The following is a 115,343-nucleotide window of genomic DNA, read 5'->3' as shown; positions in this document are numbered from 1 at the left end:
CCCCAGACCCATCCGTTTTTATCCATTGCAAGACTATAAAACACCAGGGGCTGAAGTTGTTCCTGCCCGGAAGGGCGATAGGCTGTGAACTGGTCGGCCTTTGTATTCCAGGTATACAGGCCGGTCGCCGTGGCAACGAGACAGCTGCTGTCCGAAACCTGAAGAATATCATAAACCCGGCCCCATGGCTTCTCCGAAGGCGCGCTTTTTTCATATAGTCTGAATGCCTGCGATCCTTCCTTTAACCGGTAAAGACCTCCCCGCCCCTCCAGCCAGAAACCGCCGTTCCGGTCAACAAGGGCGGTGCCTCCAAAGGTCGTTATCCTGTCTACGGCCTTCCCATCAGCCCGGGCATCGCTCAGCTGTCTGAGTTTCCCGGTAACTGGATCCAGTGTGTAAAGCCCCGTGTTTCCGGAGATCCATATCATACCACTTTTGTCGGCGGTAATACTGCTGATACTTGTTGTACCGTCCTTTGCGCCTGCGGGCAGGGGATAAGAAATGAACTTGTCATGTTGCTCGTCGAAATAGAACAGGCCGGCGCTTCCGCCCATCCATAGCCGGCCGTTCCTGTCCTCCAGGAAGCTGCAGGCGCTGTTGGAACGTGCTTCCGGACCTGGCAGCCGGTATGAGCGGTAGCGCCTGTTCCCGGTATCGAAGCGGTTAAGTATCAGGGGTCCTGAGCGGTAGGAGAGCCAAAGTACCTGTTTCCTGGAAGGTTGCTGGTAGATGACCGGGTTATAAGGCATACCCGACGTATCAGGTGAACCTATCGGGTACTGGAGGAATCTATTTGCCGACCGGTCGTACATATAAAGCCCTGACAAGCCCTGGAACCATAACGCATGCGATGGGTCATAATAGGTATTGATCGGGTAGCCGATACTATTCGTACCGAATGAGAAGTTTCGTATCCGGCCGGAACCGGTGTCGTACAGGCTCATGTATCCGCGTTCACGATCGTGATCATAGGTGTGGATCCACAGCCGCTTTTGACCGGCATCGGTGATATGATGAATGTCGTCCGTCGGCAGTCCGCCTGGTTTGCCCCGACGGCGGGTGACGGCTTGTACGAACTCGTCGCGTTCCGGTACGTACCGGAAAAGACCGTCATGCCAGGTGCCCGCCCAGATCGTTCCGGCATTATCCTCCAGCATGGCGAGCGTCATATCCGAACGAAGCGGCTGGCCGGAAGCGGTTTTAAACAGGTACTTTTTTAGGATGTACCCGTCGTAGCGAGCAACGCCGCCGTCGGTGCAGATCCAGATATAACCGCGTTTGTCCTGGAATGCCCCGGCGATTGCGTCGGTGGGCAAGCCCTGTTCTACCGTAAGAGGTTCAAAGCGCGGTTCCTGCGCATGCACGGTTGCCGCCATGAAGGCCGTTAAAAGGGAGAGGATTACAAACCGCCCGGTATTCATAGATCGATGAGGGGGAGTAAGACGATAAACTATCCATTTCATACAGGTAACGTTAGGGTGAACCCGGTGTAGTTATTTTCCCCGGCAACCACGCTGAACCCGCCGTTATGCCCGTTTACGATGATGTCATAACTAATAGAAAGCCCGGGGCCAGTATCCTGCCCGGTTGGCCTGGTGGTAAAGAACGGCTGAAAGATCTTTCCCAGCAGCTCGGTAGTGCATAAAGGATTCCTGGCCATACATCAGTCGCGAGCGGGGCAGTGGGTTACGAGATTATAGCCTAAAAATAAAATTCGATAGGAGAGATGTTCCCCTGAATTGGCCGATGCCTGCTTTGAGGTTACAGTTGGACGCGGCAAATTGATATCCGGAAATCAGGGAATTATTTTTTTGCCATTTCTCAGCTTCGCGACGGGGATCCGGCTCCATATAAAAGATAAGCGCCTATCCGTTCAGCGGCTTCCCGGGTTGCATCTTTTTTCAAACTTAATTGGCCTTCACGTTGTTATCTCTTCAACATTTACTAAAATTTAAAACATGGCAACAAGAGGAACAAAAGTGGAAAGAAACTCAGTATCTGAACAACCCCACGAGTTAGCATACGAAGCGAAAAAAGAAAGCACGACGCCGGAGAAAGTCCAGGCAGCTAAAAAGGCCGCTGGTTCCGGTAAACGAAGTGCGGTAGAAAAAAAGCTCGAAAATAAAAAATAGCCAAAGCCCCGCAAGGGGCTTCGGTGTATTTGGATCCGGCGATAATTGTTTCACCAACAAGATTTGATCTAGACGGTTTACCAGGTTATTTCTATATACTGGTTTCCGGGCACCGTGAATTCTATTTGCCGGTCCGCGCGGTGAACGCCTGTTACCTCACCCGATGCGCTCCCGCCGGCGTCGACCTTGAAATGCGGCATCTTTTTATCGTCCTGCACCACGATCACCATCCTGCAGGATAAACGCCTGTCGCCGCCCGTAGTGAAGGTTGCCTTACGGCCCTTGCTGCGGAACCCCGAAACCGGGTAATCGCAATAGATGAGCACCTGTTGATCTTTAACCTGGTGGTAATGCCTCGGAACGATACCGAATGCGACGCCGGCGCCATACACCTCCTGGCCGACCTGTCCCGATTTTTCCCATCCATCATAGATGTCTTCCAGCGCGATCCAGAGATTCTTGTCTACTTCTCCCATTTTCACTTCTTCCGAAAGCATTTCGGCCGGCAAGTTCGGCGGGTAATAGAACATAGCCCGCTGCACAAGAAAACGAATGAACTCCGCAAGGAGGAGCTTTACCGATGGCCTGAGGTCCACGGTTTGCGCCTGGATCAAATAATCGTGCAATGCAGCGAAGATTTCCTGTTCTTCATAGGCGGCGGTATAGGGAGCGTCGTTAAGCGGGAAGACGCCGAAGAACGTATTATAATGTTTTGCGTAACCGTAATTGCATTCCCATAGCTGTACGTTCTTCATGATCCCCGCAATGCAGAGATAGCTCAGGTCGAGATATTTCTCGTTCCCGGTTTCCAGGTATAGCTGTAACAAAGCCTTGGCCGAAAAGGCCGTATTATTCCCCTGGTAAAAGAGGTCGAAACCTTTTTCTTCAAGGGTCTTTGCGGCTTTTTCCGCTTCTTTCAGGTATTTCTTTTCTTTAGTAAGCTGCCATGCATGAAGGAGCACCAGCGCATACAATCCTGCCACGTCTTTTTCGCCGCCTTTTTCGGGAGATGTTTCGGCTTTAATCACTTCAAGCGTCTCCATATTGTAGAACACCGGCCACCGGTAATTAAAATGATGAGCGACTTTAATAGTAAATGGCAGCGATTTCAGGAAAAGATCTTTTGCGACGTCATCCCCGTGAAGCGCCATCCGGCATAGGTTTAGCATCGGGTGGTGCAGGTACCAGGCGTCCATTACTTTGGGTTTTAGCTGCTCCTCTTCCTGGCTGAGGTCGCCCTCCATAGATGGCAAGAAACGCGTCACGGTTTTCAGCTTTTGGTCGTAAAAGGTGGGCATACCCTTCCGGATGGTATTAATTACCGGCATATCTTCGCCGGACCACATCTTATAGTCTACCAACGGAAGAAGTACCGCCATTTGCACCATCAGCTCCGGTGGCGTCGAGTAATCACACACGTAAGCGTTCAGGTAGTCCTGTCCTTTACGATGGAGCCAGCACGCCGGACTGTCAAGGTCTTTGAGCCCTTTTTGCAGTATGCCGGGCCAGTCATGCATTTGCGTATCCGGTTTAGGAAGATGTAAATACACTGCCGCCAGCATGTCCAGGAATTGTTTCGCAAGGCCGGCGTTTTTTACAGGGAGTTCCGGGCTGAGGGCCAGGATGGCATCTGACAGGATCAGCTCTTTACCTTTGGGTATCGATTTCTCTATTGAGGACGGCAAAGCAAACCCGATCTCCGGCCATTTACCTCCAACCGTTCCGCCGGCCGAGGTCCCGGTAAGCTGGCAATACTCGTTAAGCGCTGTCAGGTTCTGGAAATAGAGCAGGCTGCCGGAAGCAGGCTCATCTAAACTGAGGTATTGGAGACCCGAGCGCGCGCCGGTTTGTGTGATTTGGATCCGGCCTTTACTGGTGTTCCTGGCGCCCTTATTATCTGTAATCACAAGGTCGCGCGGTGAGAAGGGAATGTAAAGGCCTTCCAATGTTTTCATAGAAGTGGTATACCTAACCATTGGGAACTCCCCACCCGGAAAACTAATTGTGGTTTCGAAAAAGCCCGTCGCAAATTTCAGCCTGACCCGAAACCCTTCGGTCGTTTTCTCCCGCAAAGTGATCTTAAACGATCCGGTAGGCGTATAGGCTGCGCGAACGATAGCAAGCATACCGCCCGGGCATTCAATTCTCAGCCATAGCGTATTGGTAATGCAGTAAACCTTAATTTTATAACTTCCCAATAGGTGAGTATACAGCTCACGAGCAGTATTGGCGTCAAAGATCTCTTCTACAGATGCCGCCCAGGGAGATAAGTCGTTCATAGCAGCGCTTGTTAGCAGATACATAAAACGGCCTTGCCGGCTAAATGTTTAAATCCCGGCCAGGTTAAGTACATACCCCCCGACCAGCCGGATTTATACGTGTCGGGAAAGCGCTACGCTAAAATTGCCCGTGTACCATTAAGAATACAGCCCCGGATAACCGCTTAACTATTCCCGGGCGGAATGTTTAAGAAACAAAGGCTGGCATGTAATTGGTTATACTCAGGTTACCCAAACAAAAACCTATGCAAACCGATAAAACTGTGACAGGGAGAGACGGCGGGAATCTAAGTCCCTGGCAGGATCAACCAAATGTTTCACTACCGGATAATACGCCAACCAACAACCTTGTATACGATTGCCTGATAGTGGGTGGCGGCATAACAGGCCTTACCGCTGCCCTGCTATTGCAAAAAGCCGGGAAGCAGACCGTATTGGCAGATGCCCGGGGCGTAGGTTTTGGCACCACCGGCGGTACCAGCGCGCACATCAACACATTCGCAGATACAACGTTTAACGAAGTTGAAAGTGCATTTGGTAAAGAAGGCGCACAGCTTTTCGCTGATGCTATTGCTGAGGGAATGACAATGATCAAGCGTCATGTGGACGACCTGGAGATCGATTGCGATTATGAAAGCAAGCCTGGCTACGTGTACGCCGAAAGTGACGAGGAAGTAAAACAGCTCGACGATATTTATGAGGGCGCGGGTAAAGTCGGGGTTGCGGTACAATATGCCAGTGAAGTGCCAACCCCCGTGCCCTACAAAAAGGCGTTACTATTCGACGGTCAGGCACAATTTCATCCTTTAAAATACCTCCAGGCGCTGAAGCACGCCTACCTCGATGCGGGCGGGCGGTTATTGGAGAATACCAGGATCGAACAGACCGGATATGAGGACGGGATTCACCTTGCAGGCGGTGTCCGCGCCAAAAATATGATCTATGCCACCCACATGCCTCCCAATATTAATGTTTTTAATTTCGAGTGCGCACCTTACCGGAGTTATGTGCTGGCAGTGAAACTGAAAAGCGGTAAATACCCGGATGCACTGATTTACGATACCCAGGAACCTTATCATTACGTGCGGAGCCACATCGTCAACGGGGAGGAGCTCTTATTGGTGGGCGGTCTCGATCATAAAACTGGTCACGAAGACCCGGAAAAGTCATTTGCCGACCTTGAAAAATATACCCGGAAATATTATAACATATCCTCGGTCAAATACCGCTGGTCCAGCCAGTATTATGTGCCGGTAGACGGATTACCGTACATCGGGCAAATGCCGTTTGCAGAAAAAGGAATTTATTGTGCTACAGGTTATAATGGCAACGGCATGATGCTGGGCAGTGTCGCCGCCGGCATTCTCGCCGACCTGGTATCGGGCAGGGAAAACAAGTATGCCGGTCTTTTTAATGCGTCGCGTATTAAACCTATGGCGGGTTTCACCGAATTCGTGAAAGAAAACGCGGATGTAGTGCGTCGCTTTGTCGCTGATCGTTTCAGTTTCCGGGAAACCGATTCGCTGAAGCGTTTAAAACCAGGCACCGGCAAGTTGGTTGAAGTAGACGGGGAGAAGGTCGCGGCATACCGGGATGAAGACGGCGTAGTTCATGCCCTTAATCCTACCTGCACTCATGCCGGATGTATCGTTAACTGGAACGGCGCAGAAAAAAGCTGGGATTGCCCTTGTCACGGCGCCCGTTATGATATTGATGGCAAGGTGTTAACCGGACCGGCTACCAGGGACCTGGCTGCAATAACACAATCATAAACAGGATCGGTTTTAAAGAGGCTGAAATGAACTATACGGGATATGATCCCGACCAGGTTATATAATCCCTTTCAAAATATGGGCGAACTAACCGGGTTTTAAGCCCAAAATGCGTAACTTTCCCGTTTTACTTTTCCCGCTCTCTTATGAAATACGCATTAACAGCGCTTTTTTGCTGGTTGTTCACTTCCCCGGTCTTCGCGCAAACGGCCGCAGAACCGATCTCTATTATCCCTCAGCCTGTAAAGGTGGTGCAGCTTCCCGGAAGCTTCGTGCTCCAGGAAAATACGGTAATCGTAGCGGGTTCACAACCGGCGGTACTATCCGTTGCGTCATTTTTGCAGCAGCGGTTGGTAAAAGCCACCGGTTACCCGGTTAAAGTAGGTGCTCATGGCCCCGCGTCAGTTATTAACCTGGTATTGAATTCACAGGCTGATGCCCTGATCGGGCCTGAGGGCTATTATCTTTCGGTAACACCAAAGGGGGCGACCATCACCGCCAACGAACCGGCCGGGTTGTTTTATGGAGCGCAAACACTGCTTCAGCTATTTCCCGAAGAGATTGAAAGTGACCTGGTTAAAAGCCATGTGAAATGGCAGGCACCTGCCGTAACCATTACCGACTACCCGCGTTTCCCCTGGCGGGGATTGATGCTCGATGTTGCCCGTCACTTTTTTACCAAAGATGAAGTGAAAGCGTATATCGACCGCATGGCCCGTTATAAATACAATGTATTTCATTGGCACCTTACCGACGATTCCGGCTGGCGCGTAGAAATAAAGAGCTTGCCGAACCTTACCCAAAAGGGCGCGTGGAACGTTCCCAAAGTAGGCAAGTTCGGAACGTTCTCCGCATCTATGCCCGATGAGCCCCGTACACAGGGCGGCTTTTACACGCAGGAAGACATCAAAGAAGTGGTGCGGTACGCCCAAGAGCGGTTTGTAAATGTGCTTCCCGAGATCGATGTCCCCGGCCACAGCATGGCGGCGGTGGCGTCGTATCCCGAGCTCTCCTGTACCGCGGATGCCGTAAATTACCAGGTATATTCTGGTGAAGCAGGTTTTATGAACTGGGTAGGAGGTGGAGTGATCCTCGCCAGTGTGGATAACACGCTTTGCCCGGCCAATGAAAATGTGTATAACTTCCTGGATAAAGTATTTGGTGAGTTATCCACATTATTCCCGTTTGAATATATTCATGTTGGTGGCGACGAATGTGCAAAAAACTTTTGGGCCAAGAGTGACAGCATAAAAGCCTTGATGCAGCGCGAGAACCTGAAAACCATGCAGGAAGTACAAAGCTACTTCGAAAAGCGGGTGGTGAAGATCGTGGAATCCAAGGGAAAGAAAGTGATCGGCTGGGACGAGATCCTCGAAGGAGGCCTGGCTCCCGGTGCGGCGGTAATGGCCTGGCGCGGGGATAAAGCAGCCATAGAAGCTACCAAAATGCAGCATGATGTGGTGATGAGCCCCACGGCCTATTCTTACCTCGATTATATGCAGGGGGACGCCATCGTTGAGCCGGTGATCTACGCCTCCCTTCGGCTCAACAAGGCTTACCAGTTTGACCCGGTACCCGCAGGCGCCGACGAAAAGTATATTAAAGGTGGGCAGGCAAACCTATGGACCGAGCAGGTATATAACTTCCGGCAGGTGCAATACATGATTTGGCCACGGGCTTTGGCCATCGCCGAATCCGTTTGGTCGCCAAAAAACAAGAAGAACTGGGGTAATTTCATATCGCGCGTAGAGCATCACTTTAACCGCTTCGACCAGGCGAACGTGAAATATTCGCGCAGTATGTATGACCCTATCTTTTCGGCAAAAAAGGAGGCGAACGGCCAGATCAGCATTCAGCTTGCTACGGAAATAGAGGGGCTGGAAATATATTATACGTTCGATAACACTTTTCCCGACAGGTTTTATCCCAAGTACACCGCCCCGTTAACGCCGCCAAAAGATGCCACTACGCTGAAAGTGATCACCTACCGCGACCAGGAGCCGGTGGGCCGGATGATCACCATGCCGGTGCGCGAAATGGAGACCCGCGCAGGCAAGCGGTAGACTTTAAAAAAAACTTTCACTGCATATGATAAATTTCTATCTTTGCAGGCTCAATTGTCGTGCTTTGAAATCGTTGCAGCAATATCGCATTCCGTTTACAGGTCTTAAGATTGGTAAACACCAATTCGGGTACGAATTGGATGAGCGCTTCTTTGCAGAGTTTGAATACTCCCTGGTGAAGAATGGTAAACTGACCGTTCTCCTGGAAATGGAGAAACAGGAAACCATGCTGATCTTATCTTTCACGATAAAAGGAATCATTTTCCTGAGCTGCGATGTGTGCCTGGCGGATTACCCTTACCCGGTAGAGATCGCTGAAAGGCAGATCGCTAAATTTGGCAGCAGCGAAGAGGATGACATGGACGAGATCATCATACTGGGAAGGAATGATCATGAGATCGATATTTCTACACTCCTGTACGAGTATGTGAACGTAGCGGTACCTTATATAAACCGCTGCGCAGACGAAGGAAATACCGAGTGGTGCGACAAGGAAATGATCAGCCGGCTGGAGAGCCTGGCACCGAAGGAAGAGTCTGACGAAACAACGGAAAATACAGCCGACCCAAGGTGGGAAGCGCTGAAGAAGATAAAAAATAACTAAAGAGTGAACAATGGCACACCCAAAACGAAAAATATCCAAATCCAGGAGAGATAAGAGAAGAACGCATGACAAGGCGAAGATGCCTTCGTTAACCACCTGCCAAACCACTGGTACTGTGCACCTTCCGCATCGTGCGTACGAGGTTGACGGTAACCTTTACTACAACGGAAAAATCCTTGTTGAGTCGGCTCCGGTTGCATAACGAAACTTCAGCGATAAAAAGCCCTTGTACGGGCTTTTTATATCTTATATCTTTATCCTGATGAAGATCGGCTTAGATATTATGGGCGGTGATTTCGCTCCCAAAGCAGCGGTTTTGGGCGCTATAGCTGCTTATAAAGCATTGTCAAAGGACCAGGCCATCGTCCTGATCGGCAACAGGGACCAGGCGTTACCTTTTTTTGCCGAACAGGATTTTAACCCCGACCTGTTTGAGTTCGTGCATACCACAGACGTGATCGGTATGGGCGAGCATCCCACCAAAGCCATCGTACAGAAGCCTAATTCAAGTATCAGCCTGGGCTTTAGGCTGCTGAAAGAAAAGAAGCTTGACTCGTTTTCTTCTGCTGGTAATACCGGTGCTATGCTGGTTGGCGCCATGTTCAGCATCAAAACCATTCCGGGGATTATCCGGCCGGCACTCGCTACCATCGTTCCCAAGCTTAAATCCGGTTACGGGTTGATGCTCGATGTTGGTGCCAACGCCGATTGCAAACCCGATAACCTCCTCCAGTTCGGCGCCCTGGGAAGCTTGTATGCAGAAAATATCCTGCATATTAAAAATCCCAAAGTGGGCCTTATGAACATCGGTGAAGAGGAAGAAAAAGGAAACCTGCTTTCGATGGCCACTCATTCTGTAATGAAGGACACACACCTTTACAATTTTATCGGGAATATCGAGGGCCGTGACCTGTTTAACAGCAAAGCCGATGTGGTCGTTTGCGACGGTTTTACAGGTAACGTAATGTTAAAACTGGCCGAAACTTTTTATATCCTGACGCTTAAAAAGGGCTTTAAGGACGAGTTCTTTGATCGCTTTAACTATGAGCAGTATGGTGGCAGCCCTATCCTGGGCGTGAATGCCCCGGTGATCATCGGGCACGGAATCTCAAATCCCGAAGCGATTAAAAATATGATCCTTTTATCCCGCAGTATGATCCTGTCAAAGCTGGTTGACAAGATCACGGCGGCTTTCAACTAATTCTAAAAGATCAGTATGCAAAAAATTTTCGCTGCCATCACAGCGGTTAATGGGTACGCACCTGAATACATTCTCACCAACCATGAACTGGAAGCCATGGTGGATACGAATGATGAATGGATCCTCAGCCGTACCGGGATCAGGGAAAGAAGGATACTAAAGGGAGAGGGGCTGGCAACTTCAGACATGGCTGTTCCAGCGGTAAATGGGTTGCTAAAAAAACGCGGCATAACTGCCGATGAGATCGACCTCATCATCTTCTGCACTTCTACGCCAGATATGCCTTTTCCGGCGACAGCGAACATCCTTGCACACAAGATTGGCGCCACCAAGGCCTGGGGATACGACCTGCAGGCCGCTTGCTCGGGTTTCCTGTTCGGGCTAACTACCGGCGCCCAGTTCATCGAATCGGGTAAGCACAAAAAAGTGCTGATAGTGGGCGGCGATAAAATGTCGTCTATCATTAACTACGAAGACCGTACCACCTGTATCATCTTTGGCGATGGTTGCGGAGCAGCCTTGCTCGAGCCTTCCGAAGAACCTTACGGCGTGATGGATTCGATCCTGAAAAGCGACGGCTCAGGTGCACAATACCTTAACATGAAGGCGGGCGGCTCTCTTAAGCCGGCCTCGCACGAAACCATAGATGCCCACGAGCATTTCGCCTACCAGGAGGGACAAACGGTTTTTAAATTTGCGGTGACCAATATGGCCGATGTGGCTGCGGAGATCATGCAGCGTAACAACCTTACTTCAGACGATATCGCGTGGCTGGTACCTCACCAGGCCAATAAACGTATTATCGATGCCACGGCCAACCGCACCGGCGTTACCTCTGATAAAGTGATGATCAATATCGAACGTTACGGAAATACCACCAATGGCACTATCCCGCTTTGTTTGTGGGAATGGGAAAGCCGCCTGAAAAAGGGTGATAACCTGATACTTGCGGCATTTGGCGGCGGTTTTACCTGGGGCTCCGTATACCTCAAATGGGCGTATTAAGCGCGGCACGCACACATACAAAAAAAGTAAAAACCTTATACACTGTTTTGAGATTATATTTTCGACTTTTGAACTCTTCAAAACATAATCAAACCGGAAAAAATGGATATTAAACAAATTCAGGAGCTTATCAAGTTTGTTTCCAAATCGGGCGTAAACGAAGTTGCGATTGAGCAGGAGAACTTTAAGATTACTATAAAGACGAACCAGGCTCCAACGTACGTACAGGCAACTGTTCCGCAGGCACCTGCTTACCACGCCCCGGCTCCGGCAACAGCCCCCGCTTCGCCGGCCGCTGCTGCGCCTGCCGCCACGGCGGAAGAGCCTACTAACCTGGTAACACTGAAATCTCCCATGATCGGTACTTTTTACCGCTCTTCGGGGCCGGATAAGCCGCTCTTCGTGAACGTGGGCGATGAGGTCAAAGCCGGTGATGTGGTTTGCATCATCGAGGCCATGAAACTTTTCAACGAGATCGAAGCTGAGTTTTCTGGCCGCGTGGTAAAAGTCCTGGTCGACAACGCCAGCCCGGTTGAATACGATCAACCCCTGTTCCTGATCGAGCCTATATAATCAGCAATCACTCCGGTGCGCGGCACCGTGTTCGACCATTGCATCCCTACAAAGCATCGAAACATGTTCAAAAAAATATTAATTGCAAACCGTGGAGAAATCGCTTTGCGTATCATTCGCACCTGCAAAGAGATGGGCATTAAAACCGTAGCTGTTTATTCTACAGCCGACCGTGATAGCCTCCATGTGCGGTTCGCCGACGAAGCAGTATGTATCGGTCCTCCCGCCAGCAAAGACTCGTACCTGAGCATCCCGAATATCATTTCGGCGGCGGAAGTAACCAATGCCGACGCGATTCACCCAGGGTATGGATTTCTTTCAGAAAATGCCAAGTTCTCGGCAATCTGCCGCGATTACGGGATCAAGTTCATCGGCGCGACGCCGGAACAGATCAACGGAATGGGCGATAAAGCTTCCGCCAAGGAAACCATGAAACAGGCAGGCGTACCTACTATCCCCGGCTCCGACGGTTTGCTCGGCGACGTTAAAGAAGGTATCGTCATCGCTAATCAGATCGGCTACCCCATTATCCTGAAAGCGACAGCCGGTGGCGGCGGACGCGGAATGCGCATCGTCTGGAAAGATTCGGAGTTTGAAAATGCCTGGGATTCTGCCCGACAGGAAGCCGGTGCCGCTTTCGGCAACGATGGCATTTACCTGGAGAAATACGTAGAAGATCCCCGGCACATCGAAATCCAGGTGGTGGGCGACCAATACGGCAAAGTTTCGCACCTTTCGGAACGCGATTGTTCCATACAGCGCAGGCACCAGAAACTGGTAGAGGAATCACCGTCACCGTTCATGACTCCCGCGCTGCGCGAGAAAATGGGCGAGGCTGCTATTAAAGGCGCGCAGGCCGTTAATTACGAAGGTGCGGGAACCATAGAGTTTCTTGTAGATAAACACCGTAATTTCTATTTCATGGAGATGAACACCCGTATCCAGGTGGAGCACCCCGTAACGGAGGAAGTGATCAACTTCGACCTGATCAAAGAACAGATCAAAGTTGCGGCCGGTATTCCCATCTCCGGGAAGAACTATACTCCCGAGATGCATGCCATCGAGTGCCGCATTAACGCCGAGGACCCGTTTAATGGCTTTCGCCCGTCTCCGGGAAAGATCACCAACTTCCACTCACCCGGCGGCCATGGCGTTCGCGTAGATACGCACGTGTATTCGGGCTACCAGATCCCGCCGAACTATGATTCGATGATAGCCAAGCTGATCTGCGTGGCGCAAACCCGCGAAGAAGCATTGTCGACCATGGAACGCGCACTCAGCGAGTTCGTGATCGAAGGGGTTAAAACCACGATCCCCTTTCACCTCAGGCTGCTAAAAGACCCGAATTTCCGGGCGGGTAACTTCACCACCAAGTTTATGGAGACCTTTGACCTGGAGGAAGAATAAGTGCCAGGCCATCCGTAATCAAAAAAATACCGTAAATACCATTCTTACATCTTACAGAATGGTATTTTTGTTTCCGCACTATGAGTAAAAAGCGTTCAGAAGACCTGATCCAGGCCATAAAAGAAAAGGGAAAGAATATTGAAGCAGAAATGTCCTTCTTCGATCACCTAGATGTGCTCAGGGGACATTTAATCCGTTCGGCAATTGCTATTTGTATTTTCGCCACGCTTGCCTGGTGTTATTACGATTTCATCTACAACGAGGTGATCCTGGGGCCCAAGCACACTGGCTTCTGGACCTACCGGATGATGTGCCTGCTCAGCAAGAATTTCCCGTCGCTTTTTTCGGATTTTTGTGTTACCAAGATCAATTTCGAGCTGATCAATACCGAAATGGCGGGGCAGTTTACGCTGCAGATGAACTCCTCGCTGATGATCGGTGTGATCTTCGGCATTCCTTACCTGCTGTTCGAGCTCTGGCGTTTTATTAAGCCGGGCCTGAATGAAACAGAACAGAAATCTACCACCGGTTTTGTTTTTTTTGCGAGCGCCCTGTTCTTGCTGGGAATTCTTTTCGGTTATTACATCATCACGCCGATGTCGATCAATTTCCTTGCCGGCTTCGTGGTGAGCAGCGACATTAAGAACATGATCGAGATCGACTCATACATGTCGTCTGTCGCCACGCTCACCATCGGCACTGGTATCGTTTTCGAGCTGCCGGTAGTGATCTTCGTACTTTCCAAAATGGGCCTGATGACACCGAAGTTCATGCGTTCGTCGCGCAGGTACGCGATCGTGATCATCCTCATTATTGCGGCCGTGGTTACGCCAACCCCGGATATCCTGACCATGATGGTGGTAAGCTTCCCGCTGTTCATTTTATATGAATTCAGCATCACCATTTCTGGGATGGTGGAGCGAAGCAAGAAAAAAGCGGAATTAGAATTTTATAAAAGATAACGTGAGCACACTATCTGTAGCGATCGGCGCCGACCATGCCGGCTTCGATTATAAGGAGTTTATTATCAGCTTGCTGGACGACTGCGAGTTGAAAGATTTTGGCACATATAGTGCAGATTCCGTTGATTACCCGGATTTCGCCCACCCGGTAGCATCGGCCGTGGAAAGCGGCGGTTTCACTTTCGGGATCCTGGTATGCGGCAGCGCCAACGGTGTGGCCATCACCGCCAACAAGCACCAGGGCATTCGTGCGGCCATCTGCTGGACCGAGGAGCTCGCTTCACTGGCACGCCAGCATAACGATGCGAACGTGCTTTGTATCCCTGCCCGGTTTATTTCGAAAGAGTTGACCCAGCACATCGTTAGGAAATTCCTGGATACCGCTTTTGAAGGCGGAAGGCATGCCGGCAGGGTGGGCAAGATATCCTGTTAAATTGCCGGACAAATAATGACTTATTAGCAAAATAAACATATGAGAAAACAATTACTCTTCACATTATCGCTGGGCTTCGCAACGCAGTTGTTTGCACAGGATAAATTCGCACAGAAGTACGCAGGCCTTATCACTGCCGAAGAAGCGAAAAAACACCTGAGCATCCTGGCATCTGATGAATACGAAGGACGGGAAACCGGGAAGGCAGGCGCTGAGAAAGCCGCCCAGTATATTAAAAAGCACTTCCAGTCGCTCGGATTAAAAGGCCCGGTAAAAGGCGACTATTTCCAGAACCTGGAACTGACCGAGAAATTGATCACCAACAGGAGCATTGCAGTAAATGATAAATCCCTGGAATCAAAAGATTTTACCATTGCCAACTATGTGGGTACGAAGTCTACCTTCACTAATTTCGTTTTCGTAGGCTATGGTATCCAGTCGCCTAAATACGATGATCTTACAGGCGTCGACCTGGCGGGAAAAGTAGTGGTGGTGCTATCCGGCGAGCCGATGGTGAACGGTGTTTCGCTGGTAAGCGGTACCGCTACACCTTCTGAATGGACAGCCGGACGTACTCCCAAAAAGCTGACGGTTTTAAGAGAGAAGAACCCGGCGCTGATCGTTACCGTTTCTGCCGGCGCACAAAACGCAGGGGGCTTCCAGGGTCGTGCCGGGGGTGCCGCACGTCCGCAGCTCATTATGGGTAAAGAAAAAACGCAGATCAATTCCATCACGCTATCCGCCGATGCGGTAAACCAGCTGATGGCCTCTGCCGGCAGGAAAGTGGAAGATCTCCAGAAAGGTATCCAGGAAAGCGGAAAATCGTCGCCGGTAACATTTACGTCGTCGCTAACGGTCGACGTACAAGCCACTTACACACCGGTACTGGCAAGAGAAGTACTTGGCTTTATGGAAGGATCTGATCCTAAGCTTAAACATGAAGTACTCGTTTTTTCGGCACATTACGACCATATCGGTTTAACCACCAATAATCCTAACGATAAAGTGAACAACGGCGCAGATGATGACGGTTCCGGCACTACCGGTATCCTCGAGATCGCTACAGCCTTCGCAAAAGCGAAAAAGGAAAAACACGGCCCGCGCCGCAGCATCCTGTTCCTCGGCAACGTAGGCGAAGAAAAGGGGCTGCTGGGCTCTGAGTGGTATACCGATCACCCGGTTTTCCCGTTAGAGAACACTGTCGCCGACCTGAACATCGACATGATCGGCCGCATCGGCGAAGAATATATCGGAAAGCCGGATTCTGCCAACTATGTATACGTGATCGGCTCGGCCATGCTGAGCACCACCCTGCGTGAAGTAAGCGAGAAGGCCAATGCTACTTACCTGAATATGGTGGCCGATTATAAATACGACGACCTGAACGACAAGAACCGCTACTATTACCGCTCCGATCATTATAACTTTGCGAAACATAATGTTCCGATCATTTTTTACTTCAACGGAGTGCACGCAGACTACCATCGTCCCGGCGACGAGGTAAGCAAGATTAATTTCCCGTTACTGGCCAAACGCGCACAACTGGCGTTTTACACCGGCTGGGACCTTGCCAACCGCGACAAGCGCCCCGTGGTGGACGTGAAGACCGTGATCCCGCCGAGGTAATCCCGCATAGTTAACGTAAAAAAGCCTGAAGCGACGAACGTTACTTCAGGCTTTTTGTTGTTGGGTTATCAGTTATCAGTGATCAGTGATCAGCGATCAGCGATCAGCGATCAGTTATGGCTTAACTTTACTGCTGCGCGTAAACCACTCCCTTCTTCACTATTTTCTTCCCGGTGGATTTTACCACCGTTTCAGGTGATCTGTTCCAGTCGGCATCGCGTTGGCGGGAGAACTTGGTAACCACCTCGTGGCTCTTTGCGTCGCTGAGCGTGGCCTGAACATAGATATTGTAGGTTTTCGAGTTTACAACAGGTACTACAGAACTGTTATTTTTGTTGCTTAGGATCTTATCCAGCACATTGCCGGCTACATCCATGCCGAACGCGGCGCTTTCTGACATGATCCGGTTCTTCTTAATACGGACTTTTAACACGAGGTCGGCACCTATCAGTTTGCCAAGGCTATCGGGATTCATGCTCCACGACTCGCGAACGCCGATGCCGTTTGCTTTTAACCGGCTGTTCACCTGGTCGACGTTGATCAGCTCAACCGATTTGCGGCTCCCGCCTTTTGCAGAATGATAAAGGTACTGGCTGTAGATGGTGTTCTGGATGGTTACGCCTTCTGTTTCTTCTTCGGCGACCTTTTTGTCAAGCGAGTACCCTTTTGGCAGCCGGCCGGTGAATTCAACCTCTACGGGCAGGATGGCGATTTTTTTCCCGGTAAGATCGTTCGACTTAACATATGATTTGTTGTTGTAAACCTGTGAGGAGCAAGCCTGCAAAAATGCCGCAGCTGCAACGATCGTGTAAATGATTAGCTTATTCATGAGTTCTTTATTTATATGGAGCAGACGAAGATTTTTCCACACAGGTTACAAGCGGCTGTAAATATCCTACCTTCGTAATAATGAAATTCGCAGACAATTTCCAGTCGGAGTCTGAGGCCAAAGCCTTTGATGCTGATCACCGGCGCATCATTAACTTCAATATCGGCAGGTACGACACATCTGTGCAGCGCGGCCTTTCACGGCTGGCTAACCTGGAAAACTCGAAGCGCAAAGCGCACGTGATCAAGTGGAAAGTGATGGAGAACCTGGATAAGCTCCTGCCTGAGTTCGAATCCAATTTCCAGCGCCGCGGGGGGAAAGTGATCTGGGCAAATGATGCGGAAGAGGCGCGCAGAGAGATCCTCCAGATCCTCCGGGAGGCCGGCGCCAAGACGGTGATCAAAGGTAAATCGATGACCACCGAGGAGATCCACCTGAACGGGTTCCTGCAGGAGAACGGGGTGGAAGCCCTCGAAAGCGACCTCGGCGAATACATCGTACAGCTGCTTGGCCAGAAGCCCTACCACATTGTGACCCCGGCCATGCACCTCAGCAAAGAGGATATCGCCAAACTGTTCCACGAGAAGTTCGGCACGCCGCCCGATGCAACCCCCGAACAGCTTACCCTGAAAGCACGGGAGCTGCTGCGCGAAAAATATATTACGGCTGATGTCGGTATTACCGGCGCGAATTTTCTCCTGGCCGATACCGGGAGCATAGCCGTTACCGAGAACGAAGGCAACGCGAGGCTTACCACCACTTTCCCCAGGATTCACATCGCCATTGCCGGGATCGAAAAGATCATCCCTTCCATAGCCGACCTCGACCTGTACTGGCCCTTGCTCGCCACGCATGGCACCGGGCAGAACCTCACCGCTTATAATACCATTTTAAGCGGTCCCCGCCAGGAAACCGAAACCGATGGCCCCGAAAAGATGTTTGTGATCCTGCTCGACAACGGCCGCACGAACCTGCTTGCGCAAAAGGACCAGCGGCAAGGGCTGTATTGTATCCGCTGCGGCGCTTGTCTCAATGCATGCCCGGTGTACAAAAACATCGGCGGACACACGTATGAAACCACTTATAGCGGACCGATCGGATCGATCATTACCCCGCATCTACGCGGGATGGAGGATTTTAAGCACCTGAGCTACGCTTCTTCGCTCTGCGGGAAATGCTCGGAAGTTTGCCCGGCGAAGATCGATATCCACAAAATGTTGCTGCTCAACCGCCGCGATTCCGTGAAAGGCGGACTGGTTACCAACGCCGAATCCATGGGCTGGAAAAGCTGGAGAAAAGCCATGCTTAAACGAAGCCTGATGGACTTCTTTGGCGGAAAATGGAAAAACCGGGTCCTGAAGCTGTTCTTTAAGAAGACGTGGGGAAAACATCGTGAGCTGCCAAAGGTAGCCGGAAAGTCGTTCTCCCAGCAATTTAAGGAACGGGAAAACTAGCTACAGCCCTTCTTTGAATCCAAAGCTGTAACTGGACCGCCAGCTCTCGAAATCGGCTGTTTTATCGGTGGTGGCGGGCCGTAAGTAGATCATCCTGATCACCCATTTACCGGATCGGTTCAATTTGAAATAGATCTTTCCTTCAATGTCAGACGTGTAATTGGCTTCGAACACGCTGCCATTCAGCCCTTTCGTTTGTACGCCGACCCGTGCCTTGCTCAACGGTTTCCCCTGGAAAAGTACCTGCGCGATCATGTCGTCGCCGTATTTCATTTTGTAAGGATTCTGCAGCAACAGGATCTCGAGCTCCTGGCCAAGTTTTTCGCCGTAGATCCCGCCGGAGGCCTTGTCTACCATTACCAGTGCTTTCATATAGCTGGTATATTTCTCCCGGAATTCGGGCTGTCCCATGGTTTCCGCCTTTTTATGCAGGTCAGAGAGCCCTTCCTGCTCCAGGTGTTCCAGGAATTCGGTTTTTTCAAAATCATATGCCTGCGGGCTTCGTTCCATGGCCAGCAATGCGAGTCCGCTATAAGCCATGGGGCGTAGCAGCACGGGTTTTGCACCTTCGGCAGCACCGGCTTTCAGGTCCGCTTTCTTACCATCTTCCAGGATGGTGAACTTGGTGACCTTTGCAGATTCGTACTTATCTTCTTTCGGGTTTTCGAGTTTGTTACTGATCAGCAGACCGACATTTAATGATTGCCCTTTCGACAGGAAAAACTCTCCCGGCAGGAGGATGTAATCTTGCGAGAAAGCAACAGGGGTAATCGCCAGCAGCATAATACAACACAGTATTCTTTTCATAACCTCAAACCTACAAAGTTTTGAAATAATAGGTAAGTTTATCGGATGTTTTTTGATAGAAAGGATCTTGATGACGCTGCATTGCTCCACTTTTACGAGTGTTTGCTGCTTCCCAGGATGATCGAGGAAAAGATGCTGGTTCTCCTCCGCCAGGGGAAGATCGGCAAATGGTTCTCCGGGATCGGGCAGGAAGCCATTGCGGTAGGGAGCACGCTGGCCATGAAACCCGCCGAATACATCCTGCCGATGCACCGGAACCTCGGCGTTTTTACCACCCGGAACATCCCGTTACGTAAGTTGATGGCACAGTGGCAGGGAAAGCTTACCGGTTTTACAAAAGGGCGCGACCGCTCCTTTCATTTCGGAACACAGGCGTATAAGATCATCGGCATGATCTCGCATCTTGGCCCGCAGATGGCCCTGGCCGATGGCATCGCCCTGGCGCACCTGCTGAAAAAAGAGCCCCTGGCCACCCTCGTTTTTACAGGTGAGGGCGCCACCAGCGAGGGCGATTTCCACGAAGCCGTTAACGTGGCGGCCGTATGGGACCTGCCGGTGATCTTCCTGGTGGAGAATAACGGTTATGGGTTATCCACACCCGTAAGCGAACAGTATCGTTGTAAGAACCTGGCCGACAGGGCGATCGGGTACGGGATAGAGGGACGGCTGATAGACGGCAATAACATTCTCGAAGTTTTCCACACCATTAATGAGCTGGCTGCCGATATCCGGCGACACCCGCGCCCGGTGCTGGTGGAATGCGCCACTTTTCGCATGCGCGGACACGAGGAGGCTTCGGGTGTAAAATATGTACCGCCCTCCCTGATCGAAGAGTGGGGTAGGAAGGACCCACTGCAGAATTTTGAGCGATACCTGCTGCAGGAGGAGGTGCTTAGCCCGGCGATGATCGTTGCCAGCCGTGAGCGCATAAAAGCCGGGCTGGAACACGAGATCGACCTCGCTTTCGCGGATGAGGAGCCTGTGGCCGATGCGGCACAAGAGCTCGGCGATATGTATGCGCCGGCGACCGTTCCCTACGAGCCGGCGGGTACCGGTTCATCTCCCGTGCGTTATATCGACGCCATCAGCAGCGCGTTAAACCTCGCCATGCAGCGTCACCCGACACTGGTGCTGATGGGGCAGGACATAGCCGAATACGGAGGCGCCTTTAAGATCACGCAGGGAATGGCAGAGGCCTTCGGCCGGGAGCGCGTCAGGAACACCCCGATCTGTGAGTCGGCCATCGTGGGCGCCGCATTGGGCCTTTCCATCAACGGGTATAAAGCGATGGTGGAGATGCAGTTCGCAGATTTCGTAAGCTCCGGCTTTAACCAGGTGGTTAACAACCTCGCCAAAACACACTATCGCTGGCAGGAAAAAGCCGATGTAGTGATCCGGATGCCAACCGGCGCGGGAACCGGGGCAGGCCCGTTCCATTCGCAAAGCAATGAAGCCTGGTTCACTAAGACCCCGGGGCTGAAGGTAGTTTATCCTGCTTTTCCCGCAGATGCGAAGGGCTTGCTGCTTGCAGCCATCGACGACCCTAACCCCGTAATGTACTTCGAGCATAAATACCTGTATCGTGCGCTTACGGAAGAAGTTCCCGAAGGGTATTACCATACCCCGATCGGGAAAGCCCGTTTAGTACAGGAAGGCGAAGCTTGCAGCATCATTACTTATGGTATGGGCGTACATTGGGCGTTAGGCTACCTGGCCGGCCACCCGGGTATTGCCGCAGACCTGCTCGACCTGCGCAGCCTGCAGCCCTGGGACAAAGAGGCGGTGACGACTACCGTGAAGAAAACAGGCCGCGTACTTATCCTCCACGAGGATACGCTGACTTGCGGGTTCGGCGCCGAACTGGCGGCCTGGATAGGGGAGCATTGTTTCCGGTACCTGGACGCGCCAGTGATGAGGTGCGCGAGTTTGGATACGGCCGTGCCGATGCACCCGGTACTGGAAGGAGCGTTTCTCGCAAAAGCGAGGCTGGGAGAGATGCTGGAGAAACTGGTGGCTTATTAATGGATCAGGGAATCACTCAACCTCAAACACCTCCGCCACCGGGTTAAACAGGTACACCAGTCCCGTTTTAACCTCCACGCAGCGATATCTTTTCCTGATCAGCCCCTCTTTCCGGAATACACGCCCGTTTTTCATTTTAAACAGGCTGTTTGCCTTTACCTTTTCCACCGTGATCATTGCAGCTTCCGCCGTTTTTTTCACATCGTAATTTCTTAAAGTGCGGAACAGCGTCAGGTCGGTACAGCTGGAAGCGGCGGGATTTTCCAGGTAGCCGACGATCGCACGTTTAACGTCCTGTGGAAAGATCTCTTTGTCGAAAAAAGGGCGCATCATCCGTTTAAAATTCGATTTCCACTCCGTACCGTGCGGTTTGGCTTTAAACTTATGCTCGTTCCAGGTATGCAGGTGAGCAAATTCGTGCACGGTGGTTACCAGGAACGCGTAAGGGTTAAGATTGTAGTTCACGGAGATCCGGTGCCCTTTACCCTGGTAAGGCGGACGATAATCCCCATACTTGGAATTCCTGCTCCGGGAGACCTTGAACTCGCAGTTAAAGTAGTCTATCCACCGGGCGATTAACGGGGCGGCGTCGGGCGGAAGGTATCTGGAAAGGACGGTAATTTTATCCAAGCGCTCAAAAGAAAGCCAAAGATACGCGAAGAACCGCTTATTTTAAAAGCTGGTATGCGATGAGGCCGGCCACGTAAGCCATTACGGTCATGTACCCGAACTGGATCGCCGGCCATTTCCAGCTTTTGGTTTCGCGGTATACAATGGCGATGGTGCTGATACACTGCATCGCAAACGCATAAAACAACATCAGGGAAAACGAGGTCGCCAGGGAGAATACCGGTCTGCCGGTCTCCGTGTCGCGGGCATTGTTCATCTTATCGCGTACCGAGTCCATGTTCGAGTCGTCGGCGTCCACACTGTAGATGGTGGCCATCGTACCTACAAACACTTCGCGCGCAGCGAAAGACGTAATAAGTGCGATGCCGATCTTCCAGTCGTATCCCAGCGGGCGGATGGCAGGCTCGATGGCGTGGCCAAGTACGCCGGCATATGAATTTTCCAGTTTCTGGGAAGATTTCATCCGCCCGATCTCTTCCGGGGAGAATTTTTGCGAATATTCGGGGGTATCGTATTTTTGCTGTGCGGCTTCGATCTTCCCGGGAGGGCCGTAGGAGGCCAATACCCATAGTACGATAGAAACGGCAATGATCACCTTGCCGGCCTGGAACACAAAGGCTTTTACTTTTTCATACATGGTGAGGCCTACGTTGCTCCATCGCGGGAAGCGATAAACCGGCAGCTCCATGATGAAGTACCCCCGGTCGCGGGCGCGGATCAGGCCCTTCATCACCCAGGCCACCAGGATGGCGCTTACGATGCTGAGCACGTACATAGACATCATGGCCAGTCCCTGCATGTTGATAACTCCCCAAACGCGGGTGTCAGGAACTACCAGCGAAATGAGCAGGGTATATACCGGTAAACGCGCCGAGCAGCTTACCAGCGGCGTAACCATAATGGTGATCATGCGGTCTTTCCAGTTTTCGATGTTGCGGGCGCTCATGATGGAAGGCACGGCACACGCCAGTCCGCCGATCATAGGTACGACCGATTTTCCATTCAGTCCTACTTTCCGCATAAGCTTGTCCATCATGAACGTAACCCTTGCCATGTAGCCGGTATCTTCGAGCACGGAAATAAAAGCGAACAGGATAGCGATCTGCGGGATGAATACGAGTACGCCGCTTAGCCCCGCAATCACGCCATCTACCAGCAGGTCGGCCAGGATGCCTTCGGGAAGCACAGCCTGCACGGCAGATGCGAGCCAGACAAACAGGTCCTCGATAAGGCCCATCGGGTATTCCGACCACGCGAATATAGACTGGAAAATAAGGAACAGGATGCCGAAAAAGATGATAAAGCCCCAGAACCGGTGTGTCAGTACCTTATCGATGCGATTGCTCACCGGTTCCTGCCGGGCGTCGTTGGTGGTTTCAACGGTATCGAAAAGTACGTCGTTGATGTAATTATAACGGGCAATTGTTTCGGCTGCCTGCGATTTCGCCGAGTGAAAAGAGAACTCCCGTTCGAGTTCCTCCACCCGGCCGCTTTGCGCAGCGGTGAGGAAGGTAAGGTTCTCATGCTGGTGTGCGATCTGCAGCGCTACGTAAGGCGCATCTACCTGCAGTTCCTCCCGGATCTTACCGATGAGGCCGGGCGCGAGGGCTTCTACTTCGATGGTGTCTTCCTGCAGCGCCAGCCGCGAGGCATTCGAGATCGCCTCTTTAAGCGCCTGGACGTTTTCAGATTGGCGTGCCGCGATGGGGACGATCCTTACCCCAAGTTTCGACGCCAGCGCATCGACGTTGATGGTGGTGCCGGTTTTCCTGGCAACGTCCATCATATTCAGCGCAATGATGACCGGTATCTTAAGATCGGCCACCTGCGTGTACAGCAATAAGTTACGTTTTAAGTTGGATGCATCGGCTACGATCACCACCAGGTCCGGGTGCGCTGAGTTGTTGCGGTCAGCAAGTACTTCGAAAACGATGCTCTCGTCCTTGCTTTTCGGGTACAGGCTGTAGGTGCCCGGAAGGTCGATCACCTGTACGGTACGTTCGTCGGAGAGCTTGCAACTGCCTAGTTTTTTATCAACCGTAACACCCGGGAAGTTCCCGATTTTCTGGTTAAGCCCGGTAAGAACATTAAAGAGTGTGGATTTCCCGGTATTGGGATTGCCTACCAATGCAATTTTTAGCTCGCTGCTCACTTATCATCCGGCTAGTGCAAAATAATGGTGGAGGCTTCCCGCTTGCGAAGGCTCAGTTGGTAGCCGGAAACGGTGATCGCAATCGGGTCGCCAAGCGGCGCAAATCGCTGAACTTTAACGGATTCGCCCGGAAGGCACCCCATCTCCATCAACTTAACCGACATCTCGAGGTCCGTAAATTCTTTGATCACACCAGATTCCCCTGGCTCTAGTTGCGAAAGCTTCATGTTTGATTCTAAACAGCTCAAATGTAGGGCTTATTTAAAACAAATCCAAATAGGGCGGCTGGAGAACAGAAAGTAATTGGGCGCCCGCCCGTGCTCTATTCCCTGTTCTCCATTCCCATTTCCCCGCCTTACCTCACTATCACCTGATTCGCCACGGTGGGTGCGCTGCCGCTGAATTTGTTGAACCGGTAAGTGAAACTAAGCATGAAGTACCTGCGGAGTACGTTGCTGCGGGTATCGTCGATGGCATTTTCGGTAACGTTGCGATTCACGTTCACATTCTTGTTAAACAGGTCGTTTACCGAGAGTTTAATGGTCGCCTTCTTGTTAAGGATGTCTTTTTGAACATTCGAGCCTACCAATGCCAGGTTCCGGTTATAGCCTTCGCCGCGGCCGGTGCTGGCAATAAATTCGATATCGAAACCGGCTTTAAAGCCACCGGGGAAGTTGTAGTTGAAGTCAGTGCTGGCACTGTAGTCATAATAGTTCAGGTCGTCGAGCGATCGCAACGAATAGTCGGTACGGTTATACGTGGCATTTACGCTCACGTAGAAATCATAAGTGTCTTTGGACGAGTAGCTCCAACTAATGCCTTCGCTAACCGCGTACGCATTGGTAATGTTCTTGTCGTTATTACTGAAGTTCACATCTCTGCGGGTGTTTACGGTAGTATTCACGTTTACGGAAGTTTTAAGCCGTTTTAACGGAACGCCGATCGAGATATTGGCGCTGGCCAGCAGGTTGCCGTCTACGTTCACCGGGGTGCTTACCCGTTTGCCGGTATTAGGGTCCAGGTCGACTTTCGTGGCAATGCGGTTATCCGTTTGCTGCACAATGGCCGATGCGAAGAAACTCTTTTTAGAGGCTACGCTGAAGTTGCTGAAGCTCATGTTCAGCATGTTGTTATACTCCGGTTTAAGGCCGGGGTTACCATTGCGGATGTTGAGCGGGTTGCTGTTATCGGGAACCGGCTGTAGCTGCGCGATAGTCGGCTGACGTACCGAAGCGCGGTAGTTTGCCGAGAAACGCTTGTTCTGGGTGAACTGGTAATTGAAATTTGCGTTGGGAAGGATGCTGGTGTAATCGTGATCGATGGCACTTGGTAAATTGGTGGCTTCACCCTTCAGATTTGTCTGCTGCAGCGAAAGTCCCAGCGTGTAATTCATTTTCTTAAGCACCGTGCGGAGGTTAAATCCATACTGGTTGGCCAGGAAAGTATTGTTGTAAATGTTACTCAGTGCAGGATCGATCACGGTATAATCATTGGTTACCGGGCTGAAGTTATACGTAGAACGGTCGGCATGACTGTAATTATCGGTGAGCTGGTAATTAAGCTCCAGGAAACGGTTGCGGGAAACGGGCTCGATGTAAGCGGCCCGGATGGTGTGGTTGCTCACGCGTGATTGCTGGTCGATGTACTGGCTGATCACCTCCTTAGGGTTCCCGGCGGTGTAATATTGCGTGCTGGAGTTGTTGTAGGCGTCGGTTGCCGACCCGTTTATCGTGCTTGCCACGTTTAAAGAGAATGAACGTCCCCTTTTCATAAAGCTGTGGCGATAGAGCAGGTTGTTATTAAACGCAGGTACGGAGAAACCGGTTTGGTTGGTGCGGCTGCCGGAGTTGATGGGAGCGAGTGCGTCGTTCATTGCCGAAAACCCGGTCGACTGGTTCTGCTGGTTCTTGTTATAGCTGAGCGAAGGGGTAACCCGGATCGAGTTCAGCGAATCGATCTTGTAGTCGACCGTCATGTTCAGGCGCTGGTTCCTGCGCTGGTTGTTCATGCTCGTATTGGAGCTGGCGTACGAGTTTCCGTTCGCCAGTAAGTTGGTGCGGTTATTCGACAGCTCGTTTTCTGCTTCGGAGTAATTGTAGAAGTAGCTTCCGTTCACATCGAATTTTTTCCCCCAGGTATCGCGGTAGTTTATGCCGCCGGAACCTGCCGTGGTGATCCCTCCCTGCGCAGGCGCAAAGTTATCCGGCCCCGAAGCTGCGCTTGCGCCGTTAACGCTCACAGAACGCACCACCACTCCTCCGCCGCCGCCGCCCATGGCACCCAGCATGTTGTTGCCGGTAAGGTCGCCAAGGTCCTGCATGGAGAAATTGCTTTTGTTGGTGTTGTTGCCGTTGGTAATGAGCGAGATCTGCTGCTGTTTATTAAAGCGGTTGATGCTCAGGCTGCCGTCAAAACGGTCATCGCCCGACATGGCAAGGTCCTGCCCGCCGCCGCCCAGGCTGGCATTGCCGAAAAGCCCGATCTTTTTATCTTCTTTAATAGTGAGGTTTAATACTTTTTCACGCTGGCCGTCGTCGATCTTGGTGAATTCGGCCTGGTCCGATTTCTTGTCGATCACCTGTACCTTATCGATAATATTGGCAGGCAGGTTACGTGTAGCGATCTTGGGATCATTGCCAAAGAACTCGCGGCCGTCAACGTATACTTTCTTTATGCTTTCGCCGTAGGCGGTAATGTTGCCGTCTTTATCGACCGTAACGCCCGGGAGTTTCTTCAAAAGGTCCTCGGTCATCGCGTTTTCGCGGGTCTTAAAAGATCCCGCGTTAAATTCGATGGTATCCGGTTTTACCACTACCGGTGGTTTTTCACCTACTACGGCTACCTCCTTTAAACCTAGCGGGGCTGCTTCAATTTCCAGCAGACCGAGCTCGACTTTAGATGAAAGAGCGGTGATATTGATGATCTTCCGCATCGTCCGGTAGCCCAGGTAGCTGATCTTAAGCGTATAGGAGCCTGCCTTTACGCCGTAAAACTTAAAATCACCGGTTTTGCCGGTCATCGCATTGTCTACTACGGTAGAATCGATGGCCGATAAAAGCGAGGCTACCCCGTATTCTACGGGCTCTTTGGTTTTGCCGTCGATAATTCTCCCGGTAATGGTCCCGTTTACGCGCTGGCCGAACGCATGGTTGCCGGCTAATCCCAAAAAGAGCACCGGCAGAAGCCGTAATATTCTGAAGTACAATTGTTTCATAACGTTTGGTTTTTCTGTTGGCACGAAATTAACTTGCTGGCGAGGGGTAATTTGTTAAAGGTTTGTTAAGAGATGTTAAAAGGGAAAAAAGCATATAGGGTAGAAAATCCCTTTCTTTGCGTTAAAACCAATTTTCATGATCTCCTTTTTCGAAGCTTCTTTAACAACCCTTTCTGTGCATTACGTGGGGAACAAAATGCAGGATGAGCACTACGCGCTGTCCGAAAACCCGGTGGAGATAAACGACGAGATACTGAAGAACCTGCTCATGCAGTATTTTCTCAGTCCGTACGAGAAAGTAAACGAGCTTTACCATTTATTTCACACCAGTGAAAACCCTGACCTGAACGAGATCTTTCATTTCTCTTCCGCGATTTTTAGTGATCCTGCCACTTTTCACGAAAACAGTAAGCAGATCGCCAAATTCCTGTTCGATGTGGCAAGTCATCCGAAGATCAAAAGCGGCGAACTATACGTAGCGGCTTTCCACAACGTACAGGTCGACGGGGAGCTCCACGACGCCCTGGGGATCTTTAAGTCAGAAACCAAGGAAACTTACCTGAAGGTGTACCCGCAGGGCGGCGGTTTCGGCCTCGCTTACGAAGAAGGCGCCATCAACATCCACAAGCTGGATAAGGGTTGCCTTATTTTTAACACGGAGAAAGAAGAAGGCTATAAAGTGGCGGTGATCGACCAGACGAACCGGACGACCGATGCGGTGTACTGGAAAGACGATTTCCTGAAGCTGAAAGTCCGCAACGATAATTACAACCAGACCAGCAACGTGCTGGGCGTGTACAAGCATTTTGTGACGGAGAAGCTCGATGAATCGTTCGAGATCTCCAAAGCCGACAAGATCGACCTGCTTAACCGCTCGATGAAATACTTCAAGGACAAGGAAACCTTTGATATCGATGAGTTTTCGAACGAGGTGATAGGCAATGCGGAAGGCATCGAATCGTTTAAGAACTTCAAGGAAAACTACGAAAAAGAGTTCGGCACGCCGATTGCCGGCACGTTCGGGATCTCGGACGCCGCCGTGAAGAAACAGGCGCGGGTATACAAAAGCGTGTTAAAGCTGGACAAGAATTTTCATATTTATATCCACGGAAATAAGGACCTGATAGAGAAGGGATTCGACGACGGAAAGGCGATGAATTACTACAAGGTTTATTTTAACAATGAACAATAGGCAACGAATACTTTAAAAGTATAATTTTACCCTCCAACATGAAGAAAATAATTACCGTACTCCTGTTCCTGTTCGTGGCTAACTTATCTTACGCACAAGGGATCATTACATTAATCAATAAATCGAACGAGTTTTTCGACTTGCTGGATAAGGGAAAATATGAAGATGCGCACGCGTTTTTCGACGATAGCGTGAAAACCAAGATCTCGGCCGATGCGCTGAAAGGTTTCTGGACGTCCATTACCGGTAAGCTTGGCGCTTTTGAATCGGTGGACGGCGCCCAGAACCGTTCGCAGGGCGATTTCTTCGTAGTTACCCTCAATTGCAGGTTCCGGAATGATTCGCAGGCTTTCCAGTTTGCCTGGAACAAAAGCGAACGGATCGCCGGATTCTTCGTAGTTCCCAAGAGTACGGCGCCGGTATACGCTAAACCGGCTTATGCCGACACTGCGCTGTATACCGAGAAAATGGTTTCGGTTAAAACGCCGGGCCATGAGCTCGCCGCTTTACTTACCGTGCCCAGGAACGTGAAAAATTTCCCCGTCGTAGTGTTCGTACACGGGTCGGGGCCGTCGGATATGGATGAATCGATCGGTCCCAACAAGCCCTTCAAAGACATCGCTACCGGCTTGGCTTCCAAGGGAATCGGCAGCATCAGGTACGTGAAGCGCACGCTGGTATACGCTGCAGAGTTCTCGAAGCTGTTTACGGTGAAAGAGGAAGTGCTCGACGATGCGGTGGCCGCCATCGCACTGGCCAAAACCATCCCGGATGCCGACCCTAAAAAGATCTATCTCTTCGGGCATAGCCTGGGCGGGATGCTGGCGCCGCGGATTGCAGGGCTGGCGCCCGATCTGAAAGGCATTATTATGGCTGCCGCACCCGCACGTAAGTTTACGGATGTGCTGCTCGAGCAGAACAAATACATGTTCGATCAACGCAAAGACACTACCGCTGCCGCAAGAAGGGCCCTGAAAGAAGACGTTGCCTATATCGAAAAATCAAGGGTCCTGCGCCTGGGTGCCATGAAACCGGATTCGGCGATACTGGGCCTGCCTGCCGCTTATTGGATTGATATGAATACCAACGACCAGGTTGCCGCCGCAAAACGATACCCCGGACGCATCCTGGTGATCCAGGGCGGCAACGACTTCCAGGTGTCGGTAAAGGATTTCGACCTCTGGAAAACCGCCCTCAGCCTCCGTAAAAACGCGAACTTTAAATTCTACCCGCGCCTGAATCACTTGCTTTCGCCGCAAACCGAAAAAGGGACGACCGACCAATACGCACTGATGACCAACGTGGCCGACTATGTTATAAACGAAACGGCAGCCTGGATAAAAGCGGGGTTATAACTAATTCACCGTATTCCTTGGATTTCTCCGCTCGTTGCCGGCGCCTGCCTTCGCCAGTCGGTAGGTGAGCGAGAGATAGAAGTACCTGGTCAGGTTATTGTAGCGGGTATCCTCTATGCGGGTGTTAAATACGGAACGATTTACGTTGGTGTTCTGGTCGAGAATATCGAACCCGCGGAATGCGACATTGATCCGCCTGTTCATAAAGTACTTTACCAGCGACGCGTTCCACAGAAAATAGTTAATGTTATAGCCTGCAGGCCTGCCGGTAACGCCGTTGTGGTTGATTTCCGTCTCGATACGGAAATCTTTGATAAACTCATAGCTGATATTCAGGTTATTGCCGATGTTAAGATAGCTGTCGTCCTGCGCCTCTTTTAATTGATTGTTTACCTTGTTGTAGCCGTAATAGGTGCCGTAAGAAACGTTAAGCTTGTCGGCGATGTCGTAGTTAATGCTGGCATTCGGCCCCAGGTTAAGCCGGTCTGTGGCATTTGCAACCGAGCTGATAAAGTTTTTCGAATGATCGGCGTACACGTTTATCCCCAGGTTCAGGCGCAATCCTTTCAGGCCGGTTGGCATGCCGAAGTAGCTGCCGGTATTGATATTAAAATTCCCGTCTACGTTTAGCGGTCTGTAATACTGCACCCCGTTTTCTACGCGCGTGTCGTTCGTGATGGCGTCGAACGCTACGTTGTACGCGAAATAACCGTTCCAATAATAATCTGTACCTGGCTTAAACGTGTTGAAGTTCAGGGTTAGCCGGTGGTTTTTTCGCGGTTGCAGGTCCGGGTTCCCTTCGCGTTGGAACAATGGATTGGTGTTGTTTTGTACCGGCTGAAGGTTGATCGCCGAAGGCATTACCACCGTTTCGGCATAATTTACCTGGAGGCTGCGGTTATTAGCCGGGTTGTAGTTCAGCGAAAAGCGGGGAAGCAGGTTCCAATAGTCTTTGTTGAGGAGGCCCTCATTACCGCCATTGTTAAATATAGTCTTCCCGGTCAACCCGGGTTGCTGCAGGGAGACGCCGAAGTTGTAGTTCAGCACCTTGCTGGGCGTGTTGATGAAGCCTAGCCTGGCGGCCTGGTTCCAGTTGGTATAATCGAAACGGTTGGTAAGCGAGGGCACGATCACTTCGTATTTATCGGTTACCGGGTTATAGTCGAACGTTACCTGGTCGGCGAGGCTATTACTCTCGTTATAGGTGTAGGTAACGTTACTGCTCCATTTTTTGCCCAGCGGACGCGCATAGTTCCCGTTAAGCGTAAACCCTTGCGTGCGGGTGTATTGATCGGCGTCCTGGTTAATGTCCCGGGTAACAGGATTGCCGCCGGTAAAAGTGTTAAGGGCGGAAATGTTGTTCCAGTCGCTGGTGGCTTTTGTCCAGGTACCGTTTATGCGTACCGAGAGTGATCCCTTTTGGTAACCCAGCCTGCGCAGCGCGGTAAACTCCCCGAAATACGAAGGCTGCGTATTGTACTGTTTGAAATTTTGGGTACCTGCATTCAGATTACCCCCCTGGTCGTAGTTGCTCTGGAAGTTGCGGCTGCTTACGTTTTCCGTGTGGTTATAAATTACGTTAGGTCTGAAGAAAATGTCGGTAAGTGTATCGGGGTGATATTCCACCTTCATGTTGGCGCGGTGCGCAAAGTTGTCGCTATTTACCAGGCTGTTCTCAGTGGTACGGAGGATATCGTTCTTCCCCAGGTCCTGGATGTCGGAGAATTTGTTCTGCACTCCGTCAGAAAAGTAGGTGAAATAACTGCTGCTCACCTTCAGGTTTTTCTTCTTACCAAATTCATTGCTGTAGTTGATACCGCCTGCATGGGTGTTCACAATGCCCCTCGCGGCGTTGTCAAATACACCGGAGCCGCCGATGGTGGTAGTGCCGTTATTCACATTGATGGAGAACGAGCCGCCGGCAGGAGGGGCAAATACATCGCCGATATTGCCTCCGGAGAAAGCGCTGAGGTCGTCGAAAGAGAAATTTGCGGCATTTACGTTATTGCTCATCGCCAGGATGGCGAGTTGACGGGTGTCGCTAAAACTGTTGGCGCTTAAATAGCCATTGTACCGGTCGGTGTTTCCCATGGAAGCGGTGGCATTGCCGAACCATCCTTTTTTCTTGTCTTTTTTGATCGTAAGGTTCAGCACTTTTTCGCGCTGACCATCATCAATACCCGTGGTTTTGGCTTCCTGGGTTTTGCTGTCTACGATCTGCACCTTATCGATAGCGTCTGCGGGGAGGTTTTTTGTCGCGGTTTTCGGGTCGGTGCCAAAAAAGTCTTTGCCGTCTACCGTAAGCCTCGAAGCACGTTGTCCGCCTACGGTGATGTTCCCGTCCTTGTCCACCTCCACGCCCGGCAGCTTCTTGAGCAGCTCCTCGGTGGTGGCGTCGGGTCTTGTCTTAAACGAGCCGGCATTAAATTCGAGGGTGTCTTTTTTTAGCGTTACCGCCGCTTTTTCGCCCTTTACGGCTATCTCTTTCAGGTCGATGCCCGATTGATCGAGCAGGATGGTTCCTGCATCCGTACCGGTAACTTCCACCCGAACCTGGCGCTCTATCGTGCGGTAGCCGAGGTATGATACCCGCAGGTTATAGGCGCCTGCCGGGATGTTCAGCAGCTTTACCTGGCCCGTGCTGCCCGTCACGGCGCCGAAGACCTTCGTGCTGTCGGCGGAGTTTTTAAGCGTAACAGCGGCGAATTCAATCGGCTGGCCGCTGCCGGCATCTGCTACCTTCGCTGTGAAAGTACCGGTAGCGGCGTTTTGGGCCCCGGCATTACGGACGGTTATAGTCAAAAAAAAAGATACCAGGATCGTGAAAATAGGGGAGTAAGCTGATCGCATATTTGTCTTGTTTGTTGCTACAAGACGCGGGAGATGGGAAAGCGTTACAACGTTTTGCGTTTTACGTGGTACGTTTAACGTTTCTTGTCCCCGTTAACTGCCAAGGCAGCCATACGGTAAGCGAAGGATATAAACGTACTAAGGAAATGTATGAAAGTCAATCACTTAGAGACGACCGTACTAAAATGCGGGCAATTACATTTCTTCTTAAAGATCCCGCATCCGCCCAGTGAGACGAGCGTAACCACTACGAGGATAACTTTAAACGACTTTTCCATTGAAGCGGACTCTATGTAAAAATATATAACTGAAGATCGCCATGCAGGTGCCCAGAATGTCGCAAAATAAGTCCCACCAATCGGCGCTGCGCCAGGTGAACACCTTCCATTGAAGCAACTCGATGCTACCCCCGAGAATGGTCGATAACGCAAAGATCTTCAGTATAGTTACTATACGGTAAGAATAGCTCTTTTGTTGTGTGATCTTCCCATAAAAAAGCAATACGCTGAAGGTAAAAAAAACACCGGTATGCACCAACTTGTCAAATCCTTCGAAAAAACGGACTTGCCGGATACCACCATCCATGTGCATGTCGCAAATGATCAGCGTAAATACTGCCCACGCGATCGCTAAATACTGGTGTTTTAGCGTATTGATCATTAAGCGCCTACCTGTGCCGCGTAATCTTCGGACGATAGCAGGGTGCCGATTGAGGAAATGTCGGCGATCGCGATCTTTACCATCCAGCCCTTGCCGTACGGATCGGTATTTACCAGCTCAGGACTGGCGTCTAACTCGCTATTCACTTCCAGCACAGTGCCGCTTACCGGCATAAAAAGCTCGGAAACCGTTTTTACCGCTTCCACCGTGCCGAACACCTGGCCTTCTGCCACTTCGTCGCCTACTGTGTTGATGTCGATGTAAACAATATCGCCAAGCTCCCGCTGCGCGAATTCGGTGATGCCAACATACGCTTCGCCGCCCTCAACCCTGATCCACTCGTGATCGCTTGTATATTTTAATTCGGAAGGGAAATTCATTCTTGTCTGGTTTTTGTTGAGCCAAAAATAGCGTTTGACGGCGTCAATTACAAGCTATCTGAGATTATGCTTGCATAGTTGATCGTTTGTGGTTAGATTTGCTATGCTTGCATAGTAAATGGTTCAAAGCAGGAAGCTTAAAGCCAAGTATAATGCAATGCGATACATTATTTTAAACGGTAACCAGGCTTCCAGCTTTGAGCTCAAAGCCTTCAGCTAACAAAATTGAGACCCGAAGATACCATCGATTACTTCCTAAAGATCACGTGGCAAAGCGTGGCGAACAAGTACAACCAGATCGCCTCGGCATACGGCATTACGCAGGCACTCGGGTACATGCTCATTAACATCCACGAGGACGGAGCGGCGGTTTCAGCAATCGCGGCATTGCTGGGCGTGAAGGCGACGAGCTTGTCGCGAATGTTGAACAATATGCAAGACCTGGGCCTCATTTACCGGGAGAGCAGCCCGGAAGATAAGCGGTCTGTGAAGATCTTTCTCACCCCGCTGGGAAAACAAAAAAGGCAGGTAGCCAAGGAAGTGGTGCGGTCATTTAACGAGTACCTGAATGCCCGCATCAGCGAGACAGAACGCCTGCAGCTTACCGAAACATTGAAGAAGATTAATGAGCTGACGCTGGGATACGAGGAGCAGAAGTAAGGTACTACAAACACGTTAGGTGCTACAACATGAAAAGAACAATCAAAAAGACTGCGGTGCTGGGTTCCGGGATCATGGGATCGCGGATTGCATGCCATTTTGCAAATATCGGGGTAGAGGTATTGCTGCTGGACATGGTTCCCGGGGACGCCGGGACGGACCAGGCCGCCCGAAACAAGATCGTGAACGCGTCGCTTGAAGCGGCGGTTAAATCAAGCCCTTCGCCCTTGTATACGCAAAAGGCACTCCAGCGGATCACCACCGGCAATTTCGACGACCATATGAAAGACATCGCGTCCTGCGATTGGGTGATCGAAGTGGTGGTGGAGAACCTCGATATCAAACGATCTATCTACGGGCAGGTAGAGAAATACCGCAAACCGGGTACGCTGATCACTACCAACACGTCCGGGATACCCATCGGGATGCTGGATGAGGGCCGGTCGGAAGATTTCAAAGCCTGTTTCTGTGGCACTCACTTTTTTAATCCGCCCCGCTATCTTAGGCTGCTGGAGATCATCCCGACGCAGTATACCCGGCCTGAAGTGGTCGATTTCCTGCTGGATTATGGCGATAAGTTCCTGGGCAAGAATACGGTGCTTTGCAAAGATACACCGGCGTTTATCGCCAACCGGGTAGGCGTATACTCGATCATGGCGTTGCTGCACCTGGTAAAAGAAATGGGCCTTACCGTAGACGAGGTGGATAAATATACCGGCCCGGCGTTGGGCAGGCCCAAATCTGCGACTTTCCGCACGAGCGACGTGGTGGGATTGGATACGATGATCCATGTGGCCAGCGGCTTGTACAAAAACTGCCCCGGGGATAAGGCGCGGGAGCTGTTCCGTCTTCCGGACTACGTAGAGAAAATGGCCGGGAATAAATGGTTGGGCGACAAAACAGGGCAGGGTTTTTACAAGAAAATAAAGCACAACGGGCCGACCGAAATTCTTGCCCTGAACCTGCAAACGCTGGAATATGAACCCCGGCAAAAGGTAAAGTCAGCTACGCTGGATGCCGCCAAACTGGTAGAGAAGCTGCCCGGGCGTATGAAAGTGCTGCTGGCTGGTACTGATAAAGCCGGAGAGTTTTACCGCAGGTCGTTCTATGGCTTGTTTGAATACGTATCAGACCGGGTGCCTGAGATCTCGGATGAGCTGTACCGGGTAGACGATGCCATGCGCGCCGGTTTCGGCTGGGAGATGGGCCCCTTTGAGGTTTGGGACGCGCTGGGCGTAGCCGAAGCCGTTAGCGGGATGGCCGAATACCAACATCAGCCCGCCGGCTGGGTGGCCGACATGTTAGCCTCGGGTAACAAATCTTTTTACAAGCTCGAAAACGGGACCAGGAAATTTTATGATCCTGCTTCCAAAAGCTATAAGCCTATTCCGGGGCGCGGAAGCCTGATCATCCTTGATCAGCTGAGGGCTTCTGCTACCGTGTGGAAAAATGCCGGGACCTCGCTGATCGATCTGGGCGACGGCATCCTGAATGTGGAGTTTCATACCAAAATGAATACCATAGGCGGCGAGGTGATCCAGGGCATTAATAAAGCCATAGACCTGGCCGAAAAGGATTTCCGCGGATTGGTGATCGGGAATAATGGCGCCAACTTCTCTGCCGGGGCCAACGTGGCTATGATCTTTATGATGGCGGTAGAGCAGGATTGGGACGAGCTGAACATGGCCGTAAAAATGTTCCAGAACACCTCGATGCGTATCCGGTACTCGTCTATCCCCGTAGTGGTAGCTGCGCACCAGATGGCGCTTGGCGGCGGATGCGAGTTTTCGCTTCATGCCGATTACGTGCAGGCGAGCGCCGAGACGTATATGGGGCTCGTGGAATTTGGGGTAGGCGTGATACCGGGCGGCGGCGGCTCCAAGGAGTTTGCCCTGCGGGTATCAGACGAGTTTCGCGACGGCCAGATCGATCAGAACGCGCTCAAAGACCGTTTCCTGACCATCGCAATGGCTAAGGTTTCTACCTCCGGTGAGGAAGCGTACGAGCTTGGTTACCTCCAAAAAGGAAAATATGGCATTACCATGAACGCCCGGCGGCTACTGGCAGACGCGAAGGACCGCGCAATTGCCCTGGCCGAAGCGGGTTATACACAGCCTGTGCCCCGTAAAGATATCCGGGTGTTGGGTAAACAAGGGCTCGGGATTGTGTACGCAGGCGCCAACTCGATGTTTGCCGGTAACTTTATTACTGAACACGATCGCAAGATCTCGGAGAAGCTTGGCTGGGTGATGTGCGGCGGAGACCTATCGCAACCTACGCTGGTTACCGAAAAATATCTCCTCGACCTGGAGCGTGAGGCTTTTCTGTCACTTTGCGGTGAGCGGAAAACGCTGGAAAGGATCCAGGGCATTTTAAACAGTGGTAAAGCGCTGCGTAATTAGGGGAGCGCATAACAAATTCATTCAAAAGATATAGAAAAGCAGGATGGAAGCATACATTATTGCAGGATTGCGCACCGCGGTAGGAAAAGCGCCGCGGGGGCTGTTCAGGTTTACCCGGGCCGACGACCTGGCGGCGGAAGTGATCAGGGAACTAATGGCTTCTGTGCCGGCGCTGGATAAGGAGCAGGTGGACGACGTGATCGTGGGCAACGCAACGCCCGAAGCGGAGCAGGGCCTTAACATCGGGCGGATGATTTCGCTCATGGGTTTAGATACCGCGAAAGTGCCGGGGATGACCATTAATCGCTACTGTGCCTCCGGGTTGGAAACCATTGCGACGGCGGCCGCTAAGATAAAAGCGGGCATGGCCGATTGTATTATCGCAGGCGGCGTAGAGGTAATGTCGGGCATGCCGTTTGGCGGCTGGAAACTCGTGCCAAACCCCGCGGTGGCCAAAGCGCATCCTGACTGGTATTGGGGTATGGGCCTAACGGCCGAGGCGGTGGCGAAAGAATATGCGGTGAGCCGCGATGACCAGGATGAGTTTGCGTACCAGTCGCACCGGAAGGCCATCAGCGCCATAGCGAAAGGGCATTTGAAAGACGGTTTGATGCCGGTAAAGGTGAGAGAAACTTTCCTGGATGACAACATGAAAAAGCAGGTAAAAGAATATGTGGCGGATACGGATGAAGGTCCGCGTGCCGACACCTCCATCGAAAAATTAAGTAAATTAAAGCCTGTTTTTGCCGCCGGGGGCAGCGTTACGGCCGGCAATTCCTCGCAAACCTCGGATGGCGCCGCCTTTGTGATCGTGGTGTCGGAAACGATGCTGAAGCAACTCGGGGTGCCGCCCATCGCCAGGCTGGTAAGTTATAGAGTAGCAGGCGTTCCGCCGAGGATCATGGGCATCGGGCCGATCGAGGCGGTCCCGCTCGCGCTAAAGAAAGCCGGGATGAAACAGGATGAGCTACAGCTGATCGAGCTGAACGAGGCCTTTGCGTCGCAATCGCTCGCGGTGATCCGTACGCTGGACCTTGATCCCGCAGTGGTAAATGTGAACGGTGGCGCTATCGCCCTTGGTCACCCGCTTGGCTGCACGGGCGCAAAGCTTACCGTACAGCTTTTTAGCGAGCTGAAAAGAAGAGAACAGCGGTTTGGAATGGTGACCATGTGCGTGGGCACCGGGCAAGGCGCGGCGGGAATATTTGAACTTTTATAAATGACCTGAAACGTTATGGAATCATTAAAGAACAGCAAAATTAAAGGCGGCGAATTTATTATCAGCGAAACCTCTTTCGAAGATATTTTTATCCCCGAGGAGTTTGACGAAGAACAACTGATGATCCGGAAAACCTGTGAGGATTTCCTGGAAAGTGAAGTGTACGGGAACCTCGCCAGGATCGACGACCAGGAGGAAGGGCTGATGCAGCGTCTCCTGGACAAAGCGGGTGAGTTGGGCCTCCTGGCCGTTTCGGTGCCCGAGGAATACGGGGGCTTCGGCAAAAACTTTAACACCTCAATGCTGGTGGCCGATTCCATGGGGCCGGGTCATTCCTTCGCGGTAGCCATCTCTGCGCATACCGGTATCGGCACGCTGCCTATCCTCTATTACGGCAACGATGCGCAAAAAAATAAGTACGTGCCAAAGCTGGCCTCCGGCGAATGGAAAGCCTGTTATTGTTTAACGGAGCCCAATGCGGGATCGGATGCCAATAGCGGCCGCACCAGTGCCAAACTGAACGAGGCCGGTACGCATTACCTCATTAACGGCCAGAAGATGTGGATCACCAATGGCGGGTTTGCCGATATTTTCATCGTGTTTGCGAAAATAGGGGAGGATAAAAACCTGACGGCTTTTATTGTGGAACGTACTTTCGGCGGCATTACCATGAATCCCGAGGAACATAAACTGGGCATCAAAGGCTCGTCGACCCGCCAGGTATTCTTTAACGACTGCCCTGTACCGGTGGAAAATATGCTTTCCGAGCGCGAAAACGGGTTCAAGATCGCCGTGAATATCCTCAACATCGGGCGGATCAAGCTGGGGGCCGCAGCCATCGGGTCGTCGCGGCGTGCGCTCGACCAGGCCATTCAGTATGCTACCGAGCGTGTGCAGTTCGGGTTACAGATCGCCAGGTTCGGCGCTATCCGGTATAAACTGGCGGAGATGGCTACCCGGAACTTCGCGGTGGAAAGCGCCGCGTACCGGGCCGGCCAGCATATCGACGACGCTTACGGGAACCTGGTTGCCGGCGGAACGGACCCTGTTAAAGCCAAGCTGAAAGCGACCGAACAGTTTGCCGTGGAATGTGCCATCCTGAAGGTGTGGGGCTCAGAAATGCTCGACTATATCGTAGATGAAGGCCTGCAGGTTTACGGCGGAATGGGTTATTCTGCCGAAGCCCCGATGGAACGTGCCTACCGGGATAGCCGGATCAACCGCATTTTCGAGGGAACCAACGAGATCAACCGCCTGCTGATCGTAGACATGCTGCTGAAACGCGCCCTGAAAGGCGAGCTCGACCTGATGACACCTGCACAGGCGGTGGCCGCAGAGCTGATGTCAATTCCCGACTTTTCAGAGGAGGAGGAAACGCTCTTTTCTGCGGAGAAGAAGGTGATCAGGAACCTGAAAAAGGCTGGCCTGATGATCGCGGGCTCCGCGGTACAAAAGCTGATGATGACCCTGGCCAAAGAGCAGGAGATCCTGATGAACATCGCCGACATCATCGGTTATGTATATCTCGCCGAATCGGCCCTGCTGCGGGTAGAGAAACTGGTCAGCCTTCGCGGCGAAGAAGCGGTAAAAGGGCAGTTGGATATGATGCGCATTTACCTGTACGGCGCTGTCGACAAAGTAGCGGTGGCCGGGAAAGAAGCGCTTAACTCGTTTGCAGAAGGCGACGAACTGGCGGTGATGATGGTCGGCCTGCGCCGCTTTACGAAATCTGCGCCGTTCAATGTAAAGGATGCCAGGCAGCGCGTAGCCAAACAGCTGGTCGAAGCAGGTAAATATTGTTTTTAACCGGATGCTGAGAGCGAAACGCGCCGGCGCCTGCCAATCGCTTCCTGTCTTGCGCTTTTAGCTTTCAGCTTGTTAAAAAATGTTAATCCTTCAATAATGCCGTTTAAAAAGATAAATTTGCAGCCGCAAGTTTACATGATGAGGAGATTTATACTTTTTGCGTTTGTTATTACGCTGTTCAGTGCGGGTTGTGCCAAAGAAGATCAATATGACGCGGCAAAGCAATTGGTTGCGGATGAAGTCCTGATCAAAGATTTTATCGCAAAAAATAACATCACGGCAGTACGTCACAGCACCGGGTTGTATTACACGATCATTAACCCGGGTTCCGGATCTTATAATTATACCACCAACACCGTTGTGAACGTTAAGTACACCGGTACCCTGCTAAACGGGCAGTTGTTTGATAGTGCAACTACCGGAACAGATATCCCTCTTGGTCAGGTGATAGACGGCTGGCAGATCGGCATCCCCCTTATCCAGAAAGGCGGCAAGATCAGGCTGATTATTCCGTCGCCGTTAGGCTACCGCAATATGGCCCGCGGATCTATTCCCGCTAACTCGGTCATGGATTTTACGGTTGAATTGCTTGATGTTAAGAATTAAAAGAAGATCGATGAAGTTATTTTCCAATAGAATATTCCTGTTGCTGTTCCTGTCGGTTACAGCGTTTACGGCCTGTGAAAAGGATTACGAGACGGTAGAGCAGCAGGATGAGCGCAACATCCAGGCCTACATCAAATCCTCGGGCCAGTCCTTCCAGCAGTACGGCGCTTCGGGATTATACTACAAAGTGGAGCAGGCCGGTACAGGCGATGCGATCGACTTTTCGAAAGAAACCCCGGTATTGGTCTCCGTACGTTCCCTGGACGGCAAGTTTACGGCTACCGACACCCTGGCGTTTTATAACCGGATCTATGATTTCGCCGGGTATCTTTCCCTGTACGGCACCAAAAGGACAGAGACGCTGCCGACACTTGTTAAAACGGCGGTGCTGAAAAAGAACGGGAGCGTTAGGGTGCTTATTCCTTCGCGCCTCGCTTACGGAAAGAACGCTTATACCAACCTGCCGGGATACAGTAACATACAGGTACCTGAAAATGCATCGCTTGATGTGACATTCAAAGTGCTCGACGAGAAAAAGATCGATCAGTATGAAGATATTACGATCCAGAAATACCTCTCCGCGAATAACCTGACCGGTTTCAGCAAGCTCGAAGGGATCTATTATAAGATCACCAAAGCCGGTACCGGCACCGCGGCGATCGGCGTAGACAGCACCGTCGTGGTGAACTACACCGGTAAACTGCTGAGCGGAAAGGTGTTCGACAGCGGCACGGATTATACCGCGACTTTATCCGGCCTGGTAGTTGCATGGCAAAAGATCCTTCCGCTGGTTACCACCGGCGCAACCGTCAGGTTTGTCACCCCCTCAAAACAGGCATATGGAGTGTACGGGTCAAGAGTTTCGGGCTCTACCGCCATTCCTGCCTTCTCTTCGCTTGATTTCGAAGTGACGGTAACCAAGATCGAATAACATTCCTCTTTTCCTTAGCCGGCGAACGCCCGTTTAAATTCCTTCAATACCCTTTCCCGGGCTTCCCTGTGATCGACGATCGGTTTAGGGTATTTAAACGGATCGTGGAATTCGGGTACCCAGCGCCTGATATATTTCATCTCCGGGTCGAACCGTTCCTGCTGCAGCTGCGGGTTAAACACCCTGAAGTAGGGGACCGCATCATTGCCGGAGCCCGCCGCCCACTGCCAGCCGCCTACGTTGCTCGCCATGTCGTAATCAATTAACCGCCGCGCGAAATAAGCCTCACCCCAGCGCCAGTCGATCAGCAGGTGCTTGGCCAGGAAACTGGCGGTTACCATGCGGATCCGGTTGTGCATCCAGCCGGTCTCATTGAGCTGCCGCATGCCTGCATCTACCAGCGGGTAGCCGGTTTTTCCCTCGCACCATGCCTCAAATTCGGCTTCATGGTTGCGCCAGCGGATGTTGTCGAAATTTTTCCTGAAAGCAGCCGTTGCCGTTTCCGGGAAATGCCAAAGTATCATGGCGTAAAAGTCGCGCCATACCAGCTCGTTAAGCCAGGTTTTTTCCCGGGCTTCCCAGGCATCCAGGGTCACCTTACGGATGCTAAGCGTACCGAAGCGTAAATGCGCACCGATCCTGGAAGTGCCTTCAACGGACGGAAAATCACGCGTACGGTGGTAATCTTCGATCACATCGCGGTAGGTTTTACCGGGGAGCTCCAGGTCGCTTTTTTCAAAGCCTATTTGTTTTAGTGAGGGCAGTTCCCACGAGGTATGGGCGTAGAAATTCTTAGCATATTTCGTAACAGGATACGCTTTGAGGTGAAGTTCCGGGTTAAGTGTGGCCAGCCATTTGCGCTTATAGGGGGTAAAAACGGTGTAGGGTTTACCGTCGTCCTTCACCACCTCGTCTTTTTCAAAGATCACCTGGTCTTTATAGGTTGTTAACGGGATCTTATTTTTTCCGAGTACCTTCCGTACTTTATCTTCACGTTCCGTGGCATAAGGCTCATAATCTGTGTTAGCGATCACTTCGCGGATGTCGAATTCAGCCGTTAGTTCCTGCCATACTTCTTCCGGCTTGCCGTATTTCACGCAAAGCGATGAACTGAAACGTGTCAATTCTTCGTTCATTTCGGCTAACGCGTGGTGGATGAACGTTACACGCGCATCATTTTTGTCGGGGAGTTTGTCCAGGATATGAGTGTCGAAAATGAACAGGGGGATCACCGGCAGGCCTTGTTTCAGGGCATGATACAATCCTGCGTTGTCGGTTAACCGGAGATCACGCCGGAACCAGAAGATGTTTACCGGCGACCGTTTATTTGCCATAGATCTTTTTTAGCGCGTCGGCGAGGTTGGGATAAGAGAATACGAATGCGGTGTCCGTTACTTTCCGGGCGGAGGTCCGGTCGCTGGCAAGTACCATGGTGCTCATTTCGCCTACCAGGATGCGCAGAGCGAATGCGGGGACATTTGGCAGCCATAGCGGTTTTTTAAAGTAATGGGCCAGCATTCTTGTGAAGTCTTCATTCCGCACCGGGTTTGGAGCCGCCATATTGAACACGCCCCTTATAGAAGGATCTTCGGCCGCCCGGGCATATAGCCGGGCAGCATCGTCTATATGGATCCAGGGCATCCATTGCTTACCGGATCCCAATGGTGTACCCAGGCCGAACTTTACCGTTTTCGCAAGTGGACCGAGCGCCCCGCCGTCTTGTCCGAGCACGATGCCGGTACGGAATTTTACTACGCGGGTGCCTTCCGGCGCTTCGTCTACAGCCGCTTCCCATGCAACACAGGCCGCTGAAAGAAAGCCTGTTCCCGCGCCGCTTTCTTCCGTAAGTTCCTCCTCCCCGCGGTCGCCGTAGTAGCCTACCGCCGAAGCTGAGATCACGGTATCAATGGTGTGCGGGTGGGTTTTCATCAGTCCGTAGATCAGCCGGATGGAATCCGTGCGGCTTTTTATGATCGCTTCTTTCCGTTTGGTCGTCCACGGTTTTTCCGCGATGCCTTCCCCCGCCAGGTGGATCACGGTAGTTACCCCGCGAATGCTCGCCGGGTCGATCTGCTCCTGGCCTACATTCCACAGGAATAGCCTGGCGCCCGGTGTGCGATTGGTTTTGTTACGCGTAAGGTGGTGTACAGTATGCCCGTTTTTAAGCAATAATTCGGTAAGTGTTTTACCTACGAGGCCGCTTCCGCCGGTTAGCAGGATGGTTTTGCCGGTTTCGCCCGGTGCGCTATTTGAAGTGATTTCGTTCATGTTAGTGTCTCTTTTCCACGATCCCAGCGATCTTTTTTAATCCATAACCGGCAATTTCCCGGGCCATACCTTTAAACAGCACCACGTGAAACGGCCACATCGCATACCAGTACAGGCGCCCCCACAACCCGCTGGGTCTGAAAGTTGCGGTCTGGCATAAAAAGCTTCGGTTATTTTGATGACTGATGGTTAGTTCGAGCCAGGCTTCGCCGGGCACTTTCATTTCCGCATACAGCAGCAGGCGGTGATTTTTGCGGTCGGCGAGCAGCACACGCCAAAAGTCGAGTGCATCGCCCGGCTGCAGGTCGGCGGCGCTGGTGCGCCCGCGCCGCGAACCGACGCCCCCAAGTAACTTGTCGATAAATCCCCGCAGGTTCCACAGCCAGTCGAGGTAATACCAGCCGCGATGCCCGCCGATGTTCCACACATTATCGAATACTTCGTCGCTGCCCCGCTCGAACGGCATCTTCACGTGGTAGTTAACCGTTCCGTTCTGCGGCACCTTTACCTGGTCCATGAAACTTGTTTGCAGGTACCCGCGGTTCAGCGCATCTTTCCAGCTGGATACGATCGAATTTTGTTCGATCCGGGTGAAAGCCAGCGCGAGCGCCTCCCGGTAAGAGACACATCGATGCCGGAAAATTTCGTTGATCTTGTCATCTGCGCAGATCACTTCGTTTTTCATGCTTTCAACAAGGCTTCTTGCCAGGGCAAAGGGTACCGAAGTAACCAGGTTTAGCCAATACGAAGAAAGCTTTGGCGTAAGTACCGGGACGGTGACGATAAGGCGCCTGAGTTTCCTTGCCGACGCATAGGTGAGCATCATTTCCTTATAGGTGAGGATATCGGGGCCGCCGATGTCGGCTTGCTGGTTAAGCGCTTTTTCGTTCATCAGTACCCCGGCAAGATAGGCCAGCACATCGCGTATACCGATGGGCTGACAACGGGTTTTTACCCACTTGGGTGCGATCATAACGGGGAGCTTTTCCGTAAGGTCCCGGATAATTTCAAACGAAGCACTTCCCGAACCGATGATAATGGCCGCCCGGAGAATGGTATGAGGGATCTTGCTGCTTTTCAGGATGTTTTCCACTTCCCGGCGCGACCGTAAATGGTCTGAAAGCGCTTCATCGTTGACAATCCCGGTGAGAAAGATCTGTTGTTTACAGGCGGTTTTTTCGATAGCCGCAACAAAATTTTCGGCCGAAAGGCTTTCCAGCCTGGCAAACCCTTTAAAAGTGGAGGCCATCGAGTGAACAAGGTAGTAGGCGGCGTCGATGTCGCGGGGAATGCCGTCCAGTGTTTCCTCACGCAGCAGGTCACCCTCAATGATCTGTACGCGGTCACCAGGATCGCTCTCTTCGCGAAAGCGTCGTTTATCGCGCACCAGGCAGCATACCTCATGTCCTTGCTCAAGCAGCAGCGGAAGAAGGCGCATCCCGATATAGCCGTTTGCACCCGTAAGAAGAACTTTCATCGTAGGATTAACACGGAATATGAATTGCTGTTTTTAGCAGATTCTCCCTAACCTATTTAAAATCTTACACTAAAATGATCGATATTTTGCCGGTACCTGTAGTATTTTTGCCACATTATCCCATTACATACTACGAGGCCGAACCGTCATCCATCGACGCTGGCCTGTATAACGCAAAGTTCTAGGAAACACGATGTCTGAAAAAACCATTCTTGTATGGTTTAGAAATGATCTGAGGATACATGATAACGAAATCCTTTCAGAAGCTGTAAAAAAAGGCGGCAAGGTACTTCCTGTATATTGTTTTGACCCGCGATATTTTACCGGCAGCGCTTATGGTACGTTAAAAACGGGCGCGATAAGGGTGCGCTTCCTCCTTGAAAGCGTGGCGGATCTCAAACGCTCGCTTAAACAGCTGGGTGGCGACCTGCTCGTAGTAAATGGCCGGCCCGAGGAATTATTGCCGGAGATCGCACAGCGATACCACGTAACGGAAGTTTATCACCACCGGGAAGTAGCGTTTGAAGAAACGGCCATTTCGGGGCTGGTGGAAGCGGCGCTCTGGAAACTGCAGATCAACCTGAAACATTTCATCGGTCATACCCTGTACCATAAAGAAGATCTCCCGTTCCCGATAAAAGATATCCCGGATGTTTTTACCACTTTCCGGAAAAAGATAGAGCGCGACAGTAACATCAGGCCTGGTTTTGATTCGCCCGCGGCGATCGAAGTTCCGGTAAATCTCGAAGAAAGTTCCATTCCTTCTATCAATGAGCTGGGTTTTGAGGAACCTGTTTCTGGCGAACGTTCCGTGCTCCGTTTTAAAGGAGGAGAAACCGGAGGCCTGAAGCGGATGCAGGAATACATATGGGACGGCGACGCCTTAAAAAATTACAAAACGACCCGTAATGGCCTTGTTGGTGCGGATTATTCCTCGAAACTATCCCCCTGGTTGGCATTGGGCTGCCTTTCTACCCGCAAGTTATACTGGGAGATCAAAAAATATGAACGTACCCGTGTAGCCAATGATTCTACCTACGCGCTTATATTCGAGTTGCTGTGGCGGGATTATTTCCGCTTCATGTTTAAAAAGCACGGCAACAAGTTTTTTAGCGAGGAAGGCTTTAAAGGTCGCGCACCAGAGACGGCTGCCAATCAGCAGGAAATGTTCGACAAGTGGAAAAACGGGCAAACCGGTGTCCCTTTTATCGATGCGAACATGCACGAGCTTAATTCTACCGGCTTTATGAGTAACCGCGGCAGGCAAAACACGGCCTCGTTCCTGGTAAAAGAACTGAAGGTGAACTGGACCTGGGGCGCCTCTTATTTTGAAGAAAAGCTGATCGACTACTCACCGGCTAGTAACTGGGGGAATTGGGCTTATATCGCGGGAGTGGGCAATGATCCGCGGGAAAACCGGCATTTTAATGTCCTCAAACAGGCCCAGGAGTACGACCCCAAGGGCGATTACGTGCGGAGCTGGATCCCCGCGCTGGCCGCAATCCCTGGTAGCCAGATCCATAAGCCATGGGAACTTACGGAAGCGCAATGGCGGAATTACGGGTTAACGCCCGATCCCGTTTATTTTCAACCCGGCTTTTCGCTGGTATAACTGTAACCGGCCGAAACAATATTTAACCAGTCTTTGTACTGATTTATACCTTTAAAGTTCTTAATTTTGCCCCCGCTACCACAATTTTAATTCCCATGGACAATTTGTCATATTTAAGCAACGCAGATACCGCCTATATTGAGTCACTTTATCAATCATACAAAGAGGACCCCGGTTCCGTAGATTTTGGCTGGCAGAAATTTTTTGAAGGATTTGACTTTGGCCAGGATAACGAAAACAGGCCGGCCGCAGTTTCGTCGGCAGCCACACCCGCACATGTATTAAAAGAGATCAATGTGCTTAACATGATCAATGGTTATCGCGACAGGGGGCACTTGTTCACCAAAACGAACCCGGTACGCGAGCGCAGGAAATATTACCCGGGTAAAGAGCTGGAAACATTCGGCCTGTCTGACGCCGACCTGGATACCGTGTTCGACGCCGGGGTAGAGGTTGGCCTGGGAGCTGCCAAGTTACGCGATATCCTGGCACTGCTTGAAGAAACTTACTGCCAGTCTATCGGTGCGGAATTCACCTATATCCGCAACCCGGATAAAATGAAATGGTTCGTTACCCGCATGGAGCGCGAACGAAATACGCCCAACTTTTCTATCGAAACCAAGAAACGGATCCTCCAGAAGCTGAACGAAGCGGTGGTATTCGAGAATTTCCTGGCTACTAAGTTCCTGGGACAAAAGCGGTTTTCGCTGGAGGGTGCAGAAGGCGTGATCCCCGCACTCGACTCGGTGTTCGAAAAGGGCGCCGAACTGGGCATTGAAGAGTTTGTGATCGGTATGGCGCACCGCGGACGCCTCAATGTGCTGGCCAACATCATGCACAAAACCTATAAGGAGATCTTCTCAGAGTTTGAAGGAAAAGCGTATGATGCCGCAGAGCAGTTTGGCGGCGACGTAAAATACCATCTCGGTTACTCCACCGATGTGGAAACCGCGGTCGGTAAAAAAGTACACCTGAGCCTTTGTCCTAACCCCTCGCACCTCGAAGCGGTCGACCCGCTGGTGGAAGGCATGGTACGCTCCAAGATCGATTTCAAGTACGATGGCGACCACAAACGCATCGCACCGATCCTGATCCACGGCGATGCCTCCATTGCCGGCCAGGGAATCGTATACGAGGTACTGCAGATGGCGAAACTCGACGGCTACGCTACCGGCGGAACCATTCACCTGGTGATCAACAACCAGGTAGGCTTTACTACTAACTTTAAAGACGCACGTTCTTCCACGTATTGCACCGACCTCGCCAAGGTAACGCTTTCCCCCGTGTTCCACGTGAACGGTGATGATGTGGAGGCGCTGGTATACGCAATCAATATGGCGGTTGAATATCGCCAGAAATACCATAACGACGTATTTATAGATATTTTATGTTATCGCCGCTTTGGGCATAACGAATCGGATGAACCGAAATTCACCCAGCCGCTGTTGTATAAAGCGATCGAGCAACACCCCAACCCGCGCGAAATCTACAACCAGAAACTGCAGGAACAGGGCAGCGTAGACAAGGACCTTGCCAAGGAAATGGAAAAGAGCTTCCGGGCCATGCTGCAGGAGCGACTGAACGAATCGAAAGAAGAACCGTATTCTAATACCAACCCGATGTTTTCGGGCGCGTGGAAAGGGCTTCGGCCGGCTGCGGAGGGAGAAACTCCGGCCCCGGCCGATACATCGGTGTCTGAAGAGGTATTTCTTTCCATCGCGGAGAAGATCACTACACTGCCATCTGACAAGAAATTTTTTAAGAAGATCGAGAAACTGTTCGAAGACCGCAAGAAGATGGTGCAGAACAAAACGTTCGATTGGGCCATGGGCGAGCTCATGGCGTACGGAACGCTGCTGCAGGAAGATCTTCGGGTCAGGGTAAGCGGGCAGGACGTGGAACGCGGGACTTTCTCGCACCGCCACGCCGTACTCACCCTGGAGGATTCGGAAGAAGAATTCGTGCCTCTTAAGCAGATCGGGAACGGCAGCCGCTTTTGTATTTATAACTCGCACCTGTCTGAGTACGGCGTACTCGGGTTCGAATATGGGTACGCACTGGCTAACCCGCAGGCGCTGGTGATCTGGGAAGCCCAGTTCGGCGATTTCGTAAACGGTGCGCAGATCATTGTCGACCAGTTCATCACCAGTGCCGAAACCAAATGGCAGCGCTCGAACGGCTTAGTCATGCTGCTGCCGCATGGTTACGAGGGCCAGGGACCGGAGCATTCTTCCGGGCGTATGGAACGCTTCCTTGCCTTGTGTGCCGAAAATAATATCCAGGTAGCCAATTGTACCACGCCTGCCAACTTCTTCCATATTTTGCGGAGACAATTAAAACGGAATTTCCGTAAACCGCTGATCATATTCAGCCCGAAGAGCTTGCTTCGTCATCCGTTGGTGGTAAGCAAACTCGAGGAATTTACCACCGGCGGCTTCCAGGAAGTGATCGACGATGCATACGTTCGTGCCAAAGAAGTAAAGCGTGTGCTGGTTTGTACCGGTAAAGTATATTATGACCTGCTCGAAAAACAACAGGCAGATAACCGCAGCGATGTCGCCATTGTAAGGATGGAGCAGATCTATCCTGTCGCCCAGGAACGGCTGGAAGCGATAAAAGCGAGGTACACGAACGCCAAACAATGGATCTGGGTGCAGGAAGAGCCGGAAAATATGGGTGCATGGCCATTTATCAGCCGGAAGTTCCGCAAGACGGACTTTGATTTTGATGTGATCGCGCGGCACGAGAGCAGCAGCACCGCAACAGGTTATGCCAAACAACATATTTCGCAGCAGTTGGCAATTGTAGGCAAAGCGTTCGAAGACGCCGCAGGTCCCGAAGTGAAAAAAGCGGTTACCAAAACAACCCGCAAAGTGGTCAATATCGATTAAATCTTAAGCAATTATTACTATATGAGTTTGCAAATTAAAGTTCCTGCAGTAGGCGAATCAATTTCGGAAGTTACCCTGTCGCGCTGGATTAAAAAGGATGGCGATGCGGTTGAGATGGACGAAGTGATCGCTGAAATGGAATCAGACAAAGCGACATTTGAACTGACTGCCGAAAAACCAGGAATTTTGAGAACAGTGGCCAAAGAAGGCGATACCCTGGAAATAGGCGCCTTGGTTTGTACCATCGATGAGAACGGGGAATCGGCGGTTACGGGTGACCAATCATCGGCGCCTGCCAGTACCCCGCCAGCTGCCGCGAATGAGCCGGCAGCCGGCAGCCAGGAACCGCCGGCTTCTATCCAGGTAAAGGTTCCGCAGGTAGGCGAGTCGATCACCGAAGTAGTACTTTCCCGCTGGCTGAAAAAAGACGGCGAGAACGTGGAAATGGATGATCAGATAGCCGAACTGGAGTCGGACAAAGCCACGTTCGAATTAACCGCGGAGAAAGCCGGTACGTTAAAGCAGATCGCGAAAGAAGGGGATACCCTGGCCATCGGCGCCGTAGTTTGCGAGATCTTGTCGTCGGCAGCAGGTACACAGCCGGCAGCCGCGCCCGCGCCCGCCAGTGTCCAGCCTTCCGCCCCCGCGGAAACATCTAAAACATATGCATCCGGCACACCGTCCCCTTCTGCAGCTAAGATCCTGGCAGAGAAAGGTGTACAAGCCTCTTCTGTAACAGGTACAGGCGTGGGTGGCCGCATTACGAAAGAAGATGCCGTAAAAGCGCAGCAACCGGCTCCGCAGGCCCCCGCTCCGCAAAAGCCGGCACAGCCAGCGGCGGTTAGCCAGCAACCCGGGGCCAGCTCGCCTGCCAAGCCTGAGCGCCGCGAAAAAATGTCGTCGTTACGCAAAACGGTGGCAAAGCGCCTTGTGGCCGTGAAGAACGAAACCGCGATGCTTACCACCTTTAACGAAGTGGATATGCAGCCGGTAATGGAGCTCCGCTCGAAATACAAAGATAAGTTTAAAGAAAAACATGGCGTAGGCCTTGGATTCATGTCTTTCTTTACCAAAGCGGTGTGTGAAGCGCTGAAAGAGTTCCCCGCCGTAAACGCAAGGATCGACGGCGATGAGATCGTTTACCATGATTACGCGGATATCTCCATCGCCGTATCGGCGCCGAAAGGCCTGGTTGTCCCGGTGATCCGCAATGCCGGTGCGTTAAGCCTGGCCGGTATCGAGAAAGAAGTGATCAGCCTGGCCACCAAGGCCCGCGAAAGCAAGCTTACGCTCGAGGAGATGACGGGAGGCACATTCACCATCACCAATGGCGGTGTTTTCGGCTCCATGATGTCGACCCCGATCATTAACGCACCGCAATCGGCTATCCTGGGTATGCACAATATCGTGGAGCGTCCCGTAGCCCTCAATGGCCAGGTGGTGATCCGCCCGATCATGTACATCGCGCTTTCTTATGATCACCGTATCATCGACGGACGCGAATCCGTAAGCTTCCTGGTAAGAGTGAAACAATTGCTGGAAGATCCGGCGCGCCTATTGCTCGGCGTTTAAAAGTCTTGATTAAGTTTCAGGAAAAAGTATATTTTAGTCCCGCAAGTGCGGGACTTTTTTGTTTAACCAATCAGCTATGCGTAACCGTAAATTTCTTGTCTTCGTTTTTTTGTTGTTCAGCAGCCCTGCTTTTGCCCAGCAGGCGGAGCATTCAAGTTGGTATATGTACCTGCAATCCATCAAATTCGGGCCGCATTGGGGCGCTCATTTCGATATGCAGGTGCGTACCGGCGATGACCGCGATTATATCCGCAATGTCCTGATCAGACCGGGGATCACTTACTACCTGAATAAAAACCAGTCGCTTACCCTGGGGTACCTGCTCGCCGAAACTAACCGGAACCTGGACGGTACAGCCAATAACCGGTTGACCGAACATCGCGCCTGGGAGCAGTTTATGCAGAATCACAAGATAGGCGGCGTATTTGCGGCCCATCGTTTCCGGTTGGAGCAGCGGTTCATAGAGCAGCCTGCGGGCGATCGGCTGTTTTCGCAGCGGTTCCGTTATTTTGCACGTTTCATCGTTCCGCTGAAGAAACGGGAACAAACGTTTTCGAAGGGCTTTTTCGCGGCCGTACAAAACGAGGTTTTTCTCAATCTCCAGAATAAAAGCCAGCTGAATAACAGTGTATTCGACCAGAACCGGTTTTACCTGGCAGGAGGTTACCGGATCAGCCCTAAGATCGACCTGGAAGCGGGGTATCTCCGGCAGTCGGTCAACGGCCTGGCTGTAAATACCACCAATCATGTGATCCAGGCGGCGGTTTACACCCGGTTTTAAATCGCTGTATTTCCTGCGGGGCGGCCTGGTAGCCGCGATAAACTATTACGCCTCCTGTTTCAGGAATAATACCAGTTTTTGTATGGCAATTGCCCGGTGGCTTATTGCGTTTTTTTCCCCGGCTGTCATCTCTGCAAAAGTTTTCGTGTAGCCGTCCGGCTGAAAGATGGGATCATAGCCAAAACCGGCGGTCCCGGATCGCCCGTTCCGGATGGTGCCGCTGATCGTGCCTTCGAAAAAGTGCTCCCCGCCGTCTTTTACCAGCGAGATCACCGTTCTGAAGCGTGCCGCCCGGTCGGTTTTCCCGGTCATCTGCTGCAGCACCAGGTCGATGTTTTTCGCCGGCTCGCGCGAGCCCGAATACCTTGCCGAGTAAACACCGGGCGCCCCGTCCAGCGCATCGATCTCCAGTCCCGAGTCGTCTCCAAAACACGGGAGGCCGAAATGTTCGAGCACATAATGGCTTTTCAGCGAGGCGTTTTCTTCAAAAGTTACACCCGTTTCCGGGATATCCGCTTCACAGCCGATCTCTGCGAGGCTCCTGATGGCAAATTTTTCCGCCAGGATAGCCCGTACTTCTTCCAGCTTATGTGCATTATTGGTGGCAAAAACCAGCAGTTTTTCCATTATAGTTTTTTCATTTCAGCCCAGAAGGCCCGTTTCTTCTGCTCATCGGCCTGCATTTCTTTGATGCTGTAGGTGGCAAGTACCTTAACCCCCTCGTGTACCGTGATCGTGTTCCCCGGGGTCGGGGGAAGCCCGGTAGCGGTTGGGTCTATGCCGAAGATCACCATTTTAGAGCACATAAAAAACGATTTCATATCGGCGAACCGGGCTTGCGGATGGCCGGCCAGGTTAAGCAGGGCGATATCGCGGACCTCCAGTTGCTTTCCCTTCAGTATGAGGGTAAGGGTATCGATCGTTTTCGCATCGGCATGCATATGCCCGGGTTCGTTTACCAGCAGCAGGAAAAAGCGGTTGTTCTCGCCCAGGTAGTTGAACGAAGGCGCAAAAGCGGCTTCCTGCTTGGCGCTGACAGCGGGTATGTCGGCCGCAGCAGCCGCGTGGGGTACCGGCTTTTCTGCTGCTGCGGCAACCTCCATTATGGCAGCAGGTGCAGGTTCATGGAGCTGGTAAAGATCTTCCGTCATCAGCGTCCGCAAAGCGAAAGGATCGGTGGTGATAAGATGTTTGGACATATCGCGAAATGATGTGTTAAAATTAGTTAAAAGGCGTTTAACGGACGGGCAAAAGATTAATTTAGCTGTCCGTAATCACCTTTCGGGTGATCTGTATTTTATAAATTACATTAAATATCAATTAATCTGATAATTTTGCGGAACCCATAATTCCAGGAACGCCGGAACTCCTGTGATAGGGTTTGCGAAGTAGAAAGTTTGAAGCCGGTAAAGAAAAATTATATGTATAAATTTAACGTATTTACAGGAACGCTCTTATTGATCATAGCGGGACTCACAGGTTTCGCACAACCGGGCCCGGCTCAGCGAAAATCGATCGATAAGGTAGCGGCTGTAGTGGGTGCCGCTGTGATCCTGCAATCTGATATCGAACAACAATATGTAAAGTATCTTACCGAAGGGGGTAAGGAAGACGATAATATCCGTTGCTACATCCTTCAGCAGCTGCTAACACAAAAATTGCTGTCGCAACAAGCGATCATCGACTCCATCACGGTTACGGATGACGAAGTGGATGACCAGATCGACCGCCGTATGCGGTACGCCATCAACCGCATGGGCGGCCCGGATAAGCTGGAACAGATGCTTAACCGCTCCATCCTGCAGTACAAAGACGAGATCCGCCCCGAGGTACGCGAACAGCTGGTGGCCGATAAAATGCAGCGCAAGATCACCGAAAAGGTAACCATCACCCCGCTGGAGGTGCGCCGTTTTTTCGACGCCATTCCCAAAGACAGCCTGCCAACCTATAACGCCGAAGTGGAAGTAGGCCAGATCGTTACTTATCCCAAGCCTACCCGGGCCGAAAAAGAGATCTACCGCGATAAAGCGGAAGCGCTTCGCTTAAGGATTAAGGCGGGAGAGGACTTCGGCACACTGGCAAGCTTATACTCCCAGGACCCTGGTTCCGCTGCCAACGGCGGCGACCTCGGGTTTATTGACCGTGGTTCGCTTGATAAGAACTTCGCGGCACAGGCCTTTACGCTGAAAGAAGGCGAGATGTCGCAAACGTTCGAAACGGATTTCGGATTTCACTTCCTCCAGGTGCTCGAGCGGAGAGGCGACCAGGTTCACGCCCGCCACGTGCTCATCAAGATCGAGTCCACCCCGGGCAGCCTCGCCCGTACCAAGGGACATATCGATAGTATTTATACCAATGTCACCACTAAGCGCCTTCCTTTTTCGACCGCTGCGTCATTGTATTCCGACGACCAGGAAACCAAGTATAATGGCGGCGTGATGCTGAATCCTGAAAACGCACAGGCGCGGACTACTTATATTCCTACCGATAAGCTGGATGTAAGCGTGTTCTCGGCAATCGATACCATGAAAGTAGGATCGTACTCACATCCCGAGATCTTTACTTCGGCAGACGGTAAACAAGGCTATCGTTTCTTCTACCTCAAATCGAAAACTAACCCCCATAAGGCCAGTCTTGAGCAGGATTTCCCGAAGATCAAGGACGTCGCCATGGAGGATAAAACCAACCGTACGGTAAGCCAGTGGTTCGAGAAAAGACGTAAAACAACTTATACAAAGATCGACCCGGAATTCCAGGCTTGCGAGAGCCTGAAGATATGGGTGAAAGAACAACCTTAAATTTATGACTGAATACAGCTCCGAGAAAGAAGCAGTTGACGCGTTAAGCGCATCCTACAACAACATCCGCCGCGAAATTGGCCAGGTGATCATCGGCCAGGACGAGGTGGTAAAATCGGTGCTGATCTCCATATTCAGCAACGGGCATTGTCTCCTGGTAGGCGTGCCCGGCTTGGCGAAAACCCTGCTTGTGCAGACGGTGGCGCAGGTGCTCGACATGAGCTATAATCGTATCCAGTTTACGCCCGACCTGATGCCTTCGGACATCATCGGTTCTGAGATCCTGGGAGAGGATCGTTCGTTTAAGTTTATTCCCGGGCCGGTATTTTCCAATATCATCCTGGCCGACGAAATTAACCGTACGCCCCCTAAGACCCAGGCGGCGCTGCTGGAAGCCATGCAGGAAAAGATCGTAACCGTTGGCGGACGTGAGCACGTATTACCGAAGCCGTTCTTTGTACTGGCTACACAGAACCCGATCGAGCAGGAAGGTACTTACCCGCTCCCCGAGGCACAGCTGGATAGGTTTATGTTCAATGTGTTCCTTACCTATCCCTCGTTTGCTGAAGAGCTCCAGGTGGTTAAGAATACAACAGCTAACCGGAATGTTAAGCTTAACAAGATCCTGGATGCTTCGCAGATCGTCTATTTCCAGCAACTGGTCAGGAATATTCCCATTGCCGACAATGTGCTTGAATATGCCGTTAGCCTGGTGGCTAAAACACGGCCGAATACCGCTGCGGCTACAGACGATGTGAACAAGTTCTTAAACTGGGGCGCCGGCCCGCGCGCTTCGCAGTACCTCGTACTGGGCGCCAAATGTCATGCTGCCATCACCGGTAAATATTCACCGGATATCGAAGACGTCCAGGCCGTTGCGGAACCGATCCTCCGCCACCGCATCGTACGCAACTATAAGGCAGAGGCCGAAGGGATCTCCACGGAAATGCTGATCCGCAAGCTCTTTTAAATTCTTACCCGCCTGCAGCTACCGGGATGTCCTTCAAAAAGGCCGATTTATGTTCATCGGCGTATGCGCCGTATGCATCAATGAGGATGCCTTTGTGACCCGACTTACTTTCGAGGGCGTAGAGTACCACATTGTCATCCGGATCACTCATGCCCTCGAAACGATAAACGGCGGTAATGACCAGGTCGGTCGCCTGGAATTTCTCACTGATCTTCTCGCAATAAAGACAGGCGTGGTCTGCATTAAACTCGTAGGTATAACCACGGCCTTTTAAGTCTTCGACCGCTTCGCTAAGCGTTGAATAATTATGATTGGGGTTGCTCATCGTGCAGGGAATTTGTTGTTTTCATAAGAAATGATCAGTTAGAGGCAGGTGCGTAAACCTCCATCACTACGTTCCATTTAAACGTTGGCGTGATCTCCCATAGCCTCACATACGTATAGGTGCTTACCTTGCCTTTAGATACTATGGTCATGCTCCCATACGTATAAGCCAGCTCGCCGCTGAGCGCGCGATCGCCGCCAGCATATTCCGATTGTACCTTTACCTGTTTCTTCTCCCAGAAAGCGTTTACCTGCGTTCTGCCGCTGATGGGCTGCTCGCCCGGGAACAGTAAACGGGTGTTTTCTGCCAGGAACTCCTTGCGGGCGGCGGCATTATCGGCTTTAAGGACGGTAGCGTATAGCTGGTCGCTGCTTTGCACGATGTCGGCACGCTGCTGCAGTCTCGCCTTGCCTTGCTGGTGAATAAAACGTTGTTCGTCGGGATTCAGGAACACCAGTTTTCGTTCGGCTACCGGCCTGGGATGCGGGGCGCCAATGTCAAGCGCCAGTTTCCAGGGGCCGTTTTTTCGTTTTTTCCATACGGAGAAATAGTCGCCGTAAGAGATCACGGAGCTTGTGTCGCTCTTTTTAAACGTGTAGGGCCCGGTAGTAAAACCCCAGTCGCCGCTGCGGGCGACGCGCGCATATACAGGTTCCCAGGCAAGCTGTGCCCCGTTTTCGGGCTGGTCTTTAAAAAACTCGGCTGCCTTTAGGGGGCCGGGCCGGAAAACAAGCGTATTTTCGTCGGATACTGCCAGGAAAGCTTTTGCTATTCCTTTTTCCCTGGTGATGGCGGCGAAATAATTCTCTGCGGATACCAGTTTCCCTACCAAATCGGTATTTGTTTGTGCGCGAAGGGAAGAGGAGCCGATCACCAGAAGAAAAAACAGACCGGTTGAGCGATTTAATTGCATAGATCAGTTAAAAGGTTTAATTTACCTATAGTCAAGATAATCGGCAAATCTAATGAAAACAGCGATTTTTCTCCTTTGTTTATTTAGCCCTGTCGTGTTTGCGAAGGCACAAACAACAATTTTTGTAGAAAATACGAACTTCTCCAAGCCGGCATATATCATTAATTATGAAGTAGAGGAAGGGTCTCCTTACCTGTACGACTGGGCGGAAGGGGAGGCGGTGCTTTCGGACGGTAAAAAGTACAAGGACCTGGAGCTTAAATATGACCAGGTCGCTGATAAGGTGATGTTCCGGTACGATAGGGGCGACGCAATGAACTTTGAGTTGGCTATCAGGGAGTTTAGCATCTTCTACGTGGATAAGAGACTGGCCTGCACCTCGCGTTTTATGAGCGGCTTTGCGCCCGTGGACGGCGCAACCGGGCAATCTTTTTACGAAGTGATGTCGGCAGGCAAGGAGATGTTGTTAAAACGCACCGTAAAAACGGTGATCTCGAGTAAGGAATATGGCTCATCCACTACCACTAAAAAGATCTTTACGAATGTGGCTTATTACATCGGGTCCCCGGGTACCGGTATTGCCCCTGTGAAGCTTAAGCGTGATAAAAGATCGATCATGGAGCTATTCCCCAAAAAAGCTGCGGAACTGGAGACATTCATGAAGTCGAACCATACGGATCTAAAAAAAGACCAGGATCTGCGCGACCTGATCGCATTCGCTACGGCGTCCTGAAACCTATTTGCTCCAGGTAGTGCCTTCTTTACCGTCTTTTAACTGGATCCCGATTTTACTCAGCGCATTGCGGATCTTGTCAGAGGTGGCATAATCCTTATTGTTTTTCGCGTCGAGACGCAACGAGATAATGAAGTCCATGAGTTGGCCCAGGTCATCGGTCTGGCATGTTTCTTCTTTCAGCCCGAGCACATCGAGAATAAAATTGCTCATCAGCTCTTTGAGCGACGAGAGGTTCTTCTCGTCGATCGCGCCTTTTCCATCGTATACGGTATTGATGATGCGTGCCGCTTCAAACAGTTCGGCAATGAGGATCGGGCTGTTAAAGTCATCGCTCATTGCTGTGTAACAGCGTGCGCGAAGGTCTTCGATGTCAAAGTCGGAGGTATTCGAAGTCTTTAGTTTCCCCAGCAGGTCATAGGCGTTCATGAGGCGCTTAAAGCCTTTCTCAGAAGCGTCGAGGGCTTCGTTCGAAAAGTCGAGCGTACTGCGGTAATGTGCCTGCAGCATAAAGAAACGGACGGTCATGGGCGAATAGCCGCGCTTAAGAAGGGGATGATCGCCTGTGAAAAGTTCCTGCGGTAAAAAGCCGTTACCGGCCGATTTGGACATGCGGGTGCCGTTGACGGTAAGCATATTGGTATGCAGCCAATATTTAGCGGGTTGAGTGTGGTTGCAGGCCTGCGACTGTGCGATCTCGTTGGTGTGATGCGTAGCCGCCAGGTCCATTCCACCTCCGTGGATGTCGAACTGGTCGCCCAGGTATTTACTGCTCATGGCCGAGCATTCGATATGCCAGCCCGGGAACCCGACTCCCCACGGCGATGGCCAGCGCATAATATGTTCAGGCTTGGCTTTTATCCATAGCGCAAAATCCAGGCGGCCGCGTTTTTCATCTTGTCCGCCAAGATCGCGCGTGCCGGCCAGCAGGTCATCCATCTGCCTGTTGGTGAGGATAGTATAGTTATATTGCCTGCTATATTTTTCAACATCGAAATAAACGGATCCGTTCACTTCGTATGCATATCCCTTACCGATGATTTCGCGGACCATCTCTATCTGCTCAGAGATATGACCGGTGGCAGTAGGCTCGATGCTCGGCGGTAACGCGTTGAACATCCGCATGATGTCATGAAACCCAATAGTATATCGCTGTACGATTTCCATTGGCTCCAGCTGCTCGATTCTCGCTTTCTTTGAAAATTTATCATCGCCCTCATCGCGGTCGCCTTCCAGGTGACCTGCATCGGTAATGTTGCGTACGTACCTTACTTTATAGCCAAGGTGCAGCAGGTACCGGTTGATCAGGTCGAACGATACAAACGTGCGGCAGTTCCCCAAATGTACGTCACCGTAAACGGTCGGTCCGCAAACATACATTCCCACGAACGGTGCATTGATGGGCTCGAAGGCCTCTTTTTGCCGGGAAATGGTGTTATACAGTACAAGTTGGGTATTCGGATTCATGTGGGCGAAGTTAAGGAACTTGGAATGAACAATAAATATGCCGCCCGTTATTTCTTATCAGGCGAACCGGTAGCGGGGGGAGCGAGGTAAAGATCGCTTCGCACCGCGTAATGATCGGATAGTTTTTTCCTGGGGATGTTGTACGTCTTCACGGTAAAGGCGTTCGAGGCCAGGATATAATCGATCTGGAAGTTGGGGAAATCGCCGTTATAGGTAATGCCGAGGCCGCTTCCTTTTTCGCGGAAAGCGTTCTTAACATCCTTTTCCATGAGGTGTAAGGTGTAAGATACCGGGGTGTCGTTAAAATCGCCCATCACCATAAAAGGAGTTTTACAGGCGAGGGTATGGGTCTTTAGCAACTTTGCCTGTTCGCCGCGTTTAATAAAGGCGCGTTTGAGGCGGCTGAGGATGCGCCTGAAGGATTTTACATCATCAGATTTATTCGCGCCGATCACATCTTTCATGTATTTGTAGTCTTCGGGCTGGAAGCCGATGGACTGGAAGTGCACGTTATAAACCCTGATCACCCGGTTATTGAACCAGATATCGGCAAAGATCGCTTCGTTCCCGCGGCTGGTATTGGGAAACAGGAGACTGCCGGCGTTCAAGATGGGGAACCTGGAAAAGATAGCGAGGCCCTGCGATTCGAAGTCGTTGCCACTGTTAGGCACATAGTAAACGTGTTCGGTGCCGGTGATCCTTTTCAGGAGCCTGATGTTGTCCATCGGCCCTTTTGCGCGGGTGATGAACTCCTGGAAGCAAATGATATCGGGTTGCTCGATGCGGGTGAGCTCGAACATCTGGTCGCGGATCGGGGAAGAATTTTCCTGCTCGTAAAAGGTACGCAGGAGGTGCACGTTGTAGGTCATTACGCGCAGCAGATCGGGCGACGATTTGGCCGACCCGTCTTCATCGCCCGTGCGGAAACCAAATGTGCCGGCCAGCGAGCGGTAGCCGATAAGGATGCAGGCCAGTGATACCAGTGCCAGCCTGGCTCTTCCAAACATCCAGTATACCATAAAAAACAGGTTAACGGGCAGCAGGATCGGGTAGGCAAGCCCTAAAAACGCAATTGGCCAGAATGTTTGCGGATCGGTAAGGGGGGCGAGATAACTCAATAACAACAACATGGCCACGATACAATTGGCAAAAAACATCAACCTGGCAAAAAAGCCCGGACGTGATTTACCTTTCTTTTGTTTCATTGCTTTTGCTGAGGTTTGACAGTTGTTCCTTTTCCTGTTTACTGAGGCTTTCGATGCCGGAACGACTGATCTTATCCAGGATCCGGTCGATGACTTCCTGGTCAGGAATGGTAGCTCCGCCGGGATTTCCCCGGCTTACTACTTTAAGCTTACGCTGTTTCTGGAACAGGCGGCTCCAATCGTTTCCGCTCTGCAGCTGCCTGATATAAATAAATCCCAGCAGGGCGCCGCCGATATGTGCGAAGCTTCCGCCGGGGTTTTTTACGATCCCGAGCACATCCATAGCTACAAAGATCAGCGCCAGGTATTTTAACCGGAGCTCGAGTACGCCAAAAAGCATAATGCCGTATTCAGGTAACAAGACGGCGGCAGCCAGCACGATGGCCGTTACCGAGCCCGATGCGCCCAGCAGGATGCTCGATCCCTTCATTTCCCGGAAAGCGGGAAAAAGGTTGAATGCCAGCAGGAACAGGATCCCGCCCGCAAGGCCACCGGCAATATAAATGAAGGTGATCTGCTTCTTGTTGAGGAAGTCTTCCAGGATGCTGCCGATCCAGAACAGCCAGATCATGTTAAAAAAGATGTGCCAGAAGTCGGCATGGGTGAACATGTAAGTAAAAGGCGTCCAGAACTTAAAGGCCAGGGCCGGCAGGTCCGAGGGCATGGAAAGGTTGATCTCCAGCCAGTCGTTAAATACGCTGGTTTTATTAAACAGGAACCCTACCACGTTAATGACCAGGAACACCGCCACATTTACCGCGATAAAGAGGTTGATCCTGCTGCCTTTAAACAGGTCGAATTTTGATGGATTTTGATAGGGCCTTCTCATAAATAACCTCCCGGTTGACGGATTCCCCAGGCTTTCAGCAATAAGTACCCGAATAACGCGCCACCCAGGTGCGCGAAATGTGCCACGGAATCGCCTGGTATTTTGTGAACACCAAAAAATAATTCAACAACGATGTATAACGGTATAATCACCTTTGCCTTGACCGGTACGGGAATGAACATCATCGATATTTCCATTTCGGGGAATAACATGCCAAAAGCAAGCAGCAGGCCGAAAATAGCCCCCGAAGCGCCCACCATAGGCGCGGCGTATAAATCGAAGAGCTGTTGCTGCTGTGCGCCGTCGAGCCCTGGAATGGCGATGGTGCCGCTGTGGTCGGAGTTTACGACCACCCCTGGGTTAATAAAGCTCCCGGTGATAGCATGAACCTCGAAGGCTACTACCGTCATATGCAGCAATGCCGCCCCGATGCCGGTGATCAGGTAGAAATTTAAAAATCTTTTGGAGCCCATTACCTGTTCCAGGATAATACCGAACGAGAAAAGACCAAGCATGTTAAACAAGATATGCTGGAACCCGCCGTGCATGAACATATAGGTGACCAGCTGCCATACTTTAAACATATTGGAGTCGAAGTAAGAAATACCCAGGTAATAGGTAACCGGGAAGTTGCTGAACAGGTACGTGGCAATGAAAAAGATGATATTAATGATCAGCAGGTTTTTAACGACCGGCGTAATGTTGGCAAAAGGCGATGGCCTGTAACTACTCATACGTATTTTCTTTAGCTTTTGCGTTTCGGCGTTTTGCCTCCCGGCCCAACAGACTACCTGTCGAATTTCTGCAGGATCTCTGCAAGCGTAAAAGTAAGGATAATTGGTTTTCCCTGTAGGGAAGCATCCGGCATTTTACAGGCAAATAATTCATCGATCAGTAAATTCATTTCTTCCTGCGACAAGGGAGTTCCTGCTTTCAGTGCTGCGTTTCGCGCCAGCGTGCGCGCAAGATTATCGCGCCTGTTAAACTTCAGCAAAGCGTGATTGTTTTTAAAACCTTCAATCAGCTGCTCGAGCATTTCCGCTTCGTTGATGTTGGTCGTCAGCTCTGCGGGCACGCCTTCCACTACGAGGGTGTTGCGGCCAAATTCACGTATGCGGAAACCCAGCGCCTCGATGTCGGGAAGCAGCTCTTTGGCAAGCCCGAAATCGGAAGGGCTGAAGCTCACCGTTTGCGGGAAGAGGCTTTGCTGGCTTGCTCCCTGCCGGTTTTCCAGCTGCTGTTCGAAACGTTCGTACAGGATCCGCTCATGCGCTGCCTGCTGGTCGATGAGCATAAAACCCGACTTGATCTGCGAGATCAGGTAACGGTTATGGAGCTGGAAGATGTGTTTATCGGAAGAGGGCAGGATGCGCTGTTCCTCGTCGGTATCGTCCAGGTCCATCCGCGACTGCGCCTGCGGAGACGTCAACACGATATCGTACAACGAACCCCAGTTCCTGGAAATGGCGGCGCTCTGCCCGCCCTGGTGATAGGAGGGCGCTGCTGTGGTCTTCCTTTCAGGATCTTCCTGGTGGAACGGGTTAAAGTCGGGATTGAAGCTGATCGACGGGGTAACGATATCTCCCGGGTCCATCGGCGTGATCATGTTGCTGAAACCGGTTTCCTGGTTAAAATCGAGGGAGGGAGTGATGTTGTATCGCCCGAGCGCCCGTTTAACCGCCGAACGTACAATGGCATACACGGATTTTTCGTCCTGGTATTTTACTTCGGTTTTGGTGGGATGCACGTTAATGTCGATCCTGGCAGGGTCGATATCAAGATATAAAACGTACAGCGGGTAACTGTCTTCGGGCAGAATATCCTTGTAGGCGGTAAGCACCGCATGGTTGAGGTATGGGTCTTTAATAAACCGTTTGTTAATAAAAAAGAATTGTTCGCCGCGCGTCTTTTTCGCGAACTCCGGCTTACCGGCGTACCCTTTAATGGTGATAATGGTTGTTTCTTCCTCTACCGGTACCAGTTTCTGGTTGTAGGCATTGCCGAAAAGGTGAATGATACGTTGTTTAAGGTTTCCCGGCGGGAGATGGAATACCTCGCTGCCGTCATGATGCAGCGTAAAGAAGATACCGGGATGGGCGAGGGCGAGGCGCTGGAACTCGTCGATCACGTGCCGCATTTCTACGGCGTTCCCTTTCAGGAAATTCCGCCGTGCGGGGATATTGAAGAACAGGTTTTTTACACTGATACTAGTCCCGGTAGGACATGAAACCGGCTCCTGCGAGACCACTTCCGACCCTTCGATAGTGATGCAGGTCCCCAGCTCGTCGTCGTAGCGGCGCGTGCGCAGCTCCACATGCGCGATGGCGGCGATCGATGCCATGGCCTCGCCCCGAAACCCCATGGTGCGGATGGCGAAAAGATCTTCGGCCTTTTTTATCTTGGAGGTGGCGTGCCGTTCGAAACACATGCGTGCATCGGTAACGCTCATTCCACAGCCGTTGTCGATCACCCGGATCAGCGATTTGCCCGCATCGGTTACCAGCAACTGGATCTTATCGGCGCCCGCATCTATCGAGTTTTCAATAAGTTCCTTTACCGCCGATGCCGGACGCTGTACTACTTCACCGGCGGCTATCTGGTTTGCAACGGAATCAGGTAAAAGGCGGATGATATCAGACATATTCAGGCAAAATTAGCTAATTTTTGACCTTAAACCCGTTTTTTTACGTTTGCTAAATTTTTGTAAATTTTTTAAAGATTGGTTGCAATTTTTAAAAAGTATAATCGTTGCCGGCATTTTTTGTTGAAAAAATTCAATGAGCGGTTTGTTTTGTTAAATTCAAAGAAATCAAGGCTTAATATATTTCGTTATACCGATTTGGAGATAATGATTAAGGCTTATATCTTCATAAAACTTTTACACTAACTAATTAAAAGATCACACCATGAAGCCTTCTTTTGGTGTGAGCACAAAAAGCCGAAGACCGTGTTTCACGGGGCAAAGTAGTGCAGGGTACATACGGGGATAACCTCTTTTCGCCCCGAAAAAAAATGAAGATTGCAGTTGCTGCTAGATGGGATTAATCAAACTAACCAAAAAAGACCCGGGACGCCATCCCGGGTTTTTTTATGCCTTGGCAACAATATCGCCCGTTTTCGCTTATATCATTAAAAGCTTTTTATCTTTATCAGCCATAGCCTCCCTTTGAAATGAAGAAATTGTTCCCGGTTTTACTCGCTGCCATCCTGTTCTGCTCCTGCAGAAAAAAAAGTGATGCGGACCTCATCGTTTTTAATGCACACATTTATACGGCCGACAGTCTTTTTTCTACTGCTGAAGCGATGGCGATACACGAAGGTAAGATCGTGATGACCGGTACCGATGACGAAGTGCTCAGCGCCTTCGAGACCAAACAGCAAATGGACGCCGCCGGGAAATTTATCTACCCGGGGTTTATCGACGGTCATTCGCACTTTTTCCGATATGGCGAAGGGCTCCAGACGGTAGACCTGGTGGGTACCAAAAGCTGGCAGGAGATCGTGGACCGTGTAAAGGCGTTCGCAGCTATCAATAATGAAGGCTGGATCCTGGGTCGCGGGTGGGACCAGAACGACTGGACCAATAAGGAATTTCCCGATAATACGGAACTGAATAAACTCTTTCCAGGCAGGCCCGTACTGCTTTCCCGGATCGACGGGCACGCCGCTATCGTAAACCAGCTCGCATTAGATAGCGCGAAGGTGACCGTCGCCACAAAAGTAAGCGGTGGCGAGATCGCTGTAAAAGGCACAAAACTAACCGGGTTGCTGGTAGATAACGCGGTAGACCTGGTGAGCCATAAGATCCCTGCGGCTTCTATCGGCCAGATGAACGAATCGCTGCTTGACGCCCAGCGCAATTGTTTCGCCGTGGGATTGACCAGCGTGGTGGATTGCGGTCTTGATTATCCCATGATCAGCGTGATCGATGCACTGCAGCAAAGCAATAAGCTTAAAATGAGGATGTACGTGATGCTTTCCGACGATCAGAAGAACTTCGACTACTTGTTTAAGAACGGGGCCTTTAAAAGCGACCGGTTGAATGTACGTTCCTTTAAGGTATACGCCGATGGTGCACTTGGCTCACGTGGCGCGTGCTTGCTGGAGCCTTATGCCGACCGGCCCGGTAAATATGGCTTCCTGCTCAATACCAAAGAACATTTTGCCGACGTGGCGCAGAAGATAGCCGACAAAGGCTTCCAGATGTGTACCCATGCCATCGGCGACTCCGCCAACCGCGAAGTCCTGAACATTTACGCAAAAGTATTGAAGGGTAAAAACGATCGCCGCTGGCGGATAGAGCACGCACAGGTGCTGAACCCGGCCGATTTAAGGCTTTTTGGCGAAAACTCGGTGGTCCCATCGGTGCAGCCCACACATGCCACCTCTGATATGTACTGGGCCGGCGACCGCCTGGGCAACGCCCGGCTGAAAGGTGCTTACGCCTATAAGCAATTGCTGAAGGAAAACGGCTGGCTGGTGCTGGGCACAGACTTCCCGGTGGAAAATATCGACCCGCTATTAACGTTCTATGCTGCAGTGGTACGTAAGGACGCCAAAGGCTATCCCGCCGGGGGCTTCCAGCCCGAAAACGCGCTGACCCGCAAAGAAGCGCTCCTGGGCATGACGATCTGGGCCGCTAAAGGGAGCTTCGAGGAGAAGGAGAAAGGAAGCCTGGAAGCAGGTAAGTTTGCCGATTTCGTGGTGCTGGACCAGGACCTTATGAAAGTTCCGTCATCTAAATTATTGAATACTAAAGTATTAAAAACGTACATTAATGGTGAAAAAGTCTACGGGAAATAATGCCGGCAAGTTCCTCCTGGTAATAATAGGTATCTTTTCTCTCACCTCCTGCGCCAACGGCCAGGATCATAAAGCCAACCAGAAGTGGCTGGAGAACGTAAAACAGGCCGAACAGGATGCCGTTGTTTTAAATAACGAAAGCCGGTTCCTGCCGCTTACCGCGATCGAAGATCTCAAAATTGCATCTCTCGACCTGGGGTTTGCTTACCATGCGGTTTTCGACAGCCTGTTGAATAAATATGCCCGGGTTGACGGTTTTTCCGCAAGTTCCTACCTTGCCGCGGGTTCATTAGATCCGCTGGTCGACGATACCAAATACTACAATACGCTGGTGATCCAGGTTCCTGATGCAGCACTTACCGACCAGCGCGTAGTGAACTTTATCCGCGAGACGGAGAAGAAAAAGAAGCTGTTGATCGTGTTGTTCGGTAATGGTAAAGGGCTCACCGCGTTGGAAACCCTGAGCTCGCCGGTGATCTGGTCGCCGCAATTTACCCCGGAAGCGGCTTCTTGTACCGCCCAGGCCGTTTTCGGCGGCGTAGCGGTAACCAACGTGCTTAAGCAGGCGTTCGGTCAGAAATTCCGCGAGGGAGCGGGCTTCAGTACCGCTAAAATCCGCCTTAAATATACCGTGCCGGAAGAAGTGGGGATCAATGCCGCCAACCTCGGCAAGATCGACCAGGTAGCCGCAGAAGCCATTCGCGAGCATGCCGCGCCGGGCGCCGTGGTAATGGTGGTAAAGGATGGAAAAGTGATCCTGAACAAGGCCTATGGCAGCCACCAGTATGATAAGGCGCGCGCAGAAAAGATCACCGATATTTTTGACCTGGCGTCCGTTACCAAGATCTCTGCCACAACCATGGAAGTGATGCACCTGGTAGAAACGGGTCAGCTGAGTCTCGACAGCACGCTCAGCAAGTACATCGCCCGCACCCGCGGTACAAACAGGCAGGACATTCAAGTGAAGGAAGTGATGCTTCACCAGGCGGGTTTCGTTTCGTTCATTCCGTTTTACCAGAATTTGAAGCCAGGTGATTTTAGCCGCGATTCTTCCGCTGAGTTTCCTACCAAGGCCGCCGATAATTACTTCATGCGCAAAAACTATTACAAAGAAGTAATGTGGCCCCAAATGCTGAATTCGAGGCTCGAGACCCGCGGAAAATATGTTTACAGCGACCTGAGCATGTATTATATGAAAGAGATCGTAGAGGGCATTACCAACGAGCCGCTCGATCAATACGTGCTGAAGAACTTCTACACGCCGCTTGGCATGCAAACGGCAGGTTTTAACCCGCGTAACCGTTTCGACCGCGACCGCATCGTGCCAACGGAAGATGATACCTATTTCCGCAAAACGCTGCTCGTGGGGTATGTACATGACCAAGGTGCGGCCATGGTAGGCGGAGTTTCCGGTCATGCCGGTCTTTTTGCCAGTGCAAACGACCTGGCTATTTTGTACCAGATGGTACTCAATAAAGGAACCTATGGCGGTCGCCAATATTTTAAACCCGAAACAGTAGACCTTTTCACCGCGAAACAATCCGGGGTGAGCCGCCGCGGCTATGGTTTCGATCGCTGGGACCCGGAGGTTTCCAAGCATTATCCTTCAGAATTTGCTTCTCCCCAAACCTTTGGGCACACCGGTTACACCGGGACCTGTGTTTGGATAGACCCGCAGTATAACCTCGTTTATATTTTCCTCTCGAACCGGGTGAACCCGCAGGTTACCGACAAGCTGCTGAACCTGAGCATACGGCCGAGGATCCAGGATGTGGTGTATGAGGCGATAAAGAAGGGGTTATAGGAGGACCGTGTTTCCCATTCCCCGGTCTCAAATATTACCTCCCGAAAACAATTCATTCATGCAATTGCTTTTACTTTGCAGCAATGAAAATCGGAATTGTATGTTATCCTACCTTCGGGGGGAGCGGAGTGGTAGCCACTGAGCTGGGTAAAGCATTGGCTGATAAAGGCCACCAGGTACACTTTATTACGTACAGCCAGCCTGCAAGGCTCGATTTCTTTTCCGAAAACCTGTATTATCACGAGGTTTCGGTCTCCAAGTATCCATTATTTGATTTTCCGCCTTACGAGCTGGCGCTGGCCAGTAAGCTGGTAGATGTGGTACGTTTCGAGAAACTGGATATCTTACACGTACATTACGCCATTCCGCACGCTTCTGCCGCTTTTATGGCCAAGCAGATCCTGGCCACGTATGGCATCCAGATCCCTTTTATCACCACGCTGCATGGTACAGACATCACCCTGGTGGGAAAAGACATGACCTATAAGCCGGTAGTTACCTTTTCCATTAACCAGTCTGACGGGGTGACGGCTGTTTCGGAGGACCTGAAGCGGGCTACTTTCGAGCATTTCGATATCGAGAACGAGATCCGGGTGATCCCTAATTTTATCGATCTTTCCAGGTTTAGCCTGAAGTCAAAAGATCATTTTAAAAAGGCCATCGCGCCTAATAATGAGCGCATCGTGGTGCACACCTCCAACTTCCGCAAGGTGAAACGCGCTTCGGACGTGATCCGGATCTTTAAAAAGATCTCGGAAGAAGTTCCTTCCAAGCTGCTGATGGTAGGCGACGGGCAGGACCGTGTAAATTGCGAACAGCTGAGCCGTGAGCTGGGGATCAGCGATTACGTCCGCTTCCTTGGAAAACAAGACGCCGTAGAAGAGATCCTATCCATTGCAGACCTGTTCCTGATGCCTTCGGAATCGGAGAGTTTCGGTCTTGCCGCACTCGAAGCCATGGCCTGCCAGGTGCCGGTGATCTCCACTGATGCCGGCGGCCTGCCGGAATTGAACGTAAACGGCGTAACCGGGTTTATGAGCGGTATCGGCGATGTCGGCGACATGGCGAAAAACGCCATATTCATCCTTGAAGACGATGCCCGTTTAGCAGGCTTTAAAGAGAACGCCCTCGCCCGTGCCAGGGAGTTTGAACTCAGCACGATTCTTCCCAAATACGAGGAATATTACCAGGAAGTGGTTCAGCGTTCGCAGGCGCTGATCTAGCAGCCTGCTAAGAGCCGGTTAAGCGTACCCTGTTGATCACGTTTTCCAGTTCATCGATGTCGAACGGCTTGGAAAGGAAAGTGTCTGCTCCTGCCTGCGTAGCCAGCGTTTGTATGTCGTTATTGGCTGAGAAATAGATCACCGGGATATTTTTCAGGTCCGGCTGCTTTTTAATGGTTTGGGTTGCCACAATGCCGCCGGAATCGGGAATCCAGTTATCCATCAGGATCACATCCGGACCTACGCCGCTCACTTTGTCTACGATGTTATTGCAGTTAGTGGAAGTATGCACTTCCCATCCCTGTTCTTCTAAAATGTAACTGCATATTGAAAGAATGTCAATGTCGTCATCAAAAATGAGTATGCGTTTTCCCATGTGGTTAACTGGATGGTCAATCCTTAAAGCGTACAAGATCGTGTTAATTTAAATGCGAGTGCTAGCTGATAGCTCAGTGCTGAAGGCTATTGGCTTCCGGGTAAGGCCCCTGGCTATCAGCTTCGGCTTTGTACGGAATAGTGAACCAAAATGTTGTGCCTTTTCCTTCCTGGCTATCAACCCCTATTTCCCCCTCATGCCTGGCAATAATTCCTGACGAGATATATAACCCCAGCCCGAGACCCGAAAATTTCTGAGACGATTCCTGTACTCTGAAAAATCTGTCGAAAACGTAGGCCATTTTATCCCCAGGGATGCCAATGCCAAAATCCGTAACAGCCAGTTTGAGCGAATTGTTTTGATAGCCAACAGATAATTTTACTTTTTCTGCTCCCGGTGAGTATTTGATGGCATTTGAGAGGAAATTAATGATCACTTGTTCCAGCCGGTGTTTATCGGCATACACTTCCAGGTCGGTATCGCCCTCAACCTCCACTTTGTGCGCCGCCGATTCATACTGTACCTGGTCGATGCTGTCGCGAATGGCTTCACCGATCCTGAACAGTGATTTGTCGAGTTTCATCTTTCCTGCCTGGATCTTGGTGACATCCAGCAGATCTTCCACCAGCCCGGTGAGTTTGCTTACCTGTATATTGGCTTTGTCTATAAAAGGCTGGATCTTCTCGTTGCCCTGCCCGTTTTTAGCCAGGCGCTGCACGATCTGGAGGGAGGCCTTCATACTGGTGATCGGCGTTTTTAACTCATGACTGGCAATGCTCATAAACTCGTCCTTTTTCTCCAGCAGCAGCCTGGTCGCTTGCAGTTCGCTTTCGCGGAGCTTTTGCTCCGCCTCGTTGAGGCGCGTTACGTCGAACATAGAACCGAGCATGCGGTATGGCGTGTGGAACTCGTCGTGTAAAATAAATGCACGATCGAGCACGCTGGCGTATTTTCCGTCCGCTTTTAAGAAACGGTACGCAGCATGCCATTGCTTTTCGTTTTTGTTTATGGCGTCGTTCAGGCTGCCGCTTACCTTTCCGCGGTCGTCGGGATGCACTTTGCTCAGCCAGAAGCTGCGGCTGGTCTCGTTACCCGGGTAGCCAAACGCCGATTGGAAATTGTGGCTCCACCAGGTTTTGTTCATCACGATGTCCCAGTCCCAGATCGTGTCATTGGTGGCCTGCGATACGAGCCTGAACCGCTCTTCGTTCTCCGAGAGTTCGCGGGTGCGTTCTTTTACTTTGTCTTCCAGTGCCGCGTTCAGCTTTTTGAGGCTTTCGCGCGCGGTTATCAGTTCATTATAGTTCTTTTTTAACTTCTGGTCAGAGAGCTTCCTGGCGGTGATCTCGGTAAAGGTTGTCACCAGCCCCTCTTTCATTTTTACGGCCGTCACCTCGAACCATCGTTCCGTTTCTTCATATAGGACCTGAAGTTCAGTTTGCAGCGGCTTCCCGGACTCTACTACCTTCACCAGTTTTTCGAAGACCCAGGGTTTCACGAAATCGGCAGCATGCTTTTTTAGTGATTTGCCGGCCAGGTAATCATTCCCGTTGCCCAGCAGGTTTTCGGCGGCGTAATTGAGGCTCACCCAGGCGAAGTCGACGATCTTGTTTTGTTCATCGTGTACGGCGTTCAGCGCCATGATCGCGCTCAGGCTGGCATTGAATACGCCCTTTACGATGTTGTTCAGCTCATGTATTTCGGTAACGTCCACGAAAGTGATCACCGCGCCGTCGGTCTTTTTGTCCTTGCGCAGGTAGGGCATTATGCGCATGATCACGGTGTTGCCATCGGTAAGCACCAACTCTTTTTCGGCCAATTTACCGGTATCGATCACCTGGCGGGCATCATTGAACAGCGGTTCGTACTGCAGGTTATTCGAAATATGGTTAAGCGGCCGGCCGATATCGGTGTCTATCAGGTTGATAAGGCTGGCAGCGGCAGGGTTAAACTTCCTGATCCGCATGTTGGGGTCCAGGAAAACCTGCCCGATGCCCGTGCTCCTGAAGTAATTGTTCAGGTCGTCGTTCAGGTCGATCAGTTCCTTGATCTTCAGCTGGTGCTCGGTATTGAGCGTGTGCAGCTCTTCGTTCAGCGACTGCAGCTCCTCGTTAGAGCTTTGCAGCTCCTCGTTGGCCGACAGCAGTTCCTCGTTACTTGACTGCAGCTCCTCGTTCGTCGTTTCCAGGCCTTCGATGGCCAGCTGCAGGTTGCGGCGTGTTTCCGTCAGCTCCGACTCCAGCTCAAACACGTAACTGGTATGCTCCTGGTCCCGCATCGCCGGGGCCTCCGGTTCCGTTCCTCCGGCGATCAGCCCGTTTTCACCCACCACGATCAGGGTGGTTAGAATGTTGTTAAGCTGTACCTGCTTTACGATCACCTGCAGGAAAATATCCTTATTACGCTGCTTTACGCGCACATTCTTAAGCAGGATCTTTTTTCCTTCCTTCCGGGATTTGCGGATGGCGGGTGTTAAGGCAGCCGACAATTCGGGTGCAACCATCTTCAGGATGTTCAGGTTCAGCTTCTTATCGGGAAGCGAAAGAAAGCGGTTAAAATCGCCGATGGTTTCCCGGATCTCGTAGTTCTCATCAATATAAAAGCTCACGTAACCGAGGTCTTCGGTCAGCGTCTTCACAAATTCGTTTACACCGGGCTCCGTTTTAGCCGCAATGCCTTCTTTTGCAGCGGGGGGCGTTCTTTTTTCTGCGCCGGTTCTCAGGCCGTCAACGTTCCTGTATACTTCGTGGTCGTTCTTAATCGCCCCTGTTTTGCGGTAGATTTTCCATTTGGAGTCGATCTCCTCGATGCCCTGCTTAATATAGCCGGCTGTTTCGCTCGGTCCGAGGAACAGGAACCCGTGGTCTTTGAGCGCGAAGTGAAAGGTTGAAAGCACCTTATGCTGCAGGATGCTGTTCATGTAGATCAGCATGTTGCGACAGCTTACCAGGTCATTTTTTATGAAAGGCGGGTCCTTAATCACGTTATGCCTGGCGAAAACCACTTGTTTACGGATATGCGGGATCAGCGAATAGGTTTTGCCCTCTCTGATGAAATACCTGGCGAGGATCTCCGGTGGTATGTCCTTCGCAATAGCCAGGGGATAAGCGTTTTTCGAAGCATATTCGATGTTGGCGCTGTCGATGTCGGTGGCGAAGATCTTTACGTCGGCCACTGTACCGGTAAGCTCCAGGTACCGGTCGATCTGGATGGCCATCGAATACGCTTCCTCCCCCGTACTGCATGCGCAGATCCACACCTTTAACGGGTCGTGCGGTCCCTTGTGTTCCAGGATGCGGGGAAGCACTTTCTCCGACAACAGCTCAAATGCCACCCGGTCGCGGAAGAACTGTGTGACGTTGATCAGGAAGTCTTTGCTCAGCAGGCGCGCTTCCTGTGGGTTTTGCCCCAGGTACCGCACGTATCCATCCAGGTTCCCAACACCCAGCTGCGACATTCGACGCCCGATACGCCGGATGATGGTGGGTGTTTTGTAAAACTGGAAATCGAAATTACTCGAGTTATATACCAGCCTGAACACCTCTTCCAGCAGATCTTCGTCGATCTTGCCCTCATTGAGCACATGGACCGGCGTTTCCTTAATGTAGTTGTAGATCTCCTCGGGCATCATCTCCGGGGAGAGGATCAGGTCGGCATAGCCGGAAGCGATGGCGCTTTGGGGCATGCCGTCGAATTTCGCGGTAGCGGGGTCCTGCACAACGACAAGGCCTTCGCACTCTTTAATCGTCTTAATGCCGCGCGTGCCGTCAGTGCCGGTTCCCGAGAGGATGATGGCGATCGCCTTGTCCTTACGGTCTTCGGCCAGGGTGTTTAAAAACAGGTCGATGGCGGTATTGGGCGACTTACTGTCTTTCTTTTCCGAAAGCTGCAGCGACCCGTTACGTACCGTCATGGTTTTGTTGTTGGGGATCACGTAGATGCATTCTTTCTGGATCACCATTTCATTGCCGGCCTCGTACACCTTCATGTGGGTGTGTTTGGAGACCAGCTCAACCAGTAAGCTTTTATAATCAGGCGATAGGTGCTGAATAATCACGAACGAAAGGTGCTCGTTCTGCGGCATATGATCAAAGAACTCGTGGATAGCCTCCAGCCCGCCTGCGGAAGCCCCGATTGCAATGATATAGTGATCCTTTAAAGCCATTAATTCAGTTCAGCGTTCTTACGAATGCTTGATGTTGTACTCGAAAATAAAATTCCGCAAACGCTCCGCCCAGTTGATCTCCTGTTCGCTCCACGCTATCGCGGTGTCTTTCACCCGTTCTTGCCACACCTGGAAGGAGTGACGGGGGTGATAGTTGTTTTTACCCGGTTCGAAATGGATGGCTTCGTTGGGATTTCCGCCCCAGTTGATATCTTTTATCACCTCCGGCCTGAAGCCGATCACGTAGTGGCCTTCCTCCGCGTCGATGGGCACCACGATGATCCCGCTGGCGATCGCGGAATAGTCTGCTGCACCATCATATACCGCTGCGAGGTTCGCCTCCGTGTATACATGGTCGATGCCTTTGGCCTGGAGCCACAGCACCAGGTTTTCTATTTTCTCTGCATCGGGCACGTTTCCCAGCGTCCCTGTCCGGCCTCTGCCCGTTATCGCCACTCCACCTGCCCCCAAAAAGTCCATTACGTTCACGTCATCTTTCAGCAAACCGCTTACGAAGTCGTTTTCCGAATAAATGTATTCAACCAGTTTCGCGTAATTTTGTTGGAGACGGTTAGAAAAATCGTATTCTTCCTTCCGGATAATGTGGTCGATCCGGGAGGAGATCACATCAGAGAGCAGCTCGAAGATGGAGCACGATTCCTGGTCGAGGTACTTGGGTTCGCGGTGGTGGCAGGAAATGAGGCCCCAGAGCTCGCCGTTGCGGATCACGCGGGTCGACATCGAGGCGGTTACCTTCATATTACGGAGGTATTCGATGTGCACGGCGGCCACGCTGCGTAAGTTGCAATCAGAAAGGTCGAGGAACGATTGGGTAATAGGGTTTATCACCGGGTACAGCCTTACCGGGGTATATTCCCTGTCGGGGATCAGGCGGTACGGGTTTTTGAGGTACAGGGCGCGGGCTTGTTTGGGCACATCCGAAGCGGGAAAGGTGAGGCCCATATACGGTTCCATACCCTCTTCCATAATTTCGGCGATCACGGTGCCGTTCCATTCCTCGTCGAACCGGTACATCATGATCTTGTCGAATCCCGATAGCTTTTTAAGTTCGCGGACGGCAATGGCGCTGGCCTGCCCGAGCGTTTCCGCGGTATCGATGGCTGCTATGACATAGCGGATCTCGTTATACACCTCCGTAAAACCCTTTTTGTGCGCTGGAGAAACGGGTTCGAGCTCTGCCAGGATATGGTCGTCGCGCAGGTGCACCAACGCCAGGACCTCCCGTTTGGACTCACCAAAGGTGAAATTGAACGGGATCTTTTCGCGGATGCCGGAAGCGAGTTTCTCCTCCAGGTTGGCGATGTCGGCGGGAGACAGGTAATCGGAAAATGACTGGCCGACTACTTTTTCTACCGGTTGCCCGAACAGCTCTTCGCTGTTTTCGCTTAGCTGTACAATGCGGAGACCGGCCAGGTCCAATACCAGCAGGTATCCATACGATTGAACCAGGTTTGTAAGATGCAGCGGAAGGCTCCCGCAAAAGTTGGAATCATAGTTGGTTCTCGGACTCATATCGATCTACCCAGGTGTTAAATTTTGAAAATGTTTCATTGGCGGAAGCGATCACCCGGTCGGTTTCGACCGGGTTGCGGGGCAGAATGTCGAGGGCGCGTTTAAAGGCTTCCCAGTTCTTCCAGGTTTTATCGCCGTAACCTTCAAAAAATGTTAACCCCCTTTTGCCCTTCAGTCCCAATCTTTCGCCGATCATTTTAGCAATTACCCGGCCACCCAGGGTCGAGCCTTCGAGCACGTATAGTGCGCCCATGGCCTGCTGCTGGTCGAGGATCTCCGGCAGGTCGACGGTTGCCGGCACTACGTAAGGGGGAGCGGTTACGAAACATGCGATATCATCCAGGATCAGTGACGATTTCCTCCCTGCAAAGTGCGGGCTCGCCTGTTCCGCGTCCGGCATTACTGCCGCAATACGTTCTTCCAGGCCGTTATAAAAACCCCAAAACAGGCGTAGCAACTGTACATAATCACCAGGGGTGCTGGTGGCCCTGATCTTTGCGACCAGCCGTTTTTCGAGCGTTTGATGAGACTGTTTGGTGTCTTCTTTTAGTTGATCACTGAGCATTATTTATTCGTATGCAGGACGGAGTTAGGTTTCAAAGGTAAACTGCGCCTAATTTATAGAATATTTTTATTTAAGTGAACAGGCTGCACAATCACCACACCTGTTTAGTATACTGTCCGCCGGCAGGGCGAAATTTAGGTCAGTTAACCGGCGCGATCGCTATAAAAGCCCTATATTGTATTGGGGCCTGGATTTTGTGCTGTACATGTGTAACCCGGTTTCCTATGTTGGCACTTTACCTCACTCCAGAACAATCTTCTGAAATACACCCAAGGGTGATAACACCGCTCAAAGTCAAGATCTCCGAAGAGGAATTGATCGCAGGATTGCTGGCGGGAGACCGGAAAGCCATCGGAACCTTGTACGACAATTACTCAGCCGCATTGTATGGCATTATCCTCCGCATTGTAAAGACCGAAGAAATTGCCGAAGATATTCTGCAGGACACGTTTGTAAAAATATGGCGATCTTTCGAACGTTACGATGCTTCGAAGGGAAGGCTGTTCACCTGGCTGGCCAATATGGCGCGGAACATGGCCATAGACCAGGTGCGAAGTAAATATTCCCGCAATACCAAAAGCGACGAGCGTATCGGGGAGCATACCGCCAGCCTCGAGATCGTGTATAATTCCACTAAAAACCCCGATCATATCGGGATCAGGACCCTCGCCTGCCGGCTGAAACCCGAGCACCAGGTCATTGTCGACCTGGTTTATTTCCAGGGATACACGCACACTGAAGCCGCAGAGCAACTGCAGATCCCCGTGGGCACGCTAAAAACCCGTTTACGCGTGGCTATCAGGTTCCTGAGAGCTTACTTTAACTGACCTCAACCCGCGTTTTTTTCTTATCACCGCTTTTGCTTCCCGCGCGGTAACGTAGCTGATGATCCGCTCGAACAGGATCCCGTAGATCAGGCTGTTAATAAATAGTCCCGGGAGCGTCAGATCTCCGAGGAGCCTCCCGAAAAAGGTAAGAACAGGGAACCTGAAAACCGTATGTACTTTATCCAGGAACAGGTCCAGCCCGGTGGCGGTATTCTCGCTCAGTGCGATGTTCCCGATAAGCGACACCAGCGAAACGGCGTACCAGATAAACAGGATCACCAGGAACGTTTTCCAATTAAATGGAACACGCAATTTAGACCGCTTCCGGTGGCGGCGCTTACGTTTTTCGGCCATTAAGACATTGGTTAGTGAGTTAAATATAGCATTAATTTGCTACCTGCTCTTACTTAACCCATCTAAGCTCGAGGTATCTCCGGGATTTATGAGCAACGCTTTTTCAAATAGCGCCCTGGCTTCCTCTTTCTTGCCCGTCATCAGGTTTGCCCAGCCCAGCATGTGGTTGCCGTCGTAATCAAAAGGATACAACGCAACTACTTTCGAAAACAGCTTTATGGCATTCGGGTACTGCTTGCGGTTGTAGTAGATCACCCCGGCCCAGTAGTTCGCCTGCGTATTTTGGGGGTCGATCTTCAGAATGGCATTATACTGGTCGAGCACGTTGTTCCAGTTGGTGAGCAGCGACAGGGGCTTCACATAACCGAATCTTGCTTCGATAGAATTGGGCTTCAGGGTCACCGCTCTCTGGTAGTAATTCTGTGACGCTGTATAATTCTTGTTGAGGTAATTCAGCCATCCCAGGCGGATGTTTACCTCGTAATTGTTCTCCGAATAATACGGGGTGATGTCGCTGATAGCGGCCGCGTAATTCTTCTTCGTTTCGTTGTTATAGCTGTTCTGGAACGCTTTCTGTAAAACGGATGCACTTTGCGCCCGCACACCCATGTGCATCATTACGATAAATGAAACTATTAATGTTTTCTTTAAAATTTCCATGTCAGGCCGGCAGTTATTGAGTTTTGACGATAAGTTAGTTGGTTGGTGTTTTCGAGCTTTTGCTCATATAACAGGTTCAGGTAAAGTGTAACGTTCGGATTAATAAGATAATATCCCGTGGCGGCGATTTTAAGCGTAGTGACGTCGATCGAGTTAAAAATATACAGGTTATCTGCTTCCGCGAAGCCGGGAAGGTCGCCGATGACCACCAGCCCGTCGAACCAGGTTTTCCGGCCCGTTTTAAAGCCGACCGACTGGCTGAACACCGTGTTTTGCCTATCGCCGCTGGTGAGGAGCGAGACGCGGCTGGCGCCGTACAGCGCCAGGCTCCCTAGGGGGTAGTAAGAGAGCGCAGCGTTGTATTGCCGGCTATTTTCGCCGTTGATCTTGCCGGTACTGGCATCGGCCTGCAGGGAGCCATAGGCGAAGCTGTATTTCAAACCGCCGAAGGCTACCGCATTTTGGGTGCTGGAGGCAATAAATGAGCTGTTGAGGTAGTGAAAAGCGCCCAGCAGCGAAAGATTGGCCACCGGCATGTATTGCAGCTTGCCATAATATTCGAATTGCCGGTTCCGGTCGCCCGGGAACGCTTGGCCGAAATAACTCAGCGATTGATCGAGCGACAACGAATACCCGATCCGGTTCTTTAAGGCTGCACGGGTGTAGGATGCGTTGCCGCGGGTAACTATTTGCGGCATCTTAACGCTGGTTTCGATGCCGAAACGGGTAATGGCAAAGGAACGGACCGCGCGGCCCCCGACCGTTTTGTTTTCCAGGTTACGGACAAAGTAATCGGCCTCATTGTCGCGGTTCAGGTTGCTGTTGCAGAGCGACAGGAAATAGAGCGCGGTTTGGTTGCGGTCGTCCTGCTTTAATACGGCCTGGTATTGGACCAGCGCCGCGCTGTAACGGCCTAGCATCATCTCGGCATACGCAGCCCGAAGCCGCAGCGCCGGGAAATCGTTACCGGCGGCAATTGCCGTGCGCGCATAGTCAACCAGCCCCCGCCAGTTGGCGGAATTGTACCGGGCAAGCGATACGCTGTCGGCCGACCGGAAATCGGCCTGCTGCGCCCGTGTAAGGGCTGCTGCGCCCAGCAGCACAAACGTTAAAAGAGCTCTTTTGATTGCCATTGTAGTTGTATTGACCGGTTTTTGAACGTTATCCCTACCACTGCCAGGCGATTGTCTTCTATGCCGATCTGCGCCGCAAGGAATGCCTGGTTATGGCTGCCGACCACCGACACGGCCGTGGTGTTGATGGTCGGGCCGTTTGCCCCGCTTTCGGCATGACTGTGGTAGTTAAGTTTAATGAAGCTGTAAAACGGAGAAACGATATCCTGCAGCCAGAGTACCGCCCGGTTAATTCCCAGGTTAAGCGGGTAAAAATCGGTAGCCGGGTGGTCGCTGAAATTGATGCTGTAGGCCGATAAGTAGAAAAGATACAGCAGCGAATCTTTATCGCCATAGAAGTTGGTGAAATAGAACTTCGTATCGTTATTGATGAAATAAGCCACCGCATTCGTTTCTTTCGAGAAAAAATAAGTGTGGTTGTACGCATCGGTAAATACTTCCCAGGTCTCTGTGGTACCGGCCGAGCTGACCGTCGCTACGTACCCGGGTTTAAAGTCGAACGCTTTCTTAACCTGGTAATTTAATTCGGGCGGCTGCAGCAGGTCTCCCTCGGCAGGGATGCCAAAATTTACGTAGCTGCCATTGCGGGTAAAGGCAGCTAACGGGTATTCGAGGGTTTTAGCCCCGATATACGGAGTAGCCTGTACCTGGAAATGGAGGTGCGGCTCCGGCGAACGCCCCGAATTGCCGCAAAGTGCCAGCAGGTCGCCGCGCTTTACAAAATCGCCCGGTTTAACTTTCGCCGAATTCTTTTTAAGGTGCGAGATCTTGGTGTACAGGCCGTGCGCATGGCGGATGATGATGGTGTTGCCCCAATTCTGTACCATGTTCACATGACCGATCGCGTTGTCGTCTATATAGCTGATCACTTCCTCGATGGTGCCGTCGGCGCAGGCCAGCACAGGCTTGTTGTAGCAGTAAAAGTGCTCGGGGAGCGTTCCCCCCGACCGGTAGGTCTTTCCATCTGCATCCCTGATCACGAAATCGAGCGCCTTTCCCCAATCGCCCTTGTGGGTGATACCGCCATCATACCCCTGCGAAACCGCCCAGCTCCCCATAAATGGGAGGGTAAGTTTTACATATTGCAGGTCCTGGAGACGCTCCCGCACGTTGAGGAACTGGTAAAGGTTCTTTTCAGGCGAATAGAACTGGTAAGGAGTAAGCTGCAGCTTTACCGCATGCACCCTCAGCAGGAAAAAATACAGTAAGCCCAGGGTGACGATACAAAATGGCATGGAAAATACCGGCAGGTCGAAGGCGCCGAGAATATTGCCCAGCGCGCTTACCATCAGGAAGCTCACCGGAACGGTAAATACGGCCCAAATATACGACCGCCAGGAGGGGACCAGGAAGAACCCGCCGATTGATGCCGCCACCATCATAAAATTAGCACCGAGGTGGTAATTGCTGATGCCGTCGGGGTACATCCTGAGGTAATGGTTGAACAGGCAGGATGTAATGAACCCGGTAACCAGCAAGCTGAACCCGATCCGCGAGTGGATGAGCAGGCCGATGCTTAGTAAAATGCCCGCCAGGATATTGTTCTGGAACAATACGGAGCTTACCGAGCGAAAGAAAAGCCCGATATAGCCAGGCAGCCCGGAGCCATTCAGGTAACTGGAGAGCCCGGTAATGGGGCCGAGCCCGCCGGTTAGCCATTCGAACAACAGCGAGCTCGTCTGCTGCCCGAGGCCGAGGTTGATGGGACTGTTGGCGCCCGTCAACACCAGCCAGAAGGTGAGGATGAACGGGATGGACAATACCGGCAGGTTATACTTGCCAAGCAGCGAGATAAGCGTGACGCTCAGGAAAATACAGGTAAGAAGTGCGGTAGCCAGCCAGATCCAGTACGCCTGGTTAAAGTTAAAGAATGTGCCGAACCCGATCCCCAGCAGCATGGAGTTGAAAGTGTAGAGGCCGGTTTTCGCGGTTTCTTTGGAGAACCCGGATACGGTGACCATTACCAGCGACGCCACTACCGCCAGCAATGCGGAGATGCCCGCATGGAAATTGAAGAACGACACCACCAGCATGATCGCCGCCAGCGTCTTATTCTGCGAAAAAAATACGATAGCGTAGCTGTTCAGCGTGGCTTGCAGGTAATATTCAGCGTGCTTCTTCATAAGCTATTTCAGGTGGTCGGGCATGGATTCAGGTACCTGCAGGTAGTCGAGCGTTTCCGCTTTGCGTATCACATGCGGCTGGCCGCCCTGGTCGATCATCACTACCGCCGGGCGCATGCTGATGAACTGCATCCATTGTGTCATATTGTAAGCGCCCACTTTATGGGTCACCACGTGGTCGCCGGGCTCGAGCAGTGGCAGGTTGATGTTTTCGCGCACCACGTCTATGTTCATACACAGGGGACCGTACAGCACCATGTCTTCGGTATGGTGCGTAAAATCCTGGGCGGGGCTGATCTTATGCTCATACCAGAAAGAAGTAAAGAGCGTGTTCACCCCAAAATCGAGGATGGTGGCGCGACGGCCGTCGCTGAGGCGTTTGTTGGCGATCACGGTGCCAAGCAGGTAACCCGCATCATCGATCAGCACGCGCCCGCTTTCCAGGATCAGCAGCGGGAGCTCGTCTGGCCGGAAACCGTAGTCGAGGATGGTGGTGGTGATCACTTCCGCGAAATCGTCAACCGAAGGCACGGTGTCTATCCCCGGCAGGTACGATCCCTTTAACGTGTTGGTGGAAGGAAAACCACCGCCCAGGTCAAGGTATTGCACCGCCACCTGGAGCTGCTCTTTGCAGCGGGAGGCCAGGTCGCATAATTTTCGCGCGGCCACCGCGTAAGCGGAAGTGGAAAGCATAAACGTACCGATGTGGCAATGCAATCCAACCAGGTTCAGTTTGCCCGATTCCATGATGCGGGTGATGGCGGTCCATGCCTGGCCGTTCTCGTAGTTGAACCCGAAGCGGTCCCAGAGCGGGTATACGCCGGTGTCCATGTTCACCCGGATGGCTACTCTCGGTTTCCTGTTGAGCGGTTTGCAGAGGCTCAGCAGCAGGAATAGCTCGTCAAAATGATCGATGTGGATCAGCGAGTTGTTTTCGACGGCCAGCAACAGGTCGCCGGGCTTTTTATCGGGCCCGTTAAAAATTATGTGCTCGCCGGGAACGCCGTTGCCCAGGGCTTTGCGGTACTCGAAGCCCGAAACCACTTCGGCCCAGCTTCCTTCCTGGTGAAACACCTTGCATACCGCGTTGATGTAGTTGGTTTTGTAGCTCCACGCGAACTGTACCTTGGGGTAACGGGTGTTGAACGCGCGTACCGCCGATTGGTAATTACGCCTGATCCGTTTTTCCGAAAGCACGAACAAAGGGGACCCGAATTGCCGGATAAGGCTTTTTACCGGTACGCCGTCGATGTCTTTTACGGGCTCGAACTCTGTACGGGTACCGAATTTGTTCATCAGGCCCGTGTTCATTTTGCGGATCACGGGGCGCTCGTATTTTAATTTTTCCATAGTGATCATTTTTGAGCCCTCCCGCCCTGCGGCATCCCCTCCGGGAAGGGGACGATAATTTTACTGCTGTTCATATTATTTTTTACCACTCGTTAAACTATACGGTGTGCCAGAAACCTTCGCCGCAGGCAGTGAAGATGTTGCCGCTGCATTCAAAGTTCCCCGAATGCCGAGATCTGCTGGAACTCAGACACATCCGTTACATGGTCCCACGCGTAGCGAATAAACATTTTGCCCACGGCATAGGTGTCAAAAGGAGCAACTTCTTCGCCCATGGCCATTTTTGCAAGCGCCGCCGGTTGGTTTTGGCCCGCTGCGGCGGTGAGGTAGATCCAGGCCGGAAAGCGGGGATTTACCTCCATAATGTAGAGATCGCCGCCGGGGTCTTTCATTACCTCCAGTTCGAACCCTCCGCGCCAGTGCGTTACTTCGCTAAAGTGACGGGCGAGCTGCAGCAGGCTTTCATCTTCGAGGGTAATGCCCGCCCAGGCTTTTCCCTTATCGGTAATGGTGAGCTTGCGCATAGGCACGATGCTGATGGTCCCGCCCTTGCCGTCGCCGAGCGCCGCAATATTGATCTCGGTACCTTTGATAAATTTCTGTATGATGACGGGCAAGCCCCATTTCGCGTTAAGCCTTTGAAATGCTTTCGATGCTTCGTGCTCGTTCTGGGCGATATAGGCATCGTAATACCGGCCTTTTACCACTATGGGATAGTCGAGCTGTTCGGCTGCTTTTTTTAGCCCGGCTTCTTTGTGGATCACCAGGCTTTCGGGCACTTTAAGGTCGTGTTTACGGCCGAATTCGTCCAGGTTCAGTTTGTCGCGGTCTTCCAGCTGCCGGTGGGTGGGTAGGAACGTCGCGATACCCAGTTTCAACAGCTCGCTGCTGATCCTGATGAAATTATACAGTTCCGCGTCGAAGTTCGGGATCAGCACACCCAGTTCTTCCTGCTGGTGAATATAGGTTATGCGCTCCAGCAGCGTATTCGCACCGGCGGATGGGTAGGGGATCTGGTAGGTTTTATCGACCAGGTCATGGAGGTAGAGCCCCGGTTCCAGGGCCTCGTACGATAGGCCGATGATGCGAATGTGATCAAAGCCCTCGCGCAGGGCCCGGATCACGGCCACGCCGGGCCCCGGGCTATCGGTGGCATTGAGGCCTGTTACCGCGATGGTGATTTTCTTGGGAGAGTTCATGAAAAGGTTAGTCTAACAGGTTGGCTTCTTTAAGCTGCTGCAGCAGGTCGTCCAGGTCGCGGTCGAGCTGCTGTTGCTCCACGTCGTATTTTTCGAGCAGCAGCAGCCGGATCTCGGGGATGCTTTTCTCTTTTTTCAGGTGGTTCACGATCTCCGACGCCATTACGTTAGCCATAAAAGAATCGCCGGTTGCCGGGTTAAAGATGAACCCGTTCTCGCTGGTGGCTATGTTCGGTTTAAGTTTCATTGGGTTAGCTGCTTTTTAGGTATTGGTTCACCACGTCGTTATATGCATCGCCGATAGGCAGTTCGATGGTTTCGAGCCTGATCTTTCGATTATGCAGGGACCTGATCTTATTTACCGACACGATGAAGCTGCGGTGTACACGAATGAACTTCTCTTTCGGGAGCTTTTCGAGTACTTTTTTCAGCGTCATCAGGCTCATCACAGGTTTGTCTGATCCGGCTAGGTGGATAATGATATAGTCAGCCATGCTTTCGATGTATTCGATATCTTTCAGCAGGATCTTGATCATCCGGTATTCTGAATAGACGTAAATACTTTCATCTTCCCTTGGCTCATCCGGCAGGTTTTTGTACTTGTAATAGTCGACTGCTTTTTCCACCGCGGCCGAAAAACGTTTAAGGTCGATCGGTTTCAGCAGGTAATCCAGCGCCTGGAGCTCATAGCTTTCGAACGCGTAGTTCTTGTAGGCGGTGGTAAAGATGATGATCGGCTTTTTTTCGAGCGAGCGCACCAGGTCTACCCCGGTAATATCGGGCATATTCACGTCGACGAACAGCAGGTCGATATCGTGTTTAGCCAGGTACTCGCCTCCCGAGATGGCGTCTTCGAAGGTTTTTACCAGTTCGAGTGCCGGGAATTTCGATACATAGTTGCGGATGAGCTGGAGCGCCAGCGGCTCATCATCAATGACTATACATTTTAATCGCATAATAGAGGTTTGTATTGGTTAACAATCCACGCAAAGTCTTACGGTAAATAACTGGTTTTCGTTATTGATAGTTAGCTGGTATTTGCCGGGGTATAAATATTCCAGTCGCTGTTTGGTATTTTTTATGCCGATACCGGTACGTTCAAGCCTGTTCTGCTGTTCGAAAACGCGGTTCCGGCAGTAAAAGTCCACCTGGTCGCCCATCACTTTTATGGAAATACTGATCACGGTCTTTTGTTTTTTGCTCACACCGTATTTGAAGGCGTTCTCGATGAACGTCATCAGGATCAGCGGCCCGATGCGTTGGTTTAACACCTTTCCCTCCAGGGTGAACTGTACGTCGGCGCTGTCGCCCAAACGGAGGCGCTGCAGGTCGATGTAGTCTTCGATACAATCTATCTCGCTTTGCAGGCGCACCAGGTCGTTGGTCACATCGTCCGTAACGTACCGCATAATGTTCGACAATTTCATGATGCTGTCTGACGTATTCCGGCTGTCCATCACCGATAGAGTATAAATATTATTCAGCGTGTTGAACAGGAAATGCGGGTTAATTTGCGCCTTAAGGAACGACAGTTCGGCATTCACCTTTTCGGCCTCGGCTTTTACCACTTTTTGCTCGGTACTTTGCCATTGCTGCACGGTGGTGGTAGCAAAGCTGATACCCATGATCAGCATAAAAATAAAGAGGCTTACCAGGTCGATGTTGTCTGACTGGTGGATGGCCAGGATACCGTTCGGCTTTTTGAGGTTAGGGTCCTGCATGCGCAGGTCCTGGTGCGGCAATGGCCCAAAAGGCAGGTTGGCAGTGGCATTGGTATCAAAACCGGGCCGTATTTCGGGAATACCGCCTATACTGCCCTGCGCCGGGCCCAGCTTGGAGAGCACCGTTTTGTTATGTCCCAGCAGGTTAGTGTAAGGCTGCAGGTAATAAACACAACTAAAAAGGATGAGCAGCAGTACCCCATACTGTACAAATTTCTTTTTGAATACAAATCTTGGGATGAGGTACCAGGTATTGATATAGAACATCACCACGTATGTTAAGCAAAACAACCAGTAGTAGGGCGACGCCACCAATAACCAACTGCTCTTTCCCTGTTCGCTGTTCATGAACAGGAGAGGGAAGGTAAGGAACAACAGCCAGCCGGCTATATGTATGAAGAAAGCTGTTCCCTTGAACCTGTGCATTTGCAAAAGAAGCTAATTTACGTTTGAATTGGTTAAAAGTTTATGGTTAACCTCTGAGGCAGGGAAAAGATATCGGCAAGGCTTCCGGCCACATTCCCTCGCTCATGTTTGCCCTGCCGATATTTCGCTGCCAGTCATCATCCATCAGGACGGAGGCAAAGTAGTCGCCTGGTTAATTTTCCTGATATAGGGAATTACCTGGCGGCATGTGTCAAAGATGCGGCGGGACCAGGCCCGGAAGGGGCGAGTGTCGTTGAACGGGGGATATGTGTCGATGAAAGGCTGGTGCCAAAGCCAGTAAATGGCGACTTTAGGCCACAGTTGTTCCATGCTCCACAAATCAAAAAAACCCCGTTAAGGGGCTTTTTTGATTTGTGGAGCATGGAGGCATGGTGCGAGATTGCACCGGTACGACTCCTAGTTTAACGATTTCAGCGAGTTTACCGCGTAATCGTTTTGCGGATCAAGCTGAATGATTTTTTTGAAATAATCTTTCGCTTCTTCTTTATCCGTTTTTGCGGAATATGCGCCCAGGTAAGAGTAAGCCTCTATCGCGGTAGTTTTTACCCGGTCGTTGGTAGCAAAGTCAGGTTTGGCGGTTACCAGTTCCACGTACTTTTCATAGTCCGGGATCATCAGCCCCTGCGGATTTTTCTCATCATCCAGCAGGCGTTTAACCCTGGCACGGTACAGGTACGCATCCGGCGAAGCAGGCGATAGCGCGATCACTTTCGAGAACGCCGAATCTGCTTTTACCAGGATGGCGGCGTTTTCAGTCATCATGGCGGTGTTTGTAGAATCCTTGCCTCCCTTCACCTTTGCGGCATAATTAAAGTAATAAGCCATGCCCATGTAGAAGTTGTTATAGGCCACCGATTTCGAGTTCGGATTTTTTAGCGTGAGCTCGTATAGCCTGGCCGCATCTTCATAGTTTTTTGCGGTGAAAAGTGCTTTTGCCGCTTCTTCGAGATCGCCGGCAACGGTAGAATCCATTGCCACCGCTTTTTCGATATTCGTTACCGCATCGGAGGATTTCCCGGTTTTAAGCTGGGCCTTGCCCAGGTACAGGTAATCGCGTGGGATGACCCGGTCGGTTTCCACCTTCGCAATGAAGTTGGTAAGCGCATCCGCGGAAGCGGGGAAATTACCGTTCTCATAAGCAGAATAGCCAAGGTAACGGAGGATCCGCTTGTTGGATTTCTCCATTTGTGCCATGGCCTGTGCTTCCTGCTCAAGGGTTTTGTAGTCTTTCGCCAGGATCAGGAAGTCGGCATAACGCATTCTCGACTCCACCGACCGGTCTGTAAGGTCCACATACTTGCGGTAGTAGGTAAGGGCCTGTTTAATGTTGGCATCGTATGTTTTCGGCTCGATATTGGCCCATAGGTAATAATTTTCGGCCAGCTCGCGGTAAGCGGGGGCATAGTTAGGGTCAGTAGCCAGTATCTTATTAAACTGTTCGGCGGATTCCTTAAATGCGCGCGAGTTTTTGAGCAGCACGCCCAGGTCGACTTTCGCCCTTAGCAACGCAGGGTCGAGCTCGATGGCTTTATTATAGTTATCATACGCATCATTCTGCTTTTTAGAAAGCTGGTAGGTTTCGCCCAGGGCGAGATATACTTCCGCATTTTTCGGATCTATCAGCTTTGCCTGCTGCTGGTACGACAGCGCCCTGGTATAATCAGGTTTGGCTGCGGCGGTATACGCTTTGCCGATCTGTAAAAAGGTTTGCGGATCTTTCTTATTGGTCAGGGAGATCGCTTTGTCGAAATCGGCGGTAGCCGCTGCTGCATTATTGGTTTCGAGCTTTACCGCACCGAGGCCCACATAATTAAGGGCGTACGACGATTCGGCGGCAATCCCCTTTTCAAAAACAGTTTTCGCCGAATCCGGGTAACCTGATTCCAGGTAAATATTCCCCAGGAAGGCATATCCCTCGCCTGACGATGGTTTGGCTGTCACCAGCGCTTTCGCCAGGCCTTTCGCTTTTTGCCATTGCTCGGCGTCGATGGCCTTCTTGATCTCAGGAGCACCTTGTCCCAACACAGTCGTTGTCGCCAGCAGGAGAGCCGGGAGCAGCGCTGTCAACTTCATGTTCGTTTCCATAGTCGTCCTTGATTTATTTCCCCTCACGTAATAATCGGTCGGTTTAAGAATAGAAACGTATTTATAAAGTGTTAGGTATGTACAATTATCGGGCGAAGGTCATATTTCTCCGGCCCGTTAGTTCGCTGCGTGCTGTTCAAGCGGTTTAACGCGTAGGAAGAGAGAAACGTCAGACGTTTAAATAGTGAATTCCGGTTAAATGATCAGGCCGGCATCGCTTTGCCCATGCCTTCCAGGTAAGCCGGCACGTATTTTACCGCGGGCCGCTGCAGCAGCACACGGCTGATACCGGGCTTAAAGGGTTGCCGGACTTCCGGCTCTCCGCGTGGTGACCGCCTGTTGCGCCGTCCAGGTAAAATGCCAGCAGGGAAGCCGATGCGAACATCATGCTGAGCAGGGAAATGAAATTCGGTGTTACGTGTTTCCGCGCCAGGAAAGCGGCCGTATTTCTGGCCCAGGAGGTATTCGGGTAGCGATGGGACGGCGTGGTTCGGGTATTGTGATCAGCTGATTCGATAAGATATCAAACAAATGAGTTTATACCGTAATGGCCGCAAAGTATCTCCGCATGCACAACAACCTTACAGGAATTGCAATTGACACATTATTAACCCATTATTAAAAAAGTGAAATTTTTTTTGCAGAGTTGTGCTTAGCCTTCTATATTTGCAGTCCCAAACGCAAGGGAGCTCATCTCACAAGCGAAAAGGAAAAGGGAGCTTAGCTCAGCTGGTTCAGAGCATCTGCCTTACAAGCAGAGGGTCACTGGTTCGAACCCAGTAGCTCCCACACAGTGAATCAAGCGGTTATGAAGTAAAATTCGTAACCGCTTTTTTATTTGCACAGGATTTGCACAGAATATCGTAAGTCAAGTAATTCTTTCACACTATCTTAATCTTCGCTCGGCAACATCATTAAACCAAACTAGGCGCTACTTCACTATCAAACCAATCCTCAAACCCCGGTCCGTACAAAGCTGACAACTCATCTCTTAGGGTAACATACAGCTCATCTTCAGGGGTTAACTCTGCGTAGAAATGCATAATGATAAAAGACTTCACGATCATCTCTTCTTTTAGCTTACGCTCGCCGGTCTCGGAATAGTTTCGGGTAAGTAAAACTGCGGAATCCAACAATACGGCACCAGCCATTGATCCCTGCTCAAACATGTCTGTGCAGAAATTGTAATGATCTGCTTGCCTTGCAGCTGCAAGTTCGAATTCATTAAGGGAAGTATAACAGCTCGCAAGCATATATAGGTTACTGATAAGCTTGAATTTGCAATCTCCTTGAAATACGTTAACATAATAAAATTCGTTACTTTTTTCAAAATAGTCAGCGGCAGTTTGATAATCCTCCTTTTGCATGTAATGCACAGCTATACCGTCATTGTTTTCGTAAAATAGCATTTGCAGGTTCTGGCCATCCTCAATAATTTCACTTATAAGGCTCTGTGCAAGATCAAAATGGTTTAAACCATCCTTTCGTTGAGCGGTTAGTGTTCTAGCTAAGCACCCTGAAATAAGTGCGTAATTGAATCTGAAACCAAGCCGGTCCTTATCATATAGTTTAGCAACGAGTACTCTTGCATTTTCATACTGAATTTCAGCTAAATCAAAACACTCAGTCTCCACTAACTTATTGCCAAAGGCGCAATAAAGCTCGGTGAATCTATACGCGTAAACGTCTTCGTTCAGTTTGCTAAAAGAGCGATAAAGATCAATGCTCTCTTGGAACTTTGGGATAACCGCTTCAATATCTTTCGTAATCTCAAAATGAATTTGAGCGGAAAGAGATAATCCGTCAGCAAGTTCAACACCATATAATATATCCTTTTCTATAGCAAAGCGCGCCTTTTTTTCAACCCGATCAGCATACGCTTTTGCATCATTATACTTACCACAACCGAGAAAGAAACGAGCTACTGATAGAAGTCCAGACAATAATTCGTGTAAATACTTGGTTTGATCGATTTCATAAAGTTTTTCTCGCAAACGTAGGCTCTCCAAATATGCCGGACCAGCGTCATCGGTGCCATTAATGTCCCAGCAACAATCGCCAAGAAAGGTTAATGCGTTTTGATAACTTATTAAATAAATCTCCTGTGGAATTCCTTTGATATCTCTCCAGATATTCAAAGCTTTATTGAGAAAATGCCATACATCGTTGTGTCTTCCATGATGCTTGGCAATGGATGCTTTAAGTTTACAACAAATAGCGAGTGCATGTTTATCGCGTGAATAGTATTCATCACTCACATCTTGAGTTTGAAGCCGCTTAAGATATATATCAATCAGTCTATCGACAATCGGCTCTGCCTTAGCATCGTCTGTCGATTGACTATAAAGTATTGATAGGTTAATGCAAAGACTCGTTAATTCGCGACTATCTTTCCAATACTCGGATAATTGGGAAATTAAAAATGCAGCATAGGGGATATAAACTGCCTTGGAATGGATTTCACTGTTATTAAAGTGCCAGGTATTTGCGGATAATAGCTTAATATATGGCTCTACAACTTCTAGTCCCGGCGACAAGGCATAATAAATGACCTGCTGTATCAATCTGTGCATATGGAATTTTTTGCTATCAAATTGCAGCCAACCCTTTTGGTGTAACGACTTGAATGCGTTTTTAAATAAAACTTCATTCTCCACGTCGAACAGCGTAGCAATCCATTCCGCGCTATAGTAATCAGGCGGTAAAAAATAAAAGCATTCGAGAACGTATAATTCCCTTTGAGTTAGCTTAACTAACTTGAATGTTATTAACAGATGATTGAGCAGTGTCGTTTCTTGCGTACCGTGTGCTGTCGATATTGAATCTTGTAATAATTCATCATTCAGATTCTTGCTTTTTAGCCTTTCAATTAAATCTCTGATGCTCAAAAAGCCCAAGGAGGATGTGAGCGTTTTTGCAAGCAATTCTATTGTTAACGTGTGATAGTCAATTTCCTCTAAAAGAGCATAAATCTCGTTGGTATCGGATTCGTTAGGATACCATGTTTTAAAGAGACGTACCGCAGCCTCTTGTTTTAGATTATCTAAAATGACTGGATCAAAGCCAGATAAATTGCCTCTGCTGGTAACTAAGATGTGCCAATGAGGTGGGATCGGCAGTGTCTCCCTAAAGTTCTTAATGCTACCTTCTGCATTATCTATCACCAATAAATTCGGTCCTGAAAGATTTTGCAAGGCATACATTATGATTTTAAACTTCTCAATAACAGGCTTTTCAGTTGTAAATTGAAGTTTCAATCCTTCTTCGACCAATACCACATCTTGAGCAAACGCTGAGGCAAAATTATCCATGCTTTCTTGGAGATCCTCCCTATCAGATGCCGTTATGGACACCCAAGCGATGTGCCTGTAATGATATTTATTGGTATGCAGGAACTCCTTGGCTAACGTTGTCTTGCCAATACCACCAAGCCCGTTGAGAACTACAATTCTTTCAGCAGTAGAGATAGTGTTCTGCAAATGCACTAAATCGTCTTCCCTGCCAATAACTTTATCATGTAGCTGTGGTATTAAATTTAAAAGAATTGGAAAGCTTTGAGTTTTAGGCTGGGTGCTTTCTTCGAAGTTTGTCGGGTTCTCTTTATGCTCTAAGTGGCTTTTAACGTGACTTGTCTGTTTTGCTTCTTCTATTTTAGCGTGTATTTTTTTGAGACTTGAATGAGTAGCTTTTGCTATATCCGGATACTGTTTTAAAAAGAAATCATATTTTTCATTGAACAGCCGAAGCTGCGCTTTTGGTACTTGATCGATAGTTAATCCTTGTTCCTGGCGCTGCTCAATGGATATAACACAGCCGATTTTATTAAAAACAGCTACTAAGAAAATATCATCTATTTCAATGATGTTGGTTTTTCTTACGCTATAGTAGGTTAAGTTTAGGTAAATCTCCTTTATTGCCTTCCCAAACAACATTTTCCCAATACTTATCTGCTTTCCGGGAACGTCACTTGCCCACAGATTAGGCGATTTATCAAGAAAAAAAGTAATCCACTTATCGCCGGGAAAGAACTCTTCGCGCACCAGATAATAGGCTACCCAATAAAGCCTAACATAATCATTCAGTTCGAACAGCATATAAAATCATTTGGTCATACATAAAATTAAAAAAAATTATGCTGGATTAATCTGATATCAGGTAGTTGCTGGATCGGTTGTAAGATTGTGTCAGAAACAGCTCTAGTTAAAATTTAGGGCTGTTATCAGACCTGTTTTTTGTGACAAAAAGATCGATTAAATCATCATTTTCATGAAACAAAGTAGCAATTCGAATTCTCATTCTCATTCCAGCTTTTGGTGGGCCAGTATAAAGATAGCCAGCACCAAGAATGTGCTTCAGTTGATGATTAAAATCTCTCATCGCTTCCATATAGCCAGTAGCTCTATCCTTACCAAATTCTTCCTCATATCTCTGGATGCCAACCTCATTCAGCACGTAGTCGCGCTGTTGGAAAATTTCAGCATTCTCACCAGAGTCCTTAAAAATGGCCATTATTTACCTCGCTCAACCCACTTTATACATAATGGTAAATCCCCTGTCAAGCAAATAATTATTAAAACATATAGCTATGCGCACTAAAATTGACTTCAGTAAGCCAGCAGCCACCTACAATCAAGTTATGCTAGAAACATACTTTGAAGATGACAAAAAGGGGAAATTTCAGGTGCTTAAAGGCGCTTGGGAGTACCCTGACCCCGAACTTTTATTCCCAAATGATCAATTATTAACGCCGCGGGAGCATGGAAACGAAAATTAATGCCCAGTTCATCTGTCTCGAAGAACCAGCCTTCTTCGAACTGATCGATGCTCTTTACGAACGGATAAAGGGCAAGGAGAAAGGGGATAAATGGATTACCGGTGACGAGGTCATGCGGATGCTGAATATCAGCAGCCCCGCCACATTGCAGAAACTGCGGGATACGGATGCGTTTCGCATCTCCCAGCTTTCTAGGAAGCTTATCATGTACGACCGGGAATCAGTTGAGAAATATATTGAAAAACACACACGTAAGTAATCATGGCACTGACAGAAGAAGAAAAGAAAATAGCCCGTGCCTATAACATCGGTTATACGCTTAGCAACTATGAACCCCGGCTACTGAACAAGATTATTAAGGACAATCCGAAGAATGACTTTGTCAGGGCAATGCAGGTCGGCAGGGATCATCAGGAGTTCCATGCCAATATCCCCCGCAAAGACTATACACGCGAATTCAAGAACGGGTTTTACAATGGTCGCACGTTGGCCGAGCACGACCCGTCGATGATCAATCGGCTGGTGATGACCAAATACCTTAATAAAGATTACAAGAAAGGCCTGGAAGCGGCTCAAACAGAATATGCGATTAAATCTATACAGGAGAAGATGAAAGAGGGTTCGAAATCTACCGACAAAGATTTCTCGACGCCGAAATGGCTGGAACGTAAATCCGAAAGCAAAGAAGTTGCTCCGGCACAGAAAGACAAAAGCAAAGGCAAAGACATCGATCGTTAGCCTATAAAAATATTGCGCAATGGGAAAAACGCCGAACCCCCTGACGTCAGGCCAGCGATCCTGAAAAGCTGGAACAGAGTAAGAAAAACGAAGCAATTAACATTTTATGAGCAATCAAAATGAAAAAGCTTTGGGTGCAGCTGGCTATCAGCGTTCAGCCTATGAGCCGAATAAGTGGATCAATACCATTAACGGCCATTCGGTGACGCAATATGATGGCGGAAGCACAACCTTTAGCACCTCTCGCCACAACACCTATGGCGCAGGAATGTCGCAAACAGATTTTGCGGCCAGGCTGAAGAAGTAAGCGGATAATCCCCGCCGCCCAAGGTGGCGGGGTTATTCTTACCCTCGGATGCGAAATCAGTAACACATTAAAGCAATCAGAAAATGAAACGGAAAAGGAATGAAAGCGATCAGAATCGCCACGGTCCACCTAGCAGTGACCAGTTTTCTCATCGGATGCCGCTTAGCCTGCAACGGAGCAAGCAATATCGGTGGCGTGCCCGCTTAGGACGCAGACCATCGAGGCCAGATATCGAAGATGATAAGCGGCTGAATCTTGCAAAGGCTATCTACTGGTCCCGTAAGAAACGAGAAAAATAGTGTTTCGGCCATTGCGGCACTCCATCGTGGGTCCATACCACTTTGTTTCAACACATAATCACTCAAAAATGGAAAGGTTTGATTTGGACGCCAAACTCATGCAGTTTGGTACAGGGGATGATTTGTCCCAAGATTGGTGCATCAAGCACTCGATATTAGGCTGCCAGGTCTTCGGTTCGAACGGCTCGGGCAAATCCTCATCGATGCGTACCCTCGCCCTTAAATACTTGCGTGCTGGCTATGGATTTCTGGTCCTGTCGGTTAAATCCGAGCGGGAAACATGGGAAGAATATTGCAAGCTTGCCGGGCGCAGTGATGATCTCATTATCATAGGCGAGAAGAGTCCTCACCGTTTCGATTTCATGCGGTATTTATCGGATCGCTCGAATGGCGGGGCCTTTACTAGTAACCTGCTGAACATTCTATACACTGTTATTAAGGCGGGAGATCAGATTGAAGGTGGAAATTCTGCTGATCCCTTCTGGGAAAAGTCCACGAGGCTCTTGCTACATAATACCATTTCTCTATGTCAGCTTGCCAACGCTAAGGTCAGCATAGAGGAGATGTATAACATTATACAATCTGCGCCGAACGGTTCAGATGATGGTGCGGAAGAGAAAGAAAAGGACAATCCTGATCGTGCTTTTAACAAGGCCTTCGAAACTATCCGCAGTTCGATTGCTGCGGACTATCAGCAATGGACGGAAAGCTGGTCGGATGGTGCGAAACAATGGTTCAGTGACAGACAGGTTCGGGAGGCGGCATTTCTCGAGATATACCCCAGAGCGCGCACCTTCAAATTCGTTGAACAGTTCTTCTTCGAAACCTTCAAATCACTAAGCTACAAGACCAAGTCAGTGATTTTAATGGGAGTAAGTTCGTTTCTTTTTTCACTCCTTCAAGACCCAATCTATACCCTGTTTTGTAGCGGAAAAATCACTGTTACGCCGGAAGATAGCCTTGCGGGAAAGGTCGTTGTACTCGATCTGCCTACTAAGTTTTACTACGGTGCTGGAAGATGTTGCCAATTGCTCTACAAGCATATTTGGCAATTGCAGGTCGAAAAAAGAGACATTACAAAAAATGCTCGCCCGGTTTGTCTGTGGAGTGACGAAAGCGCGGAGTTTATCACAGAACACGATCCGGTGTTTCAGTCTACGGCTCGGAGCAGTCGTATTGCGGTGGTATATATCTGCCAGAACGTCCACCAATATTATTCTGCCTTAAGTGGTCCTTAATCCGCCGATCGTGTTGCCTCGTTTTTAGCCACGCTGAATACCAAGCTGTTCTTTTCCAATAGTTGCGTCACCACTAACAAAATGGCCTCCGAGCTTATCGGTGACGCCATGTTTTACGATCCAAGTCGCACCCTTACGATTGCCGAGAAATTCTCGCAGACCGATGCCGTCAGCCTAAAAGTAGATCGCCTTATACGGCCTGAACAGTTTACGAGGCTTATGACTGGCGGCAAAAGCAATGGCAGCATCGTAGAAGCCTATATCCACGTGCAGGGCGATAAGCTGTTCGGCGGCAGGAACTTTAAAAAAATTCGATTTAATCAGAACTATCAATAATCATTAACCACTAAATTTTAACATCATGAAAAAGTCCAATCTGTATTTCTATGTAACATTTAAAAGAACAAATGGCATTAAACTATTCATCCTTAACCTCTTCCTGGCTCTTTGTAGTTGGCCGAGGCTGTTCCTTGAAGTATTTATTCGTAAGAACTTCGGCGAGCGCTACTTCCTGCTTTATACCAGCATCTGTGCTGCGATCTGGCTGGCACTTTTACCGAGGTTGTTTACAAATTGGGGTGCCTCGATCACCGACATTATTGGCGACAATATCACCTGGTATGCCTATCTCGGAGCCTTCCTGTACTTCTCCGTAAAAAGACATTTTGAAACAGTTCGGGAACCGGGGGTGTTCGATTTTGCAAAATTCAGCCTTTCCCCAGGCATTATCCACCCTTGGTTCCGCAATCTTACCATCTTTGGCAACAACCCTTCTACCCGGGTAATTGCAACCATTCTGGAACCCGGTGTATTCCTGATTGCTGGCGGGTTGCTGGCGCTGTTGAAGCAAGAAATCGGTTATTTACTGATGGGTAGTAGCATCATTTACAGTATCAGTTGGGCTGCCCAATACCATTTGGGGGATCAATTTATCATGGACAAAATCGATGAAGGGATCTGTAACGAGGAGTTTGCAAACACCTTTGTTGACGGCTTGCCTCCGGAAGAAACAAGAGGTTTTGAGGTCTACGGTGACAAGCCACGGAATCGGGAGTTTAGGCGCAAAGTAGCCGAAAGCATCATCGACGAAGAACCGGCTGCTGATGTGTTTTAAGCCAACCTAAGTGTTTAGGACCGATGTCTGATTGGAAAGTTAGGTAAGGCCCTTTGCACTTGCTAGAGCGGTTAAGCCGCCCTTCCTGCGCTTACAGGCTGTTCACCATAATTAATAATCATTGATGAAAGACGAAAATCGCCCTTGGCGTTCGTCTTTCATCTTAGTATTCACACCATGATCCGCGCAATAGCTACCATCAGCGCCGGGCAGGCAAAAAACTACTTCACAGATGCTTTGCAGCCCAACGGCTATTACATTAACGACCAGGAACTGCCAGGCCGGTTTTACGGCCAGCTTGCGGACCGGCTCGGAATAACCGGCCCAACCGACAAGGACACGTTCTTTGCCCTCTGCGACAATACGCACCCGGTGACAGGCGAAAATCTCACCCCACGCAACAAAGAAACCCGAATAGTAGCGTGGGATATATCGTTTCACGTACCCAAAAGCGCCAGCATTTTGCATGTCCTAAGTAGTGACGATCATATCCTGAAAGCATTTCGGGAGGCTACACGGGAGACTATGAAAGAGATGGAGCGCGACTTAATGACCCGTGTTCGTAAGAACGGTAGGAACGAAGATCGCTATACCGGGGAAATGGTTATCGCTGAGTTTATTCACCAGACCGCCCGCCCTGCCAAGGGCGAGCTCAGCGACCCCCATTTGCATTGTCACAATATAGTTACAAATGTGACGTGGGATGATAAAGAGCAGCGATACAAAGCCGGACAGTTTCGTGAAATCAATCGAAGCATGCCTTACTATCAGGCGCGATACCACAAGCGGTTTGCCGATAAACTGATGGGGCTTGGCTATAAGATCAGGAAAAGCCGCACGGCCTTTGAAATCGAAGGCATTCCCGATCATATTATTTCCTTGTTTAGCAAAAGGACAAATGAGATAGGACAGTTTGCAAAGGAACATGGGATAACGGACGAAAAGGAACTGGACCAGCTTGGCGCAAGGACCCGCGGCAAAAAGCAAAAAGATATGAGCATGGCAGAGCTGAAAGTGGAATGGCGCAAACAAATCCGGGAAGCGTCAAAAGGTAAAGAGGACATCGGGGATACGATCATACGCCATAAGGAAAAGATCATGTCCCCTGCTCTCCCCGCACAGCTTTGCGTGGATTTTGCGGCCAAACACCGCTTTGAACGGGTGTCTACAATCAGTGACCGGCGGTTGCTGGAGTCAGCTTACCGCTATGCGGTCGGCAATAATTCGGTTTCAATCGAGGAAATCACTAAAGCCTTTGACCAGGATCAAAATTTCATCCGAGTGAAAGAGGGTTATCAGACAATTTGCACGACAAAAGAAGTGCTGGCCGAAGAACGCGAAATGGTCATGCTTGCCCGGAACGGGCAAGGTAAGCTAAAGCCATTATACGCAACTGCGCCGGATATCAAACTCGAAGGGCAGCCCAAAACAGCCATTGAGAATGTTCTGACGACGACAAACCTGGTGTCGATCATCAGCGGTGCCGCAGGCTCCGGTAAAACGACTACACTCACCGAACTGGACCGGCATTTTAAAGCGGCGGGGAAAGAAGCGATGTATGTCGCACCCACGGCGCAAGCCGTGCGGGAAGTATTGGTGAAGGAAGGGTTTACCAATGCCGAAACGGTCGCCCGGCTGCTCGTTGATCCTGATTTGCAAAACCGGTTGCAAAATCAGATCCTAGTCGTGGACGAAGCCGGACTTATCGGCACGAGAGACATGCGCGACTTGATCGCGCTTGCGACACGGAAGCAGGCGCAGCTGATCTTGGTTGGCGATAGTCGTCAGCATTCGAGTGTCGTGCGTGGCGACGCTCTGCGGGTGCTTGCGACGGTCGGCAAGATCAAGCCTGCGCAGATCAGCAAAATCAGACGGCAGCGCAATGAAAAATACCGTTTTGCGGTAGAGGATTTAAGCAAGGGCGATATGAAAGCCGCCTTTGGCAAGCTGGCCGATATTGAGGCGATCCGGGAGATCGATCCACTAAATCCAAACGCTGAACTGGTTGCCGATTACGTAGCAACAATCAAGCGCGGCAAATCGGCCCTGATTGTGTCGCCTACGCATCAGCAGGGAAAATCCGTCACGGAAGACGTGCGGCGCGAACTGCAAGCGGCAAAGCTGCTGGGCAAAAAAGAAGCGGCGGCGGTTAAGCTCAGTAGTCTGAACCTGACGGAAGCGCAAAAGGGCGATTGGCGTAATTTCAGATCCGGCCAGGTCATCCAGTTTAATTTGCCAGCACCACAAATTAAGCGCGGCTCGGTCTGGACGATCGATGACGTGCAGAATTGCAAGGTATCGCTGATCAGCAAAGATGGCGAGCGGAAAATCCTGCCTCTCGATAAAGCAAAAGCTTTTGATCTTTATGAACGCACCAGCATTCCGCTGGCCAAAGGTGATAAGATCAGGATCACCAAAGGAGGCTTTGACCAGAAGGATAAGCGGCTGAATAACGGCCAAATGCTCGAGGTAGTGTCATCAAACAAAACCAGCATCAAATTACGTAATCGGGAAAGCAAGTCCACCTACAGCCTCCCTTCGGATTTCGGGCATATTGATCATGCGTATTGCACTACCAGCCATTCAAGCCAGGGAAAGACCTGCGACGAGGTTTTTATTTCACAGCCAGCTGGAACTTTTCCTGCAACCGACGCAAAGCAATTTTATGTGTCGGTGTCCCGTGGGCGGGATATGGTGACGATCTACACCGACGATAAAGAACAACTGCTTGAATACGCCGAGCGCAGTGGCGAAAGACAATCTGCCCTTGAGCTATTGGCGAAAGCAAGAACGACCCAGCACCGCTCACCGCAACCGCCACGAACCAGGGCAGCAGAAAAGCTTGCAACACCTACCGAAGAAAAAACATTCAACCGGTCCACTCGGCACTTAGATTATGAACCGTGATTTTCTTTCAAATTTCGAACGATCGGAAACAAAGCGCGAAGCGCCTGTTGAAGATAGTGAGGGTTCATCCGCAGAGCAGGATGTGGAATTTCGTGACGGCGATTATATCCGTAATGTCTGTTTCGTCTGGCCTGATGGCAGGCGCAAGTTCATTCCCTATGGCCGGCTTGATTCTGGTGAGATCGATGACGAATATGAGACCATCCGTTTAACATTCGGTGTAGAGATTGTCGAACTTACAGGGGTCAGGCTATTGCCGCTATTTTACTCTTTCATGGAACATAAGAGGAAAATCGTGTATTGTGATGACCCTCGCTATAACGAATTAAGTGACAATGGCAGCATCGTCAATAATATTGTGATCGTGCAGAATACCTAGAAAAGCTGGCTATTGAATATTCGTCCAGCTTTATCCGGCCGAGAACTCAACTGCGCCCATTGCATGCCCGATCGTGATTGCGAGCTGCGATATACACGCCATTGCCAGTCGCCTATTGGGCCCACCGTTTGGATAGCCATTCATTTTTTTAATATCGCTCATAATATCGTCAGGTCGTAAGCCTCGACCGAGGATCGGTCGAGGCGTCTTGTTTTACAGCCTACGGCTTTACAAAGCGTTGCAACGTCGCGTCATCTTCAACGATCCGTCCGGCAACGCTCGCGGCTCGCGCATAGACACTTAGTGGATATTTGCCTTCAAAGCTAGTATCCCGTTCTAGAAAGCGTAAGAAGCCTTGCGTATCTTTCAGTTCCTGAATGCTTACAGCGCCGAGTTCCGGGAAACCCATGCCGAAGTCACATAAACCGAATGCATGATCAGGAAATTCAGGGTCGAGTTCAGTCAGCAGGCATGTGTAAGAACTGTTTGTCATGAACAGCTTTACAACGGGGATATAATCCCGGTCCGCGTTATTCCACGATCCGTTTTTGATCAGTTGTTCGTATTGTGATTTGGTAAAAAGTTTCATTGCTTGTTCCTTTCGGTTTGGGGTGATGGTAACAAGGGATAGATCAACCGCAAGCTTAGTGAGCAAACCGGCTGTTATTTTGGATGGGCGGGTGAATGCCCCCTAATCTTCTTGGGGGCAGAGGAAAATAATAGTTGGGTGTCGGGAACGGCTGCGGTTATATCTCTTGTGAAAACCATCAGCTCTATACCGATAAATAAGCCAGAAACTTACTTCCGAAATAATTCGACGCATCAAAAAGAGATTTCTAGTCGTCAGTAAGCCGTATTGAGAGCCCAAGATAAACCACAGTTGTTTTCAAGCCTGCCGTTGCCGGCAAGCCTGAACAATTTTAGTTAACTTGTAGCTTTTTCAGGTATTCCACTGCTTTATTCGCTTCACTGGCGGCGGTAAAAATATAACGTTTATTCTCGCGCAATGCTTTCAACCAGGAACTGATATAGGCAGAATGATTACCCTTGTCGATCGTTGCAATTCCAAAATCCGCGCACATGAAAGCTGACCCCAGTTCGGCAACGAGTTCTTCAACGGCATAATCCCAATCGGAAAAACGTTTGCCTTTACCGCGTGCCAACCGGTCGGAATGCCCGGTCCAGTGAGTGAGTTCATGCAAAATAACCGAGTAATACCCTTCTGTTGCTGTGCAAACGGCGTTCGCTGTAAAGTCAGAGCGATAAGGCATATAAATTTTATCATCAATGTGATGATAACAAGCCTCATCAGACCCGTGCTCGATTACCGCTTGCGTGTTCTCAATAAAGGCTTCAACCGGCGGAATCTTATCAAAAAGCGTTTCGGCATATTCATCGACAGGTCGTTTGGGGCGTTCATAACTTGTAAGTTGGCACCGATTAAAAACATAGGATGATTTCAGGAAGGGAATGTTTTCGGTCTCGCCGTCCTCGTTTTCTTTTTCAAAGGTGCTGTAATATACGATCATGCTCCCTCGCTGACCTTTGCGTGGAAATTCCTCTTTGCTGGCCCATTGCTTGAAAGTCGCCCATTCATTTGAGGAAAATCGTTGCTCTATTGACGAGGTCCATAACATTAGGGTGTTGATCCCCTGATATTTATTACCAGTTACAAAGTTGACCGGAAGACGTAGCGGTTGGCCAAAGTCTTTCCACGGTTGCTGCCAGGGAATGACGCCGTTTTCCAATTGACGAATAATCGTGTCTGTTACCTCCTGATGCAGGTCTTTTCTTGGTGCTTTGATTGTTTCAGTTTTAGCAGCTGCGTGTTCCATTTTTTTCTCCTGTTGTGGTTGATGGTTGCAGGGGATGATCAACCGAAGGCTTAGTGACCAAACCGGCTGTTATTTTGGATGGGCGGGTGAATGCCCCCAATTCTTCTGGGGGCAGAGGAAAATAATAGTTGGTGACGGGAACGGCTTCGGTTATCCCCGTCCGCAAACCATTGACCGCGCGACAGGAAATTTAAATGAGCATCACGCCATTAATGCTGCGGCTTGCGCCCCAATTAAGGTCTTGGCTTAGGGACAAACCTTACGACATCGACATCGTCGTCCACGATGAAACCGTAATGTCTTGCTGCGGCTGCATAGAAACTGATCGGAAAATTCCCCTTGAATGTATCATCCCTGCCGATAACATGAATCGGCCCTTGGGCATCCAGTATTTCCTGAATACTTATAAGCCCAAGTTCCGGCGTGCCAAAACCAAGGTCGCAAAGGCCGAAAGCATGATCAGGATAGTCCGGGTCTAGTTCGGTAAGTAGCCAGACACATTGTGCTTGCATGGATAACATATTCAGCATAAATAGTTTTACGACGGGATAGTGATCCGTATCCCTGTTTTCCGGCCTGCCGTTTTCAATCATTTTATCGTATTGTGCCTGGGTGAATAACTTCATTTGGAAAAATCCTTTTCTTGTGGTTGCTAAGGAAATTGGTTTAATGATCAAGGGGCCGTAATTGCGGCGGATCGCCGGTACGGTGCTTCAAAGCTTCAACGTCTCGTATGCCTGTCTAAGCAGTACGTCATCTTCCGTAATCGCCCAGGCTTCATTTGCGGCATATGTGTATACGCTTATCGGATATTTCGCGACGAAGGAGCGATCCCGGTAAAGTAAACAGTGCATGTTTTGCGACTTTTCTAACTCCCACAGGCTATGATGTGTGAGTTCAGGATAGCCGTAACCCCAATCGTAAAGGCCGAAAGCGGTATCAGGACAATCGGGGTCAAGTTCTGTGATCAGCCATAACGATAGTTCATTGTCCATAAACAGCTTTACAACCGGGTAATGATCCTTGCCGCGGTTTCCTGGTTGGCCGTTTTCGATAAGTTTTGCGTATTGCTCGGGTGTGAAGAGATACAAGAAAATTCCTGTCTGTTGAATTTGTTGTTGCGTTCGCGTGAGGGATTGAAATGAAAAGCCCACAGCGATGAGGAACGAATAGCGAGGACTTGTAATGGAAAGCCCGGCCCATAGGGACACGCCCTATTATTTGCCACCCGATGAATTCAAAGCTGTTACGGCACCGCTATTAAATCGGAATCATCCCTTCATTACCAAAGGAATAGAAGCCGCCAGAAGTCAGGATCAAGTGATCCAAAATGTCGACTTCAAGCATCTTTCCGCACTCAACGAATTTTTTGGTGATGTTAATATCGTACCTGCTTGGCTTGAGGCTGCCGCTGGGATGATTGTGTGCAAGGATGATCCCCGTTGCCCTGGCTTTCAGCGCAAGGGCAAAGACAATTTTAGGATCAGCAATGCAGCCCGCTATTCCTCCGCTGCCGACATTTGAGATGCCTAAAACGGTATTTCCCCGATCAAGCAGGAGAATTTTGAACTCCTCGATCAGGTCAATCTTATTGTCATCCCAATAATGACGCAAAAGGATAAATGCGTCGTTGGCGCTCACAATCTTCGGGCGGTCCTGGCAGGGAACTTTGGTACGATAGTTAAGCTCGACTTCCAAAGCTTTTAAGGAGGAAAGACGCTTAGTCATTTGCTAACTCCTTCAGGCCCTGCTTCGCCATCCACCATTCATTCACGTCTTTATGCGGCTTATAAAGATCGTTCATTGGTTTGTGCAGCAACCCTTCTTCCGTTTTGGCGAATTCGGCAAAGATTTCTGTTGCTTTAGAACCTGCATCGTCATTATCCATCCAAGTATAAATTACCTTATAACCGTAGCCCTGAATGTACGGCAGTGCTTTAGGGATACAGGCAATCGAATTCAGGACGATCACATCATGCTTAAAGCCCTTGCCTTTCATCTGGGCGATTGCTGAGAGCAAATCCAGAAAACCTTCGAAAATATGGATGGCTTCCAGTTTCGTGTTTTGCTCTCGGGGAATGGCCGTGATAGTCTTCGGCCCCAATACCCCTTTGAAAAAGGGATTCCGCAACTCCCATCCGTCATCTTCGTTTTTGAAGCCGAGGGTGCGAAAACATTTATCCGTTTTCTTGTTGTGAACGCGGATTTGGAAGAGATGGCGTTTTGCTACATCCAAGGGGATGCCCCGTTTTTCGAGATAGTTCCCTAGCCCCATCTTGGTTAACGGTTCGACTTTTTTCAGCCTTAACGCCGGTTCTGCTTCTTCGGCTTCCTCCGTTGGGGTTTTCCTTTGTGGAAGGGTTAACGAAATTGCTTGACTACCCCACATTTTGCGCAGCAGTCGGAGGGCGTCGGATACGGAATGAGGTTCACCGCAGAATTCGAGATATTTGCAAACGAACCCAACGACATCGCCGCCCACTCGCTCGCCGAAATCATACCATTTGTTTTTCTTGCGGCTGACATGAAAACTGGCCGTTTTTTCATTACGGAAGGGGGATAGATACCATACGTCGTTACCCTTATCGTTAGTGGGGACGATATTTAGCTTGTCGAGAATTTCAGCCATAGTTATAGTATTCGCTTGTTCTATATTCATAGAGCGATCTCCAAAGAAGTGTTGTGATGTGATCTGGAACAAAGGGAAAGGAAAGTTTTGGCAAAAACTTCCTTTCCCGCCTTTAACCTATTAGCTGCCCTTCCAAAAATTTATCGAGAACGGCAAGTTCGTAATAGGCCCGCCCGGCGATTTTCCGGGGTTTGAGATCATGGCGTTTGGTACATGCCCAAGTAGCAAGGGAACCTGGCGAAAAGCCAATATACTTCGCCGCCTCCTTGCGATTAAGCAGGAGGTCTTTACCTTTTTTATTTAACATTTTAATCCTTTAGTCTTTATGGGTTGGTCTACATAGTGACGCTTGGATTGCGTCAATGAAGCGCGTCATGGATACGAAATCAACCTATCATTGTCAAGCGGATCGCTGTATATTAAAGAAAATTAAAGGTCTTTGCTGAACTTTTCTATCTCACCAAATGCTTTATAATACCAAAGACGAGGCAGATAGACCACTATTCGCAACCCGCCCTTTACTGTGACAATGATTAAGGCGAACGGACGGTAAGCCTTGAAGTCGTTCTTGGGTGGGATTTAGCGGCTGATGAAGCGCGATTTGACATTTACCATCAGGATAAATCGATGGGATTATCCGCAGGATGACCGGAATATTGCCGGATGGCTACGAGTGAGAAGTGAGACAACAACCATTGTGTTCTTGCCTGGAATTAGCCAACGAAGTTCATTACGGCTTTAGCCATTCACTATGCGGACTCACTATCAATCTCGCGTTATTATACGCCATCCCCATGGTAAGGCAGGTCCAGGCACTGTATGTGTTCTCATTGATCTTCTCCACTACTAAAGCCAAATCAGGTTTTGTGTTGTCAACAAGATATAGTGGCAATAGTAACTGAAACTTATTATCGTAAAACTGCGGAATCGCGATTTTGTAATTTATCCTAACTCGTTTAGAAATGTCGTCAATCGCACCCATAAGCCTTGACCTAATTTCACGATCAGGAGCTTGTCTAAGCGGCTCAGGAAATCGACCCTTATTGTCCTGTATGATATGATCAATGTTTGGTATTAGTTGGAGTTTCGGATTAAAGAGCAACAGCGCGGGCTGATCAAAATAATTGGCTGATTCAGGTTGATTTTGCGAAAAGTGAATTAAAAACTCGATATCACTTTTCTTAATAAATGCTTTGAAAAAGTATGGTGCCCGTGGATTATTAAATTTATTAAGTTCGAAAAACGCAAATATATCTTCCAGATTAGGGGTAACTAAACCTGTATTAAAACAGGCAAAGTTTTTATCCGGGGTATAGACAATTTTATCCTCTGACTTAACTTTTCGAAAGGTGTGTTCTAAATAATTTCTCAAAACAGGCAACGGAAAGTTAGCTGCATTGTTACCCTCAGCAAGTTCCTTTGCTGGATCAGAATATTCCCACTGTTCATTCAGCGCTAACCTAGTTGCTAAATGCCTAATGCATTCCTCGAATTTTAAAAACTGCCCAAAGCCAAATAAATCCATGTTAATAAGCTATATATTAAAATAGCCACCGAATTTGGTGGCTATTTGTATTTTCTTAAAACTTAAATGTTTAAATCTGAATCTTGTAAGTTACTTGCGAGTATGTACTGAATGTTTTAAAACTTTGTATATTAAAATACTTTTAAATCTTCTCACAAAATTACAACAATTATTGATCCAAACAAAATTTTGTAACATTTTTTACAACGATACCCTGCCAAGATTTACAGCAAAGCTTAAGGCATCAAGTGAATACTGCCAACGGCCGCAAGGATTTTCCTCGGGAAATCATTTTTACCGATTTTCCTTCCAAGTTGGCCGTCAGACCCTTTCACAGTATATTCTTTGCGGGGGTTTCTTGATGCACTTATCCATTCCACTTCCCCATGGACATCATCAAGTATAAGTTTCAAATCATTATAGCTTAGCGTTACAATGCCGTCATCGCCACATACCAAGATAAGGAATACGATAGCAAGCTGTGTATTCATTTGCAGCAATTCACTTTGATGTTCTTTCTGGAAACTAAATCTCCATGGTGACATACGTTTAGCCGAGTGTTTAATATAAATACCTGTATTTCCATTAACGACATATGATGCATTACTAACGCTAGGGTAGGGAACGATTGATAAGGTCTCTTTACTTCCATGGATCAATCGCGTCATTACTGCACCGTGATAAAACTCAAACTCCTTAATCATTTCTTTACCGTTTTTAGAAAGCGAATATTACCTTGATACTTATAAAAAACACGGGCTCTCCCGTGCTCATTAAAGAGGATATTAATATGGTGGATGGCGTTAGGGAATTTTGTAAGCTCCATTTCACGATTACCAATGAAACCTCTGGTACGAGTGATCGTTGCTTTATCTGTTTCATTTTCTTTATCAGCATAGTTAGCAATGCTTTTAGGTGAATGGATTGCCAACGAACTGTCGCCTGATGGCGAAAAACTTTCAATATAACTGATCAAGTATTCCGGAAAAAAATCTTTCCCTAAAAGGGTAGATAAAGCTTTAGCCTTTAAAACAGGTTTAATTTTCTGGTTAAGCACTTCTAGTATATCTGCTTCACTGTAATCGAAGAGATTGAAGCTCATTTCCCCTTTATCTATAAGGACGTTGGTCTTATCAATGCTAGCACTTGCTACTGCCGTAATTCTTTGGCCATCTAACCAAACAGGAGAACGCTTATCTTGCTTGCGTGACTCTAACGATAATCTGTGAAAAATAAAACACTTTTGCCAGTCCAAGAACAGTGATTTAGGGATTGTTAGCTCAAAATATTTAAGATATGCACCACGCGATCCGAACATTCTAGCTCGCTGAATATAAGTATCTTGTTGCAACTTGTGCTTTACGTCTCTTGTAAAGAACATTGAAAGCAAATTATTAAAAGTGACGCCCCTAGAAACGATATTGCCGCCAATGATAACCGTAAACGGTGCGGTCGGATCCGTCGCGGTTCTATTATCCGCAGCGTTTACCTCTTTATCGCTATTCATCACGACTACGTTATTGCGGTCTGAGTTGGCAATAATATACTTGGTAATATGTTCCTCGTAACCAGAATACCTTTCTTTTGCTATGTCCCAAATCTTATGCAAGTATTGTGAGTGATTGGGATTTGTCTCGTCAATTAACGCTTCAAAGATTTTTATTATGAGTTTGTAATCTACCGAGTGGTCTGCCTTCTTCCCACTTGTGTGTATCAATAACGAATAATTAGTATCGACAGTGTTAACGGAACTGTTCAGATATGCTACGTTAACCATGAAGCTGAATAGAGCCTCTCTTAAATATTTAGGATCGTCGCCTGTATCTGGTAAAAAGGTAAGCCGATAAGGCAGACTACTCAAATTTATCGGAAAAAAAATATCCTGCCCTGTGTAGTTGGAGTGAGGCGGAAAATCGATCCAATGCTCATTTTGGTTGTCATGAGTTTTATTTAAGTCTAGTCGAGCTGGTGTAGCTGTGACGCCGATATAAATACCAGTCTTGCCTATTAAGTCTCCAGTGAGCCTGTTGATTTGGCTTTTTTCTGCGTTATTAACTTGGGAGTTTGGCGTAGCATAATCAGCTTCATCGTCAATAACGACCACCTGGGAAGTACCGTTAAGCTTTTGAATTAGCTTCTGCAAATCTTTCGAATTCTTCTTGCAAAATATTACCCATTGATGGTTTCCTATTTTTACTTCAGGAGACAGTATCTCACTGAATTTTTTAGGTGAAGGAGAAAGCCCAGAACGTTGAAATCTTTCAAGGTTTTGCCCTAATAATTGAACGCTATCATTCAATAGAGCGACAATTATTTTAAACCCCTCATCTAGCAGTTTTGAAGTGAGTGCAATCATCATCTCGGTTTTACCGCTTTGAGGTTCGCCATATATGACGAAAGATTTCTGATTACCTTTTATATTCTGTATGGCGTTTTCCACCACAGCGCTAATTCTGTTGGTTTCTTGCCCTGCGGCAACCAATTTTGCAAGCCTTCTTTCATAGCGATTATTGCTCGTAGTTTCTTTTTTAAGTTCCTTTAAATTAAACATGCATACCCTCTTTACAAAACCTATGGATTATTTTTGACTAAATGCCTGAATAAAAATATCCCTAAATTCAAAAGGAATATTCGTGTCAGAAGAAATCTGATTTATCTGCGCAAGAATTATTGCTGGCGTGTTTTGAAGCCCAATCTCGTCATTCTCGAATGTTATATAGTTCGGCACGATAGTCTTCAAACTCTGTATGTGAATCTTGATCTGTTCTGAGGTTATATCTTTAAGATGGGGATATTTCGACTTAATGGTTAATCTGAGAGCTGTTATGTTAGGCCTTTCGGTATCATTACGTATTAAGTCGTAAGCAGTTTCGAGAATTTCTTTCACTGGCCCTTGGTCAACAGTCGAGTTTTTGATATCGTCAATCCATTTAGATGTTTCAATTACTGTATGGCAAGTCTCAAACAGCTCACGTAGTTTCTTTAGTCCTAGTTGCTTAGGGGCCGCAGATAAAATTAGGCTCCATAAATCACTTGCTCGTATCAAAGTGACCTTCGAATGTTTGGCTTCTTTGTTTATTGCCGAATTCGGATCTTCTGCCCCTTGATAATCTATGGCTACGATGACAGCAAAATCTGCCTCATAATCTCTTCGATGTCTGTCCACACCTGAAATGTGGGCAGTACTTGCCATTATTCGATCTTTTGAGGTGCTTTTGGAGTCATAGGTAAAAGAGTAATTCTCTTTCGACCCGCGATGCTCCAAGTAAGCTACTGCCTTACCGTCTGGTTTTCCATTTCCACCAATCGGTGTCGTTTCGAGGCCTAGAGTTTTAAATGACTTCTCTACAGAATCCTCTAAGCCATCAGGATCATTGAGTGTTGCTCTCAATAATGCTGCAACAGCAGGTGCGTTCTGCTTATCACTGAAAGTTAGTTCCCGTAGTACACGATCACGCCGATAGATTATTTCTCTGACATCTTCTTCGCTGACACCTTGCTCAATTAACGACACTTCGGTGATAACTTCTGTTACGGCAAATAACTCGAATGGGAGCTTACTTTTAATATCCTCAATAAAATTAGCAAAGAACGGGTGCATTATATTTACCCGCACGACACCTGAAAGTAAGTCAAATTTAGCGATAGGGTCTTCTGGTTTTAGTGCAGCCCACTTAATTTCTTTAATAACCGCGGCTTCACCAGAAAGGCTGTCTTCAAGTTCTTTAATGATTTCCTGTTTCTCTTGTGCTGTTAGTCTTTCTGGGATGTCCGTTAAAACAAGATTACTAATCTCCCCAGAAAAAATTCTTCGAGCAGCTACTAGAAACGGACGTCTTGACAAGCCAGAAGAAGCGCGAGCTACTTTGTAGGAAGCTAAATTTAGGCGTTCTTCCTCTTCGATTAAATTGAAATAGTACTCTTTTGCCTCTGTGAATTTTCTCTGTATATATCTTTTCAGGTCTTCGAAAGGCAGCGAATCTTTAATGTTCTCGCGTGTTGAGGTAATATAATCATCTAGTTCATCAGCATGAACAGTAATTCTTATCCTGTTGAAAATACCATGTGATAATGCACTCATCCCTGGCAATGTTGCTTCTAGGTTCACAAGCCTGCCTCTAACCATCAGAAATATACCATTGCTCCGTCCCCAATCATCGGCTTTGGTTTTGACTAATGATTCCTTATACAAGTCAACCTGGCCAACAACATTTGATAAGTTTGGCAGATTTACACAGGGTTTTCCTAAATACTCACCAATTGTGTATTCTTTATTCCTATCGACTATTGCATCATCTTGGCCGAAAATCCACGATTGTAAGATTTTGGTTTTTTCCTTGCTCGACTGTAGTTCGGCGCCGTTAAAGTGAAGTTTAAAGTTTGGATTAAGAGGTAACGCAGTTGATAAAATCCATTTCAGCCGGCCTTCCTGTATCTCACCCACTTTTGGTTTCAGCTTGGACATGATTGTAAAAGTCCATGTAGGCTCCGAAGCAGTTCCCCACATTTCAAATGGGACAAGGTTTTTTCCGCTGACTGCGGTGTATGGCTTAATGAGAGTTTTCGCTTCTTCTTCCGTTAACTGGATTTCATCTAAGATTAGCTGCTCGGTGGATTCATGTATATTGCTGTAATCCATTGTTACTGCAAAATAGCCCTCCGCTGTTTTGCAAATATAAGTCAGCTTATAGGTGAGGATATAAGTTGCTAGTTTGCCTATACCAAATTTGCCGATCTGAAGCCGATCTCCGTTTTTTCGTTCCCCACTTTTAGGAGACTCACCGATCTTCCAAAGTGATTTTAAGCCTTCGCGGTCCATCGAGTCGCCGTTGTCACATACCCACAGAGTAGAGTTTTCCTTCAGGCGATCTACAGGAATATATACTGCAACGTTTGTTGCACGAGCATCGTAGGAATTACTGACTAATTCTTCAAACGCCTTATTAGGACTCGAATATAAGCCCCCTGAAAATAGCTCGATGATTTTGTAGCTAATTTTTACAGGAATATCATCAATTCTGGTGCCTATATTACGGAGATCCATTTAAACCTTTTTTCGTGCGACTATTATAAATTCTTCTGGATAGACTAACTTCTTGTTTTTGCTGTCCAAGGTAGTAAACTTACCAGTTTTCTTGTCTCTAATTGTAGGTATCAATTTAAAAGGGATTTCTCTCTTAATTACATTCTCAATCTTTAACCCTTGCATCGAAAGCATTTGAGCAAAAGCTTCAGCGGAAGTTATTTTAACTCCCTTCATTGTTGTGTTGCCAACCACCATACAGACAACTCCACCTGGCTTTAGTATTCTCCGCATTTCTGTTGCCACGGCAAACATGTCATTAAAATAGTTAGCGACTTCACCTGCGCTTTTTTTATCTATCGCTATAAGCCTTTGTACGATTTCCTGAGCAATGGGAACAATTGTTTCTGTTTCTTTATTGTTTGAATAGAAGGTGCCAATAAAATCTTTTCTGAACGAGGTAATATCGGCAATATAATCAAACCAATATCCTGTCAACTGATGAATATCAGCATATTCATACGATGTAACATACGGGGGGGATGTTATAATCGCATTCGCCGAGTTAGCTCTGATCTTCGTTCTGCGGGCGTCAGCGAGACGGATTTTGCATTTTACATTAAGCGCTTTATTATTGGACAATTCTTCATAAAACTGCCCGTTCTTTTTTAACATTCGCTTTACTTGAAATTCGAAAGCCGCAAAGGGTTCCCTAATTACCTTAATAGGATCTATTTGTGGTTTTGTGCTCGATTGTAACCACCTTGAACAGTTTTTCAGGATGTTTGACAATGCACAAAGAAAAAAATCTCTTAAATGCTCATCTCGGATCGGCAAGATGATATGATATAGAAAGGCAATCTTATCCTTCTCTTCTTCCCGAAACCAATAATCAATTCGAGGGTGCTTCTCCGGCGCTGCTACTCTGAATGGCTCATATCCCTGGATTGCCGATTGAATTCTTTCATAGCGTTTCTGAAGCTTCTTCGGCTCAATAGCTGTAATCTTTGCTCTTGTGATAAGTTCAGCGACCGGATTGATATCAACCCCTTCAGAAGTCCTACCATGAACCTTGCTTTCGACTAAAGTGGTGCCGCAACCCGCAAAAACATCGACGATTTTGTCGCCTTTTTGGGTGTAGGTCTCAATTAACTTTTTTACTAATTGCGGAACAAATTTTGCAGGATAGCGATGATAGCCGTGTGTTAGGTGTTCAACAGACCTGCTCTCAGCAAACGACCAATCTTTATTAACCTCAGTATCAAATTTTTGCAAAAATGCTTGGCTCGTTCTCATTGAATATTTTCCGATGCGTAAATCTGTAAAGCTATTAATAGTTTATATAATAAAGTAATCGTAAATACAATATACCATTAAATGCTTATTGCTAAAATCCTTGCCGAATTTTTAAGGAGCATGAAATCGTCGTACTTTAACGAAATTCACGCTCTTTATCTAAATTTACGGGAGGTATATTAAGTGGAACTCAGTTCAGAGCCGTAAAGCATCGCCTGCGTAGCTTTACCTATTGAATCCCGAATAGGATCAAGGTGTAAGCGAGCATAAATTTGAGTCGATTGAAGTGACTTATGACCTAAGCTTCTTCCAATAACTTGGAGGCTCGCCCCTACGATTGCTTGATAACTACCAAACGTTCGCCGCAAATCATGTAGTCTAATATCCATTAAGCCGACTGGCAACTTAATGCTTTGTTGCATGGCGCGTTGATTAATGCGTTTAAAAAGCCTGGTGTGATATGGGTTCTCATCATTTCTCTCAACTTCTTCCAACCAAGATGACACATTTGAGTGATCCCGCCAAAGATAGATTGTGGCATTCTCCAGAGTCCGTTTCCATCCACGCTTCTCGTTTACAATATGCTTACTTAAATCTCCATCTTGGGGGAAAACCCAATCACTTTTTGATGTCTCGCGGCGGCGCTTCAAAACTGTTACCGCCTGCGAGGCTAGGGGTAACAATAATGGATCGCCATTTTTTGTATCAGGAATACGCCATTCTTGAGTTTCAAGGTTCAATTCATCCCAGCGCATCATCATCGTGTTCATTTTTCGTGCCCCGGTTAATAGTAAAAGCCAGAGGTAGTCTTTGATAGTTTGACTTTCTTCTTCATTTAAGGCGCGGATGAAATACGGCATTTCGTTAGGCTGAACAAACCTATCACGAGATTTCTCCTTGAATTTCTTAATTCCTACACATGGATTCTGCCCTTGCCATCCCCAGTAGATTGCTTTGTTATACATAGCTCGAATTCTTTCAAGCATTCGATTGGCTTGGTATAAACCGGACTTTAGGAAAATTTCTTCGTGAAGACTTTGGACGTCATTTCGTGAAATATTAGATATGCGTTTTCCGAACCAGTGAGATACAAAGCTCGGGATCTCCCGTTCGTCATATATCCATGATTTCTTATGTAGCTTGCTGTATCTGCTCATATATTGCTCAAATAGCTCGCCCAAGGTCATTTCTTCTTTGGCAGTGCGAACTTGGTCTTGGGGATTGATACCTTGCGCGATGAGCGAAAGTTTTACTTGTGCCTGCTTTCTAGCATTCTCAATTGAAAGGTCAGGGAACGGCCCTAGGTAGATTTTGGCTGCTTCGCCATTAACCTTCTTAATTACGTAAAAGGTTGTTCGCCCCGTCGGCAAGACACATACCGACAACCCTTTCAGTTGAGCGTCTCTGTAATAAACTCGGCCTTGTAGGGGAATAGGTAATGCTTTGATGTTGGCTTTGGTAAACTGGACAATGGTATTGGACATGTAATTTCTCCGTAGATTATCGGTTCAACCCTCGTTCAACTTTGGGAAGTAAGAACAGATAATCGAGATACATATCAATCAAAGGCTACATGTGGGCTAAATACCTGTTTTGATAACACAAATTGAATGTTATCTATCTGCATTAAACCTCCTATATAACATATTGGCCGCGCTCATAACCTGAAGGCCGCAGGTTCAAATCCTGCCCCCGCAACCAATTTATCAACCACTTAATATATCCCGTTAGTCCTCTTACATTCCGGTTCAACTCTGGTTCAACCTAGGGTCGTAAGTCGATCCCGGCACTTTGCAGCGACGCTGCGGAAAGACTATAATATAAGATAAATTCGGTGTGCAAGTATATTCTCGTAATCAAAGAAGCTGCAAATCCTGGTCCGCAGACAGACAACAGGAGAATAAGTTCATTATGAACCCTTTTTCCGATTAAACCAAAGCAGGTTTCGCACTGCAACGATCTTGTTATCATAAACGTCAATGCCTTCAACTTTCAGTTCCAGGGTTGATAGCTGATCCCTAACATTGTCGATGTCCTTGCCCGTATCAGTCGGCTCAAACTCTGTTGAAAAAACGATGTGAGATTGCCCGGATTGAATGACCTTATCGACGGTTTCTGAAACCGTGTAATGTTGATAAGACCGTGGATTGAGGTTTAAACATTCTTCTAGTTCGGAAAAATGTTTGCCCTTCGTTGTAAAGGAGACGTTTTTGATAATGAAAGGTCCGACACCGTTGTTACGGATCAGGACGCTTATGACGCGTTTGCGGTCCATCACATCAATCTGAATAAGCGGCTTTAACGACTTCGCGTTATGAACGCGTTGCAGATAAGCTTGATAAAAGGTTGCCAGCAGTGCGAGGATTGAAAGCGCGAGAGCCAATTGGTGTCATCCCTGATATAAAAAGAACTGCAAATTTCCTCATGAAATTTGTACATCAATAAACCATCTTCAACCCGTTAACGAAAAACCGCTTTTCCCCGGAATACGCCAAATCCAAGCCGTTGAATTGCAGAGGCTTTGTATTTCTCGGTAAGCGATTTTTAATCAATATCTGCTCAAATATAGCCGATGGTTTAATGATGAACACAACGAGGCAGCCAATGAAGCATGCAATCGCATACTATCGCGTGTCAACTGGCAGGCAGGGCAAAAGCGGTTTGGGGCTGGATGCCCAGCAAAGCGCGGTGCAGCATTATTGCAATACGAACGGTTTCGACTTGCTCACAGAGGTGATAGAAGTAAAATCGACCCGGAAACACCGAGCCGGATTGTATGAAGCATTAGAACTTTGCAGAAAAAATAAAGCAACGCTGATTGTGGCAAGGCTGGACCGGCTTGGCCGGGATGTGGAACAAATTGCCGGGGTTGTCAAATCGAAAGTAAAAATCGTTGTTGCGGATAATCCGCATGCGAACGAATTGACGATTCACATTCTTGCGGCTGTCGCCCAGGATCAACGCCAGCGAATTAGTGAAACGACCAAAGAGGCGCTGAACGCTGCAAGGAAACGAGGCGTTGAACTTGGAAAGAACGGCAAAATACTATCCGTTATCAACAAGCAAGCCGCGGAAGAATTTGCAACTAAGTTGTCCCCGGTAATCCGGCGGCTGCGAAAACGCGGTATCATCTCCATTCGCGCAGTTTCAAACGAACTGAATAAAAAAGGTGTACCGACTTTCCGAGAAGGTGGAAAATGGCATCCGACTACGGTTTTTGCTCTTATGAACCGACTGAACAAACAACACCGTGATTAACGATAAATTAACTGCTATGCTGACCACAAACGAAAACAACATCCTGTTTGATGATGCAGAAATCATTGAAACCGCTCTAGGCGCAAGTTACCTGCGCTTTGATGCCAACCATTTAAGCCCCGATTGCAATTGCTCCAGCGATGTTGATATTGAAGAAAACGACATGCTGTTTGACGATGTGACAATGATTGAAAATGCCAGAGGCAAAGGTTATCTGAACGCGACCACCGTTAATGCCAATTGCGACTGTGGAACTTAATTACTATTGAAGATGACTAAAGATTTAGTGCCGCGTAGATCGCCAGAACTGCTCTCCGGCCTGATCAATGACGATTACGGCTATACAGTCAATTGTTCATATCCGCACTCGTTTCGGGTATTGAACAGGCGACAGTATGAAATTTTGCAAGAAGTGGACGGAGTGACCGATTTGGCTACCCTTGCAGACAAGCTGGTCATCGCACCGGAATTGCTGGAGAAATTTCTGGCACAACTGAGTCGAATGGAAATCATCCGCTTTGACGACGCATTCAGCGCACCGCAAAAACCAGCCAGTCCGAAAGCTCTGAATTTCTGGATACACACC

The 115,343-nt window shown here is 49.6% G+C and carries 99 protein-coding genes, 1 tRNA gene and 1 pseudogene (1 of these 101 running past the window's edge); 46 read left to right on the top strand and 55 right to left on the bottom strand.

Annotated elements, in window-relative coordinates:
• Together GS398_RS16875 and GS398_RS16870 are read right to left on the bottom strand one after the other, a co-directional pair.
• On the bottom strand, window positions 1–1,463 hold the 5' portion of the coding sequence (locus GS398_RS16875) for a sensor histidine kinase (RefSeq protein WP_160907991.1). 2,095 nt of this gene lie to the left of the window's left edge; only the first 1,463 of its 3,558 coding nucleotides appear in the window; the start codon lies at window positions 1,461–1,463; its stop codon lies off the left edge, out of view.
• Window positions 1,460–1,660 (bottom strand): hypothetical protein, encoded by a 201-nt coding sequence (locus tag GS398_RS16870; protein ID WP_202406112.1) that lies wholly within the window; start codon window positions 1,658–1,660, stop codon window positions 1,460–1,462. Before GS398_RS16870 ends, GS398_RS16875 begins: the two co-directional genes overlap by 4 nt.
• A 298-nt stretch (window positions 1,661–1,958) precedes the next feature.
• Here GS398_RS16870 and GS398_RS16865 point away from each other — a divergent pair, with 298 nt between their 5' ends.
• Entirely contained in the window at window positions 1,959–2,132 is a 174-nt protein-coding gene (locus GS398_RS16865; protein ID WP_160907990.1) for a DUF3606 domain-containing protein, read from the top strand.
• Between the two features lie 77 nt (window positions 2,133–2,209).
• On the opposite strand, the gene GS398_RS16860 is transcribed toward GS398_RS16865, so the two are convergent.
• Complete coding sequence (locus tag GS398_RS16860) at window positions 2,210–4,411, bottom strand: glycoside hydrolase family protein (RefSeq protein WP_160907989.1); 2,202 nt, start codon at window positions 4,409–4,411, stop codon at window positions 2,210–2,212.
• A 245-nt stretch (window positions 4,412–4,656) separates the two neighbouring features.
• Here GS398_RS16860 and GS398_RS16855 point away from each other — a divergent pair, with 245 nt between their 5' ends.
• From GS398_RS16855 to GS398_RS16805, 11 genes are all read left to right on the top strand, one after another.
• Entirely contained in the window at window positions 4,657–6,183 is a 1,527-nt protein-coding gene (locus GS398_RS16855; protein WP_160907988.1) for an FAD-dependent oxidoreductase, read from the top strand.
• Window positions 6,184–6,329: 146 nt separating this feature from the next.
• A complete protein-coding gene (locus GS398_RS16850; RefSeq protein ID WP_160907987.1) occupies window positions 6,330–8,246 on the top strand; it encodes a beta-N-acetylhexosaminidase in 1,917 nt (638 codons plus the stop codon).
• A gap of 25 nt (window positions 8,247–8,271) precedes the next feature.
• Complete coding sequence (locus tag GS398_RS16845; protein ID WP_237488233.1) at window positions 8,272–8,850, top strand: YceD family protein; 579 nt, start codon at window positions 8,272–8,274, stop codon at window positions 8,848–8,850.
• Between the two features lie 10 nt (window positions 8,851–8,860).
• Window positions 8,861–9,052: a 50S ribosomal protein L32 gene (rpmF, locus tag GS398_RS16840; protein ID WP_160907986.1), complete on the top strand. Its 192-nt coding sequence runs from the start codon at window positions 8,861–8,863 to the stop codon at window positions 9,050–9,052.
• A 60-nt stretch (window positions 9,053–9,112) separates the two neighbouring features.
• Window positions 9,113–10,051 carry a phosphate acyltransferase PlsX gene (gene plsX, locus GS398_RS16835; protein WP_160907985.1) on the top strand — a complete coding sequence of 313 codons (939 nt, stop codon included), beginning with the start codon at window positions 9,113–9,115 and terminating at the stop codon, window positions 10,049–10,051.
• Window positions 10,052–10,066: 15 nt separating this feature from the next.
• Window positions 10,067–11,056, top strand: a complete 990-nt coding sequence (locus tag GS398_RS16830; RefSeq protein ID WP_160907984.1) for a beta-ketoacyl-ACP synthase III — start codon at window positions 10,067–10,069, stop codon at window positions 11,054–11,056.
• A 102-nt stretch (window positions 11,057–11,158) separates the two neighbouring features.
• Window positions 11,159–11,629 (top strand): acetyl-CoA carboxylase biotin carboxyl carrier protein, encoded by a 471-nt coding sequence (accB, locus tag GS398_RS16825; RefSeq protein WP_160907983.1) that lies wholly within the window; start codon window positions 11,159–11,161, stop codon window positions 11,627–11,629.
• Window positions 11,630–11,692: 63 nt separating this feature from the next.
• On the top strand, window positions 11,693–13,036 hold the full coding sequence (gene accC, locus GS398_RS16820) for an acetyl-CoA carboxylase biotin carboxylase subunit (protein ID WP_160907982.1): 1,344 nt from the start codon (window positions 11,693–11,695) through the stop codon (window positions 13,034–13,036).
• Window positions 13,037–13,116: 80 nt separating this feature from the next.
• Window positions 13,117–13,998, top strand: a complete 882-nt coding sequence (gene tatC / locus GS398_RS16815) for a twin-arginine translocase subunit TatC (protein ID WP_160907981.1) — start codon at window positions 13,117–13,119, stop codon at window positions 13,996–13,998.
• A 1-nt stretch (window position 13,999) separates the two neighbouring features.
• A complete protein-coding gene (gene rpiB, locus GS398_RS16810; RefSeq protein ID WP_160907980.1) occupies window positions 14,000–14,431 on the top strand; it encodes a ribose 5-phosphate isomerase B in 432 nt (143 codons plus the stop codon).
• Between the two features lie 39 nt (window positions 14,432–14,470).
• On the top strand, window positions 14,471–16,057 hold the full coding sequence (locus GS398_RS16805; protein WP_160907979.1) for a M28 family peptidase: 1,587 nt from the start codon (window positions 14,471–14,473) through the stop codon (window positions 16,055–16,057).
• Window positions 16,058–16,184: 127 nt separating this feature from the next.
• On the opposite strand, the gene GS398_RS16800 is transcribed toward GS398_RS16805, so the two are convergent.
• Complete coding sequence (locus GS398_RS16800; RefSeq protein WP_160907978.1) at window positions 16,185–16,886, bottom strand: hypothetical protein; 702 nt, start codon at window positions 16,884–16,886, stop codon at window positions 16,185–16,187.
• An 80-nt stretch (window positions 16,887–16,966) separates the two neighbouring features.
• Here GS398_RS16800 and GS398_RS16795 point away from each other — a divergent pair, with 80 nt between their 5' ends.
• Complete coding sequence (locus GS398_RS16795; protein ID WP_160907977.1) at window positions 16,967–18,340, top strand: LutB/LldF family L-lactate oxidation iron-sulfur protein; 1,374 nt, start codon at window positions 16,967–16,969, stop codon at window positions 18,338–18,340.
• On the opposite strand, the gene GS398_RS16790 is transcribed toward GS398_RS16795, so the two are convergent.
• Window positions 18,341–19,147, bottom strand: coding sequence for a DUF4198 domain-containing protein (locus GS398_RS16790; protein WP_160907976.1), 807 nt, complete (start codon window positions 19,145–19,147; stop codon window positions 18,341–18,343). It abuts the gene before it with no gap.
• Between the two features lie 45 nt (window positions 19,148–19,192).
• On the opposite strand from GS398_RS16790, the gene GS398_RS16785 reads away from it, so the two are divergent.
• Window positions 19,193–21,169: an alpha-ketoacid dehydrogenase subunit alpha/beta gene (locus tag GS398_RS16785; RefSeq protein ID WP_160907975.1), complete on the top strand. Its 1,977-nt coding sequence runs from the start codon at window positions 19,193–19,195 to the stop codon at window positions 21,167–21,169.
• A 12-nt stretch (window positions 21,170–21,181) separates the two neighbouring features.
• Here GS398_RS16785 and GS398_RS16780 read toward each other — a convergent pair whose 3' ends face one another.
• The 4 genes from GS398_RS16780 to GS398_RS16765 all read right to left on the bottom strand — a co-directional run bounded on the left by GS398_RS16780 (window position 21,182) and on the right by GS398_RS16765 (window position 27,165).
• Window positions 21,182–21,799 carry a SprT-like domain-containing protein gene (locus tag GS398_RS16780; protein ID WP_160907974.1) on the bottom strand — a complete coding sequence of 206 codons (618 nt, stop codon included), beginning with the start codon at window positions 21,797–21,799 and terminating at the stop codon, window positions 21,182–21,184.
• Between the two features lie 37 nt (window positions 21,800–21,836).
• Complete coding sequence (feoB, locus tag GS398_RS16775) at window positions 21,837–23,951, bottom strand: ferrous iron transport protein B (protein ID WP_160907973.1); 2,115 nt, start codon at window positions 23,949–23,951, stop codon at window positions 21,837–21,839.
• Between the two features lie 11 nt (window positions 23,952–23,962).
• Entirely contained in the window at window positions 23,963–24,178 is a 216-nt protein-coding gene (locus tag GS398_RS16770; protein ID WP_160907972.1) for a FeoA family protein, read from the bottom strand.
• A 128-nt stretch (window positions 24,179–24,306) separates the two neighbouring features.
• On the bottom strand, window positions 24,307–27,165 hold the full coding sequence (locus GS398_RS16765; protein ID WP_160907971.1) for an outer membrane beta-barrel family protein: 2,859 nt from the start codon (window positions 27,163–27,165) through the stop codon (window positions 24,307–24,309).
• Between the two features lie 136 nt (window positions 27,166–27,301).
• Between GS398_RS16765 and GS398_RS16760 the strand changes: the two genes are divergently transcribed.
• Window positions 27,302–28,357, top strand: coding sequence for a nucleoid-associated protein (locus GS398_RS16760; protein WP_160907970.1), 1,056 nt, complete (start codon window positions 27,302–27,304; stop codon window positions 28,355–28,357).
• Between the two features lie 38 nt (window positions 28,358–28,395).
• Entirely contained in the window at window positions 28,396–29,712 is a 1,317-nt protein-coding gene (locus GS398_RS16755; protein ID WP_160907969.1) for an alpha/beta fold hydrolase, read from the top strand.
• Here the strand turns inward: GS398_RS16755 and GS398_RS16750 are convergent, their stop codons facing one another.
• The 3 genes from GS398_RS16750 to gcvH all read right to left on the bottom strand — a co-directional run bounded on the left by GS398_RS16750 (window position 29,713) and on the right by gcvH (window position 33,602).
• A complete protein-coding gene (locus GS398_RS16750) occupies window positions 29,713–32,514 on the bottom strand; it encodes a TonB-dependent receptor (protein ID WP_160907968.1) in 2,802 nt (933 codons plus the stop codon).
• Between the two features lie 309 nt (window positions 32,515–32,823).
• Window positions 32,824–33,222 carry a VanZ family protein gene (locus GS398_RS16745; protein ID WP_160907967.1) on the bottom strand — a complete coding sequence of 133 codons (399 nt, stop codon included), beginning with the start codon at window positions 33,220–33,222 and terminating at the stop codon, window positions 32,824–32,826.
• A complete protein-coding gene (gcvH, locus tag GS398_RS16740) occupies window positions 33,222–33,602 on the bottom strand; it encodes a glycine cleavage system protein GcvH (protein WP_160907966.1) in 381 nt (126 codons plus the stop codon). Before gcvH ends, GS398_RS16745 begins: the two co-directional genes overlap by 1 nt.
• A gap of 225 nt (window positions 33,603–33,827) precedes the next feature.
• Here gcvH and GS398_RS16735 point away from each other — a divergent pair, with 225 nt between their 5' ends.
• The 6 genes from GS398_RS16735 to GS398_RS16710 all read left to right on the top strand — a co-directional run bounded on the left by GS398_RS16735 (window position 33,828) and on the right by GS398_RS16710 (window position 41,226).
• Window positions 33,828–34,262 carry a MarR family winged helix-turn-helix transcriptional regulator gene (locus tag GS398_RS16735; RefSeq protein ID WP_160907965.1) on the top strand — a complete coding sequence of 145 codons (435 nt, stop codon included), beginning with the start codon at window positions 33,828–33,830 and terminating at the stop codon, window positions 34,260–34,262.
• Between the two features lie 29 nt (window positions 34,263–34,291).
• The gene (locus GS398_RS16730) at window positions 34,292–36,664 is read left to right on the top strand and encodes a 3-hydroxyacyl-CoA dehydrogenase/enoyl-CoA hydratase family protein (protein WP_160907964.1); all 2,373 of its coding nucleotides are present in this window, start codon (window positions 34,292–34,294) and stop codon (window positions 36,662–36,664) included.
• Between the two features lie 43 nt (window positions 36,665–36,707).
• Complete coding sequence (locus tag GS398_RS16725; protein WP_160907963.1) at window positions 36,708–37,883, top strand: acetyl-CoA C-acyltransferase; 1,176 nt, start codon at window positions 36,708–36,710, stop codon at window positions 37,881–37,883.
• Window positions 37,884–37,898: 15 nt separating this feature from the next.
• Window positions 37,899–39,689: an acyl-CoA dehydrogenase FadE gene (locus GS398_RS16720; RefSeq protein ID WP_160907962.1), complete on the top strand. Its 1,791-nt coding sequence runs from the start codon at window positions 37,899–37,901 to the stop codon at window positions 39,687–39,689.
• A gap of 135 nt (window positions 39,690–39,824) precedes the next feature.
• Complete coding sequence (locus tag GS398_RS16715; protein WP_237488232.1) at window positions 39,825–40,295, top strand: FKBP-type peptidyl-prolyl cis-trans isomerase; 471 nt, start codon at window positions 39,825–39,827, stop codon at window positions 40,293–40,295.
• Between the two features lie 10 nt (window positions 40,296–40,305).
• The gene (locus GS398_RS16710; RefSeq protein WP_160907961.1) at window positions 40,306–41,226 is read left to right on the top strand and encodes an FKBP-type peptidyl-prolyl cis-trans isomerase; all 921 of its coding nucleotides are present in this window, start codon (window positions 40,306–40,308) and stop codon (window positions 41,224–41,226) included.
• Window positions 41,227–41,240: 14 nt separating this feature from the next.
• On the opposite strand, the gene GS398_RS16705 is transcribed toward GS398_RS16710, so the two are convergent.
• Genes GS398_RS16705 through GS398_RS16695 form a run of 3 tightly spaced genes read right to left on the bottom strand, consistent with a single transcriptional unit; the run spans window position 41,241 to window position 44,971 of the window.
• Window positions 41,241–42,560 (bottom strand): cryptochrome/photolyase family protein, encoded by a 1,320-nt coding sequence (locus GS398_RS16705; protein ID WP_160907960.1) that lies wholly within the window; start codon window positions 42,558–42,560, stop codon window positions 41,241–41,243.
• Complete coding sequence (locus GS398_RS16700; protein ID WP_160907959.1) at window positions 42,550–43,494, bottom strand: TIGR01777 family oxidoreductase; 945 nt, start codon at window positions 43,492–43,494, stop codon at window positions 42,550–42,552. The genes GS398_RS16705 and GS398_RS16700 overlap by 11 nt, the downstream gene beginning before the upstream one ends.
• 1 nt (window position 43,495) lies before the next feature.
• Window positions 43,496–44,971, bottom strand: a complete 1,476-nt coding sequence (locus GS398_RS16695) for an SDR family oxidoreductase (protein WP_160907958.1) — start codon at window positions 44,969–44,971, stop codon at window positions 43,496–43,498.
• Between the two features lie 193 nt (window positions 44,972–45,164).
• Here GS398_RS16695 and GS398_RS16690 point away from each other — a divergent pair, with 193 nt between their 5' ends.
• The 4 genes from GS398_RS16690 to GS398_RS16675 all read left to right on the top strand — a co-directional run bounded on the left by GS398_RS16690 (window position 45,165) and on the right by GS398_RS16675 (window position 51,827).
• A complete protein-coding gene (locus tag GS398_RS16690) occupies window positions 45,165–46,583 on the top strand; it encodes a DASH family cryptochrome (RefSeq protein WP_160907957.1) in 1,419 nt (472 codons plus the stop codon).
• Between the two features lie 95 nt (window positions 46,584–46,678).
• The gene (locus tag GS398_RS16685) at window positions 46,679–49,474 is read left to right on the top strand and encodes a 2-oxoglutarate dehydrogenase E1 component (protein WP_160907956.1); all 2,796 of its coding nucleotides are present in this window, start codon (window positions 46,679–46,681) and stop codon (window positions 49,472–49,474) included.
• 21 nt (window positions 49,475–49,495) lie between these two features.
• On the top strand, window positions 49,496–51,046 hold the full coding sequence (gene odhB / locus GS398_RS16680; RefSeq protein ID WP_160907955.1) for a 2-oxoglutarate dehydrogenase complex dihydrolipoyllysine-residue succinyltransferase: 1,551 nt from the start codon (window positions 49,496–49,498) through the stop codon (window positions 51,044–51,046).
• Between the two features lie 76 nt (window positions 51,047–51,122).
• Window positions 51,123–51,827 carry a DUF2490 domain-containing protein gene (locus GS398_RS16675; RefSeq protein WP_160907954.1) on the top strand — a complete coding sequence of 235 codons (705 nt, stop codon included), beginning with the start codon at window positions 51,123–51,125 and terminating at the stop codon, window positions 51,825–51,827.
• A gap of 45 nt (window positions 51,828–51,872) precedes the next feature.
• Here GS398_RS16675 and rdgB read toward each other — a convergent pair whose 3' ends face one another.
• Window positions 51,873–52,454 (bottom strand): RdgB/HAM1 family non-canonical purine NTP pyrophosphatase, encoded by a 582-nt coding sequence (gene rdgB, locus GS398_RS16670; RefSeq protein WP_202406111.1) that lies wholly within the window; start codon window positions 52,452–52,454, stop codon window positions 51,873–51,875.
• Window positions 52,454–53,026: a hypothetical protein gene (locus tag GS398_RS16665; RefSeq protein ID WP_160907953.1), complete on the bottom strand. Its 573-nt coding sequence runs from the start codon at window positions 53,024–53,026 to the stop codon at window positions 52,454–52,456. The genes rdgB and GS398_RS16665 overlap by 1 nt, the downstream gene beginning before the upstream one ends.
• Before the next feature lie 222 nt (window positions 53,027–53,248).
• On the opposite strand from GS398_RS16665, the gene GS398_RS16660 reads away from it, so the two are divergent.
• Together GS398_RS16660 and GS398_RS16655 are read left to right on the top strand one after the other, a co-directional pair.
• Window positions 53,249–54,625 carry a peptidylprolyl isomerase gene (locus tag GS398_RS16660; protein WP_160907952.1) on the top strand — a complete coding sequence of 459 codons (1,377 nt, stop codon included), beginning with the start codon at window positions 53,249–53,251 and terminating at the stop codon, window positions 54,623–54,625.
• A gap of 4 nt (window positions 54,626–54,629) precedes the next feature.
• Window positions 54,630–55,595, top strand: a complete 966-nt coding sequence (locus GS398_RS16655) for an AAA family ATPase (RefSeq protein ID WP_160907951.1) — start codon at window positions 54,630–54,632, stop codon at window positions 55,593–55,595.
• A 4-nt stretch (window positions 55,596–55,599) separates the two neighbouring features.
• Here the strand turns inward: GS398_RS16655 and GS398_RS16650 are convergent, their stop codons facing one another.
• Both GS398_RS16650 and GS398_RS16645 read right to left on the bottom strand, forming a co-directional pair.
• The gene (locus GS398_RS16650; RefSeq protein ID WP_160907950.1) at window positions 55,600–55,920 is read right to left on the bottom strand and encodes a phosphoribosylpyrophosphate synthetase; all 321 of its coding nucleotides are present in this window, start codon (window positions 55,918–55,920) and stop codon (window positions 55,600–55,602) included.
• Window positions 55,921–55,954: 34 nt separating this feature from the next.
• Window positions 55,955–56,833: a YybH family protein gene (locus tag GS398_RS16645; RefSeq protein ID WP_160907949.1), complete on the bottom strand. Its 879-nt coding sequence runs from the start codon at window positions 56,831–56,833 to the stop codon at window positions 55,955–55,957.
• A 52-nt stretch (window positions 56,834–56,885) separates the two neighbouring features.
• Here GS398_RS16645 and GS398_RS16640 point away from each other — a divergent pair, with 52 nt between their 5' ends.
• Window positions 56,886–57,566: a hypothetical protein gene (locus GS398_RS16640; RefSeq protein WP_160907948.1), complete on the top strand. Its 681-nt coding sequence runs from the start codon at window positions 56,886–56,888 to the stop codon at window positions 57,564–57,566.
• Between the two features lie 3 nt (window positions 57,567–57,569).
• Here the strand turns inward: GS398_RS16640 and cysS are convergent, their stop codons facing one another.
• Genes cysS through mutL form a run of 5 tightly spaced genes read right to left on the bottom strand, consistent with a single transcriptional unit; the run spans window position 57,570 to window position 63,708 of the window.
• A complete protein-coding gene (gene cysS / locus GS398_RS16635) occupies window positions 57,570–59,033 on the bottom strand; it encodes a cysteine--tRNA ligase (RefSeq protein WP_160907947.1) in 1,464 nt (487 codons plus the stop codon).
• Window positions 59,034–59,080: 47 nt separating this feature from the next.
• Entirely contained in the window at window positions 59,081–60,238 is a 1,158-nt protein-coding gene (locus tag GS398_RS16630) for an endonuclease/exonuclease/phosphatase family protein (RefSeq protein WP_160907946.1), read from the bottom strand.
• A complete protein-coding gene (locus GS398_RS16625) occupies window positions 60,219–61,067 on the bottom strand; it encodes a rhomboid family protein (RefSeq protein WP_160907945.1) in 849 nt (282 codons plus the stop codon). Before GS398_RS16625 ends, GS398_RS16630 begins: the two co-directional genes overlap by 20 nt.
• Window positions 61,064–61,801 carry a rhomboid family intramembrane serine protease gene (locus tag GS398_RS16620; RefSeq protein WP_160907944.1) on the bottom strand — a complete coding sequence of 246 codons (738 nt, stop codon included), beginning with the start codon at window positions 61,799–61,801 and terminating at the stop codon, window positions 61,064–61,066. Before GS398_RS16620 ends, GS398_RS16625 begins: the two co-directional genes overlap by 4 nt.
• A gap of 53 nt (window positions 61,802–61,854) precedes the next feature.
• Window positions 61,855–63,708 carry a DNA mismatch repair endonuclease MutL gene (mutL, locus tag GS398_RS16615; RefSeq protein ID WP_160907943.1) on the bottom strand — a complete coding sequence of 618 codons (1,854 nt, stop codon included), beginning with the start codon at window positions 63,706–63,708 and terminating at the stop codon, window positions 61,855–61,857.
• Window positions 63,709–64,238: 530 nt separating this feature from the next.
• Between mutL and GS398_RS16610 the strand changes: the two genes are divergently transcribed.
• From GS398_RS16610 to bshA, 3 genes are all read left to right on the top strand, one after another.
• The gene (locus GS398_RS16610) at window positions 64,239–65,870 is read left to right on the top strand and encodes an amidohydrolase (RefSeq protein WP_160907942.1); all 1,632 of its coding nucleotides are present in this window, start codon (window positions 64,239–64,241) and stop codon (window positions 65,868–65,870) included.
• Window positions 65,845–67,674 (top strand): serine hydrolase domain-containing protein, encoded by a 1,830-nt coding sequence (locus GS398_RS16605; RefSeq protein WP_160907941.1) that lies wholly within the window; start codon window positions 65,845–65,847, stop codon window positions 67,672–67,674. Before GS398_RS16610 ends, GS398_RS16605 begins: the two co-directional genes overlap by 26 nt.
• Window positions 67,675–67,757: 83 nt before the next feature.
• Window positions 67,758–68,897: an N-acetyl-alpha-D-glucosaminyl L-malate synthase BshA gene (bshA, locus tag GS398_RS16600; protein ID WP_160907940.1), complete on the top strand. Its 1,140-nt coding sequence runs from the start codon at window positions 67,758–67,760 to the stop codon at window positions 68,895–68,897.
• 7 nt (window positions 68,898–68,904) lie between these two features.
• Here bshA and GS398_RS16595 read toward each other — a convergent pair whose 3' ends face one another.
• The 4 genes from GS398_RS16595 to GS398_RS16580 form a co-directional block, all read right to left on the bottom strand.
• Window positions 68,905–69,273: a response regulator gene (locus GS398_RS16595; RefSeq protein WP_160907939.1), complete on the bottom strand. Its 369-nt coding sequence runs from the start codon at window positions 69,271–69,273 to the stop codon at window positions 68,905–68,907.
• 73 nt (window positions 69,274–69,346) lie between these two features.
• Window positions 69,347–73,438, bottom strand: a complete 4,092-nt coding sequence (locus GS398_RS16590; RefSeq protein ID WP_160907938.1) for a chemotaxis protein CheB — start codon at window positions 73,436–73,438, stop codon at window positions 69,347–69,349.
• Window positions 73,439–73,456: 18 nt separating this feature from the next.
• Entirely contained in the window at window positions 73,457–74,971 is a 1,515-nt protein-coding gene (locus GS398_RS16585; protein WP_160907937.1) for a GAF domain-containing protein, read from the bottom strand.
• Window positions 74,949–75,536, bottom strand: coding sequence for a biliverdin-producing heme oxygenase (locus tag GS398_RS16580; protein ID WP_160907936.1), 588 nt, complete (start codon window positions 75,534–75,536; stop codon window positions 74,949–74,951). The genes GS398_RS16585 and GS398_RS16580 overlap by 23 nt, the downstream gene beginning before the upstream one ends.
• A 275-nt stretch (window positions 75,537–75,811) precedes the next feature.
• Between GS398_RS16580 and GS398_RS16575 the strand changes: the two genes are divergently transcribed.
• Window positions 75,812–76,363 (top strand): RNA polymerase sigma factor, encoded by a 552-nt coding sequence (locus GS398_RS16575; RefSeq protein ID WP_369410273.1) that lies wholly within the window; start codon window positions 75,812–75,814, stop codon window positions 76,361–76,363.
• Here the strand turns inward: GS398_RS16575 and GS398_RS16570 are convergent.
• The 11 genes from GS398_RS16570 to GS398_RS22705 all read right to left on the bottom strand — a co-directional run bounded on the left by GS398_RS16570 (window position 76,322) and on the right by GS398_RS22705 (window position 87,823).
• Window positions 76,322–76,717, bottom strand: a complete 396-nt coding sequence (locus GS398_RS16570; RefSeq protein WP_160907934.1) for a hypothetical protein — start codon at window positions 76,715–76,717, stop codon at window positions 76,322–76,324. The two genes, GS398_RS16575 and GS398_RS16570, sit on opposite strands and share 42 nt — an antisense overlap.
• Window positions 76,718–76,756: 39 nt before the next feature.
• Window positions 76,757–77,377 carry a tetratricopeptide repeat protein gene (locus GS398_RS16565; RefSeq protein WP_160907933.1) on the bottom strand — a complete coding sequence of 207 codons (621 nt, stop codon included), beginning with the start codon at window positions 77,375–77,377 and terminating at the stop codon, window positions 76,757–76,759.
• Window positions 77,365–78,510 (bottom strand): tetratricopeptide repeat protein, encoded by a 1,146-nt coding sequence (locus GS398_RS16560; RefSeq protein ID WP_160907932.1) that lies wholly within the window; start codon window positions 78,508–78,510, stop codon window positions 77,365–77,367. The genes GS398_RS16565 and GS398_RS16560 overlap by 13 nt, the downstream gene beginning before the upstream one ends.
• Window positions 78,486–80,633 (bottom strand): urea transporter, encoded by a 2,148-nt coding sequence (locus tag GS398_RS16555; RefSeq protein ID WP_160907931.1) that lies wholly within the window; start codon window positions 80,631–80,633, stop codon window positions 78,486–78,488. Before GS398_RS16555 ends, GS398_RS16560 begins: the two co-directional genes overlap by 25 nt.
• Window positions 80,634–80,636: 3 nt before the next feature.
• Entirely contained in the window at window positions 80,637–81,983 is a 1,347-nt protein-coding gene (locus tag GS398_RS16550; RefSeq protein ID WP_160907930.1) for a type III PLP-dependent enzyme domain-containing protein, read from the bottom strand.
• Window positions 81,984–82,135: 152 nt separating this feature from the next.
• Window positions 82,136–83,182: an ATP-grasp domain-containing protein gene (locus GS398_RS16545; protein WP_160907929.1), complete on the bottom strand. Its 1,047-nt coding sequence runs from the start codon at window positions 83,180–83,182 to the stop codon at window positions 82,136–82,138.
• A 7-nt stretch (window positions 83,183–83,189) separates the two neighbouring features.
• Window positions 83,190–83,429 (bottom strand): PqqD family peptide modification chaperone, encoded by a 240-nt coding sequence (locus GS398_RS16540; RefSeq protein ID WP_160907928.1) that lies wholly within the window; start codon window positions 83,427–83,429, stop codon window positions 83,190–83,192.
• Between the two features lie 4 nt (window positions 83,430–83,433).
• Window positions 83,434–84,138 (bottom strand): LytR/AlgR family response regulator transcription factor, encoded by a 705-nt coding sequence (locus tag GS398_RS16535; protein ID WP_160907927.1) that lies wholly within the window; start codon window positions 84,136–84,138, stop codon window positions 83,434–83,436.
• Between the two features lie 18 nt (window positions 84,139–84,156).
• Complete coding sequence (locus GS398_RS16530) at window positions 84,157–85,329, bottom strand: sensor histidine kinase (protein WP_160907926.1); 1,173 nt, start codon at window positions 85,327–85,329, stop codon at window positions 84,157–84,159.
• Between the two features lie 417 nt (window positions 85,330–85,746).
• Window positions 85,747–87,435, bottom strand: coding sequence for a tetratricopeptide repeat protein (locus GS398_RS16525; protein WP_160907925.1), 1,689 nt, complete (start codon window positions 87,433–87,435; stop codon window positions 85,747–85,749).
• 253 nt (window positions 87,436–87,688) lie between these two features.
• Window positions 87,689–87,823 (bottom strand): hypothetical protein, encoded by a 135-nt coding sequence (locus GS398_RS22705; protein ID WP_255494215.1) that lies wholly within the window; start codon window positions 87,821–87,823, stop codon window positions 87,689–87,691.
• A 326-nt stretch (window positions 87,824–88,149) separates the two neighbouring features.
• On the opposite strand from GS398_RS22705, the gene GS398_RS16520 reads away from it, so the two are divergent.
• Window positions 88,150–88,224: transfer RNA gene (locus tag GS398_RS16520), tRNA-Val, on the top strand.
• Window positions 88,225–88,349: 125 nt separating this feature from the next.
• On the opposite strand, the gene GS398_RS16515 is transcribed toward GS398_RS16520, so the two are convergent.
• Complete coding sequence (locus GS398_RS16515; protein ID WP_160907924.1) at window positions 88,350–91,529, bottom strand: NB-ARC domain-containing protein; 3,180 nt, start codon at window positions 91,527–91,529, stop codon at window positions 88,350–88,352.
• Window positions 91,530–91,635: 106 nt separating this feature from the next.
• Entirely contained in the window at window positions 91,636–91,944 is a 309-nt protein-coding gene (locus tag GS398_RS16510) for a hypothetical protein (RefSeq protein WP_160907923.1), read from the bottom strand.
• A 76-nt stretch (window positions 91,945–92,020) separates the two neighbouring features.
• Between GS398_RS16510 and GS398_RS16505 the strand changes: the two genes are divergently transcribed.
• From GS398_RS16505 to GS398_RS16465, 9 genes are all read left to right on the top strand, one after another.
• Complete coding sequence (locus tag GS398_RS16505) at window positions 92,021–92,209, top strand: hypothetical protein (protein ID WP_160907922.1); 189 nt, start codon at window positions 92,021–92,023, stop codon at window positions 92,207–92,209.
• Complete coding sequence (locus GS398_RS16500; protein WP_160907921.1) at window positions 92,193–92,468, top strand: helix-turn-helix domain-containing protein; 276 nt, start codon at window positions 92,193–92,195, stop codon at window positions 92,466–92,468. The genes GS398_RS16505 and GS398_RS16500 overlap by 17 nt, the downstream gene beginning before the upstream one ends.
• A gap of 2 nt (window positions 92,469–92,470) precedes the next feature.
• Complete coding sequence (locus GS398_RS16495) at window positions 92,471–92,947, top strand: hypothetical protein (protein WP_160907920.1); 477 nt, start codon at window positions 92,471–92,473, stop codon at window positions 92,945–92,947.
• 106 nt (window positions 92,948–93,053) lie between these two features.
• A complete protein-coding gene (locus tag GS398_RS16490) occupies window positions 93,054–93,254 on the top strand; it encodes a hypothetical protein (protein WP_160907919.1) in 201 nt (66 codons plus the stop codon).
• A gap of 367 nt (window positions 93,255–93,621) precedes the next feature.
• A complete protein-coding gene (locus GS398_RS16485) occupies window positions 93,622–94,791 on the top strand; it encodes a type IV secretory system conjugative DNA transfer family protein (RefSeq protein ID WP_160907918.1) in 1,170 nt (389 codons plus the stop codon).
• Between the two features lie 81 nt (window positions 94,792–94,872).
• Window positions 94,873–95,127: a hypothetical protein gene (locus GS398_RS16480; protein WP_160907917.1), complete on the top strand. Its 255-nt coding sequence runs from the start codon at window positions 94,873–94,875 to the stop codon at window positions 95,125–95,127.
• Between the two features lie 25 nt (window positions 95,128–95,152).
• Window positions 95,153–95,905, top strand: a complete 753-nt coding sequence (locus GS398_RS16475; protein ID WP_160907916.1) for a hypothetical protein — start codon at window positions 95,153–95,155, stop codon at window positions 95,903–95,905.
• Between the two features lie 177 nt (window positions 95,906–96,082).
• Complete coding sequence (mobF, locus tag GS398_RS16470; RefSeq protein WP_160907915.1) at window positions 96,083–98,812, top strand: MobF family relaxase; 2,730 nt, start codon at window positions 96,083–96,085, stop codon at window positions 98,810–98,812.
• Window positions 98,802–99,191, top strand: a complete 390-nt coding sequence (locus tag GS398_RS16465) for a hypothetical protein (RefSeq protein WP_160907914.1) — start codon at window positions 98,802–98,804, stop codon at window positions 99,189–99,191. The genes mobF and GS398_RS16465 overlap by 11 nt, the downstream gene beginning before the upstream one ends.
• Before the next feature lie 220 nt (window positions 99,192–99,411).
• On the opposite strand, the gene GS398_RS16460 is transcribed toward GS398_RS16465, so the two are convergent.
• The 14 genes from GS398_RS16460 to GS398_RS16395 all read right to left on the bottom strand — a co-directional run bounded on the left by GS398_RS16460 (window position 99,412) and on the right by GS398_RS16395 (window position 113,882).
• Entirely contained in the window at window positions 99,412–99,780 is a 369-nt protein-coding gene (locus GS398_RS16460; RefSeq protein ID WP_160907913.1) for a DUF2958 domain-containing protein, read from the bottom strand.
• A gap of 331 nt (window positions 99,781–100,111) precedes the next feature.
• Window positions 100,112–101,026, bottom strand: coding sequence for an ArdC family protein (locus GS398_RS16455; RefSeq protein ID WP_160907912.1), 915 nt, complete (start codon window positions 101,024–101,026; stop codon window positions 100,112–100,114).
• A 233-nt stretch (window positions 101,027–101,259) separates the two neighbouring features.
• Entirely contained in the window at window positions 101,260–101,703 is a 444-nt protein-coding gene (locus GS398_RS16450; protein WP_202406110.1) for a DUF2958 domain-containing protein, read from the bottom strand.
• Between the two features lie 36 nt (window positions 101,704–101,739).
• The gene (locus tag GS398_RS16445; RefSeq protein ID WP_202406109.1) at window positions 101,740–102,237 is read right to left on the bottom strand and encodes a DUF2958 domain-containing protein; all 498 of its coding nucleotides are present in this window, start codon (window positions 102,235–102,237) and stop codon (window positions 101,740–101,742) included.
• A 49-nt stretch (window positions 102,238–102,286) separates the two neighbouring features.
• Window positions 102,287–102,754 carry a JAB domain-containing protein gene (locus tag GS398_RS16440; RefSeq protein WP_160907911.1) on the bottom strand — a complete coding sequence of 156 codons (468 nt, stop codon included), beginning with the start codon at window positions 102,752–102,754 and terminating at the stop codon, window positions 102,287–102,289.
• Entirely contained in the window at window positions 102,747–103,655 is a 909-nt protein-coding gene (locus tag GS398_RS16435) for a DUF8464 domain-containing protein (protein ID WP_202406108.1), read from the bottom strand. Before GS398_RS16435 ends, GS398_RS16440 begins: the two co-directional genes overlap by 8 nt.
• A gap of 112 nt (window positions 103,656–103,767) precedes the next feature.
• Complete coding sequence (locus GS398_RS16430) at window positions 103,768–103,962, bottom strand: helix-turn-helix domain-containing protein (RefSeq protein WP_160907910.1); 195 nt, start codon at window positions 103,960–103,962, stop codon at window positions 103,768–103,770.
• A gap of 423 nt (window positions 103,963–104,385) precedes the next feature.
• On the bottom strand, window positions 104,386–105,180 hold the full coding sequence (locus GS398_RS16425) for a DUF3825 domain-containing protein (RefSeq protein WP_160907909.1): 795 nt from the start codon (window positions 105,178–105,180) through the stop codon (window positions 104,386–104,388).
• Between the two features lie 236 nt (window positions 105,181–105,416).
• The gene (locus GS398_RS16420; RefSeq protein ID WP_160907908.1) at window positions 105,417–105,884 is read right to left on the bottom strand and encodes a hypothetical protein; all 468 of its coding nucleotides are present in this window, start codon (window positions 105,882–105,884) and stop codon (window positions 105,417–105,419) included.
• Window positions 105,881–107,731 (bottom strand): Z1 domain-containing protein, encoded by a 1,851-nt coding sequence (locus tag GS398_RS16415; RefSeq protein WP_160907907.1) that lies wholly within the window; start codon window positions 107,729–107,731, stop codon window positions 105,881–105,883. The genes GS398_RS16420 and GS398_RS16415 overlap by 4 nt, the downstream gene beginning before the upstream one ends.
• A 27-nt stretch (window positions 107,732–107,758) precedes the next feature.
• Window positions 107,759–110,224 carry an ATP-binding protein gene (locus GS398_RS16410; protein WP_160907906.1) on the bottom strand — a complete coding sequence of 822 codons (2,466 nt, stop codon included), beginning with the start codon at window positions 110,222–110,224 and terminating at the stop codon, window positions 107,759–107,761.
• Window positions 110,225–111,499, bottom strand: a complete 1,275-nt coding sequence (locus GS398_RS16405; protein ID WP_160907905.1) for a DNA methyltransferase — start codon at window positions 111,497–111,499, stop codon at window positions 110,225–110,227.
• Between the two features lie 179 nt (window positions 111,500–111,678).
• Window positions 111,679–112,983 (bottom strand): tyrosine-type recombinase/integrase, encoded by a 1,305-nt coding sequence (locus tag GS398_RS16400; RefSeq protein WP_160907904.1) that lies wholly within the window; start codon window positions 112,981–112,983, stop codon window positions 111,679–111,681.
• A 425-nt stretch (window positions 112,984–113,408) separates the two neighbouring features.
• Window positions 113,409–113,882 carry a hypothetical protein gene (locus GS398_RS16395; RefSeq protein ID WP_160907903.1) on the bottom strand — a complete coding sequence of 158 codons (474 nt, stop codon included), beginning with the start codon at window positions 113,880–113,882 and terminating at the stop codon, window positions 113,409–113,411.
• Between the two features lie 221 nt (window positions 113,883–114,103).
• On the opposite strand from GS398_RS16395, the gene GS398_RS16390 reads away from it, so the two are divergent.
• The 3 genes and pseudogenes from GS398_RS16390 to GS398_RS16380 form a co-directional block, all read left to right on the top strand.
• A complete protein-coding gene (locus tag GS398_RS16390; protein WP_160907902.1) occupies window positions 114,104–114,757 on the top strand; it encodes a recombinase family protein in 654 nt (217 codons plus the stop codon).
• A gap of 16 nt (window positions 114,758–114,773) precedes the next feature.
• Entirely contained in the window at window positions 114,774–115,016 is a 243-nt protein-coding gene (locus GS398_RS16385) for a hypothetical protein (RefSeq protein WP_160907901.1), read from the top strand.
• Between the two features lie 12 nt (window positions 115,017–115,028).
• Window positions 115,029–115,343, top strand: a pseudogene (locus GS398_RS16380) (radical SAM protein); the annotation flags it as partial.

The sequence above is a fragment of the Hufsiella ginkgonis genome, assembly GCF_009834915.1.
In the GTDB taxonomy this organism is placed as follows: Bacteria; Bacteroidota; Bacteroidia; order Sphingobacteriales; family Sphingobacteriaceae; genus Hufsiella; species Hufsiella ginkgonis.
Note: the sequence above shows the minus strand (reverse complement) of the source record. Positions and strands in the feature narration are given on the sequence as shown.

What these genes read in the sequence shown, in the direction of transcription:
- GS398_RS16870 (WP_202406112.1), bottom strand. Translation starts at nt 1,660, where the DNA reads ATGGCCAGGAATCCTTTATGCACTACCGAGCTGCTGGGAAAGATCTTT.
- GS398_RS16865 (WP_160907990.1), top strand. Translation starts at nt 1,959, where the DNA reads ATGGCAACAAGAGGAACAAAAGTGGAAAGAAACTCAGTATCTGAACAA.
- GS398_RS16860 (WP_160907989.1), bottom strand. Translation starts at nt 4,411, where the DNA reads ATGAACGACTTATCTCCCTGGGCGGCATCTGTAGAAGAGATCTTTGAC.
- GS398_RS16855 (WP_160907988.1), top strand. Translation starts at nt 4,657, where the DNA reads ATGCAAACCGATAAAACTGTGACAGGGAGAGACGGCGGGAATCTAAGT.
- GS398_RS16850 (WP_160907987.1), top strand. Translation starts at nt 6,330, where the DNA reads ATGAAATACGCATTAACAGCGCTTTTTTGCTGGTTGTTCACTTCCCCG.
- GS398_RS16845 (WP_237488233.1), top strand. Translation starts at nt 8,272, where the DNA reads ATGATAAATTTCTATCTTTGCAGGCTCAATTGTCGTGCTTTGAAATCG.
- rpmF (WP_160907986.1), top strand. Translation starts at nt 8,861, where the DNA reads ATGGCACACCCAAAACGAAAAATATCCAAATCCAGGAGAGATAAGAGA.
- plsX (WP_160907985.1), top strand. Translation starts at nt 9,113, where the DNA reads ATGAAGATCGGCTTAGATATTATGGGCGGTGATTTCGCTCCCAAAGCA.
- GS398_RS16830 (WP_160907984.1), top strand. Translation starts at nt 10,067, where the DNA reads ATGCAAAAAATTTTCGCTGCCATCACAGCGGTTAATGGGTACGCACCT.
- accB (WP_160907983.1), top strand. Translation starts at nt 11,159, where the DNA reads ATGGATATTAAACAAATTCAGGAGCTTATCAAGTTTGTTTCCAAATCG.
- accC (WP_160907982.1), top strand. Translation starts at nt 11,693, where the DNA reads ATGTTCAAAAAAATATTAATTGCAAACCGTGGAGAAATCGCTTTGCGT.
- tatC (WP_160907981.1), top strand. Translation starts at nt 13,117, where the DNA reads ATGAGTAAAAAGCGTTCAGAAGACCTGATCCAGGCCATAAAAGAAAAG.
- GS398_RS16805 (WP_160907979.1), top strand. Translation starts at nt 14,471, where the DNA reads ATGAGAAAACAATTACTCTTCACATTATCGCTGGGCTTCGCAACGCAG.
- GS398_RS16800 (WP_160907978.1), bottom strand. Translation starts at nt 16,886, where the DNA reads ATGAATAAGCTAATCATTTACACGATCGTTGCAGCTGCGGCATTTTTG.
- GS398_RS16795 (WP_160907977.1), top strand. Translation starts at nt 16,967, where the DNA reads ATGAAATTCGCAGACAATTTCCAGTCGGAGTCTGAGGCCAAAGCCTTT.
- GS398_RS16790 (WP_160907976.1), bottom strand. Translation starts at nt 19,147, where the DNA reads ATGAAAAGAATACTGTGTTGTATTATGCTGCTGGCGATTACCCCTGTT.
- GS398_RS16785 (WP_160907975.1), top strand. Translation starts at nt 19,193, where the DNA reads ATGTTTTTTGATAGAAAGGATCTTGATGACGCTGCATTGCTCCACTTT.
- GS398_RS16770 (WP_160907972.1), bottom strand. Translation starts at nt 24,178, where the DNA reads ATGAAGCTTTCGCAACTAGAGCCAGGGGAATCTGGTGTGATCAAAGAA.
- GS398_RS16765 (WP_160907971.1), bottom strand. Translation starts at nt 27,165, where the DNA reads ATGAAACAATTGTACTTCAGAATATTACGGCTTCTGCCGGTGCTCTTT.
- GS398_RS16760 (WP_160907970.1), top strand. Translation starts at nt 27,302, where the DNA reads ATGATCTCCTTTTTCGAAGCTTCTTTAACAACCCTTTCTGTGCATTAC.
- GS398_RS16755 (WP_160907969.1), top strand. Translation starts at nt 28,396, where the DNA reads ATGAAGAAAATAATTACCGTACTCCTGTTCCTGTTCGTGGCTAACTTA.
- GS398_RS16745 (WP_160907967.1), bottom strand. Translation starts at nt 33,222, where the DNA reads ATGATCAATACGCTAAAACACCAGTATTTAGCGATCGCGTGGGCAGTA.
- gcvH (WP_160907966.1), bottom strand. Translation starts at nt 33,602, where the DNA reads ATGAATTTCCCTTCCGAATTAAAATATACAAGCGATCACGAGTGGATC.
- GS398_RS16730 (WP_160907964.1), top strand. Translation starts at nt 34,292, where the DNA reads ATGAAAAGAACAATCAAAAAGACTGCGGTGCTGGGTTCCGGGATCATG.
- GS398_RS16725 (WP_160907963.1), top strand. Translation starts at nt 36,708, where the DNA reads ATGGAAGCATACATTATTGCAGGATTGCGCACCGCGGTAGGAAAAGCG.
- GS398_RS16720 (WP_160907962.1), top strand. Translation starts at nt 37,899, where the DNA reads ATGGAATCATTAAAGAACAGCAAAATTAAAGGCGGCGAATTTATTATC.
- GS398_RS16715 (WP_237488232.1), top strand. Translation starts at nt 39,825, where the DNA reads ATGATGAGGAGATTTATACTTTTTGCGTTTGTTATTACGCTGTTCAGT.
- GS398_RS16710 (WP_160907961.1), top strand. Translation starts at nt 40,306, where the DNA reads ATGAAGTTATTTTCCAATAGAATATTCCTGTTGCTGTTCCTGTCGGTT.
- GS398_RS16705 (WP_160907960.1), bottom strand. Translation starts at nt 42,560, where the DNA reads ATGGCAAATAAACGGTCGCCGGTAAACATCTTCTGGTTCCGGCGTGAT.
- GS398_RS16700 (WP_160907959.1), bottom strand. Translation starts at nt 43,494, where the DNA reads ATGAACGAAATCACTTCAAATAGCGCACCGGGCGAAACCGGCAAAACC.
- GS398_RS16695 (WP_160907958.1), bottom strand. Translation starts at nt 44,971, where the DNA reads ATGAAAGTTCTTCTTACGGGTGCAAACGGCTATATCGGGATGCGCCTT.
- GS398_RS16690 (WP_160907957.1), top strand. Translation starts at nt 45,165, where the DNA reads ATGTCTGAAAAAACCATTCTTGTATGGTTTAGAAATGATCTGAGGATA.
- GS398_RS16685 (WP_160907956.1), top strand. Translation starts at nt 46,679, where the DNA reads ATGGACAATTTGTCATATTTAAGCAACGCAGATACCGCCTATATTGAG.
- odhB (WP_160907955.1), top strand. Translation starts at nt 49,496, where the DNA reads ATGAGTTTGCAAATTAAAGTTCCTGCAGTAGGCGAATCAATTTCGGAA.
- GS398_RS16675 (WP_160907954.1), top strand. Translation starts at nt 51,123, where the DNA reads ATGCGTAACCGTAAATTTCTTGTCTTCGTTTTTTTGTTGTTCAGCAGC.
- rdgB (WP_202406111.1), bottom strand. Translation starts at nt 52,454, where the DNA reads ATGGAAAAACTGCTGGTTTTTGCCACCAATAATGCACATAAGCTGGAA.
- GS398_RS16665 (WP_160907953.1), bottom strand. Translation starts at nt 53,026, where the DNA reads ATGTCCAAACATCTTATCACCACCGATCCTTTCGCTTTGCGGACGCTG.
- GS398_RS16660 (WP_160907952.1), top strand. Translation starts at nt 53,249, where the DNA reads ATGTATAAATTTAACGTATTTACAGGAACGCTCTTATTGATCATAGCG.
- GS398_RS16655 (WP_160907951.1), top strand. Translation starts at nt 54,630, where the DNA reads ATGACTGAATACAGCTCCGAGAAAGAAGCAGTTGACGCGTTAAGCGCA.
- GS398_RS16650 (WP_160907950.1), bottom strand. Translation starts at nt 55,920, where the DNA reads ATGAGCAACCCCAATCATAATTATTCAACGCTTAGCGAAGCGGTCGAA.
- GS398_RS16645 (WP_160907949.1), bottom strand. Translation starts at nt 56,833, where the DNA reads ATGCAATTAAATCGCTCAACCGGTCTGTTTTTTCTTCTGGTGATCGGC.
- GS398_RS16640 (WP_160907948.1), top strand. Translation starts at nt 56,886, where the DNA reads ATGAAAACAGCGATTTTTCTCCTTTGTTTATTTAGCCCTGTCGTGTTT.
- cysS (WP_160907947.1), bottom strand. Translation starts at nt 59,033, where the DNA reads ATGAATCCGAATACCCAACTTGTACTGTATAACACCATTTCCCGGCAA.
- GS398_RS16630 (WP_160907946.1), bottom strand. Translation starts at nt 60,238, where the DNA reads ATGAAACAAAAGAAAGGTAAATCACGTCCGGGCTTTTTTGCCAGGTTG.
- GS398_RS16625 (WP_160907945.1), bottom strand. Translation starts at nt 61,067, where the DNA reads ATGAGAAGGCCCTATCAAAATCCATCAAAATTCGACCTGTTTAAAGGC.
- GS398_RS16620 (WP_160907944.1), bottom strand. Translation starts at nt 61,801, where the DNA reads ATGAGTAGTTACAGGCCATCGCCTTTTGCCAACATTACGCCGGTCGTT.
- mutL (WP_160907943.1), bottom strand. Translation starts at nt 63,708, where the DNA reads ATGTCTGATATCATCCGCCTTTTACCTGATTCCGTTGCAAACCAGATA.
- GS398_RS16610 (WP_160907942.1), top strand. Translation starts at nt 64,239, where the DNA reads ATGAAGAAATTGTTCCCGGTTTTACTCGCTGCCATCCTGTTCTGCTCC.
- GS398_RS16605 (WP_160907941.1), top strand. Translation starts at nt 65,845, where the DNA reads ATGGTGAAAAAGTCTACGGGAAATAATGCCGGCAAGTTCCTCCTGGTA.
- bshA (WP_160907940.1), top strand. Translation starts at nt 67,758, where the DNA reads ATGAAAATCGGAATTGTATGTTATCCTACCTTCGGGGGGAGCGGAGTG.
- GS398_RS16595 (WP_160907939.1), bottom strand. Translation starts at nt 69,273, where the DNA reads ATGGGAAAACGCATACTCATTTTTGATGACGACATTGACATTCTTTCA.
- GS398_RS16590 (WP_160907938.1), bottom strand. Translation starts at nt 73,438, where the DNA reads ATGGCTTTAAAGGATCACTATATCATTGCAATCGGGGCTTCCGCAGGC.
- GS398_RS16585 (WP_160907937.1), bottom strand. Translation starts at nt 74,971, where the DNA reads ATGAGTCCGAGAACCAACTATGATTCCAACTTTTGCGGGAGCCTTCCG.
- GS398_RS16580 (WP_160907936.1), bottom strand. Translation starts at nt 75,536, where the DNA reads ATGCTCAGTGATCAACTAAAAGAAGACACCAAACAGTCTCATCAAACG.
- GS398_RS16570 (WP_160907934.1), bottom strand. Translation starts at nt 76,717, where the DNA reads ATGGCCGAAAAACGTAAGCGCCGCCACCGGAAGCGGTCTAAATTGCGT.
- GS398_RS16565 (WP_160907933.1), bottom strand. Translation starts at nt 77,377, where the DNA reads ATGGAAATTTTAAAGAAAACATTAATAGTTTCATTTATCGTAATGATG.
- GS398_RS16560 (WP_160907932.1), bottom strand. Translation starts at nt 78,510, where the DNA reads ATGGCAATCAAAAGAGCTCTTTTAACGTTTGTGCTGCTGGGCGCAGCA.
- GS398_RS16555 (WP_160907931.1), bottom strand. Translation starts at nt 80,633, where the DNA reads ATGAAGAAGCACGCTGAATATTACCTGCAAGCCACGCTGAACAGCTAC.
- GS398_RS16550 (WP_160907930.1), bottom strand. Translation starts at nt 81,983, where the DNA reads ATGGAAAAATTAAAATACGAGCGCCCCGTGATCCGCAAAATGAACACG.
- GS398_RS16545 (WP_160907929.1), bottom strand. Translation starts at nt 83,182, where the DNA reads ATGAACTCTCCCAAGAAAATCACCATCGCGGTAACAGGCCTCAATGCC.
- GS398_RS16540 (WP_160907928.1), bottom strand. Translation starts at nt 83,429, where the DNA reads ATGAAACTTAAACCGAACATAGCCACCAGCGAGAACGGGTTCATCTTT.
- GS398_RS16535 (WP_160907927.1), bottom strand. Translation starts at nt 84,138, where the DNA reads ATGCGATTAAAATGTATAGTCATTGATGATGAGCCGCTGGCGCTCCAG.
- GS398_RS16530 (WP_160907926.1), bottom strand. Translation starts at nt 85,329, where the DNA reads ATGCACAGGTTCAAGGGAACAGCTTTCTTCATACATATAGCCGGCTGG.
- GS398_RS16525 (WP_160907925.1), bottom strand. Translation starts at nt 87,435, where the DNA reads ATGGAAACGAACATGAAGTTGACAGCGCTGCTCCCGGCTCTCCTGCTG.
- GS398_RS22705 (WP_255494215.1), bottom strand. Translation starts at nt 87,823, where the DNA reads ATGATGTTCGCATCGGCTTCCCTGCTGGCATTTTACCTGGACGGCGCA.
- GS398_RS16515 (WP_160907924.1), bottom strand. Translation starts at nt 91,529, where the DNA reads ATGCTGTTCGAACTGAATGATTATGTTAGGCTTTATTGGGTAGCCTAT.
- GS398_RS16510 (WP_160907923.1), bottom strand. Translation starts at nt 91,944, where the DNA reads ATGGCCATTTTTAAGGACTCTGGTGAGAATGCTGAAATTTTCCAACAG.
- GS398_RS16505 (WP_160907922.1), top strand. Translation starts at nt 92,021, where the DNA reads ATGCGCACTAAAATTGACTTCAGTAAGCCAGCAGCCACCTACAATCAA.
- GS398_RS16500 (WP_160907921.1), top strand. Translation starts at nt 92,193, where the DNA reads ATGGAAACGAAAATTAATGCCCAGTTCATCTGTCTCGAAGAACCAGCC.
- GS398_RS16495 (WP_160907920.1), top strand. Translation starts at nt 92,471, where the DNA reads ATGGCACTGACAGAAGAAGAAAAGAAAATAGCCCGTGCCTATAACATC.
- GS398_RS16490 (WP_160907919.1), top strand. Translation starts at nt 93,054, where the DNA reads ATGAGCAATCAAAATGAAAAAGCTTTGGGTGCAGCTGGCTATCAGCGT.
- GS398_RS16485 (WP_160907918.1), top strand. Translation starts at nt 93,622, where the DNA reads ATGGAAAGGTTTGATTTGGACGCCAAACTCATGCAGTTTGGTACAGGG.
- GS398_RS16480 (WP_160907917.1), top strand. Translation starts at nt 94,873, where the DNA reads ATGGCCTCCGAGCTTATCGGTGACGCCATGTTTTACGATCCAAGTCGC.
- GS398_RS16475 (WP_160907916.1), top strand. Translation starts at nt 95,153, where the DNA reads ATGAAAAAGTCCAATCTGTATTTCTATGTAACATTTAAAAGAACAAAT.
- mobF (WP_160907915.1), top strand. Translation starts at nt 96,083, where the DNA reads ATGATCCGCGCAATAGCTACCATCAGCGCCGGGCAGGCAAAAAACTAC.
- GS398_RS16465 (WP_160907914.1), top strand. Translation starts at nt 98,802, where the DNA reads ATGAACCGTGATTTTCTTTCAAATTTCGAACGATCGGAAACAAAGCGC.
- GS398_RS16460 (WP_160907913.1), bottom strand. Translation starts at nt 99,780, where the DNA reads ATGAAACTTTTTACCAAATCACAATACGAACAACTGATCAAAAACGGA.
- GS398_RS16455 (WP_160907912.1), bottom strand. Translation starts at nt 101,026, where the DNA reads ATGGAACACGCAGCTGCTAAAACTGAAACAATCAAAGCACCAAGAAAA.
- GS398_RS16440 (WP_160907911.1), bottom strand. Translation starts at nt 102,754, where the DNA reads ATGACTAAGCGTCTTTCCTCCTTAAAAGCTTTGGAAGTCGAGCTTAAC.
- GS398_RS16435 (WP_202406108.1), bottom strand. Translation starts at nt 103,655, where the DNA reads ATGGCTGAAATTCTCGACAAGCTAAATATCGTCCCCACTAACGATAAG.
- GS398_RS16430 (WP_160907910.1), bottom strand. Translation starts at nt 103,962, where the DNA reads ATGTTAAATAAAAAAGGTAAAGACCTCCTGCTTAATCGCAAGGAGGCG.
- GS398_RS16425 (WP_160907909.1), bottom strand. Translation starts at nt 105,180, where the DNA reads ATGGATTTATTTGGCTTTGGGCAGTTTTTAAAATTCGAGGAATGCATT.
- GS398_RS16420 (WP_160907908.1), bottom strand. Translation starts at nt 105,884, where the DNA reads ATGATTAAGGAGTTTGAGTTTTATCACGGTGCAGTAATGACGCGATTG.
- GS398_RS16415 (WP_160907907.1), bottom strand. Translation starts at nt 107,731, where the DNA reads ATGTTTAATTTAAAGGAACTTAAAAAAGAAACTACGAGCAATAATCGC.
- GS398_RS16410 (WP_160907906.1), bottom strand. Translation starts at nt 110,224, where the DNA reads ATGGATCTCCGTAATATAGGCACCAGAATTGATGATATTCCTGTAAAA.
- GS398_RS16405 (WP_160907905.1), bottom strand. Translation starts at nt 111,499, where the DNA reads ATGAGAACGAGCCAAGCATTTTTGCAAAAATTTGATACTGAGGTTAAT.
- GS398_RS16400 (WP_160907904.1), bottom strand. Translation starts at nt 112,983, where the DNA reads ATGTCCAATACCATTGTCCAGTTTACCAAAGCCAACATCAAAGCATTA.
- GS398_RS16390 (WP_160907902.1), top strand. Translation starts at nt 114,104, where the DNA reads ATGAAGCATGCAATCGCATACTATCGCGTGTCAACTGGCAGGCAGGGC.
- GS398_RS16385 (WP_160907901.1), top strand. Translation starts at nt 114,774, where the DNA reads ATGCTGACCACAAACGAAAACAACATCCTGTTTGATGATGCAGAAATC.